Origin of the sequence: Rhodococcus sp. IEGM 1351, assembly GCF_030056875.1 — a bacterium.
GTDB classification, from domain to species: domain Bacteria; phylum Actinomycetota; class Actinomycetes; order Mycobacteriales; family Mycobacteriaceae; genus Rhodococcus_F; species Rhodococcus_F opacus.
Map to the genome: position 1 here is coordinate 171,705 of NZ_JASHKU010000012.1, position 88,511 is coordinate 260,215.

The following is an 88,511-nucleotide window of genomic DNA, read 5'->3' on the forward strand; positions in this document are numbered from 1 at the left end:
CGTTCGGTGCAGGCAGGCACCGCTGCGTCGGGGCCGCGTTCGCGCTGATGCAGTTGAAGGCGATCTTCTCGATTCTCCTGCAGGACTGGGAGTTCGAGATGGCGCAACCCTCCGAGACGTACCGCAACGATCACAGCAAGATGGTGGTGCAGCTGCAGCAGCCGTGCACGGTGAGGTACCGGAAGCGAAGCACGTGATGAAAGTCGAAGCCGATCTCGACCTGTGTCAGGGTCATGCCGTGTGCGAGATGGAGGCACCCGATGTCTTCGTCGTCCCGAAGCACGGCAAGGTCGAGATCCTCGACACCGACCCACCCGAGAACCTGCGCGCCGAAGTCGAGAGCGCCGTGAGCTTCTGCCCGACCCAGGCCCTGCGGATCCTCGCGGACAACGACTCCGAAGGAGATACCCGATGACACAGTTCGATCGAAGGATCGGCCCGGCGTTGCAGTTCGATCGTGCGGAGCTCGATGAGATGGTGCAGCGCTGGGTGGACGAGAACAAGCGCTGCGAGTCGCTCGGCGACTGGAAGCCGCTCGCCGAGATGTACACCGAGGACGCCACGTACGGATGGAACTACGGCCCGAAGGACGACTTCATGGCCGTGGGCCGGGACGAGATCCGCGACCTGGCGCTCGGGCAGGAAATGGACGGGCTCGAGGGCTGGCAGTACCCGTACCAGCAGTTCGTCATCGACGATCGCAGCGGCGACGTCATCGGATTCTGGAAGCAGGTGTCCGAACGCACCCGCGACGACGGCACGCACTATCAGGTCACCGGAATCGGCGGCAGCTGGTTCCGGTACGGCGGCAACTTCCAATGGTCGTGGCAGCGTGACTTCTTCGACTTCGGTAACGTCTCGAGCCTGTTCCTCGAGATGATCACGAACAACGCGATGTCGGACGGCATGAACGCGCGGATCCAGCGCGCGACGTCCGGTCGGCTGCCGGGGTGGTATCCGGTCGGCAAGGCCCCGGTTCCGCTGTGGTGAGTACGGTGAAGGTTCCGGCGTCGTTCGCCGATCTGTCCCGCGAGGATCTCGCGATTCTCGTGCCGGAATTGCTCCTGTGCGGTCATCTCATCGACCGCTCCGGTATGCCGCACCTGATCGGGGCGTTCGGTCGCGAGGGCATGACGCAGGTCGCGATCGAGGAGTGGATGGCGTCGAGCCCCCTCTACACGCGGCGGATGCAACGCGCGCTGGGATTCGAGGGCAACGGCGTCGTGACGATCTTCAAGGGTCTGCAACTCGACATCGGTGCGCCGCCCCAGTTCATGGACTTTCGGTACCGCGTCACCGATCACGATCACGGCGAGTTCTGGCTGGATCACTGCGGCGCGTTGATGGACGTCGAACCGATGGGCGACGAGTACGTCACGGCGATGTGCCACGACATCGAGGACCCGACGTTCGACGCCACCGCACTGGCGACCAACCCGCATGCGCAGGTGCGTCCCGTGCACCGTCCGCCCCGCAGGCCTGCGGACCGGACACCGCACTGCCTCTGGACGGTCACCATCGACGAGGCCCACGTGCCACCCCCGATTCCGGAAGGGTTGGTGACGGTGGGGAAGTCGCGGGCGGCAACGGTCGAGTTGTCGCCGGTCGACACCGGCGGGCCGGGGCAGCACGACTACGCGGGCGCGCTCCTGGACGATCTGCGGTTCCCGGACTTCTCCCATTCGGCTCTGACTCGGATGGCGGAGGAGGTGTGCGTGCAGCAGCACCTGCTTACGCTCGGTTTCCTGCTCGCGGTGCGGGCCCGCACCGATGCCGAATCCGCGCTCGACATCGCCCGCAAGCAACTCACCGGCATCGCCGGCCTCACGTCGGAGCGGATCCGGAACGCGCTCGGACTGCCCGCGGACCTCGAGGGCCTCGCTGTCGTCCTCGCCGTGCATCCGGCGTTCAACCCCCGTCAGTACGTGGACGTCACGGTCACGCTCGGCGACCGCATGCTGCTGACCCTCGGCAGGGACTGCGGAGCCGGGGAGGACGGGGCGTGGCCGTCCATGATCGACGCCGAGCACCTCGGGCCGTTGACTGCGCTCGTGCGCGGGGTGTCGCCGCGCTTCGCGGTGCAGGTGGTCGAGGAGACGGATGCGGCGCTGACCGTGGAAATCGTGATCGGTGAGCCGCCCGCGAAGGAGGCACCCGAGGTGGCGCTCACCCGGTTCAGCACGGGAGCCGACTTCGCGTTCACCGATCGAGGAATACCCCTACCACTCACAGTCGTCTGAGAGAGGACGCCCCCCGTGGCCTACAACCTTGCGGACCTCTTCGAGCATTCCGTCGACGCGATGCCGGAACGGGTGGCGCTGATCTGCGGCGCCCGTCGCGTCACCTACCGCGAACTGGAGGACCGCGCCAACAGGCTGGCCCACCACTTCCTGGAAGTCGGGCTGACCGTCGATTCGCACATCGGCGTGCACCTGCACAACTCCATCGAGACCATGGAGACATTGCTCGCGGCGTACAAGATTCGTGCGGTCCCGGTCAACATCAACTACCGCTACACCAGCGACGAACTCGCCTACGTCTACGGCAACGCGGAACTCGACGCCGTGGTCCACCATCGGATCTACTCGCCGCGCATCGCGGAAGTCCTGCCCTCGCTGCCGCGGATCCGGCACACCGTCGTCGTCGAGGACGATCTCGGCGGCGCCGGCGTGCCCAGCGACTCGGTGCCGTACGAGGAGGCGCTGTCCGGCAGTGGCGACCGGGACTTCGGCGAACGCAGCTCCGAAGACCTGTTCATCATGTACACCGGCGGCACCACCGGACGTCCCAAGGGTGTGGTGTGGACGCACGAGGCGATCTGGCGCGTCCTCGCGGGCGGTCTCGACTTCTACACCGGTGACGCGATCGACGACGAGTACCAGCAGTCACGGGTCGGGTCGCAGGGGGAGCCGACCCTGTGGTTCGCGTTGCCGCCGTTGATCCACGCGGCCGCGATGATGCCGACGTTCACCGCGCTGTTCAGCGGGAACACCGTGCTGCTGGAATCGAAGTTCGACGCCGAGCGGACGTGGGAGCTCGTCGAACGGCACAAGGTGCAGATCCTGATCATCACCGGCGACGCGATGGGACGGCCGCTGATCGAGGCGCATCAGCCGTCGCGCACCGACACGTCGAGTCTGGGTGTGGTGGCATCCGGGGCCGCGCTGTTCTCGCCGGTGATCAAGGACGCCTTCCTCGACGCGTTCCCGGGCCTGCTGGTTTCCGATTCGATCGGCGCGTCGGAGACAGGTTTCGGCGGAATCGGTTTCGCGACCAAGGGGGAGAAGCAGGTGGGTGGGCCCCGAGTGCCTCCCGGACGGTACGCCCTGGTGATCGACGAGAACGACGTTCCTGTCGAGCCGGGGTCGGGGAAGGACGGCTGGTTCGCGAAGGGCGGGTACGTCCCGCTGGGCTACTACAACGACCCGGAGAAGACGCGGGAGATCTTCCGGGAGGTCGACGGGCGACCGGTCGTCGTCACCGGCGACCGCGCGCGGATCGAGGCCGACGGATCGATCACCCTGCTCGGCCGCGGCAACATGGTGATCAACACCGGCGGCGAGAAGGTGTTCGCCGAGGAGGTCGAGAGCGCGGTGAAGGCGTACCGCGACGTCTACGACGCCATCGTCGTCGGCGTCCCCGACGAACGGTGGGGGCACCGGGTCTCGGCGGTGGTGCAGGCGCGCGACGGGCGGGGCGTCGACTTCGCCGGACTCGAGGAACACGTGCGGCAGAGCCTGGCCGGCTACAAGATTCCGCGCCTGGTGTGGGTGGAAGACACCGTCCAGCGCACCCCGAGCGGCAAGCCCGACTACCGCTGGGCCCAGGGCCTCACCACACAGCGCGACCCCGACCACCGCACGTGAGTGGCGAAGCGCGCTCCCGCACGCTTCGCCACTCACGTGTGGGTCAGGCGGGAGCGCGGACGACCAGGACAGTTCCCGGGAACTCCGCGGCGAGTTCCTGACGGCTGTGCTTCACGGCCGCGGTGCCGTAGCCCTTCTTCCGGGCGTCGGGGGAGATCCAGATGGCGACGTCGACCTCGCGTCCCGACAGCTCGCCGAACACCATGCCGACGGCCGTGTTCTCCGCGGTGTCCTCACACACGAACCACGCGGCGGACTCGTCGTCGACACGGGTCAGGCCTTCGGTGCGTTCCTTCTCGACCCGCTCCTCGGACCACTGTGTGCCCGCGTCGTCGACCTGCTCGACGCAGCGGCGCCGGAACAGTTCGGCGTCTTCCTCGGTCTCGGTGAACGGACGGAGGCGGAAGTTCCGCCCGGTGCTCGCCGGCCGGTCCGTCGACGTCCACTCGAGTGTGGCGTCGAGGTCCTTCAGTTCCGTCTGGATGCGGAGCCGTTCGACCTTGGTGAGACGGCGGAACGTCAGGTTGAGGACGGCTTCCGCGTACGCCTCGGACGTGTCGAGGAGTCCGGCGACGGTGGTGAGGGCCTCGGCGTGGTCCTCACTGTCGACGATGGCGTCGAGAACCTCGTGGCGCTGCTCGAGTGCACGCAGCAGGACCGCGGTGAGCTCTCGACGGTCGTGGATCCGATCTTGAACCTGTGTACTCATGTCTGCAATTCCTCGCCCTCGGCCGTCGTACAAGTCCGTACGCGTCAATACTGCAAGAAGTCCTCCGACATGGCACCCGTTACCCGGCGGTACATACACGCGCTATCGGGGGGCGCAGACCACGACGGGGATCGTGCGGTCGGTCCAGGCCTGGTAATTGTCGAAATCCGGATACATGTCGACGAGCCGCGGCCACAGGCGCGCACGTTCCTCGGGATCCGCCACGTGGGCGGTCATCGGCCGCACCCGCGACTTCACCTGGACGGTCACCTCCGGATTCGCGCGCAGGTTGAGGTACCACATCGGGTGCTTCGGGAGGCCGCCCTGCGAGGCGACGAGGATGATGCGGTCGCCGTCCTCGAGGAAGAGCAGCGGGCTGATCCTCGGCTCGCCGCTCTTCCGTCCGGTGGTGGTGAGCAGGCAGACGGGCAACCCGCGGGGGAAGGCACTACCCACCCGCCACTTGCTGCCCAGTCGCCCGCCCGTCCGCCGGTACAGCACGACGTTGATCTTCGACATCCACTTGATGAAGGAGACCGTCCACTTCGAGTCGAGGCCGGGCGGTCGGGCGGCGGCGGGTGCGTTCATCGGCAGATCCTAGATCCGCTCGATGATGGTGCCGGTGGCGAGCGCGCCGCCGGCACACATCGTGATCAGTGCCGTCGACCCGTCGGTGCGCTCGAGTTCGTGCAGCGCGGTGGTGATGAGTCGAGACCCGGTGCTGCCCACGGGATGTCCGAGTGCGAGCGCACCGCCGTTGACGTTGACCCTGTCCATGTCGGGCTCGTGCACCGACGCCCACGACAGCAGGACCGACGCGAACGCCTCGTTCACCTCGAACAGGTCGAGGTCGCCGATCTTCATACCGCTGCGTTCGAGGACGCGCGCCGTGGCCTGGACGGGACCGTCGAGGTGGAATTCGGGTTCGGAGCCGACGAGTGCCTGGGAGATGATGCGGGCCCGGGGCTTCAGACCGAGGGCGCGCGCCCTGGATTCGTCCATCAGCATGACGGCGGCGGCGCCGTCGGAGATCTGCGAGGACGTGCCCGCCGTGTGGATGCCGCCCTCGAGAACGGGCTTCAGCTTGGCGAGCGACTCGGCGGTGGTATCGCGCAGACCCTGATCGCGGGTCACCACCCGGGTCTCCCCGGTGAGGTTGCCTTCCTTGTCCACCACGGGCGCGGTCACCTGCAGCACTTCCCGGTCGAAACGCCCTTCGTCCCACGCCTGCTTGGCGCGTGCCTGCGAACGGACTCCGAGCGCCTCGACGTCCGCGCGGGTGATTCCGCGGCGACGGGCGATGCGTTCGGCGGCCTCGAACTGGTTGGGCATGTCGATGTCCCAGTCGGCGGGCCTGCGCGGGCCGGCGTTCTCGCCGACGTTCGCGCCGAGCGGCACCTGGCTCATCGCTTCGATGCCGCAGGCGATTCCGACATCGATCGCGTCCGTGGCGATCAGGCCCGCGATCAGGTGGTTGGCCTGCTGGGCGGAGCCGCACTGGCAGTCGATCGTGGTGGCGCCGACCTGCCAGGGCAGTCCGGCGTGCAGCCACGCGGTCCGGGTGATGTTGTTCGACTGCGCACCGGCCTGGGTGACGCAACCACCGATCACCTGCTCCACCAGTTCGGGGTCGATGCCGGAGCGGTCGAGGATGCCCCGCTGAGCGGCGCCGAGGATCTCGGCGGCGTGCAATCCGGACAGCCAGCCACCTCGCTTTCCGATCGGGGTGCGTACTGCCTCGACGATTACTGGTGTGCCCACGGTGGGCTCCTTTCCTTGTCCTCAGAAAATAGAACAGGTTCTGCTATCCGGGCAAGGTCTGTATGAGCTTTCCTTTGCTAGTCGCCCGGCTTGTGCTTCAATGCTAGTAGAACGTGTTCCACATCACGGAGTGGTGTATGGCTTAGGGCAGGAGACAGCAGTGGCGCAGCCCAATCTTCCAGAGGGTTTCGACTTCACCGACCCGGACATCTACGCAGAGCGCATCCCGTACCAGGAATTCGCCGAACTGCGGAAGACTGCCCCGATCTGGTGGAACCCGCAGCCGCCGGAGATCGGTGGCTTCCACGACGACGGCTACTGGGTCGTCAGCAAGCTCGAGGACGTCAAGGAGGTGTCGCGGCGCAGCGACGTCTTCTCCACACACGAGAACACCGCGATCGTGCGCTTCGCCGACGACATTCCGCGCGAGAACATCGAGATGCAGCGCTTCATCCTCATCAACAAGGACGCACCCGAGCACACCAAGCTCCGCAAACTCGTCTCCCGCGGATTCACACCCCGCGCGATCAACAGCCTGCGCGAAGAACTCACCGAGCGCGCCGAGAAGATCGTGAAGGAGGCCGCCGAATCGGGTGCCGGCGACTTCGTCACCCAGGTGGCGTGTGAGCTTCCGCTGCAGGCGATCGCCGAACTGCTCGGTGTGCCGCAGGAGGATCGCCTGAAGGTCTTCGACTGGTCGAATCAGATGACGGGCTACGACGACCCGGAACTGGACATCGACCCGCAGGCCGCGTCGATGGAGATCCTCGGCTACGCGTACCAGATGGCGGACGAGCGCAAGAAGTGCCCCGCCGACGACATCGTCACGACGCTGATCGAAGCGGACATCGATGGAAATGAGCTGTCTCCCGAGGAATTCGGATTCTTCGTGATCCTGCTGGCGGTTGCCGGCAACGAGACCACGCGCAATGCCATCACACACGGCATGATGGCGTTCCTGGACCATCCCGATCAGTGGGAGCTCTACAAGAAGGAGCGCCCCAAGACGGCGGCGGACGAGATCGTCCGGTGGGCGACCCCGGTCAACTCGTTCCAGCGCACCGCACTGGAAGACACCGAACTCGGCGGAGTGCAGGTCAAGAAGGGGCAGCGAGTCGTAATGCTCTACGGCTCGGCGAATTTCGACGAGGACGCGTTCGAGAACCCGGAGAAGTTCGACATCATGCGGGAGAACAACCCGCACGTCGGATTCGGTGGAACGGGCGCCCACTTCTGCCTCGGCGCCAACCTGGCGCGACTCGAGATCGACCTGATCTTCAACGCGATTGCGGATCACCTGCCCGATATCACCAAGCTGGGAGATCCGCGGCGGTTGCGCTCGGGCTGGCTCAACGGTATCAAGGAGTTTCAGGTCGATTACAAGACTGCGTCAGGCGGTTGCCCGGTCAGACACTGACCCCCTGATTCAGCGGCGTCGGAGGGCACCCTCATCCTCTCCGACGCCGCTGTTCTCTTTCGCCGACGTGGTGTCCGAGGGAATGTGGGAGCCACCATGACTGTGCAGTCCATCGTGGATGACGCGGGTGCCGTCTTCTCGGCACCGGGAGACCCGACCGTCACCGCCGCCCTCGGCGCATTCCTCCGTCGCCTGGACTCCGCGCCCCGCCTTCTCGGGTTCGGCGAGCCCATGCACGGGGAGGAGAGTTTTCTGCAGCTCCGCAATCAGATGTTCCGGTTCCTCGTCGAACACGAGGGCTATCGCTCCATCGCGCTCGAAAGCAGTTGCCTGAAGGGGATACTCGTCGACTCGTTCGTGAGGGGTGGGGACCGCCTGCCGCTCGACGACGTCATGGAGCACGGTTTCAGCCACGGCTTCGGTGAGTCCCCGGCGAACCGCGATCTGATCCTGTGGATGGCCGAATACAACCGTCGACGCGAACCGGACGAGCAACTCCGATTCTTCGGATTCGACGGCCCCATCGAGATGACGTCCGCGGACAGCCCGAGGCAGGCCCTGACCTTCCTCGACACCTACCTGCGGACCCACCTCGACGACCAGGATCTGCCTTGCACTCCGGACAGGATCTCCGCACTGATCGGCGACGACGACCGCTGGAGCAATCCGGCCGTCGCGATGGACCCGACCCAGGCCGTCGGTGCCACGCCCGGGGCCGTCGAGTTGCGTCTCATCGCCGACGACCTGATGACGCTGCTGGCGTCACAGGCGCCTCGCCTCGTGGCCGAAGGCACGCGAGACGAATTGTGGGAGGCCGAGCTTCACGGTCGCGTCGCCGCCCGCCTGCTCAGCTATCACGCAGGAATGGCGGAGAACTCTCCACGCCGCATCGCCCGGCTGCTGGGAATCCGCGACACCCTCATGGCGGACAACCTGTCCGCGCTCGTGCAGAGGGAAGCCGATCGAGGCCCGACGTTCGTCTTCGCCCACAACGGCCACCTGCTGAAAGGTGAAACCCACTGGGATCTCGCCGGACTGCATCTGCACTGGTGGTGCGCCGGCGCCCACCTCGGTGTGCGGCTCGGCGACGCCTACGCGGTCATCGGTGGGGCCGTCGGGCAGGCGCCCGGCCACGGCATCGGACAGCCGCCACCCGACACCGTCGAGGGCCGGCTCTTCGCCGTCGGGGAGAGCTGTCTCGTGCCGGCCGCGCCGGTGGCGCGCAGGACAGGAGACGTGGAGAAGCGTGCCGACCCGTCGGACAACTCCACGTATTTCCCACTGGAGCCCGCCGGCCTCGGCGAACTCGACGCGATCCTGTTCCTCCGGCACATCGACGCCGCCGGCACGTGAGCCGGGCGCTCAGACCTTGCGCAGTGTCTTCATCGCCCGCTCGACCTCCCAGAAGGCCCGCAGGGACGTGATCTTGCCGTCCTCGTTCACGCGGTAGATGAACACGCCCTCGGCGTCGATCCGAGATCCCGCCACCGTGGACCGGATGGTCCCGATGTTCACGTTCTCGTTCCCGCACACCAGTGAATCGGTGATGAGGAACTCGAGCGATTCGGTGGTCGCGATCGTCATGTCGTAGAACCGCGAGATCGCGTCGAGGCCGTGGTGACCCTTGCCTTCGGGGTCGAAACCCGAAGGGCCGACCGGGTCTTCGACGCACGCGTCCTCGGCGAACAGGGCCAGCCACTCGTCCTTGCGCCTGCCGCTGGCCGCCTCGCGGGAAGCCTGCCCGGCGAGGCGGGCAGGATGATCCGTCGTCGTCATGTCCACACCCCTATCCGATGTACTGGTCGGCGAACTTGCGCAACGATTCCTGCTTGGCGTCGAGCGGTCCGTCGAAGCCGATGCCGTCGAAAACCCACGGGACGACGATCGTGTCGGTCACTCCGGCATCTTCCAATTCGGCGTAGCCGTCCTTGCCGAAACGGTCGATGCACACGGTCTGGATCTCGTAGGGCAGATCGGCTCGGCCGTACTTCTCCCGGAGTTCCCGCAATCGCGCGATGACCTGAACGAGATCGTCGAACTTGATCATCGCGGACGTCCAGCCGTCGCCCACCCGGGCGGCGCGTCGTAGCGCGACGTCGGTGTGTCCGCCGACGTAGAACGGCACCGGCTTGGTCGGCGCCGGGCTCATCTGCAGGCGGTCGAAGTCGAAGAACTCACCGTGGTACTCGACCATGCCGCCGCCGAGGATCAGCTTGATGACGTCGATCATCTCGTCGACGCGCGCACCGCGCTCCTTGTACGGCACGCCGCACCATTCGAATTCCTCCGGTGCCCAGCCGATCCCGACGCCGAACCCGAAACGGTTGCCGATGAGGTTGGCGACCGAACCCACCTGGCGGGCGAGAAGGACCGGGTTACGGGAACCCAGTTTGAGGACCTGGGTGTAGAACTCGATCTTCGATGTCACCGCGCCCATGGCCGCCGCCGCGATCAGCGGATCCACCCAGGGGGTTTCCTCGTTCCACATCCGCGAGCCGTCCGGTGTGTACGGGTAGTCGGCGCTCTGCTTCTCCATGAAGAACAGTGAGTCGGGAAGTGCGATGGACGAGAACCCGCACTCCTCGGCTGTTTTCGCCAGGGCGGGCAGTTGATCGAGGGGATTCATGGCGATGCCGACGGTGAACTTCATGGTGATGTCCGCTCCTAGTTGTTCGGCCGGTCGGAACCGACCACCCACATCGAGAAGTACTGCGAACCGCCGCCGTAGGCGTGGCCGAGTGCCTTGCGTGCGTCCTTCACCTGATGGTCGCCGGCGCGGTGCATCACCTGCATCGCCGACTCGGCGAACCGGATCATGCCCGAGGCGCCGATGGGGTTGGACGACAGGACACCGCCGGACGCGTTGAGCGGAAGCCGGCCGCCGATGGCGGTCTCGCCGGCCTCGGTGAGTTTCCAGCCCTCGCCCTCGGAGACGAACCCCAGATTCTCGAGCCACATCGGTTCGAACCAGGAGAAGGGGACGTAGATTTCGGCCACGTCGATCTCGTCGAGCGGATCCTTGATGCCCGCCGCCTGCCACAGCGCGGCCGCGGCGTCCCGGCCGGCCTGCGGATTCACCTGGTCGCGTCCCGCGAACGTGGTGGGCTCGGTGCGCATCGCGGTGGCGTGGATCCAGGCCACCTCACGACCGTCCGTCGTGACCTGCCCGGCCGCCTCCTCGTTGCCGATCACCATCGCGCAGGCGCCGTCCGAGGACGGACACGTCTCGTCGTAGCGGATGGGATCCCACAGCATCTGCGAGGCCTGCACGGATTCGAGCGTGATGTCGGGTTGCTTGAGGTGGGCGTACGGGTTGAGGCTGCCGTTCAGCCGGTCCTTCACCGCCACCATCGCGCCGATGTGATCGGGTGCGCCCGACCGCCGGATGTACGAGCGGACGTGCGGGGCGAAGTAGCCGCCCGCGCCCGCACCGACCGGCATGTGGAACGGAATGGGGGTGGACAGCGCCCACATGGCGTTCGACTCGGACTGCTTCTCCCACGCCACCGTCAGTACCCGCTTGTGCACGCCGGACTTCACGAGGCTCGACGCCACCACCGCGGTCGAACCGCCGACCGAGCCTGCGGTGTGCACACGCAGGAGTGGTTTGCCGTTGGCGCCCAGCGCGTCCGACATCGCAAGCTCCGGCATCATCGACCCCTCGAAGAGGTCGGGGGCCTTCCCGATCACGACCGCGTCGATGTCGTCCCAGCCCACCCGGGCGTCTTCCATCGCGCGGTCGATCGCCTCGCGAACCAGCCCCGCCATGGACACGTCGTGCCGCTTCGCGACGTAATGCGTCTGACCGGTGCCGAGCACCGCGGCCAATTGATTCGCCATCAGTTGCGTCCCTCCAAGACTGCGACCAGATTCTGTTGCAGCACAGCACCACTCGTAGCGTGTGCCAGCGTGCGCCCGGCGTTGCCGTCCATGATGGCCTTTGCTGCGTAACCTATGCGTTCCAGACCCGCCGAGAACATCGGGTTCCCGCTCAGCGGGCCGCCCGACGGGTTGATCGCCGTCGCATCGGACAGTCCGATGGCCTCGCGGAGGATCAGTTCCTGATGGGTGAACGGTCCGTGCAGTTCGGCTACGTCGATTCCGCCGACGTCCCCTCCGGTGGCGGCGCGGGCGGACGCCGTCGTCGACGGTGAGACCGTCAGGTCACGGGCGCCGAAGTTCGGGGAATCGATCCGATGCTCGATCCCGGTGATCCACGCAGGCCGCTCGCACAGCTCACGGGCACGATCGCCGGCGGCGAGCACGACAGCGGCGGCGCCGTCCGTGATCGGTGCGCAGTCGTGGGCGCGCAACGGGTCCGCGACGAACGGACTGGCGAGCAGCGCGTTGATGTCGACGTGCCCCGACAGCTGGGTGTTCGGATTGCTCTCCGCCGCGGCCCGGCTGCGCGCGGCCACGGCCGCCATCTCCTCGGCCGTCCACTTTCCGGCGTCGAGTCCGAGGCGGGCCTGCAGTCCGGCGAGCGACACGGAGTCGAGGGCGAGCGGGGTGACCAGGTAGGGGTCGAGTTGCATCGACAGGATCTTGCGGAGGTTGCCCGCCGACGACTTCCCGAAGCCGTAGACGAGGGCGGTGTCGACCTCGCCGGTCATGATCTTGATCCAGGCCTCGTAGAACGCCCACGCCGCATCCATCTCGACGTGCGACTCGTTGATCGGCGGCACCGCGCCGATCGAGTCGACGGCGGAGATGAAGGAGAACGAACGGCCGGCCAGGTAGTCCGAAGACCCGGAACACCAGAAACCGATGTCGGACTTGGTGATTCCGAGCTCCTCGTACAGCTGCTGGAAGCAGGGAACCAGCATCTCGACGCCGTTGGTGGTGCCGGTGGTCTCGCGCACGTGTGGTGCGTGCGCGAACCCGACGACTGCGATATCTGTCATTGTGCCGCGCCCTTACAGGTGGTGTTTGTAGGTGTCGTACTCGGCGTCGGGCTCACCCGTCGGCCTGAAGTACTCGATGTTCTCGAGGGTGTAGCCCCACTCCTCGCGCGGCTTCCATTTGGCCTCCACGCGCATGCCCATCCGCACGTCGGCGGCGTCGCAGTCGAGGATCAGGTGCAGGAACGCGATGTCCGCGCCGTCGAGCAGCACGTAGGCGGCGACGTACGGTGGCTTGATCCGCTGTCCGAGGAAGGGGACATTCACGATGCAGAACGTGGTGACGATGCCCCTGTCCGGCAGTTCCACCTGCTCCTTCGTCGGGATGCCGTCGGTGGGGTTGGCGCTGCGCGGCGGGATGTACACCTTGCCGTCCGGTCCGGTGCGGCCACCGATCAGCTTGCCCGCCTTCAACCCTCGGAGGTAGTAGCTCTCCTCGGCGGAGGCGGAGTGCATGTAGTCGAGATCGATCGGCGTCGTGACCATCGTGACCGGTTCGGACTCCGCGGACGGGCCGGGTTCGCCGGTCGACTCCCCGGGTTCGAAGCACACGATGTCCTGGATGCGCCCGACCCGCTCCTGCGCCCACCGTGCCCGGACCCGCATACCGGTGCTCATCCCGGCGGGGGAGCCGACGTCCACGGCGTGCACCAGGGACGTGTCGGCGCCGTCCAGCGTGATCAGCGCCCACGCGAAGGGGGTGGTGAGTGGCTGTCCGGCAATCGGTTCCGGCATCCACGTCCAGCTCACCACGGTCCCGGCGTCGGAAACCCCGACGAAGTCGGTGAGAGGTTCGGCGGTGTTCGGATCGAATTCGGGCGGCGGGACGTAGACGCGTCCGTCCGAGCCGCGGGCGCCGATGACCTTGCGGTCGCGCAGCGCGGTCACGAAGGCTCCGATGGTCGGACCCACCGATCGGGTGTAGTCGAATTGAAGTTTCAGCGGGGCGCTCAACGGTTCGTTCGAGAATTTTTCGGCCACCGCGCTCTTTCCCATGCTCACAACTTCGAGTAGAACAGGTTCTAGTGTTTGTGGCAAGGGTCACTTCTGACGACGGTCGATGCGGAGGCACACGATGAAGCTCGGGTTGCAACTGGGATACTGGGGCGCACAGCCGCCGGCGAAGGTCCCGGCGTTGATCGCCGCGGCCGAAGCCGAGGGATTCGACGCCGTCTTCGCCGCCGAATCCTGGGGTTCCGACGCCTTCACCCCCCTCGCCTGGTGGGGTTCGAGCACCGAACGCGTCCGGCTGGGCACGTCCGTCGTCCAGATCTCCGCGCGCACACCCACCAGCACCGCCATGCACGCACTCACCCTCGACCACCTCAGCGGCGGCCGGGCGATTCTCGGGCTCGGCGTGTCCGGGCCGCAGGTCGTCGAAGGGTGGTACGGGCAGCCGTTCACGAAACCGCTCGCCCGCACCCGCGAATACGTCTCCATCATCCGGAAAGTCCTGTCGCGGGAGGAACCCGTCACCAGCGACGGCCTGCACTTCCCGCTGCCGTACACCGGGCCCGGCAGCACCGGCCTCGGGAAACCGCTCAAGCCGATCACCCACCCCCTGCGCGCCGACATCCCCATCTGGCTCGGCGCCGAAGGTCCGAAGAACGTCGCGCTCACCGCCGAGATCGCCGACGGCTGGCTCGCCATCTACTACTCGCCCCGCCTCGCACCCATGTACAACGAATGGCTCGACGAGGGTTTCGCCCGCCCCGGCGCCCGGCGCAGCCGCGAAGACTTCGAAGTCGCGGCCACCTGTCAGGTGATCGTCACCGACGACCGCACCACCGCCATCGCCGGCCTCAAACCGATCACCGCCCTGTACGTCGGCGGCATGGGTGCCCCCGAACTCAACTTCCACGCCCAGGTCTACACCCGCATGGGCTACGGCGAACAGGTCGAGGAAATCGGGCGCCTCTTCCGCGCAGGCCGCAAGGACGAAGCCGCCGCCGTCGTCCCCGACGAGATGGTCACCGAGACCATGATCATCGGCAACGTCGACGAAGTCCGCGCCGACGTCAAACGCTGGGCCGACGCCGGCGTCACGATGCTCCTCGTCTCCTGCCGCGACGCCGACCACGTCCGCGAACTGTCCGCGGCGGTCCTCGGCTGACCTCCCCCGCCGCCGGCTCCCCCCTGGCCGGGCGAATGTACCTTTCGGCGCACCTGAGGCGTTGAACGGCGCATTCACCCGGGCGCTCTGAGCATCCGGACCTCCGGCCGGGGGCGGGACGACGCCAGCTGGTAGTGCGACCGGAGGTCGGCGATCACGCGGTCGGGGTCGTCCCGGACGGCGCTCGGTAGCGTCGGCAGCACGATGATGCCGTGGTTCTGCATCCGGGTGCGGCGCTCGACGGTCGATTTGTACGCCTTCGGTGCCAGATGCCAGTCGAGTGAGTCGATGTCCCAGGCGAATGCGACGTCGTCGATCCATCCGTCCGGCATGGCGATGAACTGTCCGTCGGCGTCGACGATCTTGCGGTTGAAAACCATTCGGGGCAGTCCGCTGCGCAGCCATAGTCTGCGGGCTTCGGCCTCGGACACCGAGTGGACGTCGGCACTCACTTCGCGCAGCACTGTCCGGGGGAGTGCTGCACCCCGGCCACTACCCGAGTCCAACTCCGCGATCAGCTCGGCAACGCTCACCTCGCCTCGCTGGATCACCTCGGCGATGAGGGATCGAGTGCTGTCCAGGGTGCGGCACCGTCGTGCTGCGTCGAGCAACGCGCGTGGAAGCGGTGCGCAGGGAAGCCCGTTGCGTGTCACCGGCACGGGCAACCGCGTCGTACGTTCGACGAGGACGAAGCCCGTGGACTGCACGCGCCGGTGCGTGGCGATCAGAACATGGGCGTCGCCGGAGTACGACGTTCCGTAGTCGTATTCGTGCAGCGCTGCTCGCCCGGTGAGGACTGCGTTCTGGCCGCTGAGCACGATCGCGGCCACGGCACGCTGACGCGCGGTCGGGTGGCCGTTGCCGAGCATCACGACACCCGGAAGGATGCGTTGCCACGGCCCGCCCGGACGGCATCGAGCGTCGATCGCCGAATTCGATACGCCCCACTCCCTCAACTCGGCGGTGCGGATGATTCCGGACCGGCTCACTCCGTACAGGTCTTCGAGGCGATGCCCCCACTCTCCCCGTCGCATGGAGTCGATGATGACGCACTCGCTGTCGGCGGCAGGTGTGGTCACCAGGCGATTTGGTGAGGTCTGTGGATAAGTAGGGGGCTGTGGATAACCCTCACATCCTGGCCGAATGTACCTCTCGCCGCCTCAGATGCGCCGAAAGGTACATTCGCCCGGGACTAGTGCACCCGGGGTCAGCGGCCCTCGAATTTCGGCGCGCGCTTTTCGGAGAAGGCTCGGGGGCCTTCCTTCGCGTCGGCGCTCGTGAAGACCTCGGTGCCGAGGGCGGCGTCGATCTGGAATGCCTCTTCCTCGTGCATGCCTTCGGTGTCGCGGATGGTCTTCAGGATCGCCTGGACGGCGAGGGGGCCGTTGGCGGAGATGAGGTCGGCGAGTTCGAGGGCCTTGTCGAGGGCCTGACCGTCGGGGACGACGTGCCCGATGAGGCCGATTTCCTTGGCCTCGGGGGCCTTGATGTGACGTCCGGTCAGCAGGATGTCGGCGGCGACGGTGTACGGAATCTGCCGGACGAGGCGCACGGCGGAGCCTCCGAGGGGGAAGAGTCCCCATTTGGCTTCGGAGACACCGAATTTGGCGCTCTCTCCGGCGACTCGGATGTCGGTGCCCTGCAGGATCTCGGTGCCGCCGGCGATGGCGGGACCCTCGACTGCGGCGATGAGGGGCTTGGTGAGGCGCCGTCCCTTCAGGAGCGCCTCTATCTTCGACAGGTCCCAGCCCGACGAATTCTTTCCCTCGCTCCGCTCGCCCGCGCCCGAGAACGAGTCGCCGGGGTGCTGCGACGTCATGGCCTTGAGGTCGGCGCCCGCGCAGAATGCGCCGCCTGCGCCGGTGAGGATGGCGACCCGGATGTCCGGGTCGGAGTCGACCTGATCCCACGCGTCCCGCATGATCGCCATCATTTCGCCGGACAGCGCGTTCTTCGCCTCGGGGCGGTTCATCGTCACGATAAGGACGTGCCCGCGCTTCTCCACGAGGCAGTGCGGCGACTGTGCCGAAATGTCGGATTTCTCGGTCGTTGTAGAGGACACTGAAGTCTCCCGAAGGGTGTGTGAGCTGGCTCTCAAATTGGGTCTTGCCAGAAACGGTAACACGTTCTACTTTGTTGACGTGGCCCTTAATATCGCAGACCTCGTAGAGCACGCAATCGACCTCGTTCCGGACCGCGTCGCGTTGGTGTCCGACGACCGGGAAGTGACGTACGCGCAGATGGAGGAGAGGGCCAATCGCCTCGGCCACTACCTGCGCGAACAGGGTGTCCAGCCCGGCGACAAGGTGGGCATCTACTGCCGGAACACCATCGAGGCCATCGAGGCGATGGTGGCGGTCTTCAAGATCCGTGCCGTGATGGTGAACGTCAACTACCGGTACATCGAGAACGAGTTGCAATACATCTTCGACAATTCGGACATGGTCGCGCTCGTTCACGAGCGCCGCTACTCCGACAAGGTGGCGAACGTGCTCCCCGAGACGCCGCTCCTGAAGACCACCGTCGTGGTCGAGGACGGCACCGATCTCGACTACGAAGGCATCGAATACGAGGCCGCTCTGGCGCAGGGTTCCCCCGACCGCGACTTCGGCGAGCGCAGCAACGATGACCTGTACATGCTCTACACCGGTGGCACCACCGGCAAACCCAAGGGTGTCATGTGGCGTCACGAGGACGTCTGGCGGGTTCTCGGTGGCGGCATCAACTTCATGACCGGGGAATACGTCGAGGACGAGTGGGACCTCGCGAAGCTGGGCGCCGAGAGCCCCGGCATGACCCGTTTCCCGATCCCGCCGATGATCCACGGCGGCAGCCAGTGGGCGGTGTTCCAGAGTCTGTTCGGCGGCGGAAAGTGCGTGATGCACCCCGAATTCGACGGCCACGACGTGTGGCGGATCGTCGATCAGCACAAGGTCAACCTCATCTTCATCACCGGCGACGCGATGGCGCGACCGATGCTCGACGCGCTGGTGGAGGGCGACAAGGCGAGCGGCGAACCCTACGACCTGTCGTCGCTGTTCCTGATGGCGAGTTCGGCGGCGCTGTTCTCGCCCAGCATCAAGGAGAAGTACCTCGAGCTGCTGCCCAACCGGATGATCACCGATTCGATCGGGTCGTCCGAGACCGGTTTCGGCGGCCTCAGCGTGGTCGCGAAGGGCGACTCGCACGGCGGCGGCCCGACGGTGAAGATCGACGCGTCCACGTCCGTTCTCGGTGAGGACGGCAACCCGGTCGAACCCGGCTCCGGCGTGATCGGGATCCTGGCGCGCAAGGGGCACATCCCCATCGGCTACTACAAGGACGACCAGAAGACCAAAGCCACGTTCAAGGAGATCAACGGCATCCGCTACTCGATCCCCGGCGACTTCGCGCAGGTGGAGGCGGACGGCACGGTGACGATGCTCGGCCGCGGTTCGGTGTCCATCAACAGCGGTGGCGAGAAGATCTTCCCCGAGGAGGTCGAGGGCGCGCTCAAGTCGCATCCCGACGTTTTCGACGCCATCGTGGTCGGCATCCCCGACGAACGCTTCGGCCAGCGGGTCGCCGCCGTCATCCAGGCCCGAGGCGGGGCGCGCCCGAGCCTGCACGAGATCGCCGACGCGGCACGCAAGGAGATTGCCGGATACAAGGTTCCGCGCAGCCTCTGGTTCGTCGACGAGATCAAGCGCTCACCGGCGGGTAAGCCCGACTACCGCTGGGCCAAGGAACAGACCGAGACCCGTCCGGCCGACGACCACAACGGCAACGGTTCGCCCGAAAGCAAAGGCGCGTAAATGCACACGAGTTTGAGCGAGAAGTTCGGCATCGAGTACCCGGTCTTCGGGTTCACTCCCTCCGAACACGTCGCCGCGGCGATCTCCCGGGCCGGCGGTCTGGGTGTACTCGGCTGCGTCCGGTTCAACGACCCCGAGGAACTCGAGGCCGTCCTGTCGTGGATGGACGAGAACACCGACGGCAAGCCGTACGGCGTCGACATCGTGATGCCCGCCAAGGTTCCCACCGAGGGCACGTCGGTGGACCTCGAGTCGCTGATCCCCGCGGAACACCGCGCGTTCGTCGACCGGACCCTGGCCGAGCTGGGGGTGCCGCCGTTGGATTCGGGCGCCGAACACGCGACCGGTGTGCTCGGCTGGCTGCACTCGGTGGCGCGCTCGCACGTGGACGTCGCCCTGAATCATCGAATTGCGTTGATCGCCAACGCCCTCGGTTCGCCGCCGAAGGATGTCATCGACCAGGCCCACGAGAAGGGCGTTCCGGTGGCCGCGCTGGCCGGCGCCGTCGAGCACGCGCGCAGGCACGTCGCGAACGGTGTCGACATCGTCATCGCGCAGGGGTACGAGGCCGGTGGGCACACCGGTGAGATCGCGTCGATGGTGCTGGTTCCCGAGATCGTCGATGCCATCGGTGATTCCGCCGCGGTCCTCGCGGCCGGTGGTATCGGCAGCGGACGTCAGGTCGCGGCTGCGCTGTCGCTGGGGGCGGCGGGGGTGTGGATGGGGTCGTACTGGCTCACCACCTCCGAGTACAAACTCGGCAGCGCGTCGTCCGAGGGGCCGTCCGCGATCCAGCGCGCCCTGCTCGGTGCGACGTCCGCCGACACGGTGCGGTCCCGGATCTACTCGGGTAAGCCCGCGCGCCTGCTCAAGACCAAGTGGACCGACGCCTGGTCGAAGCCGGACGCGCCGGCACCGCTACCGATGCCGCTGCAGAATCTGCTGGTCAGCGAGGCACATCAGCGGATCGCCGCGTCGGAGAACCCGGATGTCGTCGCGATGCCGGTGGGACAGATCGTCGGCCGGATGAACGAGATCCGTCCGGTGGCCGAGGTGATGGACGAACTCGTCAAGGGCTTCGACTCGGCGGTGTCCCGCCTCGACAGCTTCCGGTAGCCGATGTGAGTGGCAAAGTATGCGTCAGCACACTTTGCCACTCACCTGCGGGAGTAGCCGGTTCCGCCGCGGACCCACACCGGATCGGTGCAATTGGCGGCCTCGGCGCTCAACACGCGGGTGAGGACCTTGAACGTGGCGGTCCGCGGGAACTCGGCACACACCCGGATCAGGCTCGGGCGCTGCTTCGGACCCAGATCGGACTGCGCGTCGAGGAAGCTCGTGAAGGCCGCGGGATCGAAGTCACGCGTCGGGACGACGGCCGCCATCACCCGGTCCCCGACGTCGGGATCGGGCACCGCGTACACCGACACCTGGGCGAAGCCGTCGTACCGCATCAGGATGCGTTCGATGGGTGCCGAACCGATGTTCTCGCCGTCGACGCGCAACCATCCGGAACTGCGTCCCGCGAAGTACACGTATCCGTCGGCGTCCCGGTAGGCGAGGTCGCCGCTCCAGTACTTGCCGTCGCGGATCCGCTCGGCGTCGGCCTCGGGATTGTTGTAATAGCCCGCGAACGCACCCGACCCCGCGACGTTGACGAGTTCACCGGTCGCGGCCTCGGCGTTGGCCACTCGGCCGGCGGAATCGAATTCGGCTGGGGGACAAGGATCGCCGGTCTCGGGGTCGAGGATCGCGATGCCTTCGGGGAGCTTGCCGAGGGAGCCTGCCGGCGTCCCGGGGCCGGCGGAGATGGCGACACCACCCTCGGTGGAGCCGAATCCGTCGACCACCGCGGTGCCGAAGCGGCGCGAGAACGCCGCGACAGCGGGCGCGGACCCCTCGTTGCCGTACATCACCCGAAGTGTGTTGTCGGCGTCGTCGGGCATCTCCGGGGTAGCCAGCACATACGACAGCGGCTTTCCGACGTAGTTGGCGTACGTGACGCCGAACTTCCGCACGTCGGACAGGAAGTGGGACGCGGAGAACTTGCGCCGCAGCGCAATCGAGCTGTGTCCCGCGAGCGCCACGGACCATGCCGCCATCATGGCGTTGGAATGGAACATGGGCATCGACATGTAGACGACGTCATCCGGGGTCAGCCCGAAGCGTTCGGCGAGCATGATGCCGGGTCCGGTGATCTTCGCGTGGGTGCAGCGCACCGCCTTCGGATCGCCGCTCGTGCCCGACGTGAAGATGAGCATGAACAGGTCGTCGGCCGCGGCGGCCCTCGGCGTGAATTCGGGGCGCTCGCCGGCGAGCAGCGCGGACCAGTCCGGTGAATCCACGTCGACGACGGGAACGCAGGGGTCGAGACCGTCCAGCAGCGCGGACCGGCCGGATTCGGTGAAGACCACCTGGCAGTCGGCCAGCGCGATGTCGCGGGCCAGCGCCGCCCCGCGTCGAGTGGTGTTGAGCCCCACGAGCACGGCGCCGGACAGCGCCGCCGCCCCGGCGAGGAGCGAGAACTCGGGAACGTTGTCCATCAGGACACCGAAGTGCCGGGGACGCTGTGCATCGAGCAGGTCGTCGAGGATCGCGGCGCGCCGCAGGCTCGCCCGCACGTGTTCGGACCACGACAGGAACCGGTCCTCGAAGTACAGCCCCTGGGCGTCCGATTCTGCGACGCCCAGGAGCAGATCCGATACCGTGCGCGCGAGCGTGGCGGTCATGCCGGGACGGTGGCCAGTTCGGCGCCGAGGATCCGCAACTGCTGCGTGGCCGAACCGAGCCGGAATTCGAGTGCCTTGGCCGCGAGGAAGTACCGATGCACGGGGTGGTCCTCGTCGAGTCCGACGCCACCGTGGACGTGGACGAGGGTATGGGCCACCCGGTGTCCGGCGTCGGACGCCCAGAAGTTGGCGGTCTGGATGTCGCCTTCGCTGGGCAGGCCCTCGCTGAGCCGCCACGCCGCCTGCCACAGCGTGAGCCGGACGCCCTTCACGTCGATGTAACCGTCGGCGAGTCGCTGGGCCACGGCCTGGAAACTGCCGATGGGCCGACCGAACTGCACCCGCTCGCGGGCGTAGGCCGCAGTGAGTTTCAGGGCTTCGTCGAGGACGCCGTACTGGTACGCGCAGGCGCCGAGCGAGCCGCGCTCGACGAGCCGGTCCACGATCTCGCCGCCCTGGTCGACGGCACCGAGCACGCGGTCCTCGGTCAGCGACACTCCGCGGAGGGTCACCTCACCGGTGCTGGCCAGATCGACGGTCTGCTGGCGGGTGACGGTCACTCCGGCGTCGTCGGGGCGGACGAGGAAGACGGCCACACCGTCCGGGGTGGTCGCCGGGACCAGGAAGAGGTCGGCGGACGGCGCCGCGTCGACCACGATCTTGGTGCCGTCGAGGGTCCAGCCGCTCGCGCCGCGTTCGGCCCGCGTGACGGGCGCCCCCGGGGTGTCGTTGAGTTCCTCGTCGAGGGCGACGGTGAGGATCTTCTCGCCACGCGCGGCCGGAGTGCCCCAGTCGGAACGCTGCCGTTCGGTTCCGAACTTCGCGATCGCCCCTGCCGCCATCACGATCGACGACAGATAGGGCACCGGCGCGACGGCGCGGCCCAGTTCGACGAGGATGCTGCACTGCTCGAGAACGCCGAAACCGTCGCCGCCCACCGACTCCGGCAGCGCGGCGCTCAAAACGCCGGACGACGCGAGCGCGGACCACAGCCGGCGATCGATGCGGTCCTCCGCGTTGTCGAGTTCGCGCAGCCGGTCGTTGGTGACGAGGTCCGAGACGATTCCTCGGGTGAGGCCGGCCAGGTCCTGCTGGGCCTCGGTGGGGGTGAAGTCCATTGTCGTAGTCCTAACGCTTCGCTGGGGGCAGGCCGAGGGCGGTCATGGCGATGATGTCGCGCTGCACCTCGTTGGTTCCGCCGCCGAACGTGAGGATCAGCGACGACCGGTGCATCCGTTCGAGTCGCCCGCGCAGCAGGACCCCGGGGGAGTTCTGCCGCAGCGTGGCCGAAGGTCCGAGGATCTCCATCAGCAGCCGGTACGCCTCCGTGGCGAACTCCGTGCCGTAGACCTTGTTGGCCGACGCCGCTTCCGGGCCCGGCGCGTGGTCGGTAGACGAGGCGATCTCCCAGTTCATCAACTTGAGGTACTCGGCCTTGGCGTGGACCCGAGCCAGATTGATCTGCACCCATTCCTGGTCGATGACGCGGCGCCCGTCCGGCAACTTGGTGTTCTGCGCCCATTCGCGCACTTCACGCTGGGCGGTGAGGACCGGCCCGGCGGATGTCAGGGCGACGCGCTCGTGGTTGAGCTGATTGGTGATCAGTGCCCAGCCGCCGTGTTCGGGGCCGACCAGCGCGGACGACGGAACCCGCACGTCCTGGTAGTAGGTGGCGCTCGTGTCCGGACCCGCCATCGTGTGGACCGGGGTGTACGAGAAGCCTTCGGCGGTGGTCGGGACTATCAGCATGCTGATGCCCTTGTGCTTCTTGGCTTCGGGATCGGTGCGGCACGCCAGCCACACGTAATCGGCGTACGCGATCAGGCTCGTCCACATCTTCTGGCCGTTGATGACGTAATCGTCGCCGTCCTTGACGGCGGTGGTCCGGAGGCTGGCGAGGTCGGTGCCCGCTTCGGGCTCGGAGTAGCCGATGGAGAAGTGCAGTTCGCCGGCCGAGATCTGGGGCAGGAAGAACGCCTTCTGCTCGGGGGTGCCGAAGTGCATGATCGTCGGCGCCACCGAGTTGATGGTGAGGAAGGGGACCGGGGCGCCGGCGATGGCGGCCTCGTCCGTGAAGATCAGCTGCTCCATGGCCGACCGTTCCTGGCCGCCGTACTCCTTGGGCCACCCGAGCGTCAGCCAGCCGTCCCTGCCCATCTGGGCGACGACGTCGCGGTAGACGTTGCCCTCGCCGTATTCGCCGGTGGTGGCGGCCAGTGCCTCTCGACGCTCCGGCGTCATCAGCTTCGCGAAGTACGCGCGCAGCTCTTCCCGCAGCTGCTGCTGCTGCGGTGTGTAGGTGATGTGCATCGAAATACCTCTCCAGTCCGAGAGCGGAATCAGCTGAAATCTGGCACAGGTTCCAGTCTCTGCGGTGCATTCGCGGAGCCGGCCCCGGCCGGCCCCGGAGCGTGCCCGGTAGGCGTGCTCGCAGTCGTGGAACGAATCATTGCACACGACTGGAACAGGTTCTAGTGTTATCGCAGGAACGGAGTGTGCCGCAGCCCGGCGGCACCCGGATCCGCGAGTGACGAGACGAGGAGAAGTGAGGGTTGCCATGGAGGTCAGAGTCGATTTCGACCGTTGCGAGGCCAATGGCGTGTGCGTGGGGATCGCACCCGACATCTTCGAGCTCGACGACGACGATCAGCTGCACATTTCGAGTGCCGTTCCTCCCGCTGACCGGGAGGAAGACGTGCGTACGGCGATCGCCCAGTGTCCGAGGGCCGCACTCACCGAGCACCCCTGAGGATTGTTGCCCGGAATGAGAACACGTTCTACAGTGACGTCGACCTACCGCCGTGTCGTGGTTCGCGACCTGCGGCGAGTGCACAGAACCGGGAGAGCGTGTTCATGAATGCTGTGGCTGACCGCGATGTGAACGTGGACGGCAAGGTCGCCGTCGTGACCGGCGCCGGATCCGGCCTCGGGAAGTACGAGGCGATCGCATTGGCCCGCGCGGGTGCGTCCGTCGTCGTCAACGACCTGGTTGCGAACGACGCCGTGGAGGCCACGCTCGAGGAGATCCGGGGTCTGGGCGCGAAGGTCGAATTCGTGGCAGGCGACATCGGGGAACGGTCCACCGCCGACGCGATCATGGAGGCGGCGCAGAGCCGGCTCGGCAGCCTCGACATCCTGGTGAACAATGCGGGCATCACGCGGGATCGCATGCTGTTCAACATGTCCGACGAGGACTGGGATCTGGTGCTGAAGGTTCATCTGCGCGGCCACTTCCTGCTGTGCCGCGCAGCCGCGTCGTACTGGCGGGGCAAGTCCAAGGAGGCCGGCGCGCCGGTATACGGGCGCATCGTCAACACCTCGTCCGAGGCAGGACTGCTCGGCCCCGAGGGGCAAGCGAACTACGGCGCCGCCAAAGCAGGCATCACGGCGCTCACGCTGTCGGCGGCCCGTGGGCTGTCCCGGTACGGCGTCCGAGCCAACGCGATCTGCCCCCGCGCCCGCACGTCGATGACGGAGAACGTCTTCGGAGAGGCGCCGGCCGAGGGGGTCGACCCGTTGTCGCCCGAGCATGTGGCCGCGCTGGTCGCCTACCTCGCATCGCCCGCCGCCGACTCCCTGAACGGTCAGGTCTTCGTCGTCTACGGCCCGATGGTGGCGTTGATGGCGGCACCGGTCGTGGAGCGGCGCTTCGATGCCGTGGACGGTCGGTGGACACCCGGTGCGCTCGCGGCGGAACTCGGGAACTACTTCGGGGATCGGGATCCTGCCACCATGTTCTCGGCCTCCGCGGCGCTACGCGAACTGGGCTGATCCGCGTCTCCGGGGCCGAAGAACCGACACGAAGGTTGTTTCCGTGTCGTTTCCGCAGGTAATGCGCCCGCGATGGGCGATACTGAAGGCAACTGAAGAGCGGCGGAACGGGGGCCGGGTGACCGTGGTGGGGTGTTCGAGAGGTGTGCCGGATATGACTAGATCGTGTTCTAGTTCTGCTGTCGTCGAGCAGTTCGATCGTGCCTGCCCATCCGGCCCGGGAGCTCCCGGTTCCGGCCTCCGTGTGCGGTCGCCGAGAGCTGGGGCAGGGAACGATTCCGGAGTTCGTCGGAGTACTGTCATCCTCACTCAAAGTGCTTGTGCTATAACATCTTAGGTCCGCTACTCGGATTTCCGCTCGGCGCGAATTGTCAAGTTTGCTCGGGGGGAGGCACGCCCGGCGTTTCGGTCGAATTCGGCCCTCGGGGCGTGCTGAATGTGGGACGATTCATGCTGATGAGTGACCACCTTTGACAGGTGAACACGTTCTAGTTAATATGACCTGAGTCACAGACCGCCGGGGGGCTGGGCTCGAACTGACAGTCGGTGCTGGGCGAGATCATGGACGAGGAGGACGGATGGTAGACCTCCTCGAGGTGCCGTTGCGTGCGGTCGGCGGGTTCTTCTCGATGTCGGGCGAAACGTTGAGGGCAGTCTTTTCGAGGCCCTTCCAGCGTCGCGAGTTCGTCGACCAGGCGTGGTTCGTCGCCCGGGTCTCGATGGTGCCCACCGTGCTGGTGGCCATCCCGTTCACGGTGCTGGTGAGCTTCACGATCAACATCCTCCTCCGTGAGATCGGCGCCGCCGACCTCAGCGGCGCCGGCGCCGCTCTCGGCACCGTGACCCAGGTCGGTCCCATCGTCACCGTGCTCATCGTCGCTGGTGCAGGCGCCACCGCCATCTGCGCAGACCTCTCCGCCCGCACCATCCGCGAAGAGATCGACGCGATGCGGGTGCTGGGCATCAATCCGATCCACCGCCTGGTCGTGCCACGTGTGCTGGCGTCGACCGTCGTGGCGCTCCTGCTCAACGGGCTGGTCTGCACCATCGGCATCCTCGGCGGCTTCGTCTTCTCGGTCTACATCCAGGACGTCAACCCGGGTGCGTTCGTCAACGGCATCACCCTGCTCACCGGATTCGGGGAGCTCGTGATCTCGGAAGTCAAAGCCGGTCTGTTCGGCATGATCGCCGGCCTCGTCGCCGCCTACCTCGGCCTGAACGTCAGGGGTGGCGCGAAGAGCGTCGGTGACGCCGTCAACCAGACCGTCGTGTTCTCGTTCATGGCCCTTTTCGTGGTCAACGTTCTCGTCACCGCCGTCGGCATCAAGCTGACGGCAGGGTGATCGACATGGTGGTGGAGTAGATGGCACTAGCGGCGGCCGGGCGCTTTCCCCGAACTCGCAGACGGTTCGCGTCGGCGTCCCGCTCGATCGACCGGCTCGGTGAGCAGGCGCTGTTCTTCGCGCGTGCCATCGGATGGGCGCCCCGCGCCCTGATGCACTACCCGAAGGAGACGCTGCGGCTCATCGCCGAGATCAGCATGGGCACGGGTGCTCTCGCCGTGATCGGCGGAACGGTCGTCATCGTCGGCTTCCTGACCCTGTTCACCGGCGGCACCATCGCGGTGCAGGGCTACAGCTCGCTCGGCAACATCGGCGTCGAAGCCCTCACCGGCTTCTTCGCGGCCTTCATCAATGTGCGTATCGCGGCACCGGTCATCGCGGGCATCGGGCTGGCGGCCACCATCGGCGCCGGCTCCACCGCCCAGCTCGGCGCCATGCGCGTCTCGGAGGAGATCGACGCGCTCGAGACGATGGCGATCCCGTCGATCCCGTACCTGGTCAGCACACGTGTCATGGCGGGCATGATCGCCATCATCCCGCTGTACGCCCTGGCGGTGATCGCGTCGTTCATGGCCAGCCGGTTCGCGACGGTGGTGCTGTACGACCAGTCGTCCGGCGTGTACGACCACTACTTCTCGACGTTCCTGATACCCACGGACATCCTGTGGTCGTTCGCCCAGGCCATCGTCATGGCGATCGCGATCATGCTCATCCACACCTACTACGGTTTCAACGCCTCGGGCGGTCCGGTCGGTGTCGGTGTGGCCGTCGGCAACGCGGTGCGCTCCTCGCTGATCGCCGTCGTCACCGTCACCCTGCTCATCTCGCTCGCCATCTACGGCGGGTCCGGCAACTTCAACCTTTCGGGATAGGGGTGCCGGTAGATGACTGATTCGGGTGGGAAGAAGAAGCTCGCGGCACTCGTCCTCGTCGTGAGTCTTCTCGCGATCATCGGTGTGTCACTGGCCATGTTCAACGGAACCTTCAGCGAGTCCACGCCCGTCACCGTCACGTCGGATCGCTCCGGGCTGGTGATGGAACCCGACGCCAAGGTCAAGCTCCTCGGCGTCGAGGTCGGCCGCGTCGGCTCCATCGAGCACGTGACGGACGGCGCCGAGCTGAAACTGGCGATGTACCCCGACATGATGTCGCTGATTCCGTCCAACGCCACCGTGGAGATCAAGTCCACCACCGTGTTCGGCGCCAAGTACGTCAACTTCGTGATGCCGGACAACCCGTCGTCCACCCCTCTTCAGGCAGGGGACGTGATCGCGTCCGACAACGTCACCGTCGAGTTCAACACGGTCTTCCAGCACCTGTCCGACGTACTGGCCCAGGTACAGCCGGAGAAGCTCAACGCCACCCTCGGGGCGATCTCCTCGGCGCTGCGCGGGCGCGGCGAGGAACTCGGCGCCCTGCTCGAGCAGAGCGACAGCTACCTGGCGAAGATGAATCCGAGTCTGCCCCAGCTGCAGGAAGATTTCGCGAAGGCCGCGCAGGTCACCGACGTGTACGCCGACACCGCACCGGATCTGCTGCGAGTGCTCGACAACGCGACGGCCACCAGTGGCACGGTCGTCGACGAACAGGACAACCTGGATGCCGTGCTGCTCAACGTCACCGGGCTGGCCGACACGGCCAACACCGTACTGACCGAGAACGAGCAGAACCTGAACTCCTCCCTCGACCTGTTGCTCCCGACGACGGATCTGCTGGCCGAGTACTCGCCCGAGATCTCCTGCTTCATCGTCGGCCTGAACAATGTGATCCCCCTCGCCGAACAGCTCATCGGTGGCAATCAGCCGGGCATCGCGCTGAGCGCCAGCTTCATGTACGGGCAGGAGCCGTACACCTATCCGAAGGACCTGCCGAAAGTGAATGCGACAGGTGGGCCGAACTGCCACGGCCTTCCCAATCCTGATCTCAGCAAGCATGCGAACTTCGTCGTGGCCGACACCGGAACGGTGCCGTTCGTGCCGTCGACGGAAGTCCAGGTGCACCTGCCCAAGGTGTTCCAGCTGCTGTTCGCGGGTGTGTACCCCGGGCAGGGTGGGCAGTGACAGTGCGAGCGACCACGGTCAAACTGTTGATCTTCGCGACGGTGATGTCAGTGATCTTCGCCGGACTCGCCCTGGTGTTCAGCCAGTACCGGTTCAGCAGTTCCGACGGCTACCACGCCACGTTCACCGACGTGTCCGGGCTCAAGCCCGGCGACAAGGTGCGCATCGCCGGCGTTCCCGTCGGCGCCGTCGAGAAGGTGAGCATCGACGACGACAACCTCGCTGACGTCGATTTCACCGTCGACACCAAGTACTCGCTGTTCGACGGGACCAAGGCCACGGTGCGGTACGAGAACCTCGTCGGCGACCGGTACATGGAACTTCTCGAAGGCGCCGGATCGGTGGAACCCCTGCCGGACGGCGGATCCATCCCCGTCGAGAACACCTCTCCCGCACTCGATCTCGACCTCCTGCTGGGTGGGTTCAAACCGTTGCTGCGGGCACTGGACCCTCAGCAGGTCAACGACCTGTCCCAAGCACTGGTCCAGGTGTTCCAGGGGCAGGGCGGAACCCTTGTCTCGCTCCTCGGCAGCACGAGTTCGTTCACGAACACCCTCGCCGACCGGGACCAGTTGATCGGTGAGGTGATCACGAACCTCAACCAGGTGCTCGGCACCATCAACAACCGCGGCGACCAGTTCCGGTCGACGCTCGACCAGTTGCAGCAGTTGGTCAGCGGGCTCTCCCAGGACCGCGATCAGATCGGTGACGCCATTCCCCGCATCGCGGGGGCGACGGGCGATCTCGCGAATCTGCTCGAAGGTGTGCGGCCACCGTTGCAGAGCACGATCGCCGAGGCCAACCGCACTGCAACTCAGCTCCAGGCGGGGGAGGACGACCTCGACTGGGTTCTCCAGAATCTGCCCGACGCCTACCGGAGGCTCATCCGCATCGGCACGTACGGCAGCTTCTTCCAGATGTACGTCTGCACGGTCAAGTTCAAGTTCTCCGGCCCGGACGGATCGAATCTGCTCCTCAACATGCCGGGCGGTCAGACGGCAGGGAGGTGTGCACCGTAGCCATGAAACGCGAACGTAATCCCGTACAGGTGGGAATCATCGGTGTCGCCATCGCGAGCATGATCGTGATCGCGACCCTGCAATACGATCAGCTGCAATTCCTTTCGGGTGGAACGCAGTACTCCGCCTACTTCGAGGACGCGGGTGGGCTGATGACCGGCGACGCGGTGACGCTCGCCGGCGTCGACGTCGGGAAGGTCGCCGAGGTCGAACTCGATGAGCAGCACGTGCTCGTCAGGTTCACTATCGAGGACGGCATCGTGCTGGGCGACGCCACCGAGGCGAACATCAAGACGAACACCGTTCTCGGACGCAAGTCTCTGGCCGTCACCCCGCTCGGGTACGACACGATGCCGGTGGGCTCGACGATTCCGTTGGAGCGCACCAACTCTCCGTACTCTCTCAACGACGCGCTCGGCGACCTGTCGAACACCGTGTCCGAGCTCGACACCGACGAGGTCAACAACGCGTTGAACGCGATGTCCGGCGCTCTCGAGAACACACCGCCCGAGCTGCGCACCGCATTGGACGGCCTGACCCGGTTGTCGGAGAGCATCAATTCGCGGGACGAGACGCTGCGACAGCTGCTCTCGCGTGCCGAGAACGTGACCGGAATCCTCGCCGAGCGCAGCGGGCAGATCAACTCGCTGATCGTCGACGGGAACCAGCTGTTCGGTGAGCTCGACCGTCGCCGCACGGCGATCAGCCAGCTGATCGTGAACATCTCCGCGGTGTCCCGGCAGCTCACGGGATTGGTCCAGGACAACGAGGAGCAGATGAAACCGACGCTCGACAAGCTGAACTCGGTGGTCGACGTCCTGCAGCGGAACAAGGACAACATCTCGCAGGCTCTCGACGGCCTCGCGCCGTACGCCACTCAGCTCGGGGAATCGGTCGGTAGCGGTCCGTTCTTCATGGCGTACGTCTACAACATCGGCATCGGCAACCTGTTCCAGGGGCTCAGCGACGCGGTGACGTGGCCGGAGCACCTCCCCAACGACCTCCAGGCCTACCTGCAGACAGGTCCGTCCATCGAGCTGAGGGAACCGCCGCGATGACGACGAACCCGGAAATCACCAACACGCGGAAGAAGTGGCTGATCCGCGGCGGCGTCGCCGCGGTCGTCGTGGTGCTGATCGTGGGCGCCGCAGTGATGTTCGTGCCCAAGCTCTTCCAGAACACCATCACCGCGTACTTCCCGACGACCACCGGGCTGTATTCGGGCGACGACGTCCGCGTCCTCGGTGTGAAGGTGGGGACGATCGACTCGATCGAGCCCGGCGCCGATTTCGCACGGGTCACGATGAACGTGCAGAAGAGCGTCGACATCCCGGCGGACGCGAAGGCCGTCATCGTCGCACCCAGCCTGGTGTCGGGACGGTTCGTGCAGCTGACACCCGTCTACGCGGGTGGGCCGACGATGGGCGACGGCGCGAGCATCCCCGTGGAGCGCACCGCCGTCCCGGTGGAGTGGGACGAGATCAAGACCGAGCTGAACAAGCTGTCGGAGGCGCTCGGACCGCAGGGCGCCGATCCGCAGGGCTCGCTCGGCACGTTCATCGACACCGCCGCCGACAATCTCGACGGCAACGGAGAGTCGTTGCGGAACACGCTGCGGGAACTGTCGGAGACCATGCGGACCCTGTCCGACGGCCGGACCGACCTGTTCTCCACCATCCGCAACCTGCAGACGTTCGTGGCCGCACTGTCGTCGAGCAACGAGCAGATCGTCCAGTTCGAGGGCAGGCTTGCGTCGGTGTCGAACATGCTCGCCACCAACTCCGACGAACTCGGAACCGCGCTGAACGATCTCGACCTCGCGCTCGGCGACGTCAACCGGTTCGTCGTGGAGAACCGGGCAAGCCTCAGCGAGCAGGTCGGCCGCCTGGCCGACGCCACCCAGGTGCTCGCCGACAAGAGGCCGCAGATCGAGCAGGTGCTCCACGTCGCGCCCACGGCGCTGGCCAACTTCAGCAACATCTACAAGCCGGCGCAGGGATCACTGGTCGGTGCGGTCGCGATGGCGAACTTCGGGAACCCCGTGAACTTCATGTGCGGTGCCATCCAGAGCCTGCAGGCCAATGAGGCGAACCGCAGCGCGGACCTGTGCACGCAGTACCTGTCGCCGGTCCTGAACTCGCTGACGGCGAACTACCTGCCCATCCTCACCAACCCGACGACGGGGGTGAACGCATTCCCCGACCAGATCGAATTCACGCCGCCGAGCCTCGGGGCCTCCGTACCCCCGCGGTCCGCGCCGCCGATGACCGGGGCCCTCGCCGGGATGCCGACCGTCGCCGTGCCCAAGGACCTCAACGATCTGCTGCAGCCGGGAGGTGGGCGATGACGAAGCGCACACGGGTGCGTCGCGCCGCCATCGCGGCTGTGGCGATCACGTTGTCCCTCACCCTGACCGGGTGCGAGTGGGAAGGGCTGAACTCGCTTCCCCTGCCGGGCACCGAGGGACAGGGCGACGACGCGTACACGGTCGAGATCCAGATGCCCAATGTCACGACGCTGTCGCAGAACTCGCCGGTCCGCGTGAACGACGTGACGGTGGGTTCGGTGACGGGAATCGACGTGCAGGACTGGCATGCACTGGTCACCGTCTCGATCAACGGCGACGTCCAACTGCCTGCCAATGCGACGGCCAAGATCGGCCAGACCAGCCTCCTCGGCTCGCAGCACCTCGAACTGGCTCCGCCGACCGACGCCGAGCCCGAAGGCCGGCTCGAGAACGGCGACGTGATCCCCATCGAGCGGGCGGGCGCCTACCCGACCACCGAGCAGACGTTGTCGTCGCTGTCGGTGGTGCTCAACGGTGGCGGCATCGCCCAGATCCACGACATCACCCAGGAACTCAACGCCGCACTGGGTGGCCGGGAGGACTCGATCCGGGATCTTCTCCCGCAGCTCGACCAGCTCGTCACGAGCCTGGATCAGCAGCGCGGCGACATCATCGGCGCGATGGAGGGACTCGACCGGTTGGCGGGCACCGTCAACGAGCAGAAGGCCACCCTGGACGCGGCGCTGGACGGCATCCCGCCCGCGCTGGAAGTGCTCGTCACCCAACGGCAGAACCTCACCACCGCGCTGGTCGAGGTGGGCAAGCTCAGCGACACCGCTTCCCGTCTCGTGGAGAACAGCGGCGAGGAACTGAAAGCGAACCTGGCAAACCTGACACCGGTGCTGCGTGAACTCGCCAACTCGGGTAGCGCGCTGACCGAGGTGCTGACCCTGATGCTCACGTACCCGTTCCCGATGAAGACGATGGACAAGGCGATTCAGGGTGATTACGCGAACCTCATGATGACGATCGACATGACCAACGAACGCGTCGACAGCAACTTCCTGACCGGAACCGGCCTCGGCGGATCGCTCGGCGGCGTCGAGGGCGCCGTGGGATCGCTCGCCGGGGTTGCCGGGCAGTCGGGCGATCCCCTGCAGGCACCCCTGCAGCCGGCTCCGAAGCCGGCACCCGCACCCCCGATGATTCCTGGGCTTCCACAGATACCCGGACTGCCGCAGATCCCGGGCCTTCCGCCGCAATTGGGAGGGGCGCCGACACCATGAGAATGACGAGATTCGTTCGCATTCAGCTGATCATCTTCTCGATTCTCACCGTCATCGGGCTCGTGGTGATGTCGATCCAGTACGTGAAGGTGCCGGTGCTGTTCGGCGTCGGGCGCTACGAAGTCAGCGTCCGACTGCCGTCCACCGGTGGGCTCTACTCGCACGCCAATGTCGCTTACCGCGGCACCAACATCGGTGTCGTCGAGAACGTGACGCTCACCGGCGACGGTGTGGAAGCGAAGATGTCACTCGACAGCGACTACAAGATTCCGGCCGACGTCGACGCGGCAGTCAAGAGCGTGTCGGCGGTCGGCGAGCAGTACGTCGATCTGATTCCCCGGGACGGCGCCGCCGAGGCCGACGGCCCGTACCTCGCGGACGGCGACGTGATCCCGTTGGACCGGGCCACCATTCCGCAGGACGTCGGCGAAATGCTCGACCAGGCCGACGAACTGCTCGCCAGCATTTCGGACACCAGGCTGCAGACGGTGATCGACGAGGCGTTCACGGCGTTCAACGGATCGGGCCCCGACCTGCAGCGGCTCATCGACTCGGCCCGGTTGTTCGTCGAGGAGGCCGATGCGAACAGCGACGCGACGAAGGCCCTGATCGACCAGGTCGGCCCACTGCTCGACACCCAGGTGGTCAGCAGCGACGCCATCCGGTCGTGGACCCAGGACCTGGTGACGTTCACCGACCAGTTGCGGGCGAGCGACCCGAGCCTGCGGTCGGTGCTGGAGAAGGGCCCGGGAACGGCGCAGGAAGCCACCCGGCTGTTCCAGGACCTGCAGCCGACACTGCCGATTCTGCTGCGGAATCTGGTGAGCGTCGGCCAGGTCGGGGTGATCTACAACAAGAGCATCGAACAGGTGCTGGTCATCTACCCACCCCTGACCGCGGCGCTCGTGACGGCCGCGACCGGCGGGCCGGTGGAGGACGGCGCGATCGTCGACTTCGCCCTGCAACTGCACGACCCGCCGGCCTGCACGACCGGATTCCTGCCCCCGGAGCAACGCCGGTCGGGAGATCAGACCGACCCGATCGCGACACCGAACGACCTGTACTGCAAGGCCGCTCCGGACGATCCGGCCGTGGTGCGCGGCGCGCGGAACCTGCCGTGCATGGAGTTCCCGGGACGTCGCGCGCCGACGGTCGAGGCGTGCCGCGAGGGCTGGGAGGCGTCGGGCAACAACCCGCCGTACGGGCCGATCATGCCGCCGGATGTACCCTCGTACACAGCCGTTCCGAGTTCCTACGAAGGCGCCGCGGGTGCACCGGTCGCGGCCGTGCCCTACGACCCGGCCACCGGTAGCTTCATTGGTTCGGATGGAAAGACGTACACCCAACCGGATCTGGCGGTGCAGGGAAAGGACTCGACGTGGCAGACGATGATGACAGGTCAGCAGATTTGAGTTCCAGCACAGACGAGCGCGCAACCGACTCCGCGGAGCAGGCGACCGAGCAGAGCTCCGCGGCGAAGGACCGGAGCAGGCGCAGGGCGGTCCGGCACGCCGGCCCGCCGGTGGGGGAGACCGAGGCCCCGAAGCCGGTGGTCCTGGCCAAGCCGACAGACGCGAACGCCGCGCCCGAGGCGGAAAAGGTGTCGACGGCGAAGGTCGCGTCCCCGGACGCTCCGGCGCCCGACGCGCCGAAGCAGCGTCGTCCCCTGAAGTCGTTGCTCGCGTGGGGTGTTACCGCGGTGGTCGTCGTCGCACTGGTCGTCGCGGCGGTGGTCCTGCTGCTCGACCAACAGTCCGCACGGGAACGGGACGACCGCCGTCAGGCCTTCGTCGACACGGCCCGGCAGACGGTGCTCAACCTGACAACCATCCATCCCGAGACCGCGAAGGAAGACGTCGACCGGATCATCGCCGGCGCGTCGGGTCAGTTCCTCGAAGAGTTCCAGGGCCGTGAGGATCCGTTCGTCGGCGTCGTGCGGGATGCGAATGTGACTACCGAGGGCCAGGTTGTCGAGGCCGGTGTCGAGAACGGGAGCGAGACCTCGATCTCGGCGAACGTTCTGGTGGCCGCGCGGACGATGGTCAGCAGCAAGGAACAGCCCGAACCCTCACCGCGCGACTTCCGAATGCGAGTGACCGTCAGCGACGTCGACGGAAAGTTGACCGCATCGAAGGTGGAGTTCGTCCCATGACCGACAACAACGAAGACAAGCGAAAGTTCGCCGTCACCAAGCAGACAGCGCTGAAGATCGCGGCCGCGGTCGTGGTGGTCGCCCTCGCGGTGGTGGTGGGTTTCCTCTGGTACGACCACCGGCAGGACCAACTCGCGGAGCAGGCGCGCACCGAGGCCGTCGACGCCGCGGGCAAGCAGGCCGTCGCGATGCTGGCGTACGACTTCGCCGACGTCGACAACCAGTTGGCGGCTGCCGCAGACGGACTCACCGGTTCTTTCCGCGACGACTACACCACGCTCGTGCAGGAAACGATCGCGCCGGGCGCCAAGGAGAAGCAACTCACCGTGCAGGTGTCGGTGCAGGCCGCGGCGCCCGTGTCGACCACACCCGACGAGGCGGTGGTTCTGCTGTACCTCAACCAGACGACGACGAGCGCCGACGCTCCCGACGCCCGGACGTCGGGCAGCCGCGTGCGGGTGTCGCTGCAGAAGGTCGACGACGACTGGCTCGTCGATCAGCTGACCCCGGTGTAGCGGTGCCGGACTCCACGCCGACCGTGGCGGAACTCCTTGCTGTCGTGGGGCGTTCACCGTCCGCGGTCGCGGTGCACGACCGCGCCGCGTGGGTCGGGCTGTTCTCGGACGGCGCTCGGGTCAACGACCCGGTGGGCTCGCGGCCACACGTCGGCACGAAGGCGATCGAACGGTTCTACGACACGTTCATCGCCCCCAATTCGATCACATTCCATGTGAAGCGGGACGTGGTGTGCGGAATGACCGTGGTCCGCGACCTCGACCTCGAGACCCGGATGTCGACGGGAGTGGTGCTGACGGTGCCGATGCACCTGCGCTACGACCTGGTGGCGGAGTCGGGTGTCGTGGCCGTCGACGGGTTGTATGCGCACTGGGAACTGTCCGTGATGATCGCCCAGTTGGCCGCGGCGGGGTGGCGGGGCGCGGCGGCGTCGGTGAAGCTGGCGCCGCAACTTCTCGCGAATCAGGGCGTTCTCGGTGTAACAGGTTTCATGCGAGGCCTGCGGACCGTCGGGCGTCCGGGCAGGAATGCCGCCATCGGATTTCTGGTCGCCGTCCGCCGTCAGGACGCGGCCGCAATGTCGGAGAGGCTTGCTCCCGGTGCGGTTCTCGAACTGTCACCGGATGCCCCGCTCTCGCCCACTCACTTCGCGGACAGTCTCCGTGAACTGCAGTGGAGCAAGATGATCGTGGCGGGGCGTGCCGTGACCGCATCCGTGCGCGCTGCCGGGTGGGAGGGTGTGGCCCTGCTGGAGTTCGCACACCGATCCCACGAGATCGCACGAGTGCGGATGTTCGTCGAGGCAGTCACCCCCTTCACAAAATGAAACAAGTTCTAGTACTGTCGGGGTCTCCTGGCCGATTGCCGACGCACGAAGCTGCGTTGCCTGGCCACAACCGAACGGGGAGTCGTCGATGAAGGTTGCAGTAACCGGCGCCGCGGGATTCGTGGGCAACAATCTGCTGAATCTGCTGGTCGAGGCGGGGCACGAGGTGACCGCAATCGACCGCGTGCGTTCCCGGTACGCACCCGAATACGGGGTCACGTGGGTGAATGCCGATGTACTCGACGTCGAATCCATGAAGCGGGCGCTGGACGGCGCCGAGGTGGTCTACCACCTGGTCGCGATGATCACCCTCGCCCAGAAGGACGACCTGGCCTGGACCGTCAACACCAAGGGCGTGCGTACCGTCGCCGAAGCCGCTCTCGCAGTGGGTGTTCGGCGGATGGTGCATTGCAGTTCGGTGCACTCCTTCGATCAGAGCAATTGCGGCGGAACGCTCGACGAGAACTCACCCCGGTCCGTCGACGCGTCGATCCCGGTGTACGACAGGTCCAAATGGGCGGGCGAGATCGAACTCAGTGAGGTGGTCGAGGCCGGGCTCGATGCGGTGATCTGCAATCCCACCGGGGTGTACGGGCCCGTCGACTACGGACTGTCGCGGGTGAACGCATTGCTGCGCAACGCCGCTCGCGGCCGGGTTCCCGCGGCGGTGCAGGGCGGTTTCGACTTCGTCGACGTCCGCGACGTCGCCGCCGGACTGATCGCCGCCGGGGAAAAGGGCCGGACCGGTGAGAACTACCTGATCTCGGGGCACATGCTCGGCATGCACGATGCCGTGAGGAGGGCTGCGCGTGCGGCGGGTCGTCGGGGGCCGCTGTACTCGTTCCCACTCAGCGTCATCGAACGCGTGCTGCCGATCGCCGAACCGATCGGGGCCCGGTTCGGATCCGACGTTCTGTCACGGTCGGCGATGTCGGCGCTGCTCGCGGCGCCCGTCATCGACGGCTCCAAGGCGCGGTCCGAACTCGGCTACGTTCCGCGTCCCGCCGACGAGACGATCCGCGACTTCGTCGCCTTCCTGGTGACGTCCGGTCAGCTGAGCCGGGGCGGTCAGTTCTCCCCGGTCGCGTCCTCGTTGTAGTCGGACTCGGAAGCCTCGGCGGGAGCGATCAGTGCCGGGCCGGCGGCGCCGCCGTGAGCGAGGGCGTCGAGGAAGGACCTGGCCCACCGGTCGACGTCGTGTGCGAGGACCTGCCTGCGCAGGGCCCGCATGTGGCGTCGGCCGTCCTCCTTCGGCTGGTTCAGGGCCTGCTCCATCGCGTCCTTGACGCTGTCGAGATCGTGCGGATTGCACAGGAACGCCTGACGGAGTTCGGCGGCCGCGCCGGTGAACTCGCTGAGCAGCAGCGCACCGCCGAGATCACTGCGGCACGCCACGTACTCCTTGGCGACGAGGTTCATGCCGTCTCGCAGCGGAGTCACCAGCATCACGTCGGCGGCGACGAAGAAGGCGATCAGCTCCTCGCGGGGGATCGGCCGGTGCAGGTAGTGCACCACCGGCCGGCCGACCTCGCTGTACTCGCCGTTGATCCGCGACACCTTGCGTTCGATGTCGTCGCGCATCTGCACGTAGCTGTCGACCCGCTCGCGGCTTGGCGTGGCCAGCTGCACCATCACCGTGTCGGCGGGATCGATGCGCTGCTCGTCGAGCAGTTCGTGCAGCGCGGCGAGGCGGACGTCGATGCCCTTCGTGTAATCGAGGCGGTCGACGCCGAGCATGATGTGCTTGGGATTGCCCAGTTCCTTGCGGATCTTCTTGGCGCGGTCCCGGATCGACTTGGACCGGGACTGCTCGTCCAACTGCCCCGAATCGATGGAGATCGGAAACGCGCCGACGCGCACCGTGCGGAACCCCACCTGCACGACGCCCAACTTGGAGCGGACGCCCACGTTGCCGCGGGACGTCTGCTGACCGGCGAGTTTGCGGGCCAGGTACAGGAAGTTCTGGGCACCGCCCGGGAGGTGGAACCCGATCAGGTCGGCGCCGAGCAGGCCCTCGATGATCTCGGTGCGCCACGGCATCTGCATGAACAGTTCCACCGGCGGGAACGGAATATGCAGGAAGAACCCGATGGTGAGGTCGGGGCGGAGCATGCGCAGCATCTTCGGAACGAGCTGCAGCTGATAGTCCTGGATCCACACCGTGGCGCCGTGTGCGGCCGCCTTCGACGTGGCCTCCGCGAAGCGCCGGTTGACCTCGACGTACGCGTTCCACCAGTCGCGGTTGTACTCGGGCTTGACGATGACGTCGTGGTAGAGCGGCCAGAGGGTGGCGTTGGAGAAGCCCTCGTAGTAGTCGGCGATCTCCGCGGCGCTCAGCGGAACGGGGTAGAGCTCGAGATCGTCCTCGACGACGGGATCGAGCTCGGCGTCCGCGACCCCCGCCCAGCCGACCCATGCGCCCTTGTTGCGGCGCAGGATCGGCTCGAGCGCGGTGACGAGGCCACCGGGGCTGCGCTTCCAGCGCGTGGTGCCGTCCGGAAGGCGTTCGAGGTCGACGGGGAGTCGGTTCGCGACGACGACGAAGTCGGCTTGCCCGGACACAGGATCAGAAGTCGAGCGTGATGACGATGCTGACGATTCCGAACTGGCAGCCACGGGCTTCCTTCGCAGTCGAAGTGGACGAAATTCTCAGTCGAGCTTGCTGGTGGGTCCGATTCCGAGCATGGAGAGCAGCATCCTGCACTCGTCGGCATCTTCGGCGTATGCAGCGACAACGCGCTGCGCCTGGCGGGCGGTCTCGTCGGCTAGGGGTTCGAGATCCTCGTCCGCGATGTCGTTTTCGGCGGTCGTCTTCGCGGCCATCTTTGTCCTCTCGGGCTTGCTGCTGCGTCACGCGCAGTAGTTCGTATCGGCGACTCTATGAGAACCGGGCATGTCAACGCTAGTTGCCCATCGATTAAGGTTCATCTAGTTAGGGTCTGCTTACTTGGTTGGTGGGTGGGTGGGGAAGCGTCGGCGTTGGGAGTTACGCGCGTGAAGACTGGTGGCACCGCAATTCTGCGTCGCACGCTGGTGCGGAATCGTGTTCGGCTGGGGATCGGCACCGTGCTCGTCTGCCTGCATCAGGTGGCGGAGACGCTGGTCCCGATCTCGATCGGCGTGATCGTCGACCGGGCCGTCGCGACCGGGGACGTGTTCGCTCTCGCGGTGTGGCTGTGCGCCCTGGCGCTGCTGTTCCTGGTGCTCACCGCGGCGTGGCGTTTCGGTGCCCGGTTCATCGTCGTGGCGATGCAGAACGAGGCGCACCAGCTGCGGATGGAGGTGGCGCACCGCATCCTCGACCCGCGGGGAGTGCGCACCGACCTGCGTGCCGGTGAGCTGCTGTCCGTGTCGACGTCGGACGCCGACCGTGCGGCCTGGATCGCGGACATCACACCGCGGGCCGCGGCGGCCCTCACCGCGGCGATCGGATCCGCCGTCGCCCTCCTGCTGATCGACGTGCCGCTCGGACTCGCCGTTCTGATCGGCACCCCCGTCATCCTCGGTCTCCTCCAGGTCGCCGCGCCGCTGATCACCCGCCGGGCCACCGATCAGCAGGCCGCCGTCGCGCGGGCGTCGGCCATGGCCACCGACCTCGTCAGCGGGCTCCGCCCCCTGCGCGGGATCGGCGCCGAGGTGTCGGCGTCGCGGCGATACCGGACGGCCAGCCGCGAGGCGCTCGGCGCCACCCTGCACACGGCGAAGAGTTCCGCCGTGTTCGCCGGGGTGTCGATGACCGTCAGCGCCCTCCTCGCCGTCGGTGTCGCGGGTGTCGCAGGCTGGTTCGCCCTCGAGGGGCGCATCACCATCGGCGAGCTGATCACCGTCGTCGGACTGTCCCAGTTCTTCATCGAACCGCTCGGCGTCCTGGCCGGTCTGCCCGGGTTCCTCGCCCTCGCCCGCGCGTCGGCGGACCGCCTCGCCCTGGTCCTCGATGCGGAACCTCTGCTGCCCGCCGGGTCGGGCCGGACACTCGACGGCAGCGAGCTCAGCCTGACCGGGGTGTCCTACCGGTCCCTGAACGCGGTGGACCTCCGGGTCACCCCCGGCGAACTGCTCGGCGTCGTCGCGTACCGCCCGCAGGACGCGGAGGCGCTGGCCGCGCTGCTGTCCGGGCAGGTTCCGCCCGACCGGTACGACGGCGAACTGACGGTGGGCGGAGTGCGGCTGTCGGACGCGGATCTCGCGCAGGCCCGCCGGGCGCTGCTCGTCGAACCGCACAACGGCGACCTGTTCTCCGGAACCGTCGCGTCGAACGTGACCGCAGGCAGGTCCGGCGCGGCGGCGTCCGAGGTGCAGGCGGCGCTGACCGCGTCCGCGGCGGTGGACGTCGTCGAAGCACACCCCGAGGGTCTCGACCACGAGGTCGCCGACCGCGGGTCCTCGCTGTCGGGGGGTCAGCGGCAGCGGGTCGCCCTCGCACGTGCGCTGGTGGCGCAGTCGCCGGTGATGGTGCTGCACGATCCGACGACCGCCGTGGACGCGGTCACCGAACACACGATCGCGGGCGGCATCGCGGACCTGCGGCATCGCGCCTCCGCCGGCAGCCTGACGACGATCCTCATCACGAGCAGCCCCGCGCTGCTGTCCGTGACCGACCGCGTCGTCGTCCTCGACGACGGAACGGTGGTCGGCGAGGGCACACACTCGCGATTGGCGACCGAGAACGCGAACTACCGTCAGGCGGTCTTGCGATGAGTGAACTGTTGCCCATCGCGAACGCCCGCGACACGTGGGCGTGGCTGAAGTCCGAACTGGGACACCGCCGCGGCCGGAGCGTCGTCACCATGCTGGTCGCCACCGTCGCGGCGGGCATGGCGTTGGTTCCCGTCTACGTCTTCGGCGTCCTCGTCGACCGGGTGCAGGACGGTGCGCCGCCGTCCACCATCGGGTGGGTGGTCGCGGTGATCGCGTCCGCCGCGGTGATCGGCGGCGTGTGTGCCGGGTTCGCGTCGTTCCTGATCCGCAGTCTCGGCGAGGGAATCCTGGCGGATCTGCGCGAGCGCACCGTCGACCGGGCGCTCCGGCTGCCGATCCAGACGGTCGAACGCGTCGGCAAGGGCGACCTGCTGTCGCGGGTCGGCGACGACGTCGCGGTGATCGGCAAGGCCGTCACCGACGTGGTCCCCAACCTCGTCACGGCTGTCCTGCTGGTGGTGCTCAGCATGGTCACGATGCTCGGCATCGACTGGCGGCTCGGGCTCGCGGGCATGGTGGCGCTGCCGATGTATGCGCTGGCGATGCGCTGGTACCTGCCGCGGTCCGCGCCGGTGTACGCCGCCGAGCGTGTCGCGATGGGGGAGCGTTCGCAGGCCCTGATCAGCAGCATGCAGGGCGCCCGGACGGTGCGCGCTTACGGTCTGGAAGACAGCCATCTGGCGCAGATCAACGGTGGGTCGGAGAAGGCCCGCGACCTGTCCGTCGGCGTCTTCGCACTGTTCACCCGGTTCGCGGGACGCGGCAACCGGGCCGAGTTCGTGGGGCTCGCCACCATCCTCGCCGCCGGATTCGCACTGGTGAATGCCGAGATCGTCACCGTCGGGCAGACCACCACCGCGGCACTGCTCTTCCACCGGTTGTTCAATCCGATCGGCATGCTGATGTACACGTTCGACGAGGTGCAGTCGGCGGGAGCGAGCCTGGCCCGGCTCGTCGGCGTCGTCGACCTCGACGACGAGTCGAGCACCGGGAGTGCCGCCGTCCGGGAGTCCGCGGATTCGACGCTCGAACTCGCCGACGTGCGACACACCTACGACGGCGGCCACGAAGTGGTGCACGGCATCAGCCTGCACGTGCAGTCCGGTGAACGCGTCGCCCTCGTCGGCTCGACCGGGGCGGGCAAGACGACGGTCGCGGCGATCGCGGCCGGCTCGATCGTCCCGACGTCCGGCTCGGTGCGCATCGGCGGCGCCGCGCTGCCGGACCTGGAGCCGGGTGGTCTCCGCCGCCGGGTCGCCATCGTCAGCCAGGAAGTCCACGTGTTCGCCGGACCGCTGATCGACGACCTTCGGCTCGGCGCACCCGACGCCTCCGAGGAGGACGCGGCGATGGCACTGAAAGCCGTCGGCGCCGACGGCTGGGTGAACGCACTGGACGACGGCGTCCAGACCGTGGTCGGGGAGGGCGGCCACGAGCTGACCGCCGCCCAGGCGCAGCAATTGGCTCTGGCGCGACTGGTCCTCGCGAACCCGGCGGTCGCGATCCTGGACGAGGCGACGGCCGAAGCAGGCAGCGCGGGTGCGCGGGAACTCGAGGCGTCGGCCGAGGCGGCGACCCGTGGTCGCACGACGCTGGTGGTGGCCCACCGGTTGACGCAGGCGGCCGCCGCCGATCGGGTCGTCGTCCTCGAACACGGCCGGATCGTCGAGCAGGGGCCGCACGCCGATCTCGTCGCGACCGGCGGCCGATACGCCGAACTCTGGTCGGCGTGGGAGGGTCGGTAGGGCGTTCCGCCCCGTGCGCCTTTCTGGTGGCTCCCGCTACCAGAAAGGCGCACGGGCGTCAGCTGAGGTAGCCGCCGCCGTGGGGGAAGAATTCGGTTCCGGCGAGTTCGGTGCCGTCGTCGAGTCGGACGCGCTGGATCTTGAGGCCTTTGTTCCGGCCCGTGCGAGCGTCGGGTCCGGCGACGATGACCATTCCGTCGCCTTCGTGGATGAAGACACGCCCGGGCGTTCCACCGTAATTTCCTTCGGATACGGCGGCCTTCAGAACCCGGACACGCTGTCCCTTGTAATGGGTGAAGGCGTTCGGGTACGGGTCGGACTGCGCGCGGACGAGCCGTTCGATCGCGTCGGCGGGCCACGTCCAGTCGATGAGGCTGTCCTCGGGGGCACGCTTGTGGAAGAACGTGGCCTGCGAGCGGTCCTGTGGCGTCCAGTCCGTGCGACCGGACGTGATCAGCTCGAGTGCGTCGAGGGTGATCGGGCCGATCATGTCGACGGTGCGGTGGAACAGATCGGTGACGGTGTCCGACGGCCCGACGGGCGTCGACCTCTGCAAAACGATGTCGCCGGCGTCGAGTTCCTCGTCCATCAGGTGCGCGGTGAGGCCTACTTCTTCTTCACCGTTGATGAGCGCCCAGATGAGCGGGGAGAATCCTGTGTACTTGGGCAGGAGCGAGTCGTGAATGTTGAGGGTGCCGTAGCGGGGAGAGTCGAAGACGTCCCGTGGCAGCCAGGTGCGCCAGTTGTTGGCGACGACGATGTCGGGGTCGGCCTGCTTCAGCGCGGCCTTGAAGTTTTCGTCCGGCTTGGTGGCGATGTGCACGGGCACCCCGTGCTCGGTGGCCAGGTCGGCGACGGAGTCCGCCCACATCTGTTCGTAGACGTGGTCACTCTTGGGGTGGGTGATCGCGAGGACGACCTCATGGTCGGACTGGAGCAGGGCCTGCAGGGTACGGTGACCCCAGGTTTGATATCCGAGTGTGGCGACTCTCAACGCGGTCCTCCTGGACGAGCTTGTCGGTCAGCGCCGCATGCGAGCGGCAGCGAAGCCAGCTTAGGCTATCCAATCTAATTCGGTGAGACCGCCCATGGAAGGAAGGCAACATGACGATCGCCACGATCAACGGGATCCCCCTGAATTACCAGGTCAAGGGATCCGGCGATTTAGTGGTGCTCATCATGGGAACCGGAAGTCCGGGACGGGTGTGGGATCTGCATCAGACCCCTGCGCTCATCGACGCCGGCTACCGCGTCTGCACGTTCGACAACCGGGGCATCGCGCCGTCCGGTGAGAGCCTCGGCGGGATCACCATGGACGATCTCGTCGCCGACACCGCGGGACTGATCGAGCACCTCGGCGGCGGACCGGCGCGTGTCGTCGGCACCTCGATGGGTGCCCGTGTCGCGCAGGAACTGGCCCTGACCCGGCCCGACCTCGTGCACAAGGCGGCGTTCCTCGCCGGTCACGCCCGCATGGACTACTTCCAGCAGACCCTCACCGAGGGCGAGCGTGCCCTGCACGACAGTGGGGTCGAACTCCCGGCCAAGTACCGGGCCGCGGTGACTGCCGTGATGAATCTGTCGCCCGCCTCGCTCGTCGACCCGCACACGGCCCGCGACTGGCTCGACCTGTTCGAGTTCAGCGGTGGCCGGACGTCGGACGGCGTGCGCGCGCAGATGGAGATGGACCGCAGCTTCGATCGTAGGCAGGCCTACCGGGCGATCACGACGCCGTGCCTGTCCATCGGTTTCGCCGACGACAGGATGATTCCGCCGTATCTGTCGCGTGAGGTGGCCGAGGCCATCCCGTCGGCTCGGTACTACGAGATCCCCGACGTGGGGCACTACGGCTACCTCGAACAGCCTGAAGTGGTGAACAAGGTGCTGCTCGAGTTCCTCGCCAACTGACAGTTCCGAGCGGCTGGGGGGGCGATCACGGTGACGGCGAGATTCTGATGGCGTTGGGTATTCCGCGCCTCGGGGTGGGCATCGTCCGGTACGACATCGTGAACGGGGCGTTGTGGTGGGATGAAAAGGCCGCCGCCATCTTCGAGGACGACGGTTCCCGCCCACCGCTCGAATTGTGGCGGGAGCGGGTCCATTCCGAAGACATCGGTGCGGTGCGTCGCATGTTCGGTGACACCGCCGGATCCGTCGGCGCGGAGTGTGTGTTCCGTATCGTGCTGGCAGATCGGTCGACCCGGTACATCCTCACCCGCAGCATCGACGTCACCACCGATGCGTCCGGCGCCCCTGTGGAGCTGACGGGAGTGGTCATCGAACTCGGGCACGTGGCCGGCCGGGACGCGCAGCTCGCGTCGTTGCTCGATCGGGTGGCCCTGGGGTTCATGGCGCTCGACGGGGACCTTCGGATCATCTACGTCAACTCCGGCTGCCTGCGGCACGTGCGGCGGTCGCGGGACGAACTGCTCGGCCGTGTCGTCACCGAGGTTCTTCCGGAAACGCGCGGCAGCTACTTCGACGCACTGTGCCGCAAGGTTCTCGCCACCGGCCGGGAGCAGCAGACGCGGGTGGACTCGCTGTATTCGCCCGGGATGACGATCGAGGTGACCGCGGCAGCCGACTCCGGTGCACTGGTCGTGCATTTCCGGAACGTCACCGCGGAAGTCACCGCCCAGCAGCAGGCGGCGGAGGCACACGCCCTTCTTCTGCACGAGGCCACGCACGACAGTCTCACCGGACTGCTCAATCGCGCCGCCATCACCGAGCATCTGCAGCGCCTGTTCGAGCCCGGTGCGGGGCCTGCGGTCGCGTTGTTCCTCGACGTCGACGGGTTCAAGGACGTCAACGACACCCGGGGGCATCGCGTCGGTGATCGCATCCTGCAGGGGGTGTCCGAGCATTTGCGCCACGCGATGCGCGCTCCGTCCGCGGTCGGCAGGCTCGGCGGCGACGAGTTCGTCGCCATCCTGCCCGACATCGACGAACTCGACGTCGACGACGTGGTCACCCGGATGCTTGCGTCGATCACGACGCCGATCGACGTCGGCGACGAACTCCTCGTCGTGACGATCAGCGTGGGGATGGCGCGCAGCACGTCGGCTCTCACGGTCGACGAACTGCTCCATCATGCGGACACCGCCCTATACGCAGCCAAGCGTCGAGGTGGGAACACCGCGGTCTGGCACCAGTAGGTTGCTGGGCGGCTGCCCCTGGGTGTCGACGCCGCCGCTCGTGTGCCAACGCCGCGAACGAGCGGTATGTTTACACGGTCGAACTCGACGCCGGGACCGCTTCGGTGCGGTAAAAGCTGCCGGCGGTGCGAGGGACACGCGTTCGTGGTGATTGAACACGAATTACCGCTGTGATAACCCGCGCCTGTGAACTTGCCGGCAACCGGCTTGTTGCTAGTGGGTAGCCTAACCTAAACTCCTTCGGGTGCCCGTCGTTGGACGGGCGCTCTCGACGGACGATCGGATCACCCATGTCTCCGGACCACTCGGCGGCTGCTCGCCCACAGCGCACTTCGGCTGAGGGCACTTCTCACTCGGCTCGCGTCAGTTCGACGTCTGTCGCGTTGCCGGTGACGGCCGCGCAGTCCGAGGTGTGGGTCGGGCAGCAGTTGAACCCGGGCAGCCCGGTCTACAACCTCTCGCTCGTCGTCGAGGTCGCGGGCCGGATCGACCTGGACCGTACCTCCGCGGCGATCCGGAAGACCGTCGAACGAGCCGAAGCCTTGCACGTGCGTTTCGAGCGAGGCGCCGACACCGAACTGCTGCAGGTGCCGACGGCTCCGGGCCAGTGGACCCTCGATGTCGTAGACCTGCGTGGCGACGAGGATCCCGAAGCGAGTGCGCGCGCGTGGATGGATCGCGACATGGAGACCGTGGTCGACATCGACTGCGGCGAACCGTTGTTCCGGCACGCCCTGCTGCGCACCGGGGACGAGTCGGTGATCTGGTATCAGCGCTACCACCACAGCCTCATCGACGGATACGGCATCACCCTCCTCGTGGCCGATGTCGTCGATCGATACGAGCACCCGGAACTCGAGACGTCCACGGCGCCGTGGCCCCTCGACACTCTCGTGACGTCCGACCGCGACTACCGTGCGTCGGCGCGCTTCGAGTCCGACCGCGACTTCTGGATCCAGCAGGTGATCGACGCCCCGGAGCCGCCTCGGCTGCTCCCGCAGGTCGTCGACCACTCCGGGCCGCCGATCTCCGCCCTCGTCGAGATCGACGGGGACGACGCCGACGCGATCTACACCTTCGCCTCCGACGCCGGGATCAGGCGCACCCGGCTGCCGCTCGCCGCGGTCGTGGCGTACATCCACCGGTTCACCGGCCGCGGCGACCTCACCTTGTCGCTGCCGATGACGGCGCGGGTCGGACGCGAGCTGCGCCGCATCCCGGGTATGTGCTCGACGATCCTGCCGCTCCGGGTGCAGGTGGATCCCGAGATGACCGTGGGCGAACTCGCCACCCGCATCGACACGACGCTGATCTCGGTGCTGCGGCACGGGCGCTATCGCGGCGAGGACCTCGCCCGCGATCTGCGGTCGATCGATCCGGACCGTCAGATCTTCGGTCCCGGAATCAATTCCATGATGTTCGAGCACTCGCTGACGTTCGGCGGTTTCCCGGCGTGGGTGCGGGGTTCGGCCACCGGACCGGTCCGTGACCTCGATTTCTCCATCCGCGGTGGGCAGGATTCGGAGCCCATCCAGATCGACCTCCGGGCCCCGGCCGGTCTCGGCGCCGAGCTCGAGGAGCATCGCCGCCGGCTCGAGCACTTCGTCGGGCAGTTCGTCGCCGACCCGTCGCAGCCCATCGCGTCGCTCGATCCGATGACCGAGGCCGAGCGCAGGCTGTTGCTGGTGGAGTTCAACGACACGGCGTCCCCGCAGGAATCGGTGACTGTTCCCGACCTGTTCCATGCTCAGGTGTCGCGGACACCGGATGCCGAGGCCCTGATCGCCGGCGACATCCGGCTCACCTACCGGGAACTCGGGGAACGCGTGGCGCAGCTGTCCCACCACCTGCGCGCCCGCGGTGTCGAGGCGGAAACAGTGGTGGCGGTGGGTCTTCCGAGGTCGGCAGAGATGGTGATCGGGCTGCTCGCCGTCATGTGCTCGGGTGGGGCGTTCGTGCCCCTCGACCCGTCGTGGCCGGAGGACCGCCGGACCTCGGTCCTCGCGGACGCCGGGGCGGCGCTCGTTCTCACCGGACCCGGCGGAGTCACCGACGCGGGGGAGCGGGCCGTGCCGGTCGACCTCGCGGCGTGGGCGTACGCCGACCAGTCCACCGAGCCGCCCGCAGTGACCGTGCAGGGTTCGCGGCTGGCGTATGTCATCTTCACGTCGGGTTCGACGGGCAGGCCCAAGGGCGCCATGATCCGTCACGAGGCCGTCTGCGCGCGGCTGCTGTGGCAACGCGACCAGATCCTGGGCTTCGGACCCTCGGACGCGTCGCTGTTCAAGGCGCCACTGTCGTTCGACATCTCCGTGAACGAGATCCTGCTGCCCCTGGTGGCGGGTGGCCGGCTGGTGGTGGCCGAACCCGGTGGGGAACGGGACCCGCAGTATCTGCTGGACCTGATCGCCGGCGAGTCGGTGACGTTCGTCTATCTCGTGTCGTCGATGCTGGACGTGCTACTCGATTTGTCACGGGGTACGGATCGGCTGGCGGCGCTGAAGCATGTGTGGTGCGGCGGTGAGGTTCTCACTCCGCGCCTGTTCGAGAGGTTCCGATCGCAGCTCGCCATCACGCTGTACCACGGCTACGGCCCCGCGGAGGCGACGATCGGGGTGTCGCACGTGATCTATCGGGAGGACTCCGAGCGGATCGCGACGTCGATCGGCCGCCCGAACCCCAACACGCAGCTGTATGTGCTGGACGAACACCTGAACCCGGTGCCGCTCGGCACCGGCGGTGAGCTGTACGCCGGCGGATTCCTTCTCGGCCGCGGTTACGTGGACGCTCCAGGGCTCACGGCGTCCCGCTTCGTCGCCAACCCGTTCGCGAACGACGGCTCCCGGTTGTATCGAACAGGTGACCTCGCGCGGTGGGCGCCGGACGGGTCCCTCGACTTCCTCGGCCGCGCCGACAATCAGGTGAAGATCCGGGGCATGCGACTCGAACTCGAGGACGTCGAGGTGGGCATCGTGTCCCATCCCGACGTCCGGCACAGTGCCGTCGTCGTGTGGGAGACGCCCTCGGGGGCAAAGTTTCTCGCGGCCTACGTGGTGCCGAAGCAGGATACGGTACCGGACGTCGCCGAACTGCGGGTCTGGGCGTCGTCGAAGCTGCCGGAGTACATGGTGCCGTCGGCGTTCGTCGTCCTCGATCGGTTCCCGCTCACCCCCAACGGAAAATTGGACCGGCGTGCACTACCCGAGCCGGACCTCGGCGCGGCCGGCGAGAACGTCGCGCCCCGCACCGCCGCCGAGGAAACCCTGTGTGCGCTGATGGCGGGTGTTCTCGGGGTGGAGTCGGTGGGTGTCACCGACGACTTCTTCGCGTTGGGTGGCGACAGCATCGTCGCGATCCAGCTGGTCAACCACGCTCGGCGGGAAGGTCTTTCGATCAGCCCGCGGGAGATCTTCCAGCTCCGTACCGCCGAGGCGCTCGCCCGGGTCCAGGACGGCCGGACCGCGGCCTCCGTGGACTCCGACGACGTCGCAATCGGTGACGTCCGCAGCACCCCGATCGTCGCCCGCACCGCTGAGCGGGGCGGCGAGATCGCCGCGTTCCACCAGTCGGTGCTCGTGCAGACTCCCGCCGCCCTCGACGAGCACGCCGCGACGGCGGCGCTCGCCGCGGTTCTCGCGCGGCACGACGCCCTGCGCGCGACCCTCGTCCGTGGTAACGGAAGCGGCCTCCGCCGCGGGGGCGACCGCTGGATGCTGTCCGTGCCGGAACCGTCCCCGGCGGCGGTCGACGGAATCCTGTGGGTGGTCGAATTCGACGGCAGCGCGGACCAACTCGACATCGAGACACGGGCGGCCGTCGGAAGGCTCGACCCGGATGCGGGCACGATGGTGCAGGCCGTCCTCTTCGTCGCGTCCGACGGTCCCGGCCGGTTGCTGCTGATCGGACACCACCTGGTGGTCGACGGGGTGTCCTGGCGCATCATCCTCGAAGACCTCGCCCGCGCGGGATCAGCGGTGGCGGCGGGCGGCGTTCCCGAACTCGCTCCGGTCGGAACGTCGCTGCGCCGCTGGTCCGAGCTGCTCGACGAGCAGACGCGGTCGGGTGCCTTCGACCACGAACTGTCCTTCTGGGCGGACGCGGCGACCACGGAAGACCCGCTCCTCGGGTCGCGTGCGCTCGATCCCGCCCTCGACCTCGCCGGCGACGCCGAAACCCTCACGGTGACATTGCCTCCGGAGTTCACCCGGCCGCTGCTCTCCACCGTGCCCGCAGCGTTCCACGGCCACGTCAACGACGCGCTCCTCACCGGGGCCGCGGTGGCGCTGCAGAGGTGGCGAGACGGAGAGCCGGGCCCCGTGCTCCTCGATCTCGAGGGGCACGGACGCGAGGAAGACCTCGTGCGCCGCAGCGACGGACCCGCCCTCGACCTCTCCCGGACCGTCGGCTGGTTCACCACCGTCTACCCGGTGGTGCTCGACCCCGGCGCAGCGGCGGACGAGGTTGGAATCGCCGACGCGCTGAAGGCGGTGAAGGAGCAGTTGCGCCGCATCCCGGGTTCCGGGTTCGGCTACGGCGCGCTGCGCTACCTCGGTGTCCCGAAGCCGGAACTCGCGAACGCGCCGACCCCGCAGGTGCTGTTCAACTATCTCGGTCGGGTGACGTCCGCGGCGGGCGTCGACTGGCTGCCCCGAGCGATGGGCGGCGCGGACGATCCGCGGATGCCGCTCGGACACGCCTTGGCGTTCGACGTGATCGCCGAGGACGGCGCGGACGGCCCAGTCCTGCGCACGACATTGACGTGGGCGCCCGGTGTGCTCACCCGTGACGCCATCCTGGCGCTCGCCGACGAGTGGACCGCGGTGCTGCGGGTGCTGGCCGGAGTCGACCGTCTCGGCGGTCACACGCCGTCGGACTTCCCACTGGTGTCGCTGACACAGCCGGACGTGGACGCGCTGGCGGGGGCGGCCGACGTACTTCCGTTGACACCGCTGCAGGAGGGCATCTACTTCCAGTCGGCATTCGAGGACACGGGCACGGACCCGTACGTGGTGCAGCAGGTGATCGAACTGACCGGGCCCGTCGACGCGGCGGCGTTGCACCGTGGGCTGCAGGCGGTCGTCGACCGGCACGCTGCCCTCCGCGTCGGAGTGCGGGCGGTCTCGGACGGCAGGGTCGTGCAGGTGGTCGGCGAGAACGTCCAGGTGCCGATGGAGGTGCTCGATCTGACCGGCGTCGCGGATCCGGAGCAGCGCGTGGAACAGGTGCTGACGGCGGATCGGGCCCGGGGCTTCGACTTCGGTCGCGGCCCCCTGCTGCGCTACACGCTCGCGCGGGTGAAACACCAAAAGTTTCGTCTGCTGCAGTCGATTCACCACATCGTCGCCGACGGATGGTCGGTGCCGGTGATGCTGCGGGAATTGATGGCCCTCTACAGCGTCGAGGGGAAGCCGCTGGCGCTGCCGACGCCCACGCCGTACCGGAGCTACCTCGAATGGCTGGATGCGCGCGACCGTCGGGCGTCGCTCGCCGTGTGGCGGGAGGCGCTCGCCGATGCCTCCGAGCCGGTGGAACTTCCGAAGCCGTCGTCGAAGGGAGAGTCCGGGATACACAGTGTCCGGGCGACACTGCCGTCGGACGCCACCGTCGCGCTGTCCGCGGTCGGCCGGGCCCGCGGATTGACGCTCAGCACGCTCGTGCACGGCACGTGGGGTCTGGTCCTCGGTCGCCTCACCGGCCGGGAGGACGTGGTGTTCGGTTCGACGGTGTCGGGCCGCGGCGGCGACCTGCCCGGTATCGAGACCATGGTGGGCCTGTTCATCAACACCGTCCCCACCCGGCTGCGGTACCGGCCGACCGACACGGTGGCCGAGACCCTCGCCCGGTGGCAGCAGGAGCAGTCGACGCTGCTCGACCACCAGTACCTGGGCCTGCCCGAGCTGCGCCGGGAAGCGGGACTGCAGGACCTGTTCGAGACGCTCGTCGTGTTCGAGAACTATCCGCTCGGCGACGGCGCGGTGGCGGATCCCACCGGTGCGGTGCAGTTGACCGGCATCCGGTTCGACGAGCACCCGCCGTACCCGATGACGCTGATCGTCGTGCCCGGTGACGCGCTGACGCTCGAGCTGAAATACGACGCCGCCCGCATCGATGCGGCGACCGCGACCCGATTCGCGGAGTCGACGGTGGCGTATCTCGCGGAGCTGACGCGGGACGTCGACCAGAACGTGTCTTCCGTGGTGCTGGCGTCGCGTGAGCCGATCGACGCGGCACTGCGCGACGTCGAGGCGGAGTTCCCCGAGACGACGGTGACGGCGCTGCTCGAGGAGCAGGCCGCCCGGACACCCGACGCGGTGGCCGTCGTGTTCGAGGACGAACACCTCACCTACGCCGAACTGCACGCGCGCGCGAACCGCCTCGCCCGGCTGCTCGTCGACCGCGGGGTGACACCCGAGTCGAAGGTGGCGGTGGCACTGCCCCGTTCGCTGGAACTGATGGTCGCGCTCCTCGCGGTCGGGAAGGCGGGCGGCGCCTACGTTCCACTTGACACCGGTTACCCCGCCGACCGGCTGGCGTTCATGCTGGAGGACGCGGAACCGGTGTGCGTCCTCACCGACGGCACCGTGCCGTTCTCCGGGTCCGATGTTCCGCAGGTCCGGGTGTCGGACGCCGACCGGTACTCGCCCGAGCCGCTGACCGGTGTCGCGCTCGTGCCCCAGCACCCCGCCTACGTGATCTACACGTCGGGCTCGACGGGACGGCCCAAGGGGGTCGTCGTGCCGCACGCCGGCATCGTCAACCGTCTGTTGTGGGTTCAGCGGTTCCGTCCGATCACCGCTACGGACAACGTGTTCCAGAAGACGCCGTCCAGCTTCGACGTGTCGGTGCTGGAGTTCTTCGGACCGCTCCTCGCCGGGGCGACCCTCGTGCTGGCGCGGCCGGACGGCCACAAGGACCCGGCGTACCTCGCCGACGTCATCGTTCGGCAGTCGATCACGCGTGTGCATTTCGTGCCCTCGATGCTCGAGGTGTTCCTCGCCGAGCCCGCCGCAGCCCGGTGCACCGGGCTGCGGATCATCTCGTGCAGTGGTGAGGCGCTTCCCGTGGCATCCGCGCGGCGCGTCGCCGAACTCCTGCCGGGAGTGGAACTCGACAACCTCTACGGTCCGACCGAGGCGTCGGTGGACGTCAGTTACGCCGCGTCGGTGCAGGGAATCGCCGCGGCCGCGCCGTCCGTGCCGATCGGCCTGCCCACGTCCAACACCGGTCTCTACGTGCTCGATCGGTATCTGCAGCCGGTGCCCGCGGGTGCGGCCGGTGAGCTGTACCTGTCGGGGCCACAGCTGGCCCGCGGCTACCTGGGCAGGCCCGGGCTGAGCGCCGAGCGCTTCGTCGCCGACCCGTTCTCCCGCACCGGGTCCCGCATGTACCGCACCGGTGACGTCGCCCGGGTCAACGCCGACGGTGCGGTCGAATACCTCGGCCGGGTCGACGATCAGGTGAAGTTGCGCGGCTTCCGCATCGAACTGGGCGAGATCGAAGCCCAGATGGCCGCCTGCCCCGGAGTGCGGCAGGCTGCCGCCGTCGTGCGCTCGGACCGGCCCGGTCAGCAGCAGCTGGTCGGATACGTCGTCGGCGACGCCGACCCCGACGACGTCCGTGCGCAGTTGGCCACGGCGCTGCCGGAATTCATGGTGCCCGTCGCGTTCGTGATGCTGGACGAGTTTCCGCTCGGCCCCAGCGGCAAGCTGAACCGTAAAGCCCTCCCCGCACCGGACTTCTCCGCGCAGGCGACGTCCGCGCCGGTCGTGGACAGCGGACCGGCGGGGGTGCTGGCCGCCCACTACGCCGAGGTTCTCGGTCTCGGGACCGTCGGGGTGGACGACGACTTCTTCGCGCTCGGCGGCGACAGCATCCTCGCCATCCGCCTGGTGAATCTCGCTCGCCGGGAGGGAATCACCGTCACCCCGCGGCAGATCTTCGAACAGCGGACGCCGGCCGCGCTCGCGCGGCTGGTCGCGGCCACCGTCGTCGCGTCGGCCCCGCGCGTGGAGGAGTCGGGCACCGGTGTCCTGCCGCCGCTACCGGTGGTCCATCGGCTGTCCGAATGGAGTGGCGGAAAGAACCGCTTCAACCAGGCCGTTCTGCTCCACACACCGGCGGGAACCAGCACTACCGTCCTGACGGCCGCCCTGCACTCGGTGATCGGTCACCACGACGGCCTGCGGCAGAAGCTCACCCGGCACGCGCCGGGTGTGTGGTCGCTCGAGATCACCGAATCCGCAGACCTGGAACTGCGTCGTGTCGACGTCACCGGACTCGACGCCGCCGCGCTGCGCGAAACCGTGGCGACAGAATCCGACACCGCGACCGACCGGCTCGACCCCGACGACGGCACCATGCTGTCGGCGGTGTGGTTCGACGCCGGCCCGCAGGAGCTGGGCAGGCTGCTCCTCGTCGCACACCATCTGGTGATCGACGGGGTGTCGTGGCGGACGCTGATCGAGGACCTCGCCATGGCGTGGGTGGCGGCCGACAGCGGCCAGGACGCCGCGCTCGACCCGGTGCCCACGTCGCTGCGCGGATTCGCCCGCATCGTCACCGAGCAGGCGCAGGACCCCGCCCGGCTCGCCGAACTCGACCACTGGCTGCGCGTCACCGAACCCGGTGCCGACCTGGTGGCCGACACCGACGGGCACGCGGTCGTGAGCAGCGGCGCACGGCGGACGGTCCTCCTGGACCCGCAACTCACGACGGCGCTGCTGACCACCGTTCCCGCCGTGGTCGGCGCCGACGTCACCGATGTGCTGCTCGCGGCGCTACGACTGTCGGCGGACCGGTGGTTCGCCGGCCGTGGACGCGAGAACGACCTGCTGGTGGACCTCGAGCGGCACGGCCGCGAAGAACTCGCCGAGGGTGTGGATCTCTCCCGGACCGTCGGCTGGATCACCAACGTCACCCCCGTCCGGCTGCGCAGCCGGACGGGCGCACTCGAGACGCTCCAGGACGTCAAGGAACAGCTGCGCGGCGCCCCCGACGGCGGCATCGGCTACGGCATGCTGCGGTACGTCAATGCCCGCACCGCAAGCCTGTTGGCGGCACGGGCGGAATCGCAGGTGCTGTTCAACTACCTGGGCCGCATGCCGCACGCGGTGCCCGGACCCTGGACGCCCGCGGTCGAATCCGACTCGCTGGCAACCGATCCCGATGCCGATCTCGGTGGCCCTTACCGGCTGGTGATCAACGCCCTGTGCGAGGAGTCCGAGCGGGGCACCGAACTGCAGGCCGTCTTCGCCTGGTCGGACGCAGACCTGAGCGAGGCCGACGTCGTCGCGTTGAGCGACGGCTGGGTGTCGGCACTTCGTGAACTGGCCGACGCCGCAGGAGAACACGACGGACCGGCGATGCTCACACCGTCCGACCTTCCCCTCGTGGAGCTGACGCAGGAGGAGATCGCCCGGATCGTCGAGGCGAGCCCGAGTGGGGTCGACACGGTGCTGCCGCTGTCGCCGCTGCAGGAGGGCCTCTACTTCCAGGCCGGGTTCGACTCCGGCGCCGACATCTACACGGCACAGTTCTCACTCGACTTCGCGCACCGCCTCGACACCGACAGGCTCGCCGCCGCGCTGCGCACCCTGCAGCGACGCAACCCCACGCTGCGAGCGGGATTCGTCAGCGCAGGGCTGCCCGCGCCGGTGCAGTTCTTCGCCGCCGGCCTGGACGTGCCCATCGCCGAGTTCGACCTCCGGGAACTCGACGAGCCTGAACGTGCGTCCTACGCCGAACAGCTGACCGCACAGGACCGGCTGACACCGTTCGACCTCACCTCCCCGCCGCTGTGGCGGGCAATGGTGCTGCGGCTCGGCGACTCCCACGACCGACTGGTGATCAACCGGCAGTTCCTGCTGTGGGACGGATGGTCCAACGGCCTCGTCGTCAGCCAGCTGCTCGCCCTCTACGAATCGGGCGGCGACGACTCCGGGTTCGCCGCCCCGGAAGGATCTTTCGAGGACTACCTGCAGTGGCTGGCTACCCGGGACTCCGGTGCCGCGCAGTCGGCGTGGACCGACGCGCTCGGCGGGCTCGACGAACCGACGCTGCTGGCCGCGACCGTCGTGGGGGAGCCGCAGCCACCCCAGCGCCGGGACGCGGTGCTGTCCGAGGAACTGAGCGAACGGCTCCGTGCCGGTGCCCGCGGTGCCGGTGTCACGTTCAACGCGGTGCTCAATGCCGCGCTGGCCGTCGTGCTCGGAATCGAGACCGGACGCCGGGACCTGGTGTTCGGCACCACCGTGGCCGGGCGCCCACCGGAGGTCCCGGGCATCGACGCGGTGGCGGGAATGTTCCTCAACACCGTCCCCGTCCGGACGACGCTGCGCGCCGGCGAGACCGTCGCCGACCTGCTCCGGCGAATCCAGTCGGAGAGGTTGGCGCTGACCCCGTACGACTACCTCGGGCTCGCCTCCATCCAGCGGGTCTCCGAGCACCGGCAGCTGTTCGACGTGCTGTACGTGCTGCAGAACTTCGTGGACGAGAAGCAGGTGGCGGCGCTCGATGCGGCGCACGACATCAGCGGCGGCGACAGCATCGATCACACGCACTACCCGGTCACGGTCGTCGTGACGCCGGGCGCGAGCGTGAAGGTGAAGTTCGAGTTCCACCCCGAGAAGATCTCGGAGTCGCGGGTCGAACGTATGCTGTCGCGGTACCTGACCGTGCTCGAGGAGTGGTCCACCGACCTGTCGGGTGTGGTCGGCGGAATCGCCGGTGCCGCAACGCCCGCGCCGTTCGAACGGAAGGCTCTGCCCGACAGAACCATCGCCGATCTGTTCGCCGACGCGGCCCGACTCCGACCGGACGAGACGGCCCTGGTGTTCGGGGACCGCACCGTGAGTTACGCCGAACTCGACGCCGACGTGAACCGGATGGCCCGGCTCCTGCTGGGCCGCGGCGCGGGCCCGGAGCGGATCGTCGCACTCGCGCTGCCGCGGGCGGTGGAGATGGTGGTCGCGCTGTTCGCCGTGCTGCGCACCGGATCCGCGTATCTGCCGCTCGAACTGGACCACCCCGCCGAGCGCCTCGTCGCGATGCTCGACGACGCGCGTCCGACGGTCCTGGTCACCACGTCGGACGTCGCGGGAACCCTCGCCGCTGCGACGGTCGACACGCTGACCGTCGACACTCTGGACGTCGGCGCGGTCGCGTCCGGACCGCTGTCGGAGGCCGAACTCGGCGGATTCGCGCCCGGAACCCCCGGGCGCCTGGACCATCCGGCGTATGTCATCTACACGTCCGGGTCCACGGGCAAGCCGAAGGGCGTCGTCACCCCGTACCGCGGCCTGACCAACATGCAGTTCAACCATCGTGAGGCGATCTTCGAACCCGTCGTGGCCGCTGCGGGCGGCCGGCGACTGCGCATCGCGCACAGCGTGTCGTTCGCGTTCGACATGTCGTGGGAGGAACTGCTGTGGCTGGTCGAAGGTCACGAGGTCCACATCTGCGACGAGAATCTGCGGCGTGACGCCGAGGCGCTCGTGGCCTATTGCGACGCCCACGCGATCGACGTCGTCAACGTGACGCCGACGTACGCCCAGCACCTCGTCGAGGAGGGTCTGCTCGACGACGGTCCGGGGCGGCACCGGCCGCCGCTGGTGCTCCTCGGCGGCGAGGCAGTACCGGATTCGGTGTGGAACCGGTTGCGCGACACGGACGGAACGGTCGGGTACAACCTGTACGGTCCCACCGAGTACACGATCAACACCCTCGGCGCCGGCACCGCGGACAGCGCGACACCCACCGTCGGCACCCCGATCTGGAATACGTCCGCCTACGTGCTGGACGCCTGGTTGCGTCCGGTCCCGGACGGCGTTCCCGGTGAGTTGTACATCTCCGGGGTCGGGTTGGCGCGCGGCTACCTCGACCGGTTCGCACTGACGGCGGAGCGGTTCGTCGCCGACCCGTTCCGGGAATCCGTACGTATGTATCGGACGGGTGATCTCGTCCGGAGACGTGAGGACGGGAATCTCGACTTTCTCGGCCGGACCGACGATCAGGTGAAGATCCGCGGTCACCGGGTGGAACTCGGCGAAATCGCGTCCGCGCTCGAAGCGCTGGACGGCGTGCGCCAGGCGGCTGTCGTGGTCGACTCCGGTGCGGGTGGATTCAAGCGACTGGTCGGCTACGCCGTCCCCGTGAGTACTTATCAACCGCGGGACGTTGACAAGTACTCACAGGCGCTGCGCGCAACGTTGCCGGACTACATGGTGCCCGCCGCGGTCATCAAGGTCGACAGCCTGCCGATGACGGTCAACGGCAAGCTCGACGTCAAGGCGCTGCCGTCGGCGGACGACGTGCTCGGCCGCAGCGGCGGCGCGCGCACGGAACCGCGCACCGACACCGAACGGGTGCTGTCCGCCTTGTTCGGTGAGGTCCTCGGCGTCCCCGCCCCCGGGGTCGACGACGACTTCTTCGACCTCGGCGGTCACTCGTTGCTGGCCACCAGGCTGATCAGCCGGGCACGGGCCGCACTCGACACCGACCTCACCATGCGCGACCTGTTCGAGGCACCGACCGTGGCGGAACTCGCCGCCCGGATCGGCGACGACACCGGATCGACGCGTCCGGTACTGGTGGCTCGGCCGCGTCCCGAGCACCTGCCGCTCTCCGCTGCGCAGCAACGACTGTGGCTGCTCCAGCAGATGGAGGGCGCGTCGGTTCGGGATGGGGCGGGCCCCGCCGTCGCGTACAACTTCCCGATCGTCCTGCGACTGCAGGGTGCACTGGACCCCGGGTTGTTCGAGCAGGCGCTGACCGACGTCGTGTCGCGGCACGAATCGCTGCGAACGGTGTTCGGGGAGCACGACGGTGAACCGGTGCAGGTGATCCTGGACGACGCCCGCCCCGACGTCGCGGTGGTGGACGGCACCGAGGCCGATCTGGTCCGGCTGATCACCGAGACCGTCGGCCGCCCGTTCGACCTGGCCACGGAGATCCCGTTGCGCGCGAGCCTCATCCGGGTCGCGGACGAACACGTGCTGGCCATCGTGCTGCACCACATCGCCACCGACGAATGGTCGGACCGCCCGTTCCTGCGGGACCTGATGACGGCGTACGCCGCTCGCGCGCAGGGTTCGGCGCCGGCGTGGGAGCCGCTCGGCGTGCAGTACGCCGACTACACGCTGTGGCAGCGCGACGTTCTGGGTGATCCGCAGGACCCGTCCAGCCTCGTCAGCCGTCAACTCGACTACTGGGCGACGACTCTCGACGGTGCGCCGGAGGAGTTGGTGCTCCCCACCGACCGCACCCGGCCCGCGCGGCCCAGCTTCGCCGGTGGCGCGATCGAGACGACGCTCGACGCCGCGACGACACGGGCCCTGCGTGCGCTCGCGCGGACGTCGGGAACCAGCATGTTCATGGTGCTGCACGCGGCGTCGGCGGCGTTGCTGCACCGTCTCGGTGCGGGCGACGACCTGCCGATCGGCGCGCCGGTCGCCGGTCGCAGCGAACAGGGTCTCGACGACCTGATCGGATTCTTCGTCAACACCGTGGTGCTGCGGACGGACGTGTCCGGCAACCCCACGTTCGACGAGCTGCTGGCACGGGTCCGCGACACCGACCTGGCGGCGTTCTCGCATGCGGACGTCCCTTTCGAAACCGTCGTGGAGAAGGTGAATCCGGCGCGGACCCTGGCCCGGAACCCGCTGTTCCAGGTGATGGTCGGCTACCACAGCCGGACGTCCGATTCGGCGCTCGCACCCGGACTGGCCCTCGCCCCGGTGGCGTTCGAGGAACGCACCGCCAAGTTCGACCTGGTGTTCAACTTCACCGAGTACCTCGACGACGACCGGGTCGAGCTGCGTCTCGAATACGGCTCCGACCTGTTCGACCGGGCCACCGCGGAGAAGATCGCGCGCAGGCAGGTCGTGGTGCTGGACGCCCTCGCGTCGGACTCGGGTCGCACGGTCGGCGACCTCGACGTGTTCCTCGGCGACGAACGCGAACTCGTGGTGCGCGGGTTCAACGACACCGCACAGCCGGTGGCGGAGGAGACGTTCTACGAGGCATTCGCCCGCCACGTGGCCGCGACCCCCGACGCCGTGGCAGTCGTCGACGACGACGGTGAGGTGACCTACGCGGACCTGAGTGTTCGCGCCGACCGAATCGCCGCACTGCTGCATCGTCGCGGCGTTTCCGTCGAAGACGTTGTGGGACTCGCGGTCCCGAGGTCGGCGCAGATGGTCTCGGTCGTGCTCGGGGTGCTGAAACTCGGGGCCGCGTACCTTCCGCTCGACCTGAACCACCCGTCCGACCGCATCTCCTACATGCTCGCCGACTCCGCCGCGCGGGTGCTGGTGACCACGGTGGGGGAGAGCCCGCGCATCGCGGACGTCGGCAGCCTCGCTCGCGTTCTCCTCGACGACGCGTCCGTCGTCGCGGAACTCGGGACCGGCCCCGCCCCGCAGGTGCCACGGCCCCCGCAGGGCCTGGACCACGCCGCGTACGTCATCTACACGTCGGGCTCCACCGGTAAACCCAAGGGCGCGATCCTCACTCACGACGGGATCCCCAGCCTCGTCGCGACCGCCGAACAGCGGATGAAGCTCGTCCCCGGTTCGGTGGTGATGCAGTTCGCGTCGATCGGATTCGACGTCGCGGTCTTCGAGTTGTCGATGGCACTGTGCACGGGATCCCGCCTGGTGATCGTGCCCGACGAGTCCCGTGTCGCCGGACCGGAACTCACCGACTTCATGGCCACACACGCCGTGACGCACGCGATCATTCCGCCGTCACTGCTGGCGGCGTTGCCGTCGGGGTGTGACGTCCCCGAGGGCTGCACCGTGCTGGTGGGCACCGAGACCGTGCCGCCGGAACTGATCGGACGCTGGGCGGAACGGCTCAACCTGCTGGCCGCGTACGGTCTCACCGAGGCCACCGTCAACAACACGCTGTGGCAGGCGCAACCCGGATGGAACTCGGCCGTGCCGATCGGCATCCCCGATCCCAACGAGCAGGCGTACGTCCTCGACGACCGCCTGCAGCCGGTACCGCCGGGAGTGGCGGGCGAGTTGTACATCGCCGGACGCGGACTGGCCCGCGGCTACCTCGGCCGGCCCGACCTCACGTCGGTACGGTTCCTGCCCAGCCCCTTCGGCGACGCGGGCACCCGGATGTACCGGACCGGTGACCGGGCGCGCTGGCGGGCCGACGGCAACATCGACTTCCTCGGACGCGTCGACGACCAGGTGAAGATCCGCGGATTCCGCATCGAACTCGGCGAGATCATCGCGGCCCTCGGAAGCCATCCGGTGGTGAAGCAGTCGGCGGTCGTCGCGGACCGGTCCGGCGACATCGTCCGGCTCGTGGGCTATGTGACACCGGCCGACGGTCACGGAGCCGGGCAGATCGATCCGCAGGCGGTGCGGGAACACGCCGCCGCGCGGTTGCCCGACTACATGGTGCCGACTCTCGTGGTCGTGCTGGACGGCGATCTCCCGTTGACACCCAACGGCAAACTCGACCGCAAGGCGCTTCCGCTGCCGGACTGGTCGGCCCTGACCGGGGACGGCGCCCCGCAGACGTCGGAGCAGAAGGAGATCGCCGCAGTGTTCGCCGACATCCTGCATCTGCCGTCGGTGGGCATCCACGACAACTTCTTCGACCTCGGTGGCAACTCCATGGCGTCGATGCGGGTGGTGGGACGGATCCGCGGGCGGTTCGCCGTCGACATCGGTATCCGGGACGTGTTCGACAATTCCACGGTGGCCGAACTCGCCGCACTCGTCGCGGGGGCCTCGTCCACCGGCAGGCCGGTGCTGACGGCAGCGGACCCGAGACCGGAGGCGCTGCCGTTGTCCGGGCCGCAACGCCGGTTCTGGAAGCAGTTCCGGGCGGCCGGCGCCGAGGCGCGGGCCAGTCACGCACTGTCGCTGCAGCTTCGCGATACCGTCGATGTCGAGATCCTGGCGCAGGCTCTCGACGACGTCACGTCCCGGCACGAACCGCTGCGGACCGTGTACGTAGAGGCCGGGGACACCGTCGTCGCGCAGGAAGCGGTGCGGCCCGCCCTCGAACTCGTCGACGTCGGGGACGGAGACGTTCACCGCACCGTCTTCGAATTGGCGCAGGAACCCCTCGATCTCACCGAGCACGCACCGCTCCGGGTGCATCTCGTGACCGGCGCCGACGGCACCCAGGTGTTGCTCCTCGCGATGCACTACATCGCCGTCGACGAGTGGTCCGTGGTGCCGTTGCTCGGTGATCTGATGGGCGCATACGCAGCGCGCTCGCACGGCGAGGAACCCGGGTGGGAACCGCTGCCCGTCGGATACGCCGACTACGTCGTGTGGTCGCAGGCACTCGTCGGCGATCCCGAGGACCCGGGCAGCCGTCGGTCGCGTCAGCTCGACTACTGGCGGGAGACGCTGGACGGCATGCCGTCCCGGCTCGACCTGCCCGCCCCGGCCGGGCGCGGACCGCGGACGGCGGAGATCGTGCCGGTCGAGATCGACGCGGAACTCCACAGCGCGGCCCGGAGGTTCGCGAGCGACACGGGCACCAGCCTGTTCATGGTGTTGCAGGCCGCACTCGCCACCGTGCTGACACGGCACGGCGCGGGCACGGACATTCCGCTGGGGTCACTCGTCGCGGGACGCACGGAGGAGGCGCTGGACGCGCTGGTCGGCTGCTTCTTCAATATCGTTCTGTTGCGAACGGATACGAGCGGTGATCCCGATCCCGTGGAGTTGCTGCGGCGTGTCCGTACCGCGAATCTCGACGCGCTGGACAACCAGGATGTGGCGTTCGCCGACGTCGTGGAGGCGGTCGGCGAGACGCCGGTGCTGCGTCCGCAGGTCATGCTCGTTCATCACGAGCAGGCCAGGCTCGGTCGTCTCGACGCGCTGGGTGGGTTGATGCCGGTGCCGGTGGGTGTTCCGGATTCGGACCTGACGCTGAGTTTCTACGAGCCGATCGGCGACGGACCCGTCCACGCGTATTTCTCGTTCTCCTCGGATGTGCTGGACGCCGAGACGGTTCGTGGCTGGGCGTCGGAGTTGTCGTCGCTGGTCACCGTGTGGGCGGAAGGATCCCGATGATCAAGAGTGATCCAGATCGCAGTTCCGGGGCGGAGTTCGCCGCCGCGAGGGCCGGAAGTACTTGGTACTGTGCTGGAAATAAGGATAGGCTTCACTATCTTTTCGAAGGCGGACGGCGGCTGGGTCGGGTGCGGCGCGGCGTCGAGGACGGACAACGAGCTATGAGTGAATCGCCGGAAACGGTCGGTACAGATCTCCCGGTGCGAGATGTCGTGGGTGTCGGATTCGGTCCCGCTAACCTCGCCCTGGCCATTGCCATCGAGGAGCACAATGCGGAGTGCCCCCCGCGCGAGCGGATCAGCGCGCAGTTCTTCGAGAAGCAGGATCGGTTCGGGTGGCATCCTGGGATGCTTCTCGACGGCGCGACGATGCAGATCGCGTTTCCGAAGGACCTGGTGACGTTCCGGAATCCGCGTAGCGCATTCACCTTCTTCAATTACCTTTTCGATCAGGGTCGCCTCGTCGACTTCGTCAATCACCAGACCTTCTTCCCGACTCGTCACGAGTTTCACGACTACTTGCAGTGGGCGGCACGCCGAGTGGACGCCGACGTGCGATACGGCACCGCGGTGGAGGCCGTGCGCGGAATCCGCGGCGACGACGGGGTGATCGACCGTTTCGAGGTCCGCGCCGCCGACGGCAGCACGGTGATCGCGCGCAACGTCGTGATGGGCGCCGGTCTGCGGGAACGAATCCCCGAGTGGGCCAACCCCTCTGCGCGGTGCTTCCACAACCACCAGTTCCTGTTCCGGCTCGGTGAGATGCCGGCCCCGGTCCACCATCGGTTCGTCGTCCTCGGAGCGGGTCAGAGTGCCGCCGAGATTGTGCAGTACCTGCACGGAAACTACCCCGAAGCCGAAGTCCACAGCGTCTTCTCGCGGTACGGGTACAGCCCGGCCGACGACAGTCCGTACGCCAACCGCATCTTCGATCCGGAGGCGGTGGACGATCTGCACGGTGCCCCGGAGGCGGAGCGTCTGCGATTGCTGGATGTCCATAGGAGTACTAACTATTCGGTGGTCGACATCGAGCTCATCAACGAGCTCTACGCGACCGAATACCAGGAACGCGTTCGTGGGCGTCGTCGCCTGTTCATGCGTCGCGCGTCGGAGATCATTGCCGTCGACGAGACTTCGGACGGAATCGAGGTGGCTGTCCGCAGCGGTGTGGACGGCCTCACCGACACTCTCGCTTGCGACGCACTGATTCTGGCCACCGGTTTCACCCCCGCCCCCCTCGAGCCTCTACTCGGCGATCTCGCGCCGAAAACCCACCCGCCGCGCGAAGTGGGCCGAGATTACAGATTGGCGGTTTCACCGGACGTCACAGCGGGAATCTATCTGCAGGGCGGCACGGAGAAAACGCACGGAATCACGTCGTCGCTCCTGTCGAACGTTGCCGTGCGGGCGGGAGAGATCGTTACATCTGTCGTAACAAGGCGTGGCCGCAACGGCACGCTTGCTAGTGTGAACGCACAGGACACGTATGCGACAAGCGAGGCGAGATGAGCACCAATCCATTCGATGACGAAGAAGGCCGCTTCTACGTGCTGGTGAACGATGAGGACCAGCACTCACTGTGGCCCACGTTCTCTGAGGTGCCGGCAGGCTGGCGCGTAGTTTTCGGCGAGGAAAGCCGGGCCGCGTGCCTCGAGTACGTGGAGAAGAACTGGACCGACATGCGGCCGAAGAGCCTGCGTGAGGCCATGGAGGCCGACGAGAAGTCGGGCGGACGGCACAGCGTCGACAAGAGCTGACCTCCCCGGCGCCGCGTTTCGGCGACGATGTGCCGGGACGACCGTCCGGTGAGACACCGGCGGTCGTACCCGGCAGACGGCCGAGAGGCCGTCACCTGAAACTGCCTCAGGCCGCCTTCTGTGTGTGTGTTTCGACCGGCTTCCGCCGCCTCGTCTTGAAGACGGGGCGGCGGATGTCGTCTGTGCGACGCAGGATGCGCGGCCTCCGCAGGGTCCGGGCGATCCACTCGCCCAGCGTGACGCCCGCCGCGAGCGCGCAACCGATACCGAACGCCGCCAGCAGCGAGCTCAGTCCGATCACCACCTCGTTGTTGAGCAGGGCGTACAGACCCCGATACAGAGACAGACCCGGCAGCAGTGGCGTGATACCCGCCACCACGACGACCAGCGGCGGCGTGAGCGCGCGGCGGGCCATCAGACCACCGGCGAAACCGACCACCGTGGCCGCGAGTGCCGAACCGATGATGGGGCCGATGCCGAACTGGTGCGCCACCATGTAGACCAGGGCGCCGGCCGCGCCACCGAACCACGCGGCCGTGAGGGCACGCTGCTCGGCGTAGCAGGCCAATGCATAGAACATCGACGCGAAAGCGCCCGACATCACCAGGACGGGTAGCTGCACGAGTTCCGTGATCTCGACGTTGACGGGTGGCAGGGTCGAACCCAGCACACCGGTCAGACGCAACGAGATGGCCACACCGGCGATGATGCCGCCGGTCATCATGACCACTTCGAAGAATCGCGCCGCCGCGGTGATCGGTGCTCCGGTGATGGCGTCCTGCACGGAACCGACCAGCGACAACCCGGACAACAGCACCACCACACCGGCCGAAATGATCTGTGAGGGTCTGATCTCGACACCCAGCTGATCCTGGAACGTGTACAGCGTCGCCGCCGGGGTCGCCGCCACCAGACCGCCCGCCACCTGCTGGAAGAAGAACGGCAGACCGATGCGGTTGAGGACGCGGTTGACCCGGTAGATCACCATCGTCGTCAGGAAGGCGACCGATGCGACCAGCACACCACCACCCATCAACACGGAGACCGACGCGGCCATGGACGCCCAGGCGAGCGTCGCGATCCAGCGGTTGTACGGGTGCGGCGCCGTGGTGACCGCGGTCAGGGCCTCGTGCGCCTCGCTGGGGGTGACGGCCTCCCGGCGGATCCGCCGCGTGAGCCGGTCCACCGCCGCGAGGCGGGTGAAGTCCATCGAGCGGTAGTGCACTATCCGCATCGTGCTCGCCGGCGGGAGCGTCGGCCCGCGGTACGCGGACAGCACGATGGAGTTGTACGTGACATCCACATCGCACTGGGCGAGGCCGTACGTGGCGGCGATGAACTGCACCTGCTCGGCGGTGTCCATCGCACCGGTGCCGGACGCGAGGAGCACTTCACCGACTCGCACGGCGAGGTCGAGTACTTCGGCGACCACCGCGTCGTCGGTGAGGTCGATCGGCTGCAGCGGTGTGGGTGCAGCGGTGACCGCATCGACCGTTGCGCGACGGTCGCCTGTGAGACGTTGGAGGGATTCTGTGAGCTTGGCCATACTACGTGTCGGAGACAAGATCTTTCTCGGTCAAATCGGTGGCGGAGAGTGCAGACTCGAGTGTCTCGTGGCGGAACGTGGAGATGACCTGATCGTGGACGACACGGAATGCAGAGGCCAGGATACGCGTCTCCTCGGGGTCCGTGGCCCACGTGGCCTGCTGTTCGACCACCAGCACCCCGTCGTAGTAATACATTCGCTGCGGAATCAGCGTGATGCCCGCGGTAGACGCCCATTCCCGCAGCGCCGCCAGGCCCTGGGTGGCGCCTTTCGGTCCACCCATCTCGATGTCGTCGCTCGACAGCGACAGCAGAGTGTCGATGTCGCCGGAGTTGAGGGCGTCGTGCCAAGCGAGGACAGTGGCGATCTCCGAGGTACTCATGGCTCCAACGCTATCCAATGTGGGCGGAAGTAGCCGTCGTTCCTGCAATGGATATGATGGGCGCGCGTGTCCGCCTCCTTAGCTCAGTGGTAGAGCACTCGCCTTGTAAGCGAGCGGTCGTCAGTTCAATCCTGACAGGAGGCTCCACCGCGGAATTACCTCCGCACACAGAGGGCCACCTTCTCCCGGGAAGGTGGCCCTCTGTGTTTCCCGCACGCTCACCCCTGGGTGGGCAGTTCGTCACCCTGGGGTCCCTGTCTCCGACCCCGCCGGTCATTGACGATGAGTGCATGCAAGTGAATTCGTGCAGGTCGGTGGTACTGGACGCGGTGGAAGCGCTGCCCGCCCTCGAGCGGGAGACACTGGCCCTCGTGTATTACCGGGGAATGTCCTGCGACGAGGTGGCGGACACGATGCAGATCAGCGTCGCCACCGTCCGGGACCGCCTTCACGAGGGGGCGCGCAGACTGCTCGCCGGTGTCGGCGACCTCTGATCGGGACCGCGCCCTCACGTGCCGATCGGCTGACCGAGCAGGCTCGCGATCGTGTCGCCGACGATCGACGACCACACCGGCCACGTCGCCTGGTCGAGGGCCATCGATCCCACGTCGTGGGTGATGCATCCGGCGTCGGTGGGCACCCCGGCGAACCGGTCCCGCAGCCACATCAGAGCGCTCGCGGCTGCGACCGGTTCGAGGGACAGGTGCTCACTGGCGTGGTCGCGGGTGTACGTCACCCGGGCGTTCGGGTCCTGGCAGTAGGTGTCGACGAGTGTGTCGACGGGCCCGACCGGCACCAGCCAGTCCGGATTCGCCTGGTACATGAACATCGGCACGTCCGGGACCCGGTGACCCATCTCGGTCCGGTCGAGTACCGATTCGACCACCGGATCGCGAAGCGGGTCGCCGCTCGGGCTGTCGAACAGGCCCCTCAGGTTCGCAAACGGCAGTAGCGCCGACTGGTAGCTGACGCAGAGGTTGCTCTTGGCGGCAAGGAGCTGCTTGCCGAGTGGGTTCAGGTGCGTGTCGAGATACTCCGCGAGCTCGGGATAGTCACGGCTCACGCCGAACACGCCGCCCAGCACGATTCCCGCGCCCAGATTGTTGTCGGCGAGATCGACGAGGGCGCCGAGATCGGCGGGGATGCCGCCTTCGGCCGCGCCGACGATGTTCAGGTCCGGTGCGTAGCTCGCGTGGAGTTCGGCGGCGTGACCCGTCGCGATCGCGCCTCCGGAGTAGCCCATCAACCCGACCGGAGTCTGCCGGCCCGTCAGACCCAGGGGGTCGAAGTTCTCCGCCGCGCGGATCCCGTCCAGGGTGATGCGGCCCGCGAGGGGCCCGGCCGCATACGCGGCGTTCGGGCCCTGGTGATCCGGCATCACGACGGCCCATCCCTGGGCGAGGGCGGCCTGCGCCTCGAGGAACTGCAGCGGCGCGACGATCTGACCGGTCAACGGCGCGGGAACGGACCACTGCTGCAGTGCGTACGAGGCGGCGCAGTACTTGCCGAGGGAGTCCTCCGCCGGCTGGAGCGAGAGCAGATTACGGACGCCGTCGATCGTGCCCCGGGGCTTGACGACCGTCGCGACCGCAGGGATCGCCTCGTCCCGCGAATTGTTGGAGCGATACGACAGCTGCCACGCGTCGCCGTTCACCGGAAGTACCGACAGGTTCGCCAGGTGCACTTCGCGGGCGGCGATGATCTCGCCCGGCTCGGCCGCCGCGACCACGTCCGCAGGCGGTTCGTAGAAACCCCGGCCGACCTCGGGCCAGGCGGGAACGGTAAGGGCCGGCTGCACGTCCACCGACGTTCCGCCGTCGGTGGGAGCCCCGACCGACGGCGTGGCGACGGCGAGTTGTGCGCCCACCACCATCGCTCCCACCAGCAGCATTCGACGTCGTAGCGCTCTCGTTCCGATCATGTGGTCCTCCCCGGGCCGAAGTGAGACGTCTATGTCTCACTTTGAGAGCAGACCATAGATCAGGTGTGACGGGTATCGCAATACTCGCGAGTAAGTTCGGCTCAGGTCTGGTCGGTGACCAGCGCGATGAGCATCGTGCTCAGAACGTCCACCAGGACCGAGGCGGACGGTCTGGGGGAGGCGGTGCTCCAGTGATGGGCGAGATCGTTGACCGCCCCGATGAAGGCGATCGACACCATCGCGAACCGCTCGGGCGGGTCGACGACGCCACCGTCGATCGTGCGGGTGACCGCTTCGAAGAGTTCGGCCCACTGCGTGCGGCGCGCGAGGCGGTACTGCTCCACCCGGGGGCCCGCGCCGACCACCTCCACGAAGATGATCCTGGCCCGCCGCTCGTCCGTGCCGACCGATTCGATGTAGGCCGTCATGACGGTGCCGGCGACGGTCCGGGGATCGCGCGAGGGCGCCCGGTCGTTCGCGGCGAGCACCGCGTCCCGGGCCTCGTCCTGAATCGTGTCGTAGAGCGCGAGGAGGATGTCCTCGCGGCTGCCGAACTCCTCGTAGAACTGGCGACGCGACAGTCCGGCGTGGGCGCAGATGTCACTGATCGAACTGTGGGCGTACGTCTTCTCCGCGAAGACCGACAGGGCGGAGTCGAGGAACCGTGCCCGGCGGGCTACGCGACGTTCCGCAACCGGTTGGCCGCTGTACGTCCGATTCGACTCTGCTCGGGACACGATCTCAGCCTACGGTGACGGGACGTCGAGGTCCGCCTCGGCTCACATCAGTTCCCGCATCCGTTCGTGCAGGATGATGCGCCCCGCGGCCTCGATCAGCGCGAGGTGGGAGAACGCCTGCGGAAAATTGCCGAGATGACGGCCGGTGCTCGTGTCGAACTCCTCGGCGTACAGCCCGAGGGGAGAGGACACGCTGACCAACCGCTCCATCAAATCGGTTGCCTCCTGCACCTGTTCGACCACGGTCAGTGCCGACACCAGCCAGAACGAGCAGATCAGGAAACTGCCTTCCTTGCCCGACAACCCGTCGTCGGTTTCGCCGGTGCGGTAGCGCAGGACGAATCCGTCTTCGGTGAGATCGTTCGCGATGGCGTCGACGGTGGCGCGCAGGCGGGCGTCCCCGCGGGGAAGGAAGCCGAAGACCGCGGCGAGCAGGGTCGACGCGTCCAGCGCCTCGGTGTCGTAGTGCTGGCGCAGAACCCCGTTCTTCACCCCGTGCTCGAGGATGTCCGCGCGGATCTCTTCGGCTGTGGCGCGCCAGGTTTCCTCGGCCGAGCGATCGCCGCGGATGCCCGCGATCTTCGACGCCCGGTCGAGTGCCACCCAGCACATCAGCTTCGACGACACGTAGTGCTGCGGTGCGCCGCGAGCCTCCCAGATCCCCTGATCGGGGTTGCGCCACACCGCGGACGCGCACGTCGCCTGCTGCTGTACGAGCGGCCACAGCCGGCGGGGGAGGCGCTTGCTGCGCACCGTGTGCAACAGGATCGAGTCGAGGACGGCGCCGAACACGTCGTTCTGCCGCTGGTCGAACGCGCCGTTGCCGATGCGCACCGGACGCGCGCCCGCGTAGCCGGACAGGTCGTCGCGGGTCGACTCCGTCAGGTCGCGGGTGCCGTCGATCCCGTACATGATCTGCAGTGCGCCATCGCCGTTCGACTCGAGGTCTGCGATGAACTGCATGAATTCGTCGGCCTCCCAGTCCAGGTTCAGATAGTGCAGAGCCTGCAGTGTGAACGTGGAGTCCCGCATCCACGTGTACCGGTAGTCCCAATTGCGTTCGCCGCCCGGAGTTTCCGGTAGGGAGGTGGTGAGGGCTGCGACGGTGGCGCCGGTCGGCATGTACGTGAGTCCCTTGATGGTGAGGGCGGACCGCTGAATCGCCTCCCGCCACCGGTGATCGGGAAAACGTGCGTGGCTGAACCAGCGCCGCCAGAACGCCGAGGTTGCATCGAGTTGCGCGACAGCCTCTTCCGCAGTTTCCGGTGCGGCGAGTTCCGCCGCCCACGACAGCGCGCAGTAGAGGGTTTCACCCTTCTCGAGCACGTGCCGGGCGCGCACCCGCCCACCCTCGATGCCGAGCGCCATGTCCGTCTGCAGACGCAGGGTCCGCCCCGCGCCGCTCGCGTCGGCGGTGTGCCGATCGCCGTCCACGAGAACCCACTCCGCCGGTGTTCTCCCGTAGTCGAACACGGGCTCGCACACCAACTCCACCTCCACAGTGCCGTCGAGGCAGGTGACCGTGCGGACCAGCATGTGATCGGCGTCCTCGTCTGCAGGCGGCCGCGTGTGGGGAGTGATCGTGTCCTCGCCGCGGCTCGGCCCCATCGTCAGTGCACTGCGCACGGTCACCCAGCCGGTCGGCGTGTTCCACACCGCCGAAATGGTGTTGCTTCCCGGCTCGTACTGCCGGGATGCCGGAACGTTGAGCCCGAACGGGCCGATCCGGAACATCCCGGCCTCGCGGTCGAGGAGGGAACCGAACACGCTGGGCGAGTCGAAACGGGGCACGCACAGCCAGTCGACGGAACCGTCCGGCGCGATCAGCGCCCCGGTGTGACAGTTCGAGAGGAAGGCGTAGTCGGCGATGGGCGGGAACGGCGACGGCGCGGCCGCGCTCTGGGGTGGGGCGTCGTCGTCCGAGGCAGTAGTCACGTTCGCGCCCCTCTCCCGGCAGTGTCGGCCACCTCCATGCTGCGGGTCGGGGCGCGCAGGGTCATCACCCTGTACGGGTGACCGGGGTCCCGTCAGTCACCGAGAACCGCGAGATCGAGTCGGCGGACCCGATCGGGTTCCGCGATGACGTCGATCTCGGTGATCCGGCCGTCCGCGATGGTGAACGCCAGCACCACGTGCAACCGCCCGTGGAGGGCCATTACGAGCCCGGCCGCCCCGTTCACCAGGGCGACCTGGGTGAACCTGGCCCGTTCCGAGGAGGCGAGCGCGCCCCTGGCCACGACGCGGGCACCCCGGATCACGAGTGGGGCCGGGGTGGGGCCGACAGCCGGATCCGCGCGGAGCACAACATCCGGATCGAGCAGCGCGACCAGCGCGTCGAAGTCGCCGCCGCGCGTGGCGGCCAGATAGGCGTCGACGACGCGGCGCTGGCGTGCCAGATCCGCCGTGTCCGGCGCCGGCGAGACTCCTTTCACCCGTCGGCGGGCGCGGCTGGCGAGCTGTCGCACCGCGGTGGAGGACCGGCCCACGATGGGAGCCACGTCGTCGAAGGGCACGTCGAACATGTCGTGCAGCACGAACGCGAGCCGCTCGGCCGGGGTCAGCGTGTCGAGCACCACGAGCAGGGCCAGCCCGACCGAGTCGGCCAGCATCGCTGCGTGTTCGGGGTCGCCACCGTCCTCGTGACCGACGACCGGATCGTGCGCCTGCACGTCGAGAGGTTCCTCGCGCCGCTGCTCGCGTGATCGCAGCACGTTCAGGCACACCCGCGACACCACGGTGATCAGCCACGCCTCGAGATTGTCCACGTCGCCGGTGTCGGCGCGGTTCATGCGCAGCCACGCCTCCTGGACGGCGTCGTCGGCTTCGGTCACCGAGCCCAGCATCCGGTACGCGACGGCCCGCAGCCGGGGCCGGTGTTCCTCGAAACGCTCCGTCAGCCGATCGCGGTCGTCCACCGTGTCACATTCCTTCCTCGCCGCGTGTCTTAGCAGTAGATCCACCGAAAACCAGCTGCCGAGACCGGGAAACCGAGTCCCGCATCCAACGAATCTGGAGAGATCATGACATCACCCATTCTGATCACCGGCGGTACGGGCACGCTCGGACGTCAGGTCGTCCCACTGCTGCGGGCAGCGGGTCGGGACGTGCGGGTTCTCAGCAGGCACGGCCGCGAGCCCGGCGACGGCGTCGAGTACCTGGCCGGTGACTTGTTCGAGGGCAAGGGAATAGAGCCGGCACTGGACGGTGTCGAGATCGTTCTGCACTTGGCGGGCGGACCCAAGGGCGACGAGGTTGCGACGCGAAATCTGGTGGAGGCCGCCTCGCGTGCCGGGGTGCAGCACCTCGTGTACATCTCGGTGATCGGCGCCGACGGCGTTCCGCTCGGCTGGTTCGGATCCAAGCTGGCAGCGGAACGAGCGGTGGCCGACTCGGGTGTGCCGTGGACGACGCTGCGCGCGGCCCAGTTCCACGATTTGGTGCTGACCATGCTGCAGAAGATGGTGAAACTGCCGGTGATCCCGGTGCCGGGCGGACTGCGCTTCCAGCCGGTCGATTCGGGGGAGGTCGCGGCGCGACTGGTGGAACTGACGCTCGCGGCACCGGCCGGCCTCGTACCCGACCTGCCCGGGCCGACCGTGTACGGCATGGCCGATCTGATGCGCGGATACCTGAAGGCGACCGGAAGGCATCGGCTGATGATGCCGGTCCGGATGCCGGGAAAGGCCGGCCGCGCGTACCGGGAGGGCGCGAACCTGTCACTCGACGTCGCAGCGACGGGCAAGCGGACGTGGGAGGATTTCCTGGCCGACTACGAGAGCATCTGACCGCCGACGTCGGCGAGTTTCCCGCGCAGATCCGCCAGGGTCTTGGTCAGGAGCCGAGACACCTGCATCTGCGAGACACCCACCCGCGCTGCGATCTGCGACTGGGTCATGTTGCCGAAGAAGCGCAGGACCAGCACAGTGCGTTCGAGGTCGGGAAGTGATTCCAGCAGAGGTGCGAGGACCACGTGGTCCTCGACGTGCGCGAGGGCGGGGTCGACGTCGCCGATCGTCTCCGACAGCGGGCGTTCGTTCTCACCGAGCGGGAAATCGACGGACAGGGTGCTGTACGCGTCGGCGACCCGGAGCCCCTGGACTACTTCGTCCTTGTCGATCCCGAGGGCCTCGGCCAGTTCGCTCGCCGTCGGAGCGCGTCCGAGCGTCGTGGTCAGGTCGGTTGTCGCGTTGGTGAGGGAGAGGTGCAGTTCCTGCATGCTGCGCGGGACGCGCATGGCCCAGCCCGTGTCGCGGAAGTGCCTGCGCACCTCGCCGGTGATGGTCGGGACGGCGTAGGACACGAAGTTCCCTCCGCAGCGGGCGTCGAAGCGGTCGACGGCCTTGACCAGGCCGAGGCGGGCGACCTGGATCAGGTCGTCGAGTGGTTCGCCGCGACCGTGGAAACGCCGGGCGATGTGTTCGGCGAGCGGCAGGCAACGTTCGATCAGTCGCTGTCGCAACACTTCGCGGCGGGGGTCGGAGGCGGCGAGCCGGCCGATGGCCTCGCACTGTGCGGGCACGTCACGGTACTGGTCGCGCTCGCCGCGCGCGGCCTGCGGGCGTTCCAGTCGTCGTTCGTCTGTTGCGACCTCCGCCGCAGGCTTCGTGCGACGCGTCGGCGTCGTCCTCGGGGGGATGCGACGGATCTCGCAGGATGGTGCTAGGAGCTGGGTGGACACATTCATGGCTCTGCCCTTCTCTGACCGGCCGGCATCGGCAATGGCGTCGCTATTCGACGAGTGCGGGTGAGGTGTCGGCGGCCTCGTCGGCGAACATCGCCTCGATCCGGGCCTTGATTTCCTCGGTGCTCATCGTTGCTCCGCCTCGCGAGGCAGTAGTGGTGGCGGAAGCGTGGGATGTGGAACTGGCGGGCATGAGCGATGTGTCCTTGTCGGGTGTGAAGGGTCGGTATGAGACGGAGAGCGGTGGCCGGGCCGGCCGTCAGGTCGGCAGGGAGGAGAGGAGGGTGAGTGCGCTGAGGGCCAGCGTGGCGATCAGGCCGCCGGCGATCGCTCCACCACTGCGTGCGCCGAGAACGAGGACTTCGCCGTCGTGGGGAGCGTTCTGCGGGTTGTGTGTGGTCATCGCTTCTCCTTGGTGCCCAACTCATGGTGAGAACTTATCTGCGTTGAAGGATATAGATTTGTTCTACAGTCATAGCGCAGGAAGTTCAAGCGGAATCGGCAAGATAGCTGCTCGAGACGGTGATCGCCGGGCCGGAGAACCGGACCGGGAAGAGATCAGATGACGCCGGGTGGCCCTCCGGCTGCCGAGAACTGCGATGCAGGAGTGGGGACAGCGCGGTACGCGCAGGGCGGAGCGAACCTGCACCCCCTGCGGCACATTGTGTCTACCGAACCTTGGTAGGATTGATGCGCCCTGAGAAGAAGGGAGATCCGGTGACGTCCTCTCATGTGCCGCTTCGTTCGCAGCGGGGTGTGTACGGGATCTCGGTAACGTCGGAGTTGACGGGTATCGGGCCGCAGACGCTGCGCTTGTACGAGCGGCGAGGGTTGATCACACCGACTCGCACGGGCGGTGGAACACGCCGGTACAGCGAGGACGATGTCGCGCGCCTCCAGAAGATCACCGAACTCGTCGCGGCCGGTGTCAATCTGATCGGAATCGGTCAGATCCTTCAGCTCGAAGCCGAGAACGCGATCCTCGCGGCGCGCAACGCCGAACTCGAGCGGCTCGTGCAGTCCGAGGTTCCGGATCGCGCCTGAGCCGCGCCTACCGGCTCAGCTCGCAGACTGGTCGTTGGTGGGGGTGAACTCGTCGAACGACGCGTCGGCCGACTGCCATTTGCCCTTCGCCCGGATATCGGCGAACGCGAGGTCGAACGCGTCCACCAGCCATGCGTGCTCGGCGGCGGCAAGAAGTTCGTCGGACGTTCCGTCGGTGACGCCCTGGTAGAGGCTGACCCGCCATTCGGACGTGTTCTCGACCGTGTCGGTCAGTCCGTCGGCGGCGTTGGATGCGAGAAGGTAGCGGTTGTACTCGAAATCGACCCGGATCGCATAGCCCGCACCGGTGTTGACCACATTTGCCGGTCGCTGAGTTGCCGCGGCGAGCGCGGTGAGAGCGTCGCGGTAGCGGTCTGCGTGTTCCTGAGTGCGGGGCACCGTCTTCTCGTCTCTGGGGCAGAGGCCGTGGCACTCGCGGCCACGACACCTCCACGAACCCTGCCTGGACGGCCTCGGTTCGTGTTCGGTTCGGATCCGAGATTACGTCACCCGGTCCTGATCCTCGCCGCAGCCGAGGGTGCGTGCTGAGTGCAATATGCAAAATCTATATCTCCAATTGCAGATTCGTTTCATTCGTTTGTTAACATCAGGTGTTCCTTAAGCAGAAGGGAGCCTGTTGTGACCATCGATGCCCTACCTCGCTCGTGTCGCGGGGTCTACGGAATTGCGGTGGCGTCGGAGTTGACGGGCATCGGCCCGCAGACCCTGCGGCTGTACGAACGTCGCGGATTGCTGACCCCTGCCCGGACCAGCGGCGGCACCCGTAGATACAGCGAAGACGATCTGGTCAGGCTGGCGCGCATAGCGCAGCTCATGGAGGACGGAGTGAACGTCCCGGGTATTCGGAGGATCCTCGCGCTCGAATCCGAGAATGCGGATCTGGCGTCCCGGTTGGAAGGCTCGGGGGGCGACTCGGCCGGAGAGTGATCCGTACGGCCATGCCATTGGGGATCGACGAATTCCACGATCGACGTCGGTCTCGGCCTCCGACATTCGAGAGCATCTTTGCTGGTCCTGGTGGGTTTCAGAGCGGTGATCCTCGCGTCGGTCGATTCTCTTGCTCGCAAGGGTTGAACTTTACTGTCGAGTAGTTATGATGAAATCTGTATCAGCCAGAGCAGATAAGTTGACGACCCGAACGAGCCGCACGCATATGAGCATGTGACGTTGCGGCAGGGAGAGAACAAGCAATGGCCGAACGAGACACTGCCCGTCCAGTCGATGTCGTCAGCGCGCTACCGCTGTATATCGCGAAACCCGGGCACTGCACGAAGGCGCCGACAGCGTCGTCCGGCGAACGTCCTCTCGTGTAGTCCCGACTCTGGTCCGCATTCGACTCCAGACGGGAAATCGAACCATGACCCTTGCCCACAATGCACTCCGCACGCGCACTCCCCGGCACGCGAAGAATCAGCAGGACGAGCCCGACCGTCGTTTCTCGCTCGGGACCGCTCTCATCGCTGCGCTCGTTGCCGCCGTGCCCGCGGTGTCCGTGACCGGATCGGCGGTCCTCGCGGCCGTCACCGGTGCGTCCGTTCTGATCGGCGTCCTACTCGCGGCATATCTCATCTCCAGCCTGATCTGACCGCATCCCACGTACTGGAAGGACACACCATGACCGTCACCACCGTCCCCACACTGATCACCCAGCTGCACGCCGTCCTCGATCTCACCAATACCGAAATCCAGGTTGCCGAAACGCGCGTCACGCAGGCGCGCACGGAGGCCGTGCGCCGAGAACTGACCGAGAACGCCGAAAACGGACGCCTCCGCGCGGAGGCGATCTCACGCGCCATCCGCGATCTCGGGGGAGTGCCGGAGATCGTCGGCCCCCTGCTCGGCCGGGTGGCAGCGGCGCTGAAGGCGATGGCGGAGCAGGCACAGCCGTTCGACGAGGCCCTGCTCGGCGACCTCGCCCTAGAGCACCAGCTGCTCGACCGGGCGCGGTACGTGAAGGCCCTCGCGACCGCGGCTGGGAAGCAGGACGTCGTCCGGTTGGCCGATCGGCTGGTCACCGCGCACGCCGCGACCGTCGACTGGTTGACCACGGTGCTCGCGGAGGAGGCGCTCGGCGGACCGGCGGCACTGCGACGCACCCCGTTCCAGGCGGCGACCGGCGCCACGATCCGGCTGATCAACGTCCCCGTCTCGTGGTCCGCGCGCGGCATCGACCGTGCTCTCGACACGGCCCGCACCACCCCGCCGATGCTGAGCGCGTTGCTCGGGCGAGGCGCCCACGCGGGCGACGTCGCGGTGAAGACGCTCGCGGCATCGCGTGATGCCGCCCTCGAAACGGCCGAGCAGGTCACTCGCAACGAAGGCGCTGATGGAGTCGCAGACGCGATTCATTCCGCACGCGCCGCCGGTGGCGTCCTGGAGGCGGATGAACTCCCGATCGCCGACTACGACGACCTCAACGTGTCCCAGGCCGTCGCCGCGGTCAAGGAACTGACCGATCCCTCCGACGTGCGCACCGTCGTCGCCTACGAGGAAGCCCACAAGGACCGTCAGGGCGTGGTGTCCGCGGCCCAGACGCGGCTGGCCGGCATTGCCCAGGAGGTTGCCGGTATCGGCAACTGACGCAACACCGTCGACGAACTCGCCGGTCCCGATGCCCGGGGCCGGCGAGTTCGTCGTGTCCCGCTCAGCGGAGTCCGGCGAAGAACTCCCGGATGTCCGCGGTCAAGGTCTCGGGCTCTTCGAGTGCGGCGAAGTGACCGCCACGGTCCTCGACGTCGGTCCACCGCGTGATCGCGTGTTCCGGTTCGGCGTAGCGACGGATGCCGACGTCGTGGGCGAAGACGATGACCGCGGTCGGGATCCCGGACGCGGATTTGGCGGCGCCCCAGGATGATTCCTGCATGTAGCCGACGTACGCGGACGAAGACGCGGTGTCGGTGAGCCAGTACAGCATGACGTTGGTGAGCAGCCGGTCGATGCCGACGACGTCGTGGGGGAGCGCCTCGCGGGGGATGCGTCCACTCGCGGAACTTGTCGACGATCCAGGCGAGCTGGCCCACCGGCGAATCAGCCAGCGCGGCACCGAGAGTCGCGGGTCTCGTGGACTGGATGGAGATGTAGCCGAACTCCTCGGACATGTACCGGGACACCCGGTTCAGGCGATCCCGCGACACCGTAGCGGTGGTAGCCGAGCCGGCTCATCAGCTCAGCCCACGCCGTGGCGATACGGGTAGTGTCCCAGCCCGATTCGCGGACCGGTCCGGAGAACCAGAATCCGGGCAGCGACGGCACGACCACGTGGAACGCGTCGGCGGGGTTGCCCCCGTGCGCTGCGGGGTCGGTGAGGGGCCCGATCACGTCGAGGAACTCGACGAACGAACCCGGCCAGCCGTGGGTGAGGACGAGGGCCAATGCGTCCGGTTCGGGTGAGCGCACATGGAGGAAGTGGATGTTCTGACCGTCGATCTCGGTGACGAACTGCGGGATGGTGTCGAGCGACTTCTCCTGCGCCCGCCAGTCGAACTCGTCGCGCCAGTACGTGACGAGTTCGACCAGGTAGGACGTGGGCACACCGCTCGCTCAGTCGTCACCCGGGAGGGGTGTGCCGAACCGGGTGCGCGAGAGTCGATCGGCGAGATCGTCGAGTTGCTCCTGCGCGATGTCGATGCGAAACGGACGGATGGTCTTCGTCGTGTCGGTCATACCGGGCACGCTACGAAGGGTTGAGGACAGTTCCGGTCCTCGATGCTGAGCCGGGTCAGCAGGCCCCGGTCTTGGCGGCGTCGTAGGCCTGGATCATCTGGTCCTTGCGCTCCTGCGGGGCGTCCTTCCACTCCGGTGTCTCGGCCGACTGGGTGAACAGGTCGTCGAGGGCCTTCGTGCGGTCGAACGTCTCGCCGCTCTGCTGCGCGCGAGCCTCCGCGCCGTTCGCGTACTGGAGCAGGCCTTTGCACAGGTCCGCGACGGCGGGCAGGTCTGCGGAGGATGCCTCGGTGGCCTCGATCGTTGCGCTCGCGGGGGACTCGGCCTGGGTGGTGGTCGATTCGGAACTGCATGCCCCGAGCAGCAGGGCGGCAGGGATCAACAGCGCAACGATGGTTCGTGTCATGCGAAATACATACCAGAGGCACGGGTCGGCTGCTGTCGGCCGGTCGGTCCTATGCACGAAGTGGCAGCAGTCTCGCGAGCTGCCGGGCCGCCTCGTCCGGCCGCTCACCCAGTTCGTTGACGACGACATGATCGGCACCGGCCGCGAGGTGGCTGTGGACCCGCGCGACGATCGCGTCCGCGTCGCCCCAGGCGACCAGGTCGTCGACGAGCCGGTCGCTCAACCCCGCGATGTCGTCGGCGCCGAAACCCATCCGTACGAAGTTGGTGGCGTAGCCGCCCACCCCGGACAGGAAGCGGAGCGGAACGCGGGCCGTGTCGCGGGCCTGCGCGGCGTCGGTGCCGAGCACCGTCATCAGCGAGACGACGAGCGTGGCGTCCGGACCGAGGATGCGCCGCGCCTCGGCGGTGTAGTCGGGGGTGACGAGGAGCAAGACGGCCCCCGCGGCCCTGTCCCGCGCGAGTTCCAGCTTGCGCGGGCCCAGCGCGGCCAGAATCCGTCGCTCCGCCGGCACCGGCGGATCGAACCGGTCGAGCCTGTCGAGATAGTCGTTCAACGCCCGGAACGGCCGGGGGACCTGCGGGCCACCCAGTCCGACGACGAACCGGTCCGGCGCCGTGGTCTGCAGATCCGCATGAAGCTGTGCGACGGCGCCCGAGTCGTACACGCCGACCGGGATGATGCCGGTCGCGACGGGGATCGAGTCGGTCGCCCGGACGACAGCCGAGATCCGGTCCAGGCTGTCGATCTGACCGCCCCGCAGCCAGATCGCCGAATAGCCGAGGGATTCCAGCCGGGCCGCCTCGTCGAGGTACGTCTCGTCCGGTGAGATGTTCAGGGAGATGCCGATTGGTCCGAGGCCTTCGATGCGAGTCATCAACCGACCGTAAAACCTCGAGTCACGTTCAGGTCAAGGCGTCAGGCGGGCCCGAGTGTGTAGTCGACGCCCGGGCGGTCGCCCTTGCCCTTGAGCCAGCGTCCCGGCAACTTGCCGGCGAGGTCGCCGAGCGGCCCGACCGCGGCGCTGAGAATCCCCACCGTTTCCTGCAGCAGGTCGATGCTGGCGCTCATCCGCTCGAGATTGGGCGCCAGCGCCGTCAAGGTCTCGGACAGCGCGACGATCTGGTCGAGCGGGCCGCCCTCGGCGATGAGACGTTCGAACGCGCCACCCTCCGACAGCAGGGTCTCGAGGATGCCGTTCTCGGCGAGCGCCCGGTCCACGAGTCCACCCGGCGCCGTGAGCCGCTCGACCGCACCGTCCTGCGCGGTCAGCCGTTCGAGCGGTCCCTGTTCGGCGGTGAGACGGTCGAGCAGGCCGTCCTTCGCGAGAAGCCGTTCCAGGGTTCCGTCCTCGGCGAGCACCCGGTCGAGCGGGCCGTCCTTGGCGAGAACCCGCTCGAGCGGGCCGCCCGGCTCGAGCAGCCGTTCGAGGGTGCCGCCCTCCGAGGTGAGACGGTCGACGGGACCACCCGGAGCGAGCAGGCGGTCGAGCGGACCACCCGGCTGGAGGGCCTGCCCGAGCGGCCGGTCGTTGGCCGCGAGCGACGACAGCTGGCTGATCACCTGCAACGGGCTGCCCTGGGTGCTCATCCCCGTGACCACACCAGTTCCGGCGACCGCCGTCCGGACGGTCACCAGGCTGGCTTCGGCGATTCCGAGACCGACATCGGCCGCCGCGAGACCGACACGCACCGGGAGGGTCATCAACGACACCAGGTTCATGGAATTACTGTAACCCGCGACACACAAGCATCGAGTGTCGCGATCCGGTCAGTGCAGAACCTTCAGTCCGACGACGCATCCCACGATGCCCAGGATCAGGAGGATCTTCACCAGCGAGGAACTCTCGGCGCCGGTCACCATCGCGAACCCGACCGTGAGGGCTGCGCCGATGCCGACCCAGACCGCGTACGACGTTCCGATGGGGAGACTGCGCATCGCGAACGCCAGACCCGCCATGCTGAGAATCAACGCGACGCCGAACACGACACTGGGTCCGAGTTTGCTGAACCCGTCCGATCGGCCGAGGGCGGTGGCCCAGACGGCCTCCAGGACTCCCGACAGCACAAGCACGATCCACGCCATGACAAACCTCCGGGCACCGTCTTGTCGCTGGCCGGGTACGGTGCGCTCGTCCGGATGTCGTGTCGACGATTTCCACGGTACCCAACGGGGCGCTCCGCGCCGTGAGTGGTGAGCGAGTACACACACTCCTCGGACGCGCACGGGTTGCGAATGCGCCGATTATCTCGCAGATCGAGGTCGCCTCATTTATTGTCGAGCGAAACAGTGAATTCTGTGCATATACCACGGAAGATAACGAGGCACATCATGATGCTCGGACTGCTCGCGGCAATCAACAGCGCATTCACCCTCGGACTCGCCAACACGATCGGGACGTTCGGTGGAGTGGTACTCAACCTGAACGTCGTAGCCTGAACTTCCTGCCTGTCAAGGCAACTCCGCTCCCACAACCCCGCTGTCGGATAGACGGCCGGGTTGTCTCGTGCGTGCGACGACCGGAGGCGACGGCACGCGGAGCGCAACTTTCCCATCCTTGCTCATGCGCCGAGAATTTCCCCCTTTTTCGGTAAAGAAGAATGGGTGATTTTATTCGGGGAATTCGCGTGCGTGTGTCGCCGCGAATTCTTCGGAGTTGACCTAGTGTCATCCGCAACGCGCACGGACAACGCGCAACCACCCCTTCCCAGGGGAAACGATGGAGGTCATGATGCTCGGACTGCTCGGGGCACTCAACAGCGGTGTCACACTCGGATTGGCCAACACGATCCTGACGTTCGGCGGGGTAGTACTCAACCTCAACATCGTGGTGAACTGACGACCGGAAACCGACCGCACGGGCCGACGGTACCGGCTCCCAGGAATCTCCCAGGAAACCTACAGCGACGATCCAGCGGCGCGAGTGATGATGGGTTGCGTGAATGAGAAGCCTGTCGAAGCCCGCGTCCTCGTCGTCGACGACGAGCCGAACATCCTCGAGTTGCTGTCCGTGAGTCTGCGGTTTCAGGGATTCGAGGTGGCGACGGCGTCGACCGGGGCCGAGGGACTCGACACGGCCCGCACGTTCCGCCCGGACGCCGTCATCCTCGACGTCATGATGCCGGGAATGGATGGGTTCGGCCTGCTCAAGCGGTTGCGCGCCGACGGTGTGGACGCTCCGGTGCTGTTCCTCACCGCGAAGGACGCGGTGGAGGACAAGATCAACGGACTCACGCTCGGCGCGGACGACTACGTCACCAAGCCGTTCAGCCTCGAAGAAGTGGTGACCCGGCTGCGCGTCATCCTGCGGCGGGCAGGCAAGGTGTCGGTGGAGGAACAGTCCGCCCGCATCAAGTTCGCCGACATCGAACTCGACGACGACACGCGGGAGGTCTGGAAGGCGGGCGACCTGGTGTCGCTGTCGCCGACGGAGTTCACGCTGCTGCGGTACTTCATGGTCAACGCCGGCACCGTGCTGAGCAAGCCGCGGATCCTCGACCACGTCTGGAACTACGACTTCGGCGGTGAGGTCGGAGTGGTCGAGTCGTACGTGTCCTACCTTCGCCGGAAGGTCGACACGGGTGAGACGCCGCTGATCCACACCCTCCGCGGAGTCGGCTACGTGATGCGAGAACCGCGGCGATGACCGCGCCTGCGGCTCCGCGGGAGTCGGCCGAGGCGGTCGCCGCTGTCCCGAACAGGCCTGCGCGACGGTGGATTCGCTCGATGCCGCTGCGCATCACGCTCGTCGGCGCGGTTCTCCTTCTCTCTGCGCTCGGACTCCTCGCGTCCGGTATCGCGGTGACGTCGGCGCTCGAGAATTCGCTGACCAACCGCGTCGATCACCAGCTGCACGACGCGGCTCAGGGGTGGGCGAAGCCCGGCAAATCGCGCCCGCTGCCGCCGCCGGTCGAACCGAACCTCGGCCGCCCACCGAGCCCGTTCTACGTCCGCACGACGCTGCCGAACGGAACGGTCCTGCGCGAGATCAACGACGAATCCGTCTCCCCCGCGCTGCCCGAGAACCCGGCGGCCGGGCCCGACACGGTCGGCTCGACCGACGACTCCGACGTGCGGTGGCGGGTGCTGACGACGACCGCGCCGGACGGAACCGAGACCACCGTCGCGATGACACTCACCGAGAACGACGAAACGGTGAACCGTTTGATCGTCCTGCAACTCATCATCGGTGTGGTGGTGCTGATCGCGCTGGGAGTGGTCGCGTACTTCGTGGTCCGGCGCAGTCTGCGACCCCTCGTCGAAGTGGAGGAGACCGCAGCGGCGATCGCGTCGGGTGACTTGCACCGGCGTGTTCCGGAACGGGACGACCGTACCGAGATCGGACGACTGTCCGTGGCGCTCAACGGAATGCTCGCTCAGATCCAGCACGCGTTCGCCGCCACCGAGGCGTCGGAGGAATCGGCGCGGCGCTCCGAGGAGAAGATGCGGCGATTCGTCGCCGACGCGAGCCACGAGCTGCGCACCCCGCTCACCACGATCCGCGGCTTCGCCGAACTGTATCGACAAGGCGCGATGACCGACACCGAAACCCTGATGAGTCGCATCGAAGGGGAGGCGTCGCGGATGGGACTCCTCGTGGAGGATCTCCTGATGCTCGCCCGGCTCGATGCCCAGCGCCCCCTCGAGACCCGGCCCGTCGACCTGCTGTCGGTGGCCTCGGACGCCGTGCACGGGGCACGCGCTCTCGCCCCCGATCGGTCCATCGCGCTCGACGTCCGCCCCGGACCCGGGACACCGGAGGTGATCGGTGACGAGGCCCGGCTGCGGCAGGTCCTCGGCAACCTGCTCGCCAACGCCGTCAAACACACCCCCGCCACCGCGGACGTGACGGTGCGGCTGAGCACCACCGAACACAGCGTCGTGCTCGAGGTGGCCGACACCGGACCCGGACTCAGCGAGGAGGACGCGGCCCGGGTGTTCGAGAGGTTCTACCGCACCGACGCCTCCCGCACCCGGGAGAGCGGCGGCAGCGGGCTGGGCCTGTCGATCGTGGCGGCCCTGGTCGCCGCCCACCGCGGGTCGGTGACCGTCGACAGCCGGCCCGGTGAGGGTGCCACGTTCCGGGTGGAACTGCCGCGGTCGAGCTGACCGTCAGTCGGGGACGTTGCCGCCGTGGCCGAGTTCGCGCAGCGCCGCCTTGAGCTTCGACTGCGCCTCGTCGAGCGATTCCTGGGACGGATTCTGCTCGGCGTTGCTGATGTTGAAATCGCCGAGGTCGTAGGCCGGGAAGACGTGTACGTGCAGGTGCGGCACCTCGAGACCGGCGATGAGCAGACCCGCCCGCGGTGCGTCGAAAGCGGGGCGGACGGCCTGTCCGATCGTGCGGGCGACGTCCATGACCTTCGTCCAGATCTCACCGTCGACGTCCTGCCACTGGTCCACCTCCTTGCGGGGTACGACGAGCGCATGGCCCTGCGTGACGGGGGCGATCGTGAGGAACGCGACGACGTCCTCGTCCTCCCACACGAAACGTCCGGGCAGATCTCCGTTGATGATGGCGCTGAATACAGATCCCATGGCCGCCATTATGCGGCTTCGCCCCCCGTGAGTACTTATTAACCTCCCGCGGTTAACAAGTACTCACGGGCGCGAAGCGCACAGGAAACTCCCAGCCTGCGTCCAGAGTCATCGGAGCGTACGGGACGAATCTTGGACGCATGACGACGAATTCCCTCTCCCGCGCACCGGGCGCCATGGGACGACTCGAGACCCCCGAAACCTCCGAGACCGCGCCCGTGCTCGACGTTGTCGTGCCGGTCTACAACGAGGAAGCCGGACTCGAACGTTGCGTGCGCCGGCTGCGGCGGCACCTCGACGAGAACGTTCCCTACTCCGCCCGGATCACCATCGCCGACAATGCCAGCGTCGACGCCACCCTCGCAGTGGCGCACCGTCTGGCCGCCGAGATCGACGGCGTCCGTGTCGTGCACCTCGACGAGAAAGGGCGCGGCCGTGCTCTGCGTGCGGTGTGGAGCGGCTCCGACGCCGAGGTGGTGGCGTACATGGACGTCGACCTGTCGACGGACCTCAACGCCCTGATGCCGCTCGTTGCGCCCCTGTTGTCGGGGCATTCGGACATCGCGATCGGGTCCCGTCTCGCCCGCTCGTCGCGGGTGGTCCGGGGACCGAAGCGCGAGTTCATCTCCCGCAGCTACAACCTCATCCTCCGCAGCGCGTTGCACGCGCGGTTCTCCGACGCGCAGTGCGGGTTCAAGGCCATGCGGGCGGACGTCGCGCAGCGCCTGCTGCCGCTGGTCGAGGACACCGGATGGTTCTTCGACACCGAGCTGCTGGTGCTCGCGGAACGCGCCGGCCTGCGCATCCACGAGGTCCCCGTCGACTGGGTCGACGACCCGGACAGTCGCGTCGACATCGTCGCGACCGCCGTCGCCGACCTCAAGGGCGTGTGGCGGGTGGGCCGGGCACTGTCCACCGGATCGCTGCCCATCGGCAGCCTGCGCGACAGTTTCGGCCGCGAGCCGCTGGTGCCCGGAGTTCCGCGTGGCATGGTCGGGCAGCTGGCCCGGTTCGCCGTGATCGGCGTCGCGTCGACCGTCGCGTACGCGCTGCTCTACCTGATCCTGCATCCGATCGTGGGCGCGCAGTGGGCCAACGCCGTCTCACTGCTCGTCACGGCCGTGCTCAACACGGCCGCGAACCGCGCGTTCACGTTCGGTGTCCGCGGATCCCAGGGCGCCGCCCGGCATCAGATGCAGGGGCTGCTCGTGTTCGCCTTCGGACTGCTGCTCACCAGCGGTTCGCTGTACGTCCTCCACTCGGCGGCCCCGGACGTGTCCAAGCACGTCGAACTCGCCGTCCTCGTCCTCGCCAATCTCGTTGCCACCATCAGTCGTTTCATAGCCCTTCGCTGGGTGTTCCGGAACGCACGCCCCGAAGGAGCTCACGCATGACGACGACCCTCGAACAACCGAAGGTCGAAGGGGCCGAACCACCTCCCGCCCGCATGCGGTGGGAGCCGTGGGCGCTCGCCGCACTCCTGGTCGGGACCGCGGTCGCGTACATCTGGGGGCTCGGCGCCTCCGGCTGGGCCAACTCGTTCTACGCCGCCGCGGTCCAGGCGGGTTCGGAGTCGTGGAAGGCGTTCTTCTTCGGATCCTCCGATGCCGCCAACTCCATCACCGTCGACAAGCCCCCGATGTCGCTGTGGCTGATGTCGCTGTCGGTCCGGGTCTTCGGGCTCAGCTCGTGGGCGATGCTGGTACCGCAGGCCCTCCTCGGGGTCGGTTCCGTCGCCCTGCTGTACGCCACGGTGAAGCGGTGGTTCGGCGCCCCGGCGGGTCTGCTCGCGGGTCTCGTGCTGGCGCTGACGCCGATCGCGGTGCTGATGTTCCGGTTCAACAACCCCGACGCCCTGCTGGTGCTGCTGATGATCGCCTCCGTGTGGGCGATGCTGCGGGCCGTGGAGGACGGACGCACCCGGTGGATGGTGCTGACCGGCGTGTTCGTCGGTTTGGGGTTCCTGACCAAGCAGCTTCAGGTGATGCTCGTCGTCCCGCCGCTCGCTCTGACCTATCTCGTCGCGGGACCGCCGAAGTTCGGCAAGCGCCTCGCCCAGTGCTTCGCGGCGCTCGGCGCGATGATCGTCTCCGCGGGCTGGTGGTTGCTGATCGTCGAACTGTGGCCGGCGTCGTCGCGGCCCTGGATCGGCGGTTCGCAGAACAATTCGATCCTCGAACTCACGCTGGGCTACAACGGTCTCGGCCGGTTGAACGGTGAGGAGACCGGCAGTGTCATGCCCGGGGGCGGTCGAGGGGAGGTGGCAGCGGCCATGGGCGGTGCCGGCGAGGCCATGGCGGGCGGCCGCTTCCCCGGAGGAGGCGCCCCCGGCGGTGGCGGTATGTGGGGTAGCACCGGCATCACGCGGATGTTCGAGTCGGCTCAGGGCGGTCAGATCGCCTGGCTGATGCCGGCCGCACTGATCCTGCTGGTCGCCGGTCTCGCACTGCGCGGCAGGGCACCTCGCGTCGACACCCAGCGTGCGTCGTTCCTCGTGTGGGGTCTTTGGCTGCTCGTGACCGGACTGACCTTCAGCTTCATGGCGGGCATCTTCCACGCGTACTACACCGTCGCACTCGCACCTGCCGTGGCCGCGCTGGTGGCGATCGGTTCGGCGACGCTGTGGCGTCGACGGGACACGCTGTGGGTGCGGGCGGTTCTCGCCACGACACTGCTGGCCACCGCTGCCATGTCCTGGGTTCTGCTCGGACGCAGCGCGTCGTTCGTGCCGTGGCTGAAGTGGGCCGTGGTCGTCGTCGGCGTCGTCGCTGCGGTTGCCGTGCTCGTCCCGGCGCTGACCCGAGGCCGGATCGGTGCCGTGGTCACGCTGGCCGCGCTGTTCACCGGCCTCGCCGGTCCGACGGCCTACGCCGTCGACACCATCGCGACGCCGCACACCGGTTCGATCGTCTCGGCCGGACCCAACGTCGAAGGCGCCCACGGAGGCCCCGGCGGGATGGGTGGCCCCGGCGGAATGGGTGGCCCTGGCGGCATGGGGGGTGCTGGACGCACCGACGGTGCCGCGGTGCCCACCTTGCCGGGCGGTGCCCTTGCCGGCGCAACGGACGGCGCGGCGGCAGGAGCCACCGACGGCATGGGCGGTATGGGTGCCATGGGCGGCGCCGCCGGGGGACTGCTCTCCGGCAGCGAGCCGGGCGCCGAGCTGGTGGCGTTGCTCGAACAGGATTCCGGCAACTACACCTGGGTGGCAGCGGCCATCGGATCCAACAGTGCATCCGGCTACCAGCTCGCCACCGAGGATCCGGTCATGCCGATCGGCGGATTCAACGGCAGCGATCCGTCACCCACGCTGGAGCAGTTCCAGCAGTACGTGGCGGACGGCAAGATCCACTACTTCATCTCCGGCGGCCGAGGCGGCGGAATGGGTGGAGACGGAACGGCATCGGAGATCTCCACCTGGGTGCAGGAGAACTTCACCGCCGTCACCGTCGACGGCGTGACCCTGTACGACCTCATGTCCTGACCGAAACCGGCTGTGAGTACTTGTTAACCGCCCGCGGTTAACAAGTACTCACAGCTGTTTCAGAGGGGGAACGAGATCTCGGGTGTGCGGCAGATCAGCAACCTCCGTACGCGGCCCGAGCCGTCGAGCTGTG

At 67.6% G+C, this 88,511-nt stretch carries 75 protein-coding genes, 1 tRNA gene and 1 riboswitch (1 of these 77 only partly in view); of the genes, 42 read left to right on the top strand and 34 right to left on the bottom strand.

What is annotated here, in order from left to right:
• The 5 genes in view from cyp51 to QM806_RS22005 are tightly spaced (at most 15 nt apart) and all read left to right on the top strand, a layout consistent with a single transcriptional unit that may run on beyond the window.
• Nucleotides 1-197: the 3' end of a lanosterol 14-alpha demethylase gene (cyp51, locus tag QM806_RS21985; RefSeq protein ID WP_283292809.1), read on the top strand. Its footprint begins 1,156 nt before the window's first position; only the last 197 of its 1,353 coding nucleotides appear in the window; its start codon lies off the left edge, out of view; its stop codon occupies nucleotides 195-197.
• Nucleotides 197-415, top strand: coding sequence for a ferredoxin (locus QM806_RS21990; protein ID WP_283292813.1), 219 nt, complete (start codon nucleotides 197-199; stop codon nucleotides 413-415). Before cyp51 ends, QM806_RS21990 begins: the two co-directional genes overlap by 1 nt.
• Nucleotides 412-990, top strand: a complete 579-nt coding sequence (locus QM806_RS21995) for a Cif family virulence factor (protein WP_169692885.1) — start codon at nucleotides 412-414, stop codon at nucleotides 988-990. The genes QM806_RS21990 and QM806_RS21995 overlap by 4 nt, the downstream gene beginning before the upstream one ends.
• Nucleotides 984-2,240, top strand: coding sequence for a hypothetical protein (locus QM806_RS22000; RefSeq protein ID WP_169692886.1), 1,257 nt, complete (start codon nucleotides 984-986; stop codon nucleotides 2,238-2,240). Before QM806_RS21995 ends, QM806_RS22000 begins: the two co-directional genes overlap by 7 nt.
• A gap of 15 nt (nucleotides 2,241-2,255) precedes the next feature.
• Nucleotides 2,256-3,866 carry an acyl-CoA synthetase gene (locus QM806_RS22005; protein WP_005563769.1) on the top strand — a complete coding sequence of 537 codons (1,611 nt, stop codon included), beginning with the start codon at nucleotides 2,256-2,258 and terminating at the stop codon, nucleotides 3,864-3,866.
• Nucleotides 3,867-3,909: 43 nt separating this feature from the next.
• Here the strand turns inward: QM806_RS22005 and QM806_RS22010 are convergent, their stop codons facing one another.
• The 3 genes from QM806_RS22010 to QM806_RS22020 form a co-directional block, all read right to left on the bottom strand.
• The gene (locus QM806_RS22010; RefSeq protein ID WP_005563770.1) at nucleotides 3,910-4,575 is read right to left on the bottom strand and encodes a GNAT family N-acetyltransferase; all 666 of its coding nucleotides are present in this window, start codon (nucleotides 4,573-4,575) and stop codon (nucleotides 3,910-3,912) included.
• Nucleotides 4,576-4,677: 102 nt separating this feature from the next.
• Nucleotides 4,678-5,163 (bottom strand): nitroreductase family deazaflavin-dependent oxidoreductase, encoded by a 486-nt coding sequence (locus tag QM806_RS22015; RefSeq protein ID WP_054245855.1) that lies wholly within the window; start codon nucleotides 5,161-5,163, stop codon nucleotides 4,678-4,680.
• A gap of 9 nt (nucleotides 5,164-5,172) precedes the next feature.
• Nucleotides 5,173-6,336 carry a steroid 3-ketoacyl-CoA thiolase gene (locus tag QM806_RS22020; protein ID WP_169692887.1) on the bottom strand — a complete coding sequence of 388 codons (1,164 nt, stop codon included), beginning with the start codon at nucleotides 6,334-6,336 and terminating at the stop codon, nucleotides 5,173-5,175.
• A gap of 160 nt (nucleotides 6,337-6,496) precedes the next feature.
• Between QM806_RS22020 and QM806_RS22025 the strand changes: the two genes are divergently transcribed.
• A complete protein-coding gene (locus QM806_RS22025) occupies nucleotides 6,497-7,753 on the top strand; it encodes a cytochrome P450 (protein ID WP_005262914.1) in 1,257 nt (418 codons plus the stop codon).
• A 96-nt stretch (nucleotides 7,754-7,849) separates the two neighbouring features.
• Nucleotides 7,850-9,106, top strand: a complete 1,257-nt coding sequence (locus QM806_RS22030) for an erythromycin esterase family protein (RefSeq protein ID WP_054245858.1) — start codon at nucleotides 7,850-7,852, stop codon at nucleotides 9,104-9,106.
• A gap of 9 nt (nucleotides 9,107-9,115) precedes the next feature.
• On the opposite strand, the gene QM806_RS22035 is transcribed toward QM806_RS22030, so the two are convergent.
• From QM806_RS22035 to QM806_RS22055, 5 genes are read right to left on the bottom strand one after another with little or no spacing between them, the layout of a single operon-like run.
• Complete coding sequence (locus tag QM806_RS22035; RefSeq protein WP_039952948.1) at nucleotides 9,116-9,529, bottom strand: nuclear transport factor 2 family protein; 414 nt, start codon at nucleotides 9,527-9,529, stop codon at nucleotides 9,116-9,118.
• A gap of 10 nt (nucleotides 9,530-9,539) precedes the next feature.
• Entirely contained in the window at nucleotides 9,540-10,403 is an 864-nt protein-coding gene (locus tag QM806_RS22040) for a TIGR03619 family F420-dependent LLM class oxidoreductase (RefSeq protein ID WP_169693446.1), read from the bottom strand.
• Between the two features lie 14 nt (nucleotides 10,404-10,417).
• The gene (locus tag QM806_RS22045) at nucleotides 10,418-11,593 is read right to left on the bottom strand and encodes a thiolase family protein (protein ID WP_005563777.1); all 1,176 of its coding nucleotides are present in this window, start codon (nucleotides 11,591-11,593) and stop codon (nucleotides 10,418-10,420) included.
• Nucleotides 11,593-12,657, bottom strand: a complete 1,065-nt coding sequence (locus QM806_RS22050) for a thiolase family protein (RefSeq protein WP_005563778.1) — start codon at nucleotides 12,655-12,657, stop codon at nucleotides 11,593-11,595. Before QM806_RS22050 ends, QM806_RS22045 begins: the two co-directional genes overlap by 1 nt.
• A 12-nt stretch (nucleotides 12,658-12,669) precedes the next feature.
• Nucleotides 12,670-13,650 (bottom strand): Zn-ribbon domain-containing OB-fold protein, encoded by a 981-nt coding sequence (locus QM806_RS22055; RefSeq protein ID WP_043788334.1) that lies wholly within the window; start codon nucleotides 13,648-13,650, stop codon nucleotides 12,670-12,672.
• 79 nt (nucleotides 13,651-13,729) lie between these two features.
• Between QM806_RS22055 and QM806_RS22060 the strand changes: the two genes are divergently transcribed.
• On the top strand, nucleotides 13,730-14,767 hold the full coding sequence (locus QM806_RS22060; protein WP_169693445.1) for an LLM class F420-dependent oxidoreductase: 1,038 nt from the start codon (nucleotides 13,730-13,732) through the stop codon (nucleotides 14,765-14,767).
• 74 nt (nucleotides 14,768-14,841) lie between these two features.
• Here the strand turns inward: QM806_RS22060 and QM806_RS22065 are convergent, their stop codons facing one another.
• Both QM806_RS22065 and QM806_RS22070 read right to left on the bottom strand, forming a co-directional pair.
• Entirely contained in the window at nucleotides 14,842-15,801 is a 960-nt protein-coding gene (locus QM806_RS22065; protein ID WP_283292885.1) for a hypothetical protein, read from the bottom strand.
• A gap of 173 nt (nucleotides 15,802-15,974) precedes the next feature.
• Entirely contained in the window at nucleotides 15,975-16,829 is an 855-nt protein-coding gene (locus QM806_RS22070; RefSeq protein ID WP_133986081.1) for a crotonase/enoyl-CoA hydratase family protein, read from the bottom strand.
• A 79-nt stretch (nucleotides 16,830-16,908) separates the two neighbouring features.
• On the opposite strand from QM806_RS22070, the gene QM806_RS22075 reads away from it, so the two are divergent.
• Complete coding sequence (locus QM806_RS22075) at nucleotides 16,909-18,561, top strand: acyl-CoA synthetase (protein ID WP_007300930.1); 1,653 nt, start codon at nucleotides 16,909-16,911, stop codon at nucleotides 18,559-18,561.
• Entirely contained in the window at nucleotides 18,562-19,677 is a 1,116-nt protein-coding gene (locus QM806_RS22080) for an NAD(P)H-dependent flavin oxidoreductase (protein WP_005262901.1), read from the top strand.
• 41 nt (nucleotides 19,678-19,718) lie between these two features.
• Here QM806_RS22080 and QM806_RS22085 read toward each other — a convergent pair whose 3' ends face one another.
• The 3 genes from QM806_RS22085 to QM806_RS22095 are packed head-to-tail and all read right to left on the bottom strand — an operon-like array spanning nucleotide 19,719 to nucleotide 23,600.
• Complete coding sequence (locus tag QM806_RS22085; protein WP_133986082.1) at nucleotides 19,719-21,290, bottom strand: long-chain-fatty-acid--CoA ligase; 1,572 nt, start codon at nucleotides 21,288-21,290, stop codon at nucleotides 19,719-19,721.
• Nucleotides 21,287-22,408 (bottom strand): acyl-CoA dehydrogenase family protein, encoded by a 1,122-nt coding sequence (locus QM806_RS22090; protein ID WP_167115281.1) that lies wholly within the window; start codon nucleotides 22,406-22,408, stop codon nucleotides 21,287-21,289. The genes QM806_RS22085 and QM806_RS22090 overlap by 4 nt, the downstream gene beginning before the upstream one ends.
• A 10-nt stretch (nucleotides 22,409-22,418) precedes the next feature.
• Nucleotides 22,419-23,600, bottom strand: coding sequence for an acyl-CoA dehydrogenase family protein (locus QM806_RS22095; protein WP_005562657.1), 1,182 nt, complete (start codon nucleotides 23,598-23,600; stop codon nucleotides 22,419-22,421).
• A gap of 247 nt (nucleotides 23,601-23,847) precedes the next feature.
• Between QM806_RS22095 and QM806_RS22100 the strand changes: the two genes are divergently transcribed.
• The 14 genes from QM806_RS22100 to QM806_RS22165 all read left to right on the top strand — a co-directional run bounded on the left by QM806_RS22100 (nucleotide 23,848) and on the right by QM806_RS22165 (nucleotide 37,649).
• The gene (locus QM806_RS22100) at nucleotides 23,848-24,039 is read left to right on the top strand and encodes a ferredoxin (protein ID WP_005262894.1); all 192 of its coding nucleotides are present in this window, start codon (nucleotides 23,848-23,850) and stop codon (nucleotides 24,037-24,039) included.
• 104 nt (nucleotides 24,040-24,143) lie between these two features.
• The gene (locus QM806_RS22105) at nucleotides 24,144-25,061 is read left to right on the top strand and encodes a 3-oxoacyl-ACP reductase (RefSeq protein ID WP_283292822.1); all 918 of its coding nucleotides are present in this window, start codon (nucleotides 24,144-24,146) and stop codon (nucleotides 25,059-25,061) included.
• A gap of 578 nt (nucleotides 25,062-25,639) precedes the next feature.
• A complete protein-coding gene (locus tag QM806_RS22110; protein WP_005262890.1) occupies nucleotides 25,640-26,404 on the top strand; it encodes an MlaE family ABC transporter permease in 765 nt (254 codons plus the stop codon).
• Nucleotides 26,405-26,424: 20 nt separating this feature from the next.
• Entirely contained in the window at nucleotides 26,425-27,276 is an 852-nt protein-coding gene (locus QM806_RS22115) for an MlaE family ABC transporter permease (RefSeq protein WP_005262888.1), read from the top strand.
• Between the two features lie 12 nt (nucleotides 27,277-27,288).
• On the top strand, nucleotides 27,289-28,464 hold the full coding sequence (locus tag QM806_RS22120) for an MCE family protein (RefSeq protein WP_283292824.1): 1,176 nt from the start codon (nucleotides 27,289-27,291) through the stop codon (nucleotides 28,462-28,464).
• Nucleotides 28,461-29,483, top strand: coding sequence for an MCE family protein (locus QM806_RS22125; protein WP_283292826.1), 1,023 nt, complete (start codon nucleotides 28,461-28,463; stop codon nucleotides 29,481-29,483). The genes QM806_RS22120 and QM806_RS22125 overlap by 4 nt, the downstream gene beginning before the upstream one ends.
• A 2-nt stretch (nucleotides 29,484-29,485) precedes the next feature.
• A complete protein-coding gene (locus QM806_RS22130) occupies nucleotides 29,486-30,541 on the top strand; it encodes an MCE family protein (RefSeq protein WP_283292827.1) in 1,056 nt (351 codons plus the stop codon).
• Nucleotides 30,538-31,830: an MCE family protein gene (locus QM806_RS22135; RefSeq protein ID WP_280778855.1), complete on the top strand. Its 1,293-nt coding sequence runs from the start codon at nucleotides 30,538-30,540 to the stop codon at nucleotides 31,828-31,830. Before QM806_RS22130 ends, QM806_RS22135 begins: the two co-directional genes overlap by 4 nt.
• Nucleotides 31,827-33,056: an MCE family protein gene (locus QM806_RS22140; protein ID WP_283292832.1), complete on the top strand. Its 1,230-nt coding sequence runs from the start codon at nucleotides 31,827-31,829 to the stop codon at nucleotides 33,054-33,056. Before QM806_RS22135 ends, QM806_RS22140 begins: the two co-directional genes overlap by 4 nt.
• Nucleotides 33,053-34,468 carry an MCE family protein gene (locus QM806_RS22145; RefSeq protein WP_280778853.1) on the top strand — a complete coding sequence of 472 codons (1,416 nt, stop codon included), beginning with the start codon at nucleotides 33,053-33,055 and terminating at the stop codon, nucleotides 34,466-34,468. Before QM806_RS22140 ends, QM806_RS22145 begins: the two co-directional genes overlap by 4 nt.
• Nucleotides 34,465-35,208 (top strand): Rv1363c family protein, encoded by a 744-nt coding sequence (locus QM806_RS22150; protein ID WP_283292835.1) that lies wholly within the window; start codon nucleotides 34,465-34,467, stop codon nucleotides 35,206-35,208. The genes QM806_RS22145 and QM806_RS22150 overlap by 4 nt, the downstream gene beginning before the upstream one ends.
• Complete coding sequence (locus QM806_RS22155; RefSeq protein WP_283292838.1) at nucleotides 35,205-35,723, top strand: Rv1363c family protein; 519 nt, start codon at nucleotides 35,205-35,207, stop codon at nucleotides 35,721-35,723. The genes QM806_RS22150 and QM806_RS22155 overlap by 4 nt, the downstream gene beginning before the upstream one ends.
• Before the next feature lie 2 nt (nucleotides 35,724-35,725).
• Nucleotides 35,726-36,550, top strand: a complete 825-nt coding sequence (locus QM806_RS22160; protein WP_283292840.1) for a nuclear transport factor 2 family protein — start codon at nucleotides 35,726-35,728, stop codon at nucleotides 36,548-36,550.
• Between the two features lie 88 nt (nucleotides 36,551-36,638).
• Nucleotides 36,639-37,649, top strand: coding sequence for an NAD-dependent epimerase/dehydratase family protein (locus QM806_RS22165; RefSeq protein ID WP_283292843.1), 1,011 nt, complete (start codon nucleotides 36,639-36,641; stop codon nucleotides 37,647-37,649).
• On the opposite strand, the gene QM806_RS22170 is transcribed toward QM806_RS22165, so the two are convergent.
• A complete protein-coding gene (locus tag QM806_RS22170; RefSeq protein WP_043787817.1) occupies nucleotides 37,619-39,166 on the bottom strand; it encodes an alpha,alpha-trehalose-phosphate synthase (UDP-forming) in 1,548 nt (515 codons plus the stop codon). The genes QM806_RS22165 and QM806_RS22170 overlap by 31 nt on opposite strands.
• Before the next feature lie 33 nt (nucleotides 39,167-39,199).
• Nucleotides 39,200-39,373 (bottom strand): hypothetical protein, encoded by a 174-nt coding sequence (locus tag QM806_RS22175; protein ID WP_005262874.1) that lies wholly within the window; start codon nucleotides 39,371-39,373, stop codon nucleotides 39,200-39,202.
• 171 nt (nucleotides 39,374-39,544) lie between these two features.
• On the opposite strand from QM806_RS22175, the gene QM806_RS22180 reads away from it, so the two are divergent.
• Nucleotides 39,545-41,248, top strand: a complete 1,704-nt coding sequence (locus QM806_RS22180; protein WP_283292850.1) for an ABC transporter ATP-binding protein — start codon at nucleotides 39,545-39,547, stop codon at nucleotides 41,246-41,248.
• The gene (locus QM806_RS22185; protein ID WP_283292853.1) at nucleotides 41,245-42,993 is read left to right on the top strand and encodes an ABC transporter ATP-binding protein; all 1,749 of its coding nucleotides are present in this window, start codon (nucleotides 41,245-41,247) and stop codon (nucleotides 42,991-42,993) included. The genes QM806_RS22180 and QM806_RS22185 overlap by 4 nt, the downstream gene beginning before the upstream one ends.
• Before the next feature lie 58 nt (nucleotides 42,994-43,051).
• Here the strand turns inward: QM806_RS22185 and QM806_RS22190 are convergent, their stop codons facing one another.
• On the bottom strand, nucleotides 43,052-43,987 hold the full coding sequence (locus QM806_RS22190) for a methionyl-tRNA formyltransferase (RefSeq protein ID WP_210461304.1): 936 nt from the start codon (nucleotides 43,985-43,987) through the stop codon (nucleotides 43,052-43,054).
• A gap of 110 nt (nucleotides 43,988-44,097) precedes the next feature.
• Between QM806_RS22190 and QM806_RS22195 the strand changes: the two genes are divergently transcribed.
• The 5 genes from QM806_RS22195 to QM806_RS22215 all read left to right on the top strand — a co-directional run bounded on the left by QM806_RS22195 (nucleotide 44,098) and on the right by QM806_RS22215 (nucleotide 64,955).
• The gene (locus QM806_RS22195) at nucleotides 44,098-44,901 is read left to right on the top strand and encodes an alpha/beta fold hydrolase (RefSeq protein WP_005244521.1); all 804 of its coding nucleotides are present in this window, start codon (nucleotides 44,098-44,100) and stop codon (nucleotides 44,899-44,901) included.
• A gap of 47 nt (nucleotides 44,902-44,948) precedes the next feature.
• Complete coding sequence (locus QM806_RS22200) at nucleotides 44,949-46,148, top strand: sensor domain-containing diguanylate cyclase (protein ID WP_054245870.1); 1,200 nt, start codon at nucleotides 44,949-44,951, stop codon at nucleotides 46,146-46,148.
• 290 nt (nucleotides 46,149-46,438) lie between these two features.
• Nucleotides 46,439-63,199, top strand: coding sequence for a non-ribosomal peptide synthetase (locus QM806_RS22205; protein ID WP_283292857.1), 16,761 nt, complete (start codon nucleotides 46,439-46,441; stop codon nucleotides 63,197-63,199).
• A 161-nt stretch (nucleotides 63,200-63,360) separates the two neighbouring features.
• Nucleotides 63,361-64,707, top strand: a complete 1,347-nt coding sequence (locus QM806_RS22210; protein WP_283292860.1) for a lysine N(6)-hydroxylase/L-ornithine N(5)-oxygenase family protein — start codon at nucleotides 63,361-63,363, stop codon at nucleotides 64,705-64,707.
• On the top strand, nucleotides 64,704-64,955 hold the full coding sequence (locus QM806_RS22215) for an MbtH family protein (RefSeq protein WP_005244517.1): 252 nt from the start codon (nucleotides 64,704-64,706) through the stop codon (nucleotides 64,953-64,955). Before QM806_RS22210 ends, QM806_RS22215 begins: the two co-directional genes overlap by 4 nt.
• Nucleotides 64,956-65,061: 106 nt before the next feature.
• Here the strand turns inward: QM806_RS22215 and QM806_RS22220 are convergent, their stop codons facing one another.
• Both QM806_RS22220 and QM806_RS22225 read right to left on the bottom strand, forming a co-directional pair.
• On the bottom strand, nucleotides 65,062-66,501 hold the full coding sequence (locus tag QM806_RS22220) for a threonine/serine exporter family protein (RefSeq protein ID WP_005561483.1): 1,440 nt from the start codon (nucleotides 66,499-66,501) through the stop codon (nucleotides 65,062-65,064).
• Between the two features lies 1 nt (nucleotide 66,502).
• A complete protein-coding gene (locus tag QM806_RS22225; protein WP_005262863.1) occupies nucleotides 66,503-66,883 on the bottom strand; it encodes a nuclear transport factor 2 family protein in 381 nt (126 codons plus the stop codon).
• A 72-nt stretch (nucleotides 66,884-66,955) separates the two neighbouring features.
• Between QM806_RS22225 and QM806_RS22230 the strand changes: the two genes are divergently transcribed.
• A tRNA-Thr gene (locus QM806_RS22230) sits at nucleotides 66,956-67,030 on the top strand.
• A gap of 143 nt (nucleotides 67,031-67,173) precedes the next feature.
• A complete protein-coding gene (locus QM806_RS22235; protein ID WP_037206487.1) occupies nucleotides 67,174-67,377 on the top strand; it encodes an RNA polymerase sigma factor in 204 nt (67 codons plus the stop codon).
• Between the two features lie 14 nt (nucleotides 67,378-67,391).
• Here QM806_RS22235 and QM806_RS22240 read toward each other — a convergent pair whose 3' ends face one another.
• From QM806_RS22240 to QM806_RS22255, 4 genes are all read right to left on the bottom strand, one after another.
• Nucleotides 67,392-68,804 carry a lipase family protein gene (locus QM806_RS22240; RefSeq protein ID WP_283292863.1) on the bottom strand — a complete coding sequence of 471 codons (1,413 nt, stop codon included), beginning with the start codon at nucleotides 68,802-68,804 and terminating at the stop codon, nucleotides 67,392-67,394.
• 101 nt (nucleotides 68,805-68,905) lie between these two features.
• Nucleotides 68,906-69,541, bottom strand: a complete 636-nt coding sequence (locus tag QM806_RS22245; protein ID WP_005244512.1) for a TetR/AcrR family transcriptional regulator — start codon at nucleotides 69,539-69,541, stop codon at nucleotides 68,906-68,908.
• 42 nt (nucleotides 69,542-69,583) lie between these two features.
• Nucleotides 69,584-71,476, bottom strand: a complete 1,893-nt coding sequence (locus QM806_RS22250; RefSeq protein WP_005561489.1) for a glycoside hydrolase family 15 protein — start codon at nucleotides 71,474-71,476, stop codon at nucleotides 69,584-69,586.
• A 92-nt stretch (nucleotides 71,477-71,568) separates the two neighbouring features.
• Entirely contained in the window at nucleotides 71,569-72,456 is an 888-nt protein-coding gene (locus tag QM806_RS22255) for a sigma-70 family RNA polymerase sigma factor (RefSeq protein WP_005561491.1), read from the bottom strand.
• A 105-nt stretch (nucleotides 72,457-72,561) separates the two neighbouring features.
• On the opposite strand from QM806_RS22255, the gene QM806_RS22260 reads away from it, so the two are divergent.
• Nucleotides 72,562-73,326 carry an SDR family oxidoreductase gene (locus QM806_RS22260; protein WP_054247147.1) on the top strand — a complete coding sequence of 255 codons (765 nt, stop codon included), beginning with the start codon at nucleotides 72,562-72,564 and terminating at the stop codon, nucleotides 73,324-73,326.
• Here QM806_RS22260 and QM806_RS22265 read toward each other — a convergent pair.
• From QM806_RS22265 to QM806_RS22275, 3 genes are all read right to left on the bottom strand, one after another.
• Nucleotides 73,311-74,225, bottom strand: coding sequence for a SigB/SigF/SigG family RNA polymerase sigma factor (locus tag QM806_RS22265; protein WP_005561495.1), 915 nt, complete (start codon nucleotides 74,223-74,225; stop codon nucleotides 73,311-73,313). The two genes, QM806_RS22260 and QM806_RS22265, sit on opposite strands and share 16 nt — an antisense overlap.
• Before the next feature lie 43 nt (nucleotides 74,226-74,268).
• Complete coding sequence (locus QM806_RS22270; RefSeq protein WP_164709551.1) at nucleotides 74,269-74,415, bottom strand: hypothetical protein; 147 nt, start codon at nucleotides 74,413-74,415, stop codon at nucleotides 74,269-74,271.
• A gap of 66 nt (nucleotides 74,416-74,481) precedes the next feature.
• Nucleotides 74,482-74,625: a hypothetical protein gene (locus QM806_RS22275; RefSeq protein ID WP_037206481.1), complete on the bottom strand. Its 144-nt coding sequence runs from the start codon at nucleotides 74,623-74,625 to the stop codon at nucleotides 74,482-74,484.
• Nucleotides 74,626-74,939: 314 nt separating this feature from the next.
• Between QM806_RS22275 and QM806_RS22280 the strand changes: the two genes are divergently transcribed.
• On the top strand, nucleotides 74,940-75,266 hold the full coding sequence (locus QM806_RS22280; RefSeq protein ID WP_005262854.1) for a MerR family transcriptional regulator: 327 nt from the start codon (nucleotides 74,940-74,942) through the stop codon (nucleotides 75,264-75,266).
• 15 nt (nucleotides 75,267-75,281) lie between these two features.
• Here QM806_RS22280 and QM806_RS22285 read toward each other — a convergent pair whose 3' ends face one another.
• Nucleotides 75,282-75,665 carry a hypothetical protein gene (locus QM806_RS22285; protein ID WP_005262853.1) on the bottom strand — a complete coding sequence of 128 codons (384 nt, stop codon included), beginning with the start codon at nucleotides 75,663-75,665 and terminating at the stop codon, nucleotides 75,282-75,284.
• Between the two features lie 240 nt (nucleotides 75,666-75,905).
• On the opposite strand from QM806_RS22285, the gene QM806_RS22290 reads away from it, so the two are divergent.
• The 3 genes from QM806_RS22290 (at nucleotide 75,906) to QM806_RS22300 (ending at nucleotide 77,867) form a co-directional block, all read left to right on the top strand.
• Complete coding sequence (locus QM806_RS22290) at nucleotides 75,906-76,214, top strand: MerR family transcriptional regulator (protein ID WP_005262852.1); 309 nt, start codon at nucleotides 75,906-75,908, stop codon at nucleotides 76,212-76,214.
• Nucleotides 76,215-76,644: 430 nt separating this feature from the next.
• A complete protein-coding gene (locus tag QM806_RS22295; RefSeq protein WP_005262851.1) occupies nucleotides 76,645-76,872 on the top strand; it encodes a hypothetical protein in 228 nt (75 codons plus the stop codon).
• A 29-nt stretch (nucleotides 76,873-76,901) separates the two neighbouring features.
• Nucleotides 76,902-77,867, top strand: coding sequence for a DUF8129 domain-containing protein (locus QM806_RS22300; protein WP_054247150.1), 966 nt, complete (start codon nucleotides 76,902-76,904; stop codon nucleotides 77,865-77,867).
• Nucleotides 77,868-77,931: 64 nt separating this feature from the next.
• Here QM806_RS22300 and QM806_RS41425 read toward each other — a convergent pair whose 3' ends face one another.
• Genes QM806_RS41425 through QM806_RS22325 form a run of 7 tightly spaced genes read right to left on the bottom strand, consistent with a single transcriptional unit; the run spans nucleotide 77,932 to nucleotide 81,441 of the window.
• Nucleotides 77,932-78,330 (bottom strand): alpha/beta fold hydrolase family protein, encoded by a 399-nt coding sequence (locus QM806_RS41425; RefSeq protein WP_037206477.1) that lies wholly within the window; start codon nucleotides 78,328-78,330, stop codon nucleotides 77,932-77,934.
• Nucleotides 78,315-78,818 (bottom strand): epoxide hydrolase family protein, encoded by a 504-nt coding sequence (locus QM806_RS41430; protein ID WP_307866300.1) that lies wholly within the window; start codon nucleotides 78,816-78,818, stop codon nucleotides 78,315-78,317. Before QM806_RS41430 ends, QM806_RS41425 begins: the two co-directional genes overlap by 16 nt.
• A 9-nt stretch (nucleotides 78,819-78,827) precedes the next feature.
• On the bottom strand, nucleotides 78,828-78,950 hold the full coding sequence (locus tag QM806_RS41435) for a hypothetical protein (RefSeq protein ID WP_259465606.1): 123 nt from the start codon (nucleotides 78,948-78,950) through the stop codon (nucleotides 78,828-78,830).
• 55 nt (nucleotides 78,951-79,005) lie between these two features.
• Nucleotides 79,006-79,356 (bottom strand): hypothetical protein, encoded by a 351-nt coding sequence (locus QM806_RS22310; protein ID WP_005561504.1) that lies wholly within the window; start codon nucleotides 79,354-79,356, stop codon nucleotides 79,006-79,008.
• Between the two features lie 49 nt (nucleotides 79,357-79,405).
• The gene (locus QM806_RS22315; protein ID WP_054247151.1) at nucleotides 79,406-80,233 is read right to left on the bottom strand and encodes an LLM class F420-dependent oxidoreductase; all 828 of its coding nucleotides are present in this window, start codon (nucleotides 80,231-80,233) and stop codon (nucleotides 79,406-79,408) included.
• A gap of 41 nt (nucleotides 80,234-80,274) precedes the next feature.
• The gene (locus QM806_RS22320; protein ID WP_005244499.1) at nucleotides 80,275-81,078 is read right to left on the bottom strand and encodes a hypothetical protein; all 804 of its coding nucleotides are present in this window, start codon (nucleotides 81,076-81,078) and stop codon (nucleotides 80,275-80,277) included.
• Between the two features lie 48 nt (nucleotides 81,079-81,126).
• The gene (locus tag QM806_RS22325; protein WP_005262845.1) at nucleotides 81,127-81,441 is read right to left on the bottom strand and encodes a DMT family transporter; all 315 of its coding nucleotides are present in this window, start codon (nucleotides 81,439-81,441) and stop codon (nucleotides 81,127-81,129) included.
• A gap of 10 nt (nucleotides 81,442-81,451) precedes the next feature.
• A riboswitch (guanidine-III (ykkC-III) riboswitch) is annotated at nucleotides 81,452-81,513 on the bottom strand.
• 772 nt (nucleotides 81,514-82,285) lie between these two features.
• On the opposite strand from QM806_RS22325, the gene QM806_RS22330 reads away from it, so the two are divergent.
• Complete coding sequence (locus QM806_RS22330) at nucleotides 82,286-83,002, top strand: response regulator transcription factor (protein ID WP_205627368.1); 717 nt, start codon at nucleotides 82,286-82,288, stop codon at nucleotides 83,000-83,002.
• An 80-nt stretch (nucleotides 83,003-83,082) separates the two neighbouring features.
• Nucleotides 83,083-84,465: a sensor histidine kinase gene (locus QM806_RS22335; RefSeq protein WP_054247161.1), complete on the top strand. Its 1,383-nt coding sequence runs from the start codon at nucleotides 83,083-83,085 to the stop codon at nucleotides 84,463-84,465.
• 3 nt (nucleotides 84,466-84,468) lie between these two features.
• Here QM806_RS22335 and QM806_RS22340 read toward each other — a convergent pair whose 3' ends face one another.
• Nucleotides 84,469-84,894: an HIT family protein gene (locus QM806_RS22340; protein ID WP_182623624.1), complete on the bottom strand. Its 426-nt coding sequence runs from the start codon at nucleotides 84,892-84,894 to the stop codon at nucleotides 84,469-84,471.
• 140 nt (nucleotides 84,895-85,034) lie between these two features.
• Between QM806_RS22340 and QM806_RS22345 the strand changes: the two genes are divergently transcribed.
• Together QM806_RS22345 and QM806_RS22350 are read left to right on the top strand one after the other, a co-directional pair.
• Nucleotides 85,035-86,288 (top strand): bifunctional glycosyltransferase family 2/GtrA family protein, encoded by a 1,254-nt coding sequence (locus tag QM806_RS22345; protein ID WP_005573358.1) that lies wholly within the window; start codon nucleotides 85,035-85,037, stop codon nucleotides 86,286-86,288.
• Nucleotides 86,285-88,378 (top strand): ArnT family glycosyltransferase, encoded by a 2,094-nt coding sequence (locus QM806_RS22350; RefSeq protein ID WP_054247156.1) that lies wholly within the window; start codon nucleotides 86,285-86,287, stop codon nucleotides 88,376-88,378. Before QM806_RS22345 ends, QM806_RS22350 begins: the two co-directional genes overlap by 4 nt.
• Nucleotides 88,379-88,511 lie beyond the last annotated feature (133 nt).

Excerpts from the sequence above, each read along its gene's own strand:
- QM806_RS21990 (WP_283292813.1), top strand. The coding sequence starts at position 197 with ATGAAAGTCGAAGCCGATCTCGACCTGTGTCAGGGTCATGCCGTGTGC.
- QM806_RS21995 (WP_169692885.1), top strand. The coding sequence starts at position 412 with ATGACACAGTTCGATCGAAGGATCGGCCCGGCGTTGCAGTTCGATCGT.
- QM806_RS22010 (WP_005563770.1), bottom strand. The coding sequence starts at position 4,575 with ATGAGTACACAGGTTCAAGATCGGATCCACGACCGTCGAGAGCTCACC.
- QM806_RS22015 (WP_054245855.1), bottom strand. The coding sequence starts at position 5,163 with ATGAACGCACCCGCCGCCGCCCGACCGCCCGGCCTCGACTCGAAGTGG.
- QM806_RS22030 (WP_054245858.1), top strand. The coding sequence starts at position 7,850 with ATGACTGTGCAGTCCATCGTGGATGACGCGGGTGCCGTCTTCTCGGCA.
- QM806_RS22035 (WP_039952948.1), bottom strand. The coding sequence starts at position 9,529 with ATGACGACGACGGATCATCCTGCCCGCCTCGCCGGGCAGGCTTCCCGC.
- QM806_RS22040 (WP_169693446.1), bottom strand. The coding sequence starts at position 10,403 with ATGAAGTTCACCGTCGGCATCGCCATGAATCCCCTCGATCAACTGCCC.
- QM806_RS22045 (WP_005563777.1), bottom strand. The coding sequence starts at position 11,593 with ATGGCGAATCAATTGGCCGCGGTGCTCGGCACCGGTCAGACGCATTAC.
- QM806_RS22050 (WP_005563778.1), bottom strand. The coding sequence starts at position 12,657 with ATGACAGATATCGCAGTCGTCGGGTTCGCGCACGCACCACACGTGCGC.
- QM806_RS22055 (WP_043788334.1), bottom strand. The coding sequence starts at position 13,650 with ATGGGAAAGAGCGCGGTGGCCGAAAAATTCTCGAACGAACCGTTGAGC.
- QM806_RS22060 (WP_169693445.1), top strand. The coding sequence starts at position 13,730 with ATGAAGCTCGGGTTGCAACTGGGATACTGGGGCGCACAGCCGCCGGCG.
- QM806_RS22065 (WP_283292885.1), bottom strand. The coding sequence starts at position 15,801 with ATGCGACGGGGAGAGTGGGGGCATCGCCTCGAAGACCTGTACGGAGTG.
- QM806_RS22080 (WP_005262901.1), top strand. The coding sequence starts at position 18,562 with ATGCACACGAGTTTGAGCGAGAAGTTCGGCATCGAGTACCCGGTCTTC.
- QM806_RS22085 (WP_133986082.1), bottom strand. The coding sequence starts at position 21,290 with ATGACCGCCACGCTCGCGCGCACGGTATCGGATCTGCTCCTGGGCGTC.
- QM806_RS22090 (WP_167115281.1), bottom strand. The coding sequence starts at position 22,408 with ATGGACTTCACCCCCACCGAGGCCCAGCAGGACCTGGCCGGCCTCACC.
- QM806_RS22095 (WP_005562657.1), bottom strand. The coding sequence starts at position 23,600 with ATGCACATCACCTACACACCGCAGCAGCAGCAGCTGCGGGAAGAGCTG.
- QM806_RS22100 (WP_005262894.1), top strand. The coding sequence starts at position 23,848 with ATGGAGGTCAGAGTCGATTTCGACCGTTGCGAGGCCAATGGCGTGTGC.
- QM806_RS22105 (WP_283292822.1), top strand. The coding sequence starts at position 24,144 with ATGAATGCTGTGGCTGACCGCGATGTGAACGTGGACGGCAAGGTCGCC.
- QM806_RS22110 (WP_005262890.1), top strand. The coding sequence starts at position 25,640 with ATGGTAGACCTCCTCGAGGTGCCGTTGCGTGCGGTCGGCGGGTTCTTC.
- QM806_RS22115 (WP_005262888.1), top strand. The coding sequence starts at position 26,425 with ATGGCACTAGCGGCGGCCGGGCGCTTTCCCCGAACTCGCAGACGGTTC.
- QM806_RS22120 (WP_283292824.1), top strand. The coding sequence starts at position 27,289 with ATGACTGATTCGGGTGGGAAGAAGAAGCTCGCGGCACTCGTCCTCGTC.
- QM806_RS22130 (WP_283292827.1), top strand. The coding sequence starts at position 29,486 with ATGAAACGCGAACGTAATCCCGTACAGGTGGGAATCATCGGTGTCGCC.
- QM806_RS22135 (WP_280778855.1), top strand. The coding sequence starts at position 30,538 with ATGACGACGAACCCGGAAATCACCAACACGCGGAAGAAGTGGCTGATC.
- QM806_RS22140 (WP_283292832.1), top strand. The coding sequence starts at position 31,827 with ATGACGAAGCGCACACGGGTGCGTCGCGCCGCCATCGCGGCTGTGGCG.
- QM806_RS22145 (WP_280778853.1), top strand. The coding sequence starts at position 33,053 with ATGAGAATGACGAGATTCGTTCGCATTCAGCTGATCATCTTCTCGATT.
- QM806_RS22155 (WP_283292838.1), top strand. The coding sequence starts at position 35,205 with ATGACCGACAACAACGAAGACAAGCGAAAGTTCGCCGTCACCAAGCAG.
- QM806_RS22165 (WP_283292843.1), top strand. The coding sequence starts at position 36,639 with ATGAAGGTTGCAGTAACCGGCGCCGCGGGATTCGTGGGCAACAATCTG.
- QM806_RS22175 (WP_005262874.1), bottom strand. The coding sequence starts at position 39,373 with ATGGCCGCGAAGACGACCGCCGAAAACGACATCGCGGACGAGGATCTC.
- QM806_RS22185 (WP_283292853.1), top strand. The coding sequence starts at position 41,245 with ATGAGTGAACTGTTGCCCATCGCGAACGCCCGCGACACGTGGGCGTGG.
- QM806_RS22195 (WP_005244521.1), top strand. The coding sequence starts at position 44,098 with ATGACGATCGCCACGATCAACGGGATCCCCCTGAATTACCAGGTCAAG.
- QM806_RS22200 (WP_054245870.1), top strand. The coding sequence starts at position 44,949 with ATGGCGTTGGGTATTCCGCGCCTCGGGGTGGGCATCGTCCGGTACGAC.
- QM806_RS22205 (WP_283292857.1), top strand. The coding sequence starts at position 46,439 with ATGTCTCCGGACCACTCGGCGGCTGCTCGCCCACAGCGCACTTCGGCT.
- QM806_RS22210 (WP_283292860.1), top strand. The coding sequence starts at position 63,361 with ATGAGTGAATCGCCGGAAACGGTCGGTACAGATCTCCCGGTGCGAGAT.
- QM806_RS22215 (WP_005244517.1), top strand. The coding sequence starts at position 64,704 with ATGAGCACCAATCCATTCGATGACGAAGAAGGCCGCTTCTACGTGCTG.
- QM806_RS22220 (WP_005561483.1), bottom strand. The coding sequence starts at position 66,501 with ATGGCCAAGCTCACAGAATCCCTCCAACGTCTCACAGGCGACCGTCGC.
- QM806_RS22225 (WP_005262863.1), bottom strand. The coding sequence starts at position 66,883 with ATGAGTACCTCGGAGATCGCCACTGTCCTCGCTTGGCACGACGCCCTC.
- QM806_RS22235 (WP_037206487.1), top strand. The coding sequence starts at position 67,174 with ATGCAAGTGAATTCGTGCAGGTCGGTGGTACTGGACGCGGTGGAAGCG.
- QM806_RS22240 (WP_283292863.1), bottom strand. The coding sequence starts at position 68,804 with ATGATCGGAACGAGAGCGCTACGACGTCGAATGCTGCTGGTGGGAGCG.
- QM806_RS22260 (WP_054247147.1), top strand. The coding sequence starts at position 72,562 with ATGACATCACCCATTCTGATCACCGGCGGTACGGGCACGCTCGGACGT.
- QM806_RS22265 (WP_005561495.1), bottom strand. The coding sequence starts at position 74,225 with ATGAATGTGTCCACCCAGCTCCTAGCACCATCCTGCGAGATCCGTCGC.
- QM806_RS22270 (WP_164709551.1), bottom strand. The coding sequence starts at position 74,415 with ATGCCCGCCAGTTCCACATCCCACGCTTCCGCCACCACTACTGCCTCG.
- QM806_RS22275 (WP_037206481.1), bottom strand. The coding sequence starts at position 74,625 with ATGACCACACACAACCCGCAGAACGCTCCCCACGACGGCGAAGTCCTC.
- QM806_RS22295 (WP_005262851.1), top strand. The coding sequence starts at position 76,645 with ATGACCCTTGCCCACAATGCACTCCGCACGCGCACTCCCCGGCACGCG.
- QM806_RS22300 (WP_054247150.1), top strand. The coding sequence starts at position 76,902 with ATGACCGTCACCACCGTCCCCACACTGATCACCCAGCTGCACGCCGTC.
- QM806_RS41435 (WP_259465606.1), bottom strand. The coding sequence starts at position 78,950 with ATGACCGACACGACGAAGACCATCCGTCCGTTTCGCATCGACATCGCG.
- QM806_RS22310 (WP_005561504.1), bottom strand. The coding sequence starts at position 79,356 with ATGACACGAACCATCGTTGCGCTGTTGATCCCTGCCGCCCTGCTGCTC.
- QM806_RS22315 (WP_054247151.1), bottom strand. The coding sequence starts at position 80,233 with ATGACTCGCATCGAAGGCCTCGGACCAATCGGCATCTCCCTGAACATC.
- QM806_RS22320 (WP_005244499.1), bottom strand. The coding sequence starts at position 81,078 with ATGAACCTGGTGTCGTTGATGACCCTCCCGGTGCGTGTCGGTCTCGCG.
- QM806_RS22325 (WP_005262845.1), bottom strand. The coding sequence starts at position 81,441 with ATGGCGTGGATCGTGCTTGTGCTGTCGGGAGTCCTGGAGGCCGTCTGG.
- QM806_RS22330 (WP_205627368.1), top strand. The coding sequence starts at position 82,286 with ATGGGTTGCGTGAATGAGAAGCCTGTCGAAGCCCGCGTCCTCGTCGTC.
- QM806_RS22335 (WP_054247161.1), top strand. The coding sequence starts at position 83,083 with ATGCCGCTGCGCATCACGCTCGTCGGCGCGGTTCTCCTTCTCTCTGCG.
- QM806_RS22340 (WP_182623624.1), bottom strand. The coding sequence starts at position 84,894 with ATGGGATCTGTATTCAGCGCCATCATCAACGGAGATCTGCCCGGACGT.
- QM806_RS22345 (WP_005573358.1), top strand. The coding sequence starts at position 85,035 with ATGACGACGAATTCCCTCTCCCGCGCACCGGGCGCCATGGGACGACTC.
- QM806_RS22350 (WP_054247156.1), top strand. The coding sequence starts at position 86,285 with ATGACGACGACCCTCGAACAACCGAAGGTCGAAGGGGCCGAACCACCT.